The sequence below is a fragment of the Mesorhizobium sp. 43Arga genome (genome assembly GCF_053714255.1).
The window spans coordinates 499,952-610,012 of the sequence record NZ_JBSKBO010000001.1; the positions used below are offsets into that span (position 1 = coordinate 499,952).

The window sequence follows — 110,061 nt, forward strand, 5'->3', positions numbered from 1 at the left end:
TTGCCGCCCGCTATGTCATGCTCGACGCTGTCGCCGACGCAGACGACGCTGCCGCGCTCGGGCTCGCCCGCCAGTGCCAGTGCCGCATCGAAGATCGCCGGATAGGGCTTGCCTATACGGATGACGCTGCCGCCCAGGCTTTCGTAGAGATCGGCGATCTCGCCGGCGCCGAAGCGCGGGCCGACCGCTGTCAGCATGATCCTGTCCGGGTTGGTGCAGAAGCACGGCACCCGCCGCGCCGCCGCTGGGGTGAGCAGTTCGCGGTAATGGTCGAGGTCGTGGCGGTCGCCTTCGCTGGCCGAGATCAGCACCAGTTCGGCGTCCTCGCCGGCCTCGGTCAGCACAAAGGGCAGGCCCTCGATCGCCGTGCGGTCATTGTCGCGACTGATCAGCAGGCATTTTGTCCCCGGGCGCAGCTTTCCCAATGCCGCCATGGCGTTGAAGGATCGCCACGCCACCTCGCCGGAGGAGACAAAATGGTCCCAACTGCCGGCGGCGAAGCCGAGTTTCAGCAGGCGGTCCTCGTTGGGCCTGGCGCGCTTGCCGGAATTGGAGATCAGCACCACCGTCTTGCCGACGCGCTTCAACGCCGACAATGCCTCCGCCGCACCGGGATAAGGAGCTTGGCCGTCATGCAGCACGCCGAACTGGTCGAGCAGGAAGACCTGGTAGCGCTCAGCCAGCGGCCCGATGCCGTCGAGGCGTTCGATTGTTTTCGTGCTCATACCAGTCCCGCCTTGTTTGCGCCCTTGAGCGCCAGCCGCGCGGTGCCGGCGGCCGCCTCGTCGGAAAGGGTGGGCAGGAAATCGACGCCGAGCTTGCGCCGCCTGATCGCCGTCCAGGCCGGATTTGCCGCACCTCCGCCGACGCTCCTGACTGAGGTCAGCGCCGGCGCGCCGAGTTCGGCCAGCCTGCGGTAGCCCAACGCCTCGATCGCGGCCATGCCTTCGAACATCGCCTTGAGATAGTCGGCATCATCAGCTGGTCGTGGCGAAAGACGCGGCGGCAAGGTGGGATCGGCGATCGGAAAGCGTTCGCCCAATGCGCCGAGCGGATAATAGTCGAGCCCGGTTTGCGTCGTGGGGTCGATTGCCGCGCTGAGTTTGATGATCCGCGCCAGCGGAAAATGCTGCGCCAGCACCTTGCCGCCGGAATTCGACGCGCCGCCGGCCAGCCAGGAGTCGCCGAGGCGATGGCTGTAGATGCCGAAGCGCGGCGCCGAGATCGGCCGGCCGGAGAGGATCTTGATGGTGAGCGAGGATCCCAGCGCCGTGACGCCGTCGCCGGGGGCCGTGGCGCCGGTCGCCAGGAACGAGGCGCAGCCATCCGTGGTGCCGGCGACCACGACCACATCGGGCGGCAGGCCGAACAGCCCGGCGGCGGCGGCGGTGAGCGTGCCGGTGACATCACCCGGCCCGACGACATCAGGCAGCAAGTCCATGCGCATGCCGGTGGCCGCGATCCAGTCCGGCCAGCGGCGCGCCTCGACGTCATAGCCTGTCTTCAGCGCATTGTTCTCGTCGCTGACATTGAAGCGGCCGGAGAGTTTTGCGGCGATCCAGTCGGCCTGGTGCAGCACGGCCGCGACATCGGGCAGATGCTGAAACCGCAACGCCTTGGCGAGGCCGGAAGTCGCGCCGTGCGCGGCGCTCGCGTCCGGCGCCTCGCGGGCGACGGCTGCCAGGATGTCGGCGTCGTCGACCTTGTCGTTGTACATCAGCGGCTCAGTCAGCGGTCGCCCGGCGGTGTCGACCGGCAGCAGCGTGCCCGACGTGCCGTCGACGGCGATGGCGCGGACCGCAGTGCGGTCGATGCCCGAAAGCAGTTCCGTCAGAGCCGCCTGGACCGCTTGCCACCATGCTGAGGGCTCGCGGGGATTTTGACCAAATATGTCGAGGCGAACGGCGGACTGGCCGGCAATGGAAAAATCCGGGCGCATGGCGACGGCGCGCGCGCCCGACGTGCCGATGTCGATGCCGATGACAAGGGGCATCATCTCTTCAGTCCTTTGCTAGCCGCTGCGGCATTGAGCTTCTGGCGATACTGCTCGGCGTCCCAATTGACCAGTTCGTTGTTCTCGGCAGCGGTGAGATAGTTCAGCCGCGCCGCGACATCGACGCGTACCGTCACGTCGGCGAGGCAGCGCTGCATGGCGTCGGCGCCGGCACTGGCGTCGCCACGCATCAGAACGCCTGCGCCGGGAAACAGGATCGCCATGGGGGCCGTGCCGAGGCGCGCGGTGACGCTAGCCGCGTTCTCGCCCGGCTTGGCTACCACCGAGCCCTGGCCGAGGAAGATGACATGGTCGGGATAGAGGCTGCCGGCCTCCGCAATGCGGAGGCTTTCCGCATCGAGCGCGACCGCATGCGCTTCGACATCCGCCGGCAACCGGTAGACGCTGTCGGCGGCAAGCGCCGTCAGCGCCGTGATGTCGGGCGCGGCAGTTGCGCGCGACGGCCGTGCCAGCAGCGAGCGGACGCGGTGCAGCAGCCGCTCCGCCTCGGTCACGGTTTCGGCGGCAACGACCAGCCCGTGATTGCCAAGGATCAGCACATCGACACCAGGCCGCAGTTTCTCGGCAATGCCGCGGGCGAGCGGCAGGCCCGGCCGGCAATAGGGCACATAGGCCCATTCGATGCCGCCGAGCCGCCTGGCGACCTCGGCCTCGCCATCTGCCTGCACGGCAAGCGAAATCGTGTCGACGCAGTGGACATGCAGAACCACGCGTTGCGGCATCAAGGCATGCACGGTGGTTTCGATCGACGGGCGCAGGCCGCGCGGATTGAGTTCGTCGATAGCGAAGGCCTGCGGCTTGTCGGCGGCCGGGTCGCGCTCTTCGACCGCCTTGAGCAGCGGCGCCATCGCCACCGGCACCATGATGTCGTCATCAAGGGCATCCTTCAGCCATGTGCCGGAGGCCTTGATCCACAGTGTGTCGCCGGCCTTGAGCGAGGTGTTGCCGCCCGCCGCCTGGGTCATATGCGGGTTGAACCCGATGCTGGCTGAAAGCGCCCGCAAGGCCGCCAGTTCCTGCGCGTCAGCTTGGGTTGCCATGGCGCCTTTCCTTCAACGCTTGCCCGGGATCCCGCCGCTGGGGCCGGTGTTGGCGTTGATATCGCAGATGCGAGCGACTTACGTCAACAATGATCTACTATCATCAAAACCAGCTTGCAATCTGACTGATGTTGAGTAAGTTGCACCAATTGCCATGGAAAATGGCACTTGGGAGGAAAGAGTTGAGCGATTCCGGCCGCCAGCGTCAGATCGTCGAACTGCTGCGGGACCGCCCGTTCGCCTCGGTTCGCGAGCTGCAGGAACGGCTTGGCGTTTCGGCGGCGACGGTCAGGCGCGACATCGACCGGATCGACGAGGCCGGCGAGGCGCGCAAGGTCTATGGCGGTATCTCGGCGCTCGACGGCGCATCGCATGCGGGTGTTGCCTATGCCCGGCCCTATGACGAGAACCGCGACCTCGCGGTCGAGGCCAAGCGCCAGATCGCGGCCATCGCGGCGACCATGGTGCGCGATGGCGACGCCGTCATCGTCCATGGCGGCTCGACCTGCTTCCATCTCGGCGTCAAGCTCGCCGACCGCAGCATCCGGCTCTACACCAATTCGATGCCGCTCGCGGCCTATCTCAGCGACCATGGCCACTGCAGCCTGACGGTTGCCGGCGGCGACCTGCATCGCGAACCCGGCATCATCCATTCGTCGGCCCAGGCGACGCCCTTCTACGCCTCGAAATTCTTTCTCGGCGCGCAGGGCCTCAACCAGGAAGGCGTGCTGGAATCGCATCCGCTGCTGGTGCGCTCCATTGTCGATCTCAGCCTCTGCGCCGACCAGATCGTGGTGCTGGCCGACAGCCGCAAACTGTCGATCCACGCGCGCAATGTCGCGCTTCCGCTGTCGCGTATCGGCACGCTGATCACCGATGACGGTCTTTCGGATGCCGATGCGCGCATGCTGGAGGATGCCGGCGTCACGGTGCGGATCGCGTCCACCTTGGGAGCCGTCCCGTGAAAGTGGCGGTTCTCGATTTCGGCAAGACCAATTCGAAGCTGTTCGTCTTCGGCCAGGACGGACGCATCCTCGACGAGCGCCGGACCCGGCCGAAATGGACGCGCCACGACGGCTTCAGCGTGCTCGACGAAGCCGCCCTGCATGACTGGGCGCTCGGTGCGGTCACGGACGCCGTCGAAAACCATGGCGTGGAAGGGGTGATGGTGTCGGGCCATGGCTGCACCTTCGCCCTTGTGGACGACGCGGCGCTGACACATCCGATCCTCGACTACGAGCAGGAGCCGCCGGCCGAAATCGCTGCCCGGATCGATCGCCGTATCCCGGATTTTGCCGAGACGTTCTCGCCGCGCCTGCCGCTCGGCTTCAACTATGGCCGACACATGCTGTGGCTGCAGGACGTCGATCCCGACGCGTTCGCGGCGGCGAAATCGATCCTCGGCTATCCCCAATACTGGAGCTGGCGTCTTGGCGGCCGAGCCGTCTCGGAAGTCTCCTATCTCGGCTGCCATTCGCATTTGTGGGCGCCGCGCAAACGGGACTTTTCCTCATTGGTCGATGCCGAGGGTTGGCGCGGCCAGATGCCGGCCTTCGCGCGCGCTGGCGCGGTCATCGGCGAGCGGCGTCTCGGCAACAACTCGCGGCCGATCTCCATCCACAATGGCGTCCACGACTCTAATGCGGCGCTCCATGCCTATCGCCGTCAGGAGCTTGGCCCGCTGACCGTGGTGTCGACCGGCACCTGGGTCGTCGTGCTCAATCCCGACTGCCCGCTGGACGTGCTCGACCGTGACCGCGACATGCTGGTCAATGTCGATGTCGATGGCGGCCCGGTGCCGACCATCCGCTTCATGGGCGGGCGCGAATTCGCCGCCATCAGTGGCGGCTGGCAAGGTGCGATCCCGCATGGCGCGGTCCAGCAAGCGATCGATTCCGCCATCATGGCTCTGCCGAGCTTCGCGCCGGGCGGGCCGATGCCGGACCGTCCCGGCCGCCTGGTCGGGCGCACGCCCGATGCCGCAGAACGCGCCGCCGCGGCTCTGCTCTATGTGGCGCTGATGGTCGATCTCTGCCTCGACCTCATCCATTCGCAAAACACCGTCATCGTCGATGGCGGGCTGAACACTGGCGGCCTGCTTGCCGGGCTGCTGGCTGAACTGCGTCCCGGCCAGGCCTTCCTGCAGGGCGCCACGCTTGAGGGCAGCGCCACGGGCGCGGCAGCACTTGCCTTCGAGAGCGTCGGGCGCGACTTCACCGCCGAGGCGCCGGAGCCGGTGCATGCGACGCGCTTCGGAGGCTTAACCGGCTATCGCGACGCCTGGCGCGATCGCGTCGGCGGGCAGGGCGCCGCCATCAAGGCCGCCGGCGGTGCACGATGAGCGCGACGGCGCAGAAACAGGCAAGCAGCCATCCGGTGCTGGAGATGCGTCACATCTCCAAAACCTTCGGTGCGATCCGCGCCTTGCAGGATGTTTCGCTCACCGTCCATGCCGGCGAGCTGCATGCGCTGATGGGCGAGAACGGCGCCGGCAAGTCGACGCTGATGAAGGTGCTGTCGGGCGCCTATCGGCCGGATGCCGGCGGCGAGATCCTGATCGATGGAGTGGCCGCCGCGACCGGCGATCCGATCAAGGCGCGCGCCGCCAGTATCGCTGTGATCTATCAGGAACTGTCGCTGGCGCCCAATCTGACGGTGGCGCAGAATATCTTCCTCGGCAACGAGCCGCGGCGCTTCGGCATTGTCGACCGCGATCAGTGCAACCGGCGGGCGAACGAAATCATCGCGCGGCTCGGCGTCTCCTTCTCGGCGCGTGCGCTGGTCTCCAGCCTGTCGCTCGGCGAGCGCCAGCTGGTCGAGATCGCCCGCGCGCTGTCGACCAACGCCCGCATCATCGTCATGGATGAGCCGACGACGTCACTGACCTCGCGCGAGACCGACAGCCTGTTCGAAGTGATCGCGACGCTGAAGACGCAAGGCATCGCCATCATCTACATCAGCCATCGCATGGAAGAGGTCTACCAGCTCGCCGACCGCGTCAGCGTGCTGCGCGACAGCGGTTATGTCGGCACGCTGGAGCGCGCCGACCTCAACGCTTCGCGGCTGGTGTCGATGATGGTCGGCCGCAATCTCTCCGCCTTCTACAAGAAGGATCATCGTCCGCCGGACGAAAAGCGCGCCATCGCACTTTCGGTGCGCGGCATGTCCGACGGGCGCCTGCTGAAGAACTGCTCGTTCGAGCTGCACAAGGGCGAGGTGCTGGCCCTGGCGGGCCTCGTTGGCTCCGGCCGTACCGAACTCGCCCGGCTGATCTTCGGCGCGGACAGGCACAGCGCCGGCACGCTGGAACTTGATGGTAAACCGATCTCCATCGGCTCGCCGCGCGAAGCGCTCGACGCGGGCATCGCCTACCTCACCGAGGACCGCAAGGAACTCGGCCTGTTCCTCGACATGTCGATTTCCGACAACATCAGCATGGGCGTGCTGGCCAGGGACGCGCGGACCGGTGGATTGCGCGACTTCAGCGCCGCCGACAGGCGCGCGGCAAAGGCCATCGCGGATCTGTCGATCCGCACCCGCTCGGCGCAGGTCAACGCCGGCTCGCTGTCGGGCGGCAACCAGCAGAAGGTGCTGCTCGCCCGGCTGCTGGAGACCGAACCGAAAGTCGTCATCCTCGACGAGCCGACTCGCGGCGTCGATGTCGGCGCCAAGTCGGAAATCTACCGGCTGATCGACAACCTCGCCAACCGAGGCATCGCCATCCTGATGATATCAAGCGAATTGCCCGAGGTGATCGGTGTCGCCGACCGCGTGCTGGTGATGCGCGACGGTGCCATCGCAGGCGAGGTGACGGCATCCGGAGGCGAGCCGCTGCGTCAGGAGGCGATAATGGAACTTGCGACGGGAGCGGCCCAGGAATGACCGACAGAACGACGACGAGCGCGGATCAGGCGGCGGTCAGGAGCCGGCGGCTGCGCACAGCCTTCGCGGCGCTCGGCATGCTGCCGGTGCTGGTGCTGCTGGCAGCGGGCTTCCAGTTCATCAATCCCCGCTTCCTCACCGAGACCAACCTGCTCATCGTCACGCAGCAATCGTCTATCAACATCGTGCTCGCCGCCGGCATGACCTTCGTCATCCTGACCGGCGGCATCGACCTGTCGGTTGGCTCGATCCTCGCCGCCTCGGCGATGGTGGCGGTGCTGGTGTCCTTGGTGCCCGACTGGGGCCTGCTCGGCGTGCCGGCAGCCATCCTCGTCGGCCTCGGCTTCGGTCTCGTGAACGGGCTCCTCGTCGCCTATATCAGGCTGCCGCCCTTCATCGTCACGCTGGGTTCGCTGACGGCGGTGCGCGGCATTGCCCGCCTGCTCGGGCAGGACACGACAGTGTTCAATTCGGACCTGCCGTTCGACTTCATCGGCAATGGCTCGCTGTTCGGCATTCCCTGGCTGGTCGTCATCGCGCTGTCGGTCGTCGTGCTGTCCTGGCTGGTGCTCAAGCGCACCGTGCTCGGCACCTGGATCTATGCCGTCGGCGGCAACGCCGAGGCGGCGCGACTGACCGGCATCAAGGTGCCGCTTGTGCTGCTCTTCGTCTATGGCGTGTCCGGCCTGCTCGCCGGCCTCGGCGGCGCCATGTCGGCGGCAAGACTCTATGCCGCCAACGGCCTGCAGCTTGGCCAGTCCTACGAACTCGACGCCATCGCCGCCGTCATCCTCGGCGGCACCAGCTTCGTCGGCGGCGTCGGCTCGATCTGGGGCACGCTGATCGGCGGCCTGATCATCGCGGTTCTGTCCAACGGGCTCATCTTGGCCGGTGTCTCGGACATCTGGCAGTACATCATCAAGGGATTGGTCATCATCGTGGCGGTCGCCCTCGACCGCTACCGGCTCCAGGCAGGGGCGAGAACGTGAGTGACCTGGTCGCCGGCATCAAAGACCGGCTTGTGTAACGCACCGTGAGAGGCACGGGGCATCAGGAGGAAGTAAGCGTAATGAAGACCATCGCCAAACTGCTCTGCGGCGCCGCGTTCGCGGCCGTCGCCATCGCGCCGGCATCGGCCAAGGACCTCAACAAGGTCGGCATCTCGGTCGGCCTGCTCGGCAACCCCTTCTTCGTCGCCACCATCAAGGGCATCGAGGACGCTGCCAAGAAGATCAATCCGAAGGTCGAGGTGACGTCGGTATCGGCCGACTACGACCTCAACAAGCAGGTCTCGCAGGTCGATTCCTTCATCGCCGCGGGTGTCGACGTGATCATGCTCAACGCGGTCGACGCCAAGGCGATCGCGCCGGCGGTGAAGAAGGCACAGGCCGCCGGCATCATCGTCGCCGCCTTCGACGTCTCGGCGCCGGGCGCCGACGTCACCGTGATGACCAACAACGTCAAGGCCGGCGAGGAGGCCTGCCAGTATCTGGTCGATCATACCGGCGGCAAGGGCGACTACGTCATCCTCAACGGCCCGGCATCATCGTCGATCCTGGAGCGGGTCAAGGGCTGCAAGAACGTGCTTTCGCAGCATCCCGACATCAAGATCCTCTCCGACGACCAGAACGCCGAAGGTTCGCGCGACGGCGGCCTGAAAGTGTTCCAGTCGCTGCTCACCCGCTTCGACAAGATCGACGCGGTGTTCGCCATCAACGATCCGACGGCGATCGGCGCCCAGCTCGCCGCCAAGCAGCTCAATCGCTCCGAGTTCTTCTTCACGGCGGTCGACGGCGCGCCTGATATCGAGAAAGAGCTCTCTTCCGGCAAATCGATGATCAAGGCCTCGGCCTCGCAGGATCCCTATGTGATGGCCGGCCAGTCGCTGACGATGGCGGCCGAGCTGCTCGCCGGCAAGAAGCCGGCAGAGGCCACCGTGCTGCTCGATCCCAAGCTGATCACCGCCGAGAACCTGAAGGACTACAAGGGCTGGACCGCGGCCCGCTGATCACTCCAACAGCGCGGCCGGATTCGTCCGGCCGCGCCCTTTCTTCGTCGCAGCAAACCGGAGACGATCATGGCGCGCATCGGAATCCATTCTTTCGTCTGGTCGGCAAGCTCCGCACAGAGCGAGCTTGAACGCACGCTGGCCAACACCAGGGAGGCCGGCTTCGACCTGATCGAATTCTCCTATCTCGACCCGGCCGATGTCGACATTGGGCGGCTTGCCAAGCACATCGCCGATCTCGGCCTCGGCGTGGCGATCAGCATCGGATTGCCTGGTGACGGCGACGTATCGAGCGCCGACAAGGCGGTCGCCGCGCGGGGCGTCGAGATCCTCAACGAGACCATCGCGCTGACGCGCGACCTTGGCGGCCGCAAGGTCGCCGGCATCCTGTCGGCCAGCCACGGCCTGCAGGTCGAAGCGCCGACGCGCGATCAATGGAACCGCAGCGCTGCAACGCTGGCGAAAGTCGCCGAGACGGCGAAGGCGGCCGGCGTCACGCTCAATCTCGAGATCGTCAACCGCTTCGAAAGCAACCTGCTCAACACCGCCGCGCAAGGTCTCGCCTTCATCGAGGATAGCGGCTCGGACAACATCTTCCTGCATCTCGACACGTTCCACATGAACATCGAGGAGGCCGATGTCGGGCTGGCCATCCGCCGCGCCGCGGGCAAGATCGGCTATGTTCATATCGGCGAAAGCCATCGCGGCTTCCTCGGCACCGGCAATATCGACTTCTCAGCGATTTTCGATGCGCTGATCGCCATCGGCTATGCCGACGATCTCAGCTTCGAGTCCTTCTCGTCGGAGATCGTCGATGAGAACCTGTCGAAGAAGACTGCCATCTGGCGCAATCTATGGACCGACAATATGGCGCTCGCCAAGCACGCGCGCGCCTTCATCGGCCTTGGGCTCGAGACGGCGCGGCGCAAGGCGGAACTGGTCTCGGCCCCTCACAAGCCGTAGGGCGGTTGCGGGCGGCAGGATTTCCCAAGACGCCCAGGCGCGTAAACGCCGTTCGTTGTCATCGCGCATGCATTGCCCCCGTCCTATGCATCGGCTATCCGACCTCTGCGACACATGAAGAGAAGGAGCCAGGCATGACGAACAAGACGATCCTCAAATTCGGCCCCGTCGAGCACGCGGAAGCCGGCGACCTGCCCGGCTGGATCGTGGTCGAGGGCCACCCGACCATGCAAACTGCCGTCCAGCACACGACGGAGGACGGCAAGGTGATGTCCGGCACCTGGCGGGCGTCGCCCGGCACCTATCACGCGACCTACACCGACTATGAATTCGTGCACATGATCGCCGGCCGCATCATCATCACACCCGACGGGGGCACTCCGGTCGAAGTCGGCCCCGGCGACGCCTTTGTGGTGGAAGCCGATTTCAAGGGAACCTGGAAGATCATCGAGCCAGTGACCAAGCATTTCGTCGTGCGGGTGGCCTGAGCCGGCCGTCTCGGTCGTGCCAAGCTGGCAGGTCGGCAATGTGCCGGCCTGCAAGTGGCGGGGACCAGGCGGTTCAATTCGCAGCGCCACGTCTTTATTTGTATCTGATCTGCTGATACATAACCCGTGTGACCAGTGCGGGGCCATATGTCGAATGAAATCATGGTCGTCGATCCGCTTGAGCGGCTCGACTTGTTGAAGAGCCTCGCGAGCGAGGTCCGGGTCCGGATTCTCGATCTGCTGCACCGCAAGGGGCCGAAAAACGTCAATCAGGTGGCCGAAGAGCTGGGTCTCCCGCAATCGACGATTTCCGCGAACATCCAGGTTCTTGTCGATGTCGGTCTGATCGAGACGAAATCACAGAAGGCGCGCAAGGGAAGCCAGAAGGTCTGCTATTCGACCTTCTCCGAGTTGGTTGTCGTCTTCAAGGACCGCACCCCGGCGCAGGATCTCGGCGTCATAGAAGTGGCGATGCCGCTTGGACTCTACACAAGATGCGAAGTTTCCGCTCCCTGCGGCCTGTGCTCAAAGGACGGCGTCATCGGACTTCTCGACGTGCCCGACACCTTCCTCGATCCTGACCGTATGCGGGCCGGGCTGCTGTGGTTCACGCGTGGCTTCGTCGAATACCAGTTTCCCAACAATGCGACGCTTGCCAATGCCAAGGTCGGCGGGCTGGAGCTGGCGATGGAGCTTTCGTCCGAGGTGCCGGGCACATCGAAGGATTGGCCATCGGACATCACGGTCGCGATCAACGGACACGAGATAGATACCTGGACGGCGCCGGCCGACTATGGCGACAAGCGCGGCAAGCATACGCCCGGCTGGTGGAAGCTGGCCGGATCGCAGTATGGCGACCTCGCGCACTGGCGCGTCACCAACAACGGCACCTATCGCAACAACGACAAGGTTTCCAAATGCTCGCTGGCTGATCTGGAGCTCGAGCGGCACCGCTCGATCCGGATACGTATCGGCGTGAAGGAAGACGCACGTCACCCCGGAGGCATAAACATCTTCGGCAGCGGCTTCGGCAATTACAGCAACGACATCGTTCTGCGCCTGCTGAAGGCTTGAGAGCGTATTAGGCCCTTGACGGGCGGACGAACTCGACCCTTAACTGACCCACGACCCGGATATGGACCGGAAAGTCGGATTGATAATCCGCAGTGGGAGGGATCATGAAGGCCAGAGTCACGGCGAACGCGGCCTATGCCGTCGCGGATATCGACAAACGCCTTTACGGCTCCTTTCTCGAGCATCTTGGCCGAGCGGTCTACACGGGCATCTACGAGCCCGGACATCCCCAATCGGACGCGGAGGGGATGCGCAAGGACGTGATCGAGCTGGTGCGTGCGCTCGACACGCCGATCTGCCGTTACCCAGGTGGCAACTTCGTGTCCGCCTACAATTGGGAAGACGGCATAGGCCCAAAGGAAAACCGCCCGCGGCGGCTCGATCTTGCCTGGCGCACCACGGAGCCGAACCTGGTTGGCATCCACGAATTCGCCGATTGGGCCGAAAAAGCCGGCACCGAGATGATGCTTGCGGTCAATCTCGGCTCCCGCGGCCTCGACGAGGCGCGGGCCTTCGTCGAATACGTCAATCACCCGGGCGGCAGCTACTGGTCCGACCTCAGGGCCAAGAACGGACGCGCGCAACCCTGGAACTGCCGCCTCTGGTGTCTCGGCAATGAAATGGACGGTCCCTGGCAGGTCGGCCACAAGTCGGCGAGCGAATACGGCCATCTCGCCAACGAGACCGCCAAGGCGCTGCGCGGCCTCGACCCGACGGTGGAACTGGTCGTCTGCGGCTCGTCGCATTCCAATATGCCGACCTATCCGCAGTGGGAAGCGACCGTGTTGGAAGCGACCTACGAACAGGTCGACTACATCTCTCTCCACATGTATTTCGAGAATTACGAGAAGAATACGGCCGAATATCTCGCTCTTCCGGCCAAGCTCGACCGCTACATCGGCACGGTCGCGGGCATCATCGACTATGTGAAGGCCAAGACCCGCTCGAAGCGGGACGTGAAGATCTCCTTCGACGAGTGGAACGTCTGGTACCATCAGCGCAAGCAGGACGCCGAGCGCATGCGCGGCTGGGACTGGCCGGAAGCGCCCAGGCTTCTGGAAGACATCTACAATTTCGAGGATGTGCTGCAGGTCGGCTGCATCATCAACACCTTCATCCGCCGCTCGGATGTTGTTCGCATCGCCTGCATTGCGCAGCTGGTGAACGTTATCGCGCCGATCATGACCGATCCCGGCGGCAGTGCATGGCGGCAGACGATCTACTGGCCTTTCATGCTGGCCTCCAGGCACGGCCGGGGCACCGCGCTGCGGCTCGCGGTCGAGGTGCCTACCTATGACGCGGCCGCGGCCGACAAGGTGCCATGGCTCGACATTGCAGGCGTGCATGATCCGAACGCCGGCACGCTGACCTTCTTCGCAATCAACCGGCATGGGTCCGAGACGATAGAGGCCGACGTCGCCCTCGAGCGGTTCGCCGCCAAGTCCATCGAGCACACGATCATCCGTCATGACGATCTCGAGGCCCGCAACACCAAGGATGCGCCTGACAACGTATCACCGGTCAAAGGCAACGGGGCAGCGCTCAGCAGCAAGGGAATGACGCTGAACTTGCCGCCGCACTCCTACTCGATGGTGCGTGTGACACTCTGAGTTAATATCCGAACATCAGATACATACCGTAAAATCCGTTGCAGGCGGTTCGGTTTGGTGTAGCATTGAAAATGTTCAAGGCGGATCTAACCGCCGTACTCGGGAGGAAGCTGAGATGAACTTTCGCAGGATGATGGCCATAGCGGTGGTTGCGGCCGGAGGATGTTGGGCCGTCGCGGCCCAGGCCGAAGAAACCGTCGCATGGTGGGATTTCCTCGGCGGCGGTGACGGTGTGCGCATGAAACAGATGATCTCCGACTTCAACGCCGCCCACGCCGGCAAGATCAAGATCGACGCGACGACGCTGGAGTGGGGCACTCCCTTCTATGCGAAGGTGCAGACCTCGGCCGCGGTCGGTGAGGCGCCGGACGTCATGACTTATCATGCCAGCCGTATCCCCTTGGCGGTGAGCCAGGACCTTCTCGAAGAAATCACCGCCGACGACATGAGCAAGATGGGCCTTTCGGCCTCGGACTTCGCCCAGACGACGATGGGCGCCGTGACGGTCGACGGCAAGCAATATGCGGTGCCGCTCGATACCCATCCAATCGTCCTGTACTACAATCGCGTCCTCCTGAAGAAGGCAGGCGTGCTCGGCGACGACGGCCGTCCCATGGGCATGAAAAACAAGGAGGAATTCACCGCGACACTGCAGAAGTTGAAGGATGCCGGCGTCGAGTTCCCGCTGGGCAGCGTCACCGCCGACGGCAACTTCATGTACCGCACGATCTATTCGCTGGTGTGCCAGCAAGGCGGTGAGCTTCTGACGGGCAACGAGTTCCTCGCCGGCGACAATGGCAAGAAGCTGGCGAACGCGCTGGCGGTACTGCAAGGGTGGACGAAGGCCGGGCTGCAGTCGACCTATACGGACTATCCCGCAACCGTCGCCCTGTTCACCTCGGGCAAGGCCGCAATGATGATCAACGGCGTCTGGGAAGTTCCCACGATGACCGACCTGGCCAAGCAAGGCAAGCTGTTCGACTGGGGCGCCGTCGAGATCCCGGTGATCTTCGACAAGCCATGCACCTACGCGGACAGCCATTCGTTCGCCATCCCGAAGAACAAGGGCAAGGAGATCGGCCCGGAAAAGCGTGCCGCCGTTCTCGAGGTGATCTCATGGATCGACAAGCACTCGCTGTTCTGGGCCACGGCAGGCCACATCCCGGCATACAAGCCAGTCACCGAGACGGCCGAATACAAGGCAATGCAGCCCAATGCGACCTACTCGACGCTGACGGCCAACATGATCTTCGATCCGAAGTCGCCCAAGGCTGGTGTCGCAGGGCCGATCTTCGACATCATGTCCAATTATTTCGTGCCGACCCTCAACGGCGAGATGGACCCGGGCGAGGCGGTGAAATCCATCAAGGAAGAGTTGAACAGCATGTAAGGCTCAAGGCTGGGGCCGCCCTGCCCAGGGCGGCCCCAGCCGTGTTCGAGGAAGAGCCATGCTTCGCAACTCCCGCACGGAACATCTTGTCGCGCTGGTGCTGATCGCTCCCTTCCTGGCGATCTACCTGCTGGCCTTCGTCTATCCGACGGTCCAGATGTTTCGCATCTCCTTCACCGATGCGCCGCTGATCGGCGCGGGGCGGTGGGTTGGTCTCGACAACTACCTGCGGCTCGACAATGACCCGATGTTCCGGCGCGCGGTCTGGAACACCGCTTACTTCGTGCTGATGACGGTCGTCCCCGGGACGCTCATCGCCCTGATGATCGCGCTTGGCGTGTCGCGCCTCAAGGGCCGGTTCCAGGCGATCGTGCTGGCGCTGTTCTTCCTGCCCTACATCCTGCCTGTGTCGGTCGTCTATCTGATCTGGGACTGGACGCTGAATTTCCAGTTCGGGATCGCGATGCACGTGCTGGACTGGCTGGGAATCCCGCGCGTGCCGGTCTTCAAGTCGCGCGTCTGGTTCTTACCGGCGGTGGCCGGGGTGACGATCTGGTGGACCGCGGGCTTCTCGATCCTGCTCTTCCTCGCCGGATTGCGGTCCATACCAGCGGAGATCTACGAAGCCGCCGCACTCGACAGCTCGACGCGATGGACGACGTTCCGGCGTATCACCTGGCCGCTGCTATGGCCGATCACCTCGCTGGTATTCACGATCCAACTCATCCTGCAGCTCAAGATCTTCGATCAGGTCTATCTGTTCTCGATCGGCGGCCGGCCGAACGACAACATGGTGCTCGTCTACTACGTCTTCCAAAAGGCCTTCCAGCAGAATCAAGGGGGCAGGGCGGCGGCTGTCGCCGTCACCCTCTTCATGCTTGTGGTCTTCGTCTCGGTCCTGCAATTCCAGCTGCTCCGGTTCGCCGAAAGGCGGCGCCGATGAATGCCGTGGCTGCGCAACGCTGGAATTTTTGGGGCGGGATCATCACGGCACTGACGCTCGTCTGGGCCATCCTGTGGGCGTTTCCGCTCTATTGGGGGGTGATCTCATCGCTCAAACCGGACGACGAGGTCATCCGGCCTTACATCGAACTCTGGCCCGAGACGCCGACGCTGGAGAACTACATTGACGCCCTGACCACCACGCAGATCGGCGCCTGGTACGTCAATTCGGTGGCGGTCGCGGTCGGCGTGACGGTCATCACGATCTTCATCTCGATGCTGTGCGGCTACGCGATCTCGCAGTTGCGGTTCCCGGGGCGGATCGCGCTGTGGTGGCTGATCCTCGCCTCCTTCATGGTGCCGACCTCGGCGCTTATCATCAATCATTTCGTGCTGGTCGCCAACCTTGGCCTGCTCAACAGCTGGGCCGGTATCATGTTGCCGCAGCTTATCCACCCGGTCATCATCATCGTGTACAAGCAGTTCTTCGATCAGGTCCCGAAGGACTTCCGCGAGGCCGCGGTCATGGACAATGCATCTGAATTCGGGATCCTCTTCAAGATCTACATGCCGATGAACTGGGGGGTAACGACGGCGCTGTCGATCGTCTGCTTCATCTGGACGTGGAATGCGTTTCTGTGGCCGTTCCTCTCGGTGACCCGCACCGAGATGATGACGATCACCGTCGGCATCACGCAGGTCAATGACGCCTTCGGCGTTTACTATGCTCGCCAGCTGTCGGCAGCCGTGCTGGCTGGCCTGCCGGTGGCACTGGCCTACCTTTTCTTCCAGCGCAGGGTAACCGAAGCGATAACGCTCTCGGCAGGTATCAAGGGCTAAAGCGCCGGCAAGTGCACCGCAATGCCGGAGGGCACGACCTCGCTCGGCAGGGTCAGGCCCCGTCAGCGCCCGCGTGCCAGGCCGATCCGTCCGCGGCGAAGAGATGCAGCGCCGTGGTGTCGAACTTCAGCCGAACGACGTCGCCCGGTTTGACGCTCGAAAGCCCGCGATCCTGTGCCGTCACCTGCGTCCCGTCCGCGAGCCGCGCATAGACGAGCGTTCGCTCGCCAAGGCGCTCGACGACGGTGGCCGTGGCAGATGTTGCATTGCCCTCGGCGACGACAGTCAGCGATTCCGGCCGCACGCCGAGTTCGCGCCAATCCATGTTGACCGGCGCGCCCGGAAGTTCGACGAGCGATCCATCCGTCAGGCGCGCATTGAGCCTGTCGCCCGAGCCCGAAACCGTGACAGGCAGAATGTTCATCGCCGGAGACCCGACGAAGGTCGCGACGAATCGCGACGCCGGACGTGCATAGACATCGACGGGTCTGCCCATCTGCTCTATCCGGCAATTGTTGAGGATCACAATACGGTCGGCGAGCGTCATCGCTTCCACCTGGTCGTGGGTGACGTAGATCATCGTCGACTTCAAACGCTGATGCAGTTCGGCAAGCTCGACGCGGGTACGGGCTCGAAGTGCCGCGTCCAGATTGGAGAGTGGCTCGTCGAACAGGAATGCCTTGGGCTCCTTGACGATCGCACGCCCGATGGCCACGCGCTGGCGCTGCCCGCCGGAGAGCTGCGACGGCCGCCGCTGGAGCAGCGCTTCGATCTCCAGGATACGCGCAGCCTCGGCGATCCGTTCGCGTATCACGTCCGGCGCGACCCGAATGTTCCTCAGCCCAAAGGCCATGTTCTCCGCGACCGTCATATGCGGGTACAGCGCATAGTTCTGGAAGACCATCGCAACGTTGCGCCTGCCCGGCGCAAGGTTCTCCGAGCGCACCCCGTCGATCGTCAGCGTGCCTTCGTCAATGCTTTCGAGGCCGGCGATCATGCGCAGCAACGTCGTCTTGCCGGAACCGGACGGACCGAGAAACACGACCAGTTCTCCCGGCTCGATGTTCAGGCTCACGTCGCGGATCACTTCGACTGAGCCAAAGTGCTTCGATACGCCCGAAAGCGCGATTCCCGTCATGCCTGCGATCCTTCTTTCCTACATAATTTCGGATAAATACCCGATGTCAAGGAACAATGGGCACCGAACCGATCAGGCGGCTCAAACGCCGCATTGACCTGGCCGGGCATCGGCAGTCTCCTAGAGGCGCCCTTGGTGTTCAACGCCTGATCGAGGAAATGAAAGATGCATCGGCGAGGTTTTCTGGCGGCAGGTCTTGCGGCGGTTCTTATGAGCGAGCGCGCCGTTGCGCAGATGAAGACGGACGACATGCCGGGCATGGATATGGGCGGTCACGCGGGCCACGACATGGGCGCCGCGCCGCAAGGCGCGGTCGTTCCCGAGGGCGAGGTGTTGCGTGAATTGCCCCTGCTGGCGAACGAAGCCGGCAGGCCGGGTCTGTTCAAGGCGACGCTGACGGCCGGGTTCGCCACGGCGCGTTTTGCTGAGGGACTGGACACGCCGATCCTCGCTTACAACGGCACCAGCCCCGGGCCGCTGATCGAGGCCGTGGAGGGCGACCGCGTCGAGATCACCTTCGCCAACCGGATCGCGAACGAGGCAAGCACCATCCACTGGCACGGCATGCCGGTGCCGGCCGATCAGGACGGCAACCCGATGGACCCGGTCGCCACCGGCAGCGACCGCACCTACAGTTTCGATCTGCCGGAAGGCAGCGCCGGCTCTTATTGGTATCACCCGCATCCACACGGCAAGACGGCCGAGCAGGTCTATCGTGGCCTTGCCGGCGCGTTCGTGGTCAAGCCGAAGACCGATCCGATCCCGGCCGCCTATGGCGATACCGTGCTGGTTTTCACCGACCTGCGCCTTGCGGCCGACGGCACCTTGCCCGACAACACGATGACGGACCTGATGAACGGGCGCGTCGGCGACCATGTGCTGGTCAACGGCCAGAAGAATCCCACTCTGACGGTGCCCTTTGGCGCGAAGCGACGCTTCCGGCTCTACAATGCGACCAACGCGCGCTTTTTGCGGCTCTCCTTCGACGGCGCGGCGATGACGATCATCGGAACGGATGGCGGTCTGCTGGAGGCCCCGGTCTCGGCCGGCGACATCCTGCTCAGCCCGGCGGAACGGCTTGAACTGGTCGTCTCTTTCGACAAGCCCGGCGCGGCCGCGCTTACCACGCTCGACTATGACCGCGGCTGGATGGGACCCGGGCGCCCGGCCGATGCCGGTCTGACGCTGCTGACGGTCAACGTCTCGCAGACCGCGGCGGATCCTGTTCCGCCACTGCCCGACAGGCTGCGGCCGATCGCGCAACTCGGCGCTCCCGCCGTCAGCCGCCGCTTCGTCTTCACAGAAACCATGGCCATGAACGCCAGCGGCATGGAGATGGCGTTCCTGATCAACGGCGCCGCTTTCGACATGCAGCGCATCGACGTCGTCGCCAAGGCTGGTCAGGTCGAACTCTGGGAGATCGTCAACGCGGCGGACATGGATCATCCGTTCCATGTGCATGGCACACAGTTCCAGGTGGTCGAGCACGAACGCGGCGGCACCACATCAAAGCCGGCCTATCGCGCCTGGAAAGACACCGTCAATGTCGCGCGCGGGGAGACGGTGCGGCTGCTGCTGCGGCAGGACCGGCCGGGGCCGAGGATGTATCACTGCCACATCCTCGAGCATGAGCAACTCGGCATGATGGGCATTGTCGACGTGCAGGCATAGTCCGGCGTGGTGGCGCTCTATGGCGCATTGTTCATCAGCGCCTTCCTTGCCGCAACCGTCCTGCCGATTTCGTCGGAGGCGGTGCTGGCTGGCCTTGTCGTCTCCGGCCGCGGTGACCCTTGGCTGCTCCTTATGTTGGCGACAATCGGAAACACGCTCGGCTCCGTGATGAACTGGGTTCTGGGGCGTGGCATTGACGGGCTCCGCAACAGCCGCTGGTTTCCAGTCACCGCGGACCGCTATGAGCAGGCACGCCGAACCTTCAGGCGCTTTGGCGAATGGACGCTGTTGTTTGCCTGGCTGCCGGTCGTCGGAGATGCTCTCACCCTTGCCGCGGGCGCCGCACGCGTGAACCTCGGCGTGTTCGTCGCTCTTGTCGCGACAGGCAAGGCTGCACGTTATGCGGTGATCGTCGCGGGAGGGTTGTGGGCGACCGCGTGAGCCATCGTCCACATCGTCGACCGCAAGCTGCATTCTCATTGGCGCGAGGCCGTTTTCGGCCGGCCGATGACCATGCTTCGCATGACGCCATCGCGCAGCAGCACCAGATGCACCATGGCAGCCAGGACGTGAATGCCGACAAGGCCGAGCATTATCCAGACCAGCTTCTGATGCACGAACGCGAAACCTCTTGCCGACAGCGCCCCAACGGACGGCGCCAGCGGCACGGGCAAGGTTCCAAAAAGCCGTGCAGGGGGCATGAAAGGCATTGGCCGGTAGCCCAGCCACCCCGTTATCAGGACGGCGAGGATCGTGACGTAGAGAAGCACGTGGAAGAAAGCCGTCGCAAACCGCACGAACCGTGAGGTTGGCCTGACAGGGGTCTGGGTGAAGCTGCGCCAGCAAACCCTGAGGACGATGATGGCCAGGATCGTCACGCCGATCGACATGTGAAGCGGCAGCCAGTTCATCATCGTCATGCCCGGCCCCCGCATCGGCCCGAAGGCAATGGCGATTTGCGCCGCGAGCGCGGCTACGGTCAGCCAATGCAGCAAACGAATGCCGAAATGCCAATGCAAGCGAGGTTTCCCGCTCACCTTCGCGGCCCGGCGTTTGTCAAGGGTGCGCATGAGGGCGTGATGTCTTCGTCCTCGTCAACGGACCTGATTTCGCCAAGAGATACAGTACTTCTTCGCCAAGCACTTGAAAATGCGTGGTGATCCCGACAGGAATCGAACCTGTGACCTACAGATTAGGAATCTGCCGCTCTATCCTACTGAGCTACGGGACCACGCGGCCCGACACATAGCCGCTTCGGACCGTTTCGCCAAGAGGCTGGCCGCATGCAATCAGCTGGCCTCTTGTGCGGTGCTCATCAGGCGGCCAGCGCGGTTTCCGCCAGCTTCACCCAGTAGCTCATGCCGTGCGGGATGGCCTCGTCGTTGAAATCATAGGCCGGGTTGTGAAGACCGGCGGTGTCGCCATTGCCGATGAAGATGAAGGCGCCGGGGCGGGCTTCGAGCATGTAGGAGAAATCCTCGCCGCCCATCACCGGCTGGATGCCGCGGTGGACATGGGCGTCACCGGCGACATTGGCCGCGATATCGCTGGCGAACACCGTCTCTTCGGCGTGATTGAAAGTGACGGGGTAGTTTGCCTGGTAGTCGACCTCGATCCTGGCGCCGAAAGCGGTCGCCAGGCCGTCGCAGATGGTGCGGATGCGCTCCTCGGATTTCTTGGCGATCTCCTTGCGCAAGGTGCGCACGGTGCCGGCGATCTCGGCCGATTCCGGGATGATGTTGTAGGCGTCGCCGGCATGGAACTTGGTCACCGACACCACCACGGCCTCGACCGGATCGGTGCTGCGCGAGGCGATCGTCTGCAGCGCGCCAACCAGCTGGCTGGTGATGACGATCGGGTCGATCGTGCCATGCGGCATCGCGGCGTGACCGCCCCTGCCTTTCACGGTGATGGTGAATTCGGCCGTCGCCGCCATGATCGGGCCTGGACGGATGGCGAACTGGCCGACGGGCAGGCCCGGCATGTTGTGCATGCCGAACACTTTGGAGATGTCGAAACGCTCCATCATGCCGTCCTTGACCATCTCGTTGCCGCCGCCGCCGCCTTCTTCCGCCGGCTGGAAGATCACCGCCACGGAGCCGGCAAAATTGCGCGTCTCGGCGAGGTATTTCGCGGCACCCAGAAGCATCGCCGTGTGGCCGTCATGGCCGCAGGCATGCATCTTGCCGGGGACGGTCGAGGCATAGGGCTTGCCGGTGATTTCGTCGAGCGGCAGCGCATCCATGTCGGCGCGCAGGCCGATGGTGGCGCCTTCGCCCAGGCGGCCGCGGATGATGCCGACGACGCCGGTCTTGCCGAGGCCGGTGACCACATCGTCGCAACCGAACTCTTTCAGCTTTTCGGTGACGAAAGCCGCGGTCTTGAAGACATCGAAGTTCAGCTCCGGCGTCTGGTGCAGATGCCGGCGCCAGCCGGCGACTTCGTCCTGCATTTCAGCGGCGCGGTTCAAGATTGGCATGATGGTTCCATTCGTTGTTGGAGCAGCCGGCTTCAGCCTGGTGTTCTGCAATTGTGCCTGGGATTTTGCAATTGTGCCCAGGGTTTTGGAATTGTGATTATCAGGCACTTTGCCATGTTGGCGTCACATAGGGTAAATAGCACCGCACCGATGTGGTCCGTTTTTGAGGGGCGGACCTATTCTGCTGGCGGTCACGTAACGAAATCTTACGGAGCCAGGGGCGATCAGGGCAAGAGGCGATTTCGGATTAGATCATGCGGCACAGGCATTTCCTCAAACTATTCCCGGCTGGCGCAATCATGCTGTCGGTCCTGGCGGGGCCGGCGCTGGCCAATCCGGTGGTCGTCTTCGACCTGAAGAACGGCCAGATCCTGCAGCACCAGGATGCCTTCAAACGCTGGTATCCGGCCTCGCTCAGCAAGCTTATGACCGCTTATGTGACCTTCCGGGCCATCGCGGCCGGCGAGGTCCAGCTCGATTCGCCGATTAAGGTGACCAAGCATTCCGCCGGCGAGCCGCCAAGCAAGATGGGCTTCAAGCCGGGCTCGGTGATGCGGCTCGACAATGCGCTGAAGATGATGCTGGTCAAATCGGCCAATGACATCGCCATGGCTGTCGGCGAGAATGTCGGCGGCTCGCAGGCCGCCTTCGCCGAAAGGATGAATGCCGAGGCGGCACGGCTCGGCATGAACGGCACCCATTTCGTCAATCCGAACGGCCTCTACTCGCCCGACCAGTACACGACGGCGCGCGACCTTTCGGTCCTGGTGATGGCGATCCGCCGCGAGTTCCCGCAATATGCGCCGTGGTTCTCGATCGAAGGTCTTGCGGTCGGCAAGAAGGCCATTGCGAACTACAATCTCCTGATCGGCCGTTACCCCGGCGCCGATGGCATGAAGACGGGCTTCGTCTGCCCTTCCGGCTTCAACATGATCGGTTCGGCGACGCGCAACGGCCGCACGCTGGTCGCGGTCGTGCTCGGCGAGAAGTCGGCGGTCAGCCGTGCCGAGACCGCGGCAAAACTGCTCGACCAGGGGTTTGACACGCCCACGGCCGGGTCAGTCACCGTCGCCACACTGGCGCCCTATGGCGACACGGTCTCGCCCAACGACATGCATGACGAGATCTGCAAGAAGAAGAAGACGTCGGAGGAGCAGTCCGAGGCGCCGCCTGCGGCTGCCGCCAAGGACGCACCGAAATCGCCCTATCAGGAAAAGCTCGACCATGTGCCGACGCTGGTTGCCGTCGGTCTCGGCGGCGCCACCGGCCCGGCACCGAAAGCGATGCTCGACCAGGGCGGCCAGGAATATGCCGACGTGCCGATCCCGAGCTGGCGGCCCGATCAGCCGGCGCCGATTGGCGCCGGTCCGGCCGTCGCCGGTTCCGCCATGCAAGGCGACCAGCCGGTCAAGGTCGCGAACTAACGCGATGAATGGGTTCCCGATCCCCGTCTCGGTGCTGACCGGCTTCCTCGGCGCCGGCAAGACGACGCTGCTCAACCGGCTGCTGAAGGACCCGGCGCTGGCGGACACGGCGGTCATCATCAACGAATATGGCGAGGTGGCGATCGACCATTTGCTGGTCGAGCAGGCTTCCGACGGCATCATCCAGCTTTCCGACGGCTGCCTGTGCTGCACCGTGCGCGGCGAACTTGTCGATACGCTGGCCGACTTGGTCGACCGGCTACAGACCGGCCGTATCGCCCGTCTTGCCCGCGTCATCGTCGAGACCACGGGGCTGGCCGACCCGGCGCCGGTGCTGCAGTCGATCATGGCGCATCCGGCGCTCGTCCAGGCTTTTCGGCTCGATGGCGTGATCACGCTGGTCGACGCGGTCAATGGCAATGCCACGCTCGATGCCCATGTCGAGGCGGTCAAGCAGGTCGCCGTCGCCGACCGCATCGTGCTGAGCAAGGCCGACCTGGTTACCGATGCCGGCGATCTCGACACGCTGCGGGCGCGCCTGCGGCAGGTCAATCCGGGCGCCGAACTGCTTGATGCCGGCAATTCAACAACCGGCGTGGCGGCGCTGTTTGATTGCGGCCTCTACAATCCCGCCACCAAATCCGCCGATGTGCGCCGCTGGCTCGGCGAGGAAGCGGCGCATGACCATGCCCACGACCATCACCATGACGGTCATGACCACGGGCATGACCACGATCACAGTCATGATCATGGCCATCGCCACGATTCCCGCGTGCGCTCCTATTCGCTCGTCCATGATGGTCCGGTGCCGTTTTCAGCGATAGAAATGTTCCTTGACCTGTTGCGTTCGACGCATGGCGAGAAGTTGCTGCGCATGAAGGGTGTGATCGAACTCGGTGAAGATCCGTCACGCCCGCTGGTCATCCACGGCGTGCAGAAGATCCTGCATCCGCCGGCAAGGCTGCCGGCCTGGCCGGACGGCCAGCGCGGCACGCGGCTGGTGCTGATCACGCTCGATATGCCGGAAGACTATGTGCGCAGGCTGTTCGCCGCCTTCACCAACCGGCCGTCGATCGACACGCCGGACCGCGCGGCACTGGAAAATAATCCGCTGGCGATCGCTGGAAGATAGCGTTCCACACCGAAATTCAGACGGTCTCGCCGCGCTCGACCAGGAATCGATGGCCGCCTGATACCGCCGCTGTCTCAATCAGCTGGTGGCCGGCATCCGCGCAAAAGGCGGGAATATCGATGACGGCGAGCGGATCGGTGGTCTCGAGCCAGAGCCGGCTGCCTGGCTGCATTCCCGCCAGCCGCTTCTTTGCCTTCAGTACCGGCAAAGGGCAGTTCAGCCCTTTCAGGTCGTAGACAGCGGTATCCCCGGCCAAGACCAAGCTCAGCCGCCGAACATGCCGAGCAGCTTGTTCTTCAGCTTGGTCACCCGGCTCTCATCGGCGCTCGCTGCCTGCGTTTCGGCTTCCGGCGCTGCCTGTGACGGGGCGGCTATGGTGGCGGTGGCGACCGGAGCTTCCTTGGCCGCCTTGGCCGCTTCCTTTGCCGCCACGGCTTGCGCCTTGGCCGCTTCCTTTTCGGCCAGCGCCTGAGCCTTTGCGGCCTCCTTGGCCTGCTTGGCGGCCTCTATGGCGGCCAGCCTCTGTTCCTCGGCCTTCTGCTTGGCTGCCTTTTCGGCATCGAGCGCAGCCATCTTGCGGCCGGCCGGCGAATCGATGCGACCCATGCGCGCCGTCTCGGTCACCGTGCCGTCGTTGTTGAGCGACGGCGGGTCGATCGGCACGCGCTCGCCGCGCGCGCGGCGCTTCGACCAGTCGGAGACGATGCTGGCTTCCTTGATGCCGGCGATGGTCGGCTTCGGCGGCGGCACGCTTGCCTTGAGCGCGCTGTTGAAGGCCGCGTCATAGGTGCTCTGATAGGCGTTGTAGGCGCTCTTCAGCGAATCCGGCTGCGTGGTTGCCGGGCACGGTCCGGTCGGATCAAATGTCTGGCCGTCGGCGGCGACCTGGTTGAAGACGTAGCGCTTCTCGCAGACATCGACCTTCGGCGGCACCTTGGTGACCTCGAAATTGTCGTAGCCGACCTTCAGCATCTTCCAGAACTCGTAGTTCGGGTCGTTGCGGTAGCGCGCCATGTTGGCGGCGGTCATGCGGAACGGGAAGGCCTGGATCTGAAATTCCGTCTGGCCGCCCTGGAAGGCGTCGCGGCCGAAGGCATAGATCTGCTCGATCTGCGCGTCGGTCATCGAATAGCAGCCCGAGGACGAACAGGCGCCATGCACCATCAGGTTCTGGCCGGTGCGGCCATTGGCGCGGTCATAGGCGTTGGGAAAGCCGATGTTGAAGGACAGATGGTAGTTGGAGCGCGGATTCATCTGCGACGGGCGGACCGTGTAGAATCCTTCCGGCGCCTGGCGATCGCCTTCGGTATATTTGGGACCAAGCTTGCCCGACCATTTGCAGATGTCGTAGCTCGCCACCATGTCGTAGCGGCCGTTGGTCTTGGCCTTCCAGATCTCGAGCTTGCCCTCTTCCTTGAAGATGCGCGCCATCACCGAGGAGGTGCGCACCATGCCCTTGGCCTTCATGTCGGCAAGGATCTTGTCCGGCAGCGGCTTATTGGCTTCCGGGGCAAAGTCCTTCATCGACGAATCATTGCAGCCGGCGATGGCTATCGAGGCGGCGAGGACTCCGGTGCGGGCGAGCTTGGCAAGCATGGATATGGCTATGTCTTTTCCTTCGGGCCAATGGCTGCGAAACTGCCGAGCCCGTATGCTGAACACAGACGGACCGTAAGCCCGTTAACCTTGAAAATTCCTTACCGCAAGCTTCGACCAACCCCTCACGGTAATTTCATTGACCCGAATCCGGCGGCATTTTTGTGGCGAAATTGCACATTGCCGCCACATTGCCGCGGGCGCGGGGCGTCCAATGGCCTTGTCCCCCGGCAGATGCCGTCAGAGGCTGCGGCCCATCGCCAGGTATTTCTCACGGCGCTGCTCGCGGAAATCGGTGTTGGCCCCGGCAAATTCTTTCATCGTCTTGGCAATGAGGTCGCCGGTCGCGGCAATCACCGTTTCGGGTGCGCGCTGGGCGCCGCCCATCGGCTCGGGGATGATGGCGTCGATGATCTTCAGCTCCAGAAGATCCTGCGCGGTGATCTTCATGTTGGTCGCCGCGTCCTTGGAGCGCGTGGTGTCACGCCACAGGATCGAGGCCGCCCCCTCAGGCGAAATCACCGAATAGATGGCGTGTTCGAGCATATAGACGCGGTTGGCGGTGGCGATCGCTATGGCGCCGCCGGAACCGCCTTCGCCGATGACCACCGAGATCGACGGCACTTTCAGCGCAAGGCAGGCCGAGGTCGAGCGGGCAATGGCCTCGGCCTGGCCACGCTCCTCGGCGCCGACGCCGGGATAGGCGCCTGCCGTGTCGACCAGCGTCAGCAGCGGGATCTTGAAGCGGTCGGCCAGTTCCATCAGCCGCACCGCCTTGCGGTAGCCTTCCGGGCGTACCGAACCGAAATTGTGCCTCAGGCGGCTGGTCGTGTCCGAGCCCTTCTCCTGGCCGATGATCGCGACGGGCTCGCCGCGGAAGCGGGCAAAACCGCCGACGATCGCCTGGTCCTCGCCGAAATTGCGGTCGCCGGCGAGCGGCGTGAAGTCGCTGAACAGGCCCTTGATGTAATCGACGCAGTGCGGCCTGTCGGAATGGCGGGCCACCTGTACCTTCTGCCAGGGCGTCAGCGCCTTGTAGAGATCGCGCAGCGCGTCGCGCGAACGCTTCTCCAGCCTGGCGATCTCATCGGCGACATCGACCGCCTCGCCATTCTCGGCAAGCTTCTTAAGCTCGAGGATCTTGAGCTCGAGATCCTGCACCGGCTTTTCGAAATCGAGGTAATTATACATGCTTGGGCGGACCGATACGTCGGAAGGCAAGGACTGCGGAACCCTTGAAACCAAGGCTCCCGGCGGTGAAATGTCGTCCTCACATAGCGATATGAGGCCTAGTCGGCAAGCGGATGATGATCGTTGACCAGCCGCACCAGCCGCTCCTCCAGCACGTGGGTATAAATCTGTGTCGTCGATATGTCGGCATGGCCGAGCAACTGCTGCACCGCCCTGAGATCGGCGCCGTTCTGCAGGAGATGGCTGGCGAAAGCATGGCGCAGCACATGCGGCGATATCTTCGCCGAGGTGATGCCCGCCCGCGCCGCCAGCCCTTTCAGGTCACGGGCAAAGACCTGGCGCGAGAGATAGCCGCTATCGGATGCTGCCGGAAACAGGAACGGGCTGTCGGCGAAGGCGGGCACTCCGGCCCGGGCGGCAAGCCAGGCGCGCATCGCCACCCGCGCCTTGGCCGACAGCGGCACCATGCGTTCCTTGTCGCCCTTGCCGCGCACCATGAAGAAACGGTCGTCGCGCTGCGCCACCGTCACCGGCAGGCCGACCAGCTCGGAAACGCGCAGGCCGGTGGCGTACAGCACCTCGACCAGCGCATGCATGCGCAGCGCGGCCAGCCTGTCGCTGTAGCCCAGCCCGGCATCGCCGGCTTCCATAGCGGCGCGGTCGATTAGCCGGCCGGTCTCGGCCTCGCTCATCGTCTTGGGCAGTGGACGGCCCTTTTTCGGGCTGTCCAGCGTGCCGGTCGGGTCGTCGGTGCGCAGGCCCTCGGCGTAGAGGAATTTGAAGAACTGGCGGATGGCCGACAGTTTGCGCGCCTGCGAGGTCGGTGCGAAGCCGCGCGCGGCGATATCGTCGAGATAGGCGCGGATATCAGCGGCACCAGCACTGGCAAGCCCGCCATCGATTCCGGTGGAGGCGTCTTCCAGGTCGCGGCGGTAGGAGGACAGCGTGTTTTCGGCCGCGCCGCGCTCGGCGCTCATCATTTCCAGGAAGGCCTCGATGCGGGCGGCGCTGTTCATCCTCGGGGATCAGTTTTCTTCTGGATCAGTTTTTCTTGGGGTTCAGCTTTTCCGGCGGGATGCGCACGCTCATCTCGGCTTTTTTGGGCTCGACGAACATCACCAATGCGAACATCGTACCATAGGCAATGCCGGCCAGAATCGCGAGGATCACGACAAAGCGAAACAGTGTCGGCATCAATTTTCGCCCGTCTTCTTGTTCTGCGTTTCCAAACCCTGTGCCCTTATGGGACGCCTATCCGGCCAATTCAAGGAAGAAGCGGAGGCCTGTCAGCAACTTCTAATGCGAGCATCCTCCGTCCGATATAGACTTGCCTATACTCGGCACGCTTGACGCAAACCGGCTTTTCATGTCGATACGCCGGCAAAGAGGGTCCAAGAAACAGCTGATGAACGCGCCACAAGCAAATCCTCCGGGCGAGAGCCACGCAGCGCTGCTTGGCCGGCTGGGCAGCCGGTCCGTCGTCTTTGTCGGCCTGATGGGCGCCGGCAAGACGGCGATCGGCCGCAAGGTGGCGACGATGCTTTCGCTGCCTTTCATCGACAGCGACCAGGAGATCGAAAGCGTCTCGCGCATGACCGTGCCGGAGCTGTTCGAGCGCTATGGCGAGACAGAGTTCAGGGCCCTGGAGCAGCGCGTCATCCTGCGCGTGCTTGAAAATGGCCCGCAGGTTCTGTCGACCGGCGGCGGCGCCTTCATGAACGCGCAGACGCGCGAAGCCATCGCTGGCCATGGCGTGTCGGTGTGGCTGAGGGCCGAGCTCGACCTTCTGATGGACCGGGTCTCGAAGAAGCAGAACCGGCCGCTGTTGAAGAGTGCCGATCCCCGCGCCGTGCTGGAGCGGCTGATGGGCGAACGCTATCCGGTCTACGCGACATCAGATGTCACCGTGCCGACCCGCGACGACCGCAAGGAGGTCATCGCGGCCGAGGTGTTGGTCGCACTGTGCCGACATTTCGGCATCGATGAAATTGCAGCGACGGGCGAGATCGAATCGTGAGCGTGGACCAGCCAGTCACCGTCGAAGTCGGCCTTGGCGACCGCGCCTACGACATATTGATCGGCTCCGGCCTTCTGTCGCGCGCCGGCGAGGAGATTTCGCGCCGTCTGCCAGGTACACGCGCGGCTGTCGTCACTGACGAGAATGTCGCCGCCGCGCATCTCGATACGCTGAAGGCAGGGCTTGAGAAGGGTGGCATTCAACCCACCGTCATCACGATGCCGCCGGGCGAGAAAACCAAGAGCTTTGCCCATCTCGAAGAGGTGGTCGATGGGATTCTGGCGGCAAGGCTGGAGCGTGGCGATGTCGTCATCGCGCTGGGCGGTGGCGTCATCGGCGATCTCACGGGTTTTGCCGCCGGCATTGTGCGGCGCGGCATGAATTTCGTGCAGGTCCCGACCTCGCTGCTGGCGCAGGTCGATTCCTCGGTCGGTGGCAAGACCGGCATCAACAGCCCGCGCGGCAAGAACCTTGTCGGCGTCTTCCTGCAGCCCAGGCTGGTGCTGGCCGACACGGAAGTGCTCGACACGCTGCCGATCCGCGAATTCCGTGCCGGCTATGCCGAACTCGCCAAATACGGGCTGATCGACCGGCCGGAACTTTTCGCCTGGCTGGAAGTGAACTGGCAAAAGGTGTTCGCCGGCGGTCCGGAGCGGGCGCAGGCGATTGCCGAAGCCTGCCGCGCCAAGGCCGATGTCGTCGCCCGCGACGAGTTCGAGACCGGCGACCGGGCGCTGCTCAATCTTGGCCACACATTCGGCCATGCGCTCGAAGCCGCCACGCGGTATGACGGTGCCCGCCTCGTCCATGGCGAGGGGGTCGCCATCGGCATGGCGCTGGCGCATCGCTTCTCCTCGCGGCTCAATCTGGCGAGCCCCGACGACGCGGCACGCGTCGAGGCGCATCTGCGCGCCGTCGGCTTGCCGTGGCGGATGGCCGATATTGCGGGCGATCTGCCCGATGCCGAGGCGCTGCTTTCCTTCATCACCCAGGACAAGAAGGTGTCGCGTGGCGCGCTGACCTTCATCCTGACGCGCGGCATCGGCCAGGCCTTCATTGCCAAGGACGTCCCGGCTTCGGAAGTGCTGTCGTTCCTGAGGGAAAACCATCCATCCAGCCGGAAAGCCGGCTGAGATGGACAACGAGACGGGTTGGATCGTCGTCGCCGTTCTTGCCATCCTCATCCTGCTCGTCGTTGCGGTGCGCACTCGCCTCCTCGCCATGTTCGGCTACGAGCTGTCGCGTATCGAGCCGCAGCGCTCGAGTGAGGCCGAATTGCGCGGCGCGGTCGACGATTTCCGCCGCGACGGCCAGGTGGTGCGCGAGGATCGCGACCGCATCGGCGGCCTGTTCGATCTCGAAGAGCTCGAAGTCTCCGACATCATGGTCCACCGCACCAATATGCGCTCGGTCAATGCCGACAATGCGCCGGAAGCGGTGGTGCGCGACATCCTGCAGAGCCCGCACACCCGCATGCCGCTGTGGAAGGGCTCGCTCGACAACATTGTCGGCGTTCTGCACGCCAAGGATCTGCTGCGCGCACTGAACGAAGTCGGCAACGATTTTTCCAAGATCGACGTGATGAAGATCGCCTCGAAACCCTGGTTCGTGCCCGACACCACGACTTTGCAGGAACAGCTCAACGCCTTCCTGCGCCGCAAGGCGCACTTCGCCGTCGTCGTCGACGAATATGGCGAGGTCGAAGGGCTGGTGACGCTGGAGGACATCATCGAGGAGATCGTCGGCGAAATCGCCGACGAGCATGATGTCGACATCCAGGGCGTCAAGCAGGAGGCCGACGGCTCCGTCGTCGTCGATGGCAATGTACCGATCCGCGATCTGAACCGGGCGCTCGACTGGAACCTGCCGGACGAGGAGGCGACCACCATTGCCGGCCTTGTCATCCACGAGGCGCAGTCGATCCCCGACGAGAAGCAGGCCTTCACGTTCCACGGCAAGCGCTTCATCGTCATGAAGCGGGACAAGAACCGCATCGCCAGGCTGAGGATCAGGCCGGTCGTGTAGCACCGCTTTTGGCCACGTTACCGATCCTTCATTGGAACTTAGCGACGTCCCGGTGCATTTTGCGCCGGGCGGTCAGGAGAAGATGATGATCGATCGGCGAACCCTGCTTCTGGCTTCGATGGCGGCTTTCTTGCCGGCCACGACGTTCGCGCGCCAGTCGTCGCCCTCTCCCAAGACTTTCGACTACGGCCCGGCCAAGCTCGACATCTACGCGCCCGATGACGCGAGCGGACTGCCGGTGGTCTTCTTCGTTCATGGCGGCGCCTGGGAGTTTGGCAAGCGCAGCCAGGTCGGCGCCAAGCCGGCTTTCCTGCTCGCCAACGGCTTCTGCTTCGTCTCGATCGACTATCGCATGCTGCCTGAGGCGGATGTGGCTACCCAGGCCGCCGATGTCGAAAAGGCTCATGCCTATGTCCGGGCCAACATCGCCGGACATGGCGGCGACCCCAAGCGCATTGTCGGCATGGGCCATTCCGCCGGCTGCCATCTGATTGCATTGACCGGCATGCGCGGCGGGCTGCCCGGCGTCGCCGGCCTGCTGCTCGACGACACCAGGGCCTATGATCTTGCGGCGCTCGAGAAGAACGGCGGCATGGTGCGGGCCTATGCGCGGGTCTTTTCCAATCCTTCACAATGGGCGGCATTGTCGCCGGCCAGCTATGTCGATGGCCGCAAGCATCCGCCGACCTTCATCGCGTATTCGGGGGCGCCAGGCCGTGGCGAGGAGTCGAAAGCCTTCGCCGAGCGCCTGCGCGCCACTGGCACGAAGGTCACGCTGTTCGATGGCAGCGCCTATACGCACATGTCGATCAACCGCGATTTCGGCAGGGATGGCGATCCGCTGACCGCTGCCGCGCTGACATTCCTGAAATCGACGGTCGGCTGATCGCTGTCGACTTCCGCTCGCCCACCTCTGCAACTGGATCATGCCAAAAGCAGCGGCGGGATATTGCCGTGCGGACATCCCTAGGTGCAATTGGTTCTCATGACTTGGAGAAAAATTGCATGAATGGCGCCGATGTCCTGTGCGACGTGCTGCTGGCCAATGGTGTGAAGGTCTGCTTCGCCAATCCCGGCACCTCCGAAATGCATTTCGTTGCCGCGCTCGACCGCAAGCCTGCGATGCGCTGCGTGCTCGGCCTTTTCGAGGGCGTGGTGACGGGCGCCGCCGACGGCTATGCGCGCATGACCGACCGCCCTGCTGCGACCTTGCTGCATACCGGCCCGGGCCTGGCCAATGGGCTGGCCAACATGCACAACGCCCGGCGTGCGTTCAGCCCGATGATCAACATCGTCGGCGACCACGCTTCCTATCATTTGCCGCTCGATGCGCCGTTGACCAGTGACATCGAAGGCTTGGCGGCGCCGATGTCCAACTGGGTTCGCCGCATCGCGGGGCCGGCCGATGTCCAGCCGGCCACGGAGGAGGCCTTTCGCGCGTCGCTGACGCCGCCCGGCGTCACGACGCTGATCCTGCCGGCGGATGCTGCGTGGGGCGATGCTGCTCCGGTCTCGCCGGGCAAGATCGTGCTTTCACCGCCGCCGGTCGTCGACAGGGACGCCGTACGCGCGACCGCCGCTGCGATCCGTGCGGGTCCGGGCCGTGTCGGCATGATCGTTCGCGGGCGAGCGGCGCGGGCCGATGCGCTCGAGATCGCCGGCCAGATTTCGACAGCCTGCGATGTCCGCCTGTTCAGCGAGGTCCTGATCGCGCGCATGCAACGCGGGCGCGGACGCGTCGCGCCGACACGTATTCCCTATCCGATCGACGCGGCGACGGCGCTGCTCGGGGATATCGACGTTGTTGTGCTGGTCGGCGGCAGAGAGCCGGTCGCTTTCTTCGCCTATCCGGGAAAACCGGGACGGCTGGTGCGCGACGACTGCCAGGTGCTGACGCTCGCTGCTCATGGCCAGGACCTGCATGCGGCGCTGGAGGCGCTTCGGGACGAACTCGGCGTCAAACCATCGCAACAGGCTGACTTCGCAACCGCTTTTCCCGACGAGGCTGCGCCGAGCGGCGAGCTGACTGAGGATGCCATCGCGCTGTCGGTGGCGCGCAAGCTGCCGGACAATGCGATCGTCTGCGACGAGGCGGTCACCTCGGCGCGACGCTTCTTCGCTCTGTCGGCCTTTGCCGCGCCGCACGACTACATGATGGGCACCGGCGGATCGATCGGTGGCGGCATTCCGATGGCGACAGGAGCGGCGATCGCCTGTCCCGACCGCAAGGTGATCAATCTGGAGGCCGATGGCAGCGGCATGTACACGGTGCAGGGCCTGTGGACGCAGGCGCGGGAAAATCTCGACGTGGTGACGATCGTCTTTTCCAACCGCACCTACGCCATCCTGCATGGCGAGATGAAGAATGTCGGCGTCGACGCGATCGGCGAGAACGCCAGGCGCATGCTTGACCTCGACCGTCCGGCGCTGGACTGGGTATCGCTGGCCAAGGGCATGGGCGTGGAGGCGGCGCGCGCCGACACATGCGAGCGCTTCGACGCCCTGCTGGACAGCGCGCTGTCGCGGCGCGGGCCGTTCCTTATCGAAGCGGTGATTTGACTGCGGGTCTAACCTACCAGCGGGTCTTTTCGCCGGGCGCAGCCGGTTCGATCGCCAATGCATGAACGCCGGCCTTCAGTTCGTCGGCAAGCAGTTCGTTGACTGCGCGGTGGCGGTCGATGCGGCTCATGCCGGCAAAGGCGGACGACACGACGCGGACGCGAAAATGCGTCTCGCCGGTGCCGTCATAGGCGCCGTGATGGTCCGAGCCGTGGTGATGGTGGCCCGCGTGGAGATGGCTTTCGTTGATGATGACCAGCCGCTCCGGCGAAAATGCCTTGTTGAGCTTGTCTTCCATGGTCGCCTGTATGGACATCGCCGTCTCCGTTCACCACATATGCTTGGCGCACCAGCGTGAGAACCGGAAATCGGTTTCACAAGGGGGGCCGCTCTTGCGCAACTAAATCCGACATTCGCCTGCTTTAAGCCGCGATTCAGCGGTTAGGGCGATGATCGTGAAAATGTCAATTCTTGTTTCGCATCCGCGAACGCCCCATAAATGGGTGAGATGAAGCCGTATCCCAAATATTTCGAGAAGATTCGCATCCGCCCGGAGAAGGATGCGGAGCTGAAGTCGCACTCGCCGATCTGCCAGTGGGACGGCTGCAAGGAGCCGGGCACCCACCGCGCGCCGGTCGGGCGCATGAAGGAGGGCGAGTATTTCCGCTTCTGCTTCGACCATGTGCGCGAGTATAACAAGGGCTTCAACTACTTCTCCGGCGTGCCGGACACCGAGGTCGCGCGCTTCCAGAAGGAAGCCATGACCGGCCACCGGCCGACCTGGAAGATGGGCGTCAACGGCGCCTCGACGCGCTCATCGCCCGATATGGCGCAGATGCGCTCCGGCCGCGCCGGCTATTACAACCGCATGCGCGACCCGTTCGACCTGTTCAAGGGGCCGAAGGATCCGCGAGAGGCGCGCGAGCGCAAGGCCAAGCCGCTTGAGGCCAAGGCGCTGGAAACGCTTGGCCTTGATACAAAGGCGACTGGCAAGGATATCAAGGCGCGCTATAAGGAACTGGTGAAACGTCACCATCCGGATGCGAATGGCGGCGACAGAGGTTCGGAAGACCGGTTCCGCGATGTGCTGCAGGCCTATCGCGTGCTCAAACAGGCGGGCCTGTGCTGAGCGACCCTACGGTTTGTGTCGCTTTCCAACTTTCATAAGGTTGGAAAAGGCTCTAAGACCGCCCCCGAACAAAATCGATTGCCGGCGAAACGGGACGTTTCGCCCGTGGAGACGTTGAGAGATATGAACAAGGTCGATCGCGACATTGCCAACCTGCCCGACACGACAGTGTCGGTGAAGGATAAATTCGGCTTCGACTCCAAGATGGTGGTGCCGGCCTATTCGGTGACATCAGAACATGTGCCTGACGTCGATCCGGACTATCTGTTCGACAAGGCAACGACCCTGGCGATCCTGGCTGGCTTTGCCTACAACCGCCGCGTCATGGTGTCCGGCTATCACGGCACCGGCAAGTCGACGCATATCGAACAGGTCGCCGCCCGTCTCAACTGGCCCTGCGTGCGCGTCAACCTCGACAGCCATGTCAGCCGTATCGATCTCGTCGGCAAGGACGCGATCGTCGTCAAGGACGGCTTGCAGATCACCGAATTCCGCGATGGCATCCTGCCCTGGGCCTACCAGCACAATGTGGCGCTCTGCTTCGACGAATATGATGCCGGCCGCCCGGACGTGATGTTCGTCATCCAGCGCGTGCTGGAATCCTCGGGCCGGCTGACGCTGCTCGACCAGAGCCGGGTCATCCGTCCGCATCCGGCATTCCGGCTGTTCTCGACCGCCAACACGGTTGGGCTGGGCGACACGACCGGCCTTTATCACGGCACACAGCAGATCAACCAGGCGCAGATGGATCGCTGGTCGATCGTCACCACGCTGAACTATCTGCCGCACGACAATGAAGTAAACATCGTGCTGGCCAAGGCCAAGCACTATCGCGACAGCAAGGGCAAGGACATCGTCAACAAGATGGTGCGCGTCGCCGACATGACGCGTTCCGCCTTCATCAATGGCGACCTGTCAACAGTGATGAGCCCGCGTACGGTCATCACCTGGGCCGAGAACGCCGAGATCTTCGGCAATATCGGCATGGCGTTCCGGCTGACCTTCCTCAACAAGTGCGACGAGCTGGAGCGTTCGGTGGTGGCCGAGTTCTACCAGCGCGCCTTTGGCGAGGATCTGCCCGAAAGCGCCGCCAACGTGGTGCTGGGGTAAGCAGAGCCTCGATGGCGGGTCCGGGCGACAACACGCGCAACAAGTCGAAGACGGGGTCTGAAGCCGACAGCTTCAAGCGCGCCGTCACCGTCTGCATGCGCGCCATTGCCGGCGACAAGGACATGGAAGTCGGCTTCGCCAAGGATCGGCCGGCGCTCGCCGGCAGCCGCGCGCGTCTGCCGGAACTGCCGAAAAAGGCGTCGAAGACCGACATTGCGATTACCCGCGGCCTCGGCGATTCCATGGCGCTGAAGCGCGCGTGCCATGATGCGCGCATCCACAGCAAGCTGGCGCCGGAAGGCAAGGCGGCCCGCGCCATCTATGACGCGGTCGAGCAGGCCCGCGTCGAGGCGATCGGCAGCCGCGCCATGCAGGGCGTCGCCGACAATATCGGCTCGATGCTGGAGGACAAATACGCCAAGGCCAACCTCGTCGACGTCAAGGACAAGGCCGACGCGCCGATCGAGGAAGCGCTGGCGCTGATGGTGCGCGAGAAGCTGACCGGCCGGCAGGTGCCGAAGAGCGGCGAGCGGCTGGTCGAACTCTGGCGGCCGTGGGTCGAGGAAAAGGCCAAGGCCGACCTCGACGGCCTGTCGGCCAAGCTCGACGACCAGCAGGCCTTTGCCCGCGTCGTGCGCGAGATGCTCGCCTCCATGGAGATGGCCGAGGAACTCGGCGACGACCAGGAGACGGAAGACTCCGAGGACAATGACGACAACCAGCCTCAAGGCGAGGAGCAGAGCGAGGAGGGCGGTGAAGAGGATTCCGGCTCCGAGCAGTCGCGGTCCGAGGATGCCGAGGCTTCGGCCGATGACGAGCAGTCCTCCGAGACGGAGGCCTCCGACGCCACCGCCGACGATCTGTCCGACGACGACGATGCGGATGCCGAGACGCCCGGCGAGGCGCGGCGCAACGACAATCCCTTCACCAATCTGCCGAAGGAAATCGACTACAAGGTCTTCACGTCAGCCTTCGACGAGACGGTCGGCGCCGAAGAGCTGTGCGAGGAGGAAGAACTCGACCGGCTGCGCGCCTTCCTCGACAAGCAGCTGGCCAATCTGTCGGGCGTGGTCGGGCGGCTGGCCAACAGGCTGCAGCGCCGGCTGATGGCGCAGCAGAACCGGTCCTGGGATTTCGACCTGGAAGAGGGCTACCTCGACCCGGCGCGGTTGGTGCGCGTCGTCATCGATCCGATGCAGCCGCTGTCCTTCAAGCAAGAACGGGACACCAAATTCCGCGACACGGTGGTGACGCTGGTGCTCGACAATTCGGGCTCGATGCGCGGCCGGCCGATCACGGTCGCCGCCACCTGCGCCGACATCCTCGCACGCACGCTGGAGCGCTGCGGCGTTTCGGTCGAGATCCTCGGCTTCACCACGCGGGCGTGGAAGGGCGGGCAGGCGCGCGAAAAATGGCTGAAGGACGGCAAGCCGCCGAACCCCGGCCGCCTCAACGATTTGCGCCACATCATCTACAAATCCGCCGATCATCCGTGGCGGCGGGCACGGCGCAATCTCGGCCTGATGATGCGCGAAGGCCTGCTCAAGGAAAACATCGACGGCGAGGCGCTGCTGTGGGCGCACAATCGCCTGATCGCTCGGCCCGAACAGCGCAAGATCCTGATGATGATCTCGGACGGCGCGCCGGTCGACGATTCGACGCTTTCGGTGAACCCCGGCAATTATCTCGAACGCCATCTGCGCGCCGTGATCGAGCTGATCGAGACGCGCTCCCCGGTGGAACTGCTGGCCATCGGCATTGGCCATGACGTCACGCGCTATTACAGGCGCGCCGTCACCATCGTCGATGCCGAGGAACTGGCCGGCGCCATGACCGAGCAACTGGCCTCGCTGTTTGCCGAGGAAAGCGCACGCGACACGCGGCGCGGCGGCATGCGGCGCGCCGGATGATCTTTTCGCGCGGCGGGTTTCGGCAAACGCTCTTCGCCGCCATCGCTCTGTTCGCCGGCGTGGCTTCGGCGTCAGCCCGCTCAGCTCCGGTTGAACCCATCGAGGTTTCGGCCCGTCCGATCACCGAATTCCGTATTGGCAAGGCCGACAAGCAGTTCGGTTCGCTCGAATTCGTCGGTGGACTGGAAATGACATCGAAATCGCGCGATTTCGGCGCGCTGTCGGCCTTCCGGTTTCTGAAAGCGGGGAGCGATTTCATCGGCGTAGCCGACACCGGCTACTGGTTCTACGGCACGGTGGCCCGCGACGCCGACAGGCACCCCGTGGGCATCCAGAATTTCCGCATGCAGCAGATGGTCGACCAGGGCGGACAGCCGATCGACGAGAAATGGGAGGTCGATGCCGAAGGCCTCGCCGTCAAGGACGGCATCGCCACGGTCGGTTTCGAGCGCAACCACCGCGTCGCCCAGTTCAGGATCGATCCGACTGATATGAAGGGGCCATACCGGCAGCTGGATTTCCTGGTACCGGCGCGGGAGCTGCGCCAGAATCGCGGCTTCGAGACCGTCACCCATGCCAATGCCAACGGCCAGCATGCGGGCGGTCTCGTCGTGGTCTCGGAAAAGAGCCTCGACAAATCAGGCAACATCTATGCCGCCATCATCGAAGGGCCGCACAAGGGTGTCTTGACCGTCAAGCGCAATGGCGATTTCGACATCACCGACGGCGCCTTCCTGCCGGACGGCGACCTTTTGCTGCTGGAGCGCAGTTTCACCATGGCGGGTGGCCTCAAGATGCGGCTGCGGCGCATCTATGGCGAGAGTGTCGAGAAAGGCGCCGTCGCCGACGGACCGGTGCTGCTGGACGCCGACATGGGCTACCAGATCGACAATATGGAAGGTCTCGACGTCTGGACGCGCGATGACGGCGCGGTGATGGTGTCGCTGATCTCCGACGACAACCACTCGATCTTGCAGCGCAACCTCTATCTGGAATTTATCCTGCACCAGGATTGAGTGGCAGCTCCAACTGCGAAGCTGAGTTGCGGGCTTTCAACAGCGGCTTTGATTTGAGGCGAGTTCGATCAGGTCGGGCGCCTTCTCCCACTCCGCCGCTGCGAAGCAGCGGCGGAGTGGGAGTCGCCTGCTCATCCCTCGATTTGCGTTCGCCAGAATACTTTAGTCCAGACTTGACAATTAGCGTCGCCGCCGCAATACTCAAGTCCATGCTTAACTATTTCACGATCGACGGCATCCTTCGCGCTCTTGTCGAGCCCACGCGTCGCCAGATCCTGGAACGGTTGAGCCGCGGACCGGCCACCGTCAGCCAGCTGGCGGAGCCTTTCGGCATGACCTTCGCCGCCGTCTTGCAGCATCTGCAGGTGTTGGAGGCCTGCGGGCTGATCCGCAGCGAAAAGATCGGGCGGGTGCGCACCTGCCGGATCGAACCGGGCGGGCTCGCTCCGCTCGCCGACTGGATTACCGAACGCCGCATAACGGCGGAACGCCACCTCGACCGGCTCGGTGAGATTCTGGCCGAGACGGACCAACCATCCCCGAAAGTTCAAGATCAGGAAAAGGACGAGCAGATATGAACCAGATCGCCCCCGTGAAAGAAGAGCATTCCGTCATCCATTCAACATTCACCATCGAGCGCACGTACCCGCAATCGCCGGATCGCGTCTTCCATGCCTTTGCCGACAAGGCGACTGTGCGGCGTTGGCGGGTCGACGGCGACGGTTTTACCGTCGCCGAATTCAGCTTCGATTTCCGGGTCGGTGGTGGCGAGGTGTCGCGCTTCAGCTATGGCGGTGGCCCGGAGATCAGGCTCGACGCCCAGTTCCAGGACATCGTTGCCGACCAGCGCATTGTCTTCTCCTACAGGATGGCGATCGGTCCGCAGCCAATGTCGGCATCGCTGACCACTGTCGAGTTGACGCCCTCGGGCAATGGCACGCGGCTGACCTATACCGAGCAAGGTGCGTTTTTCGACGGTGTCGATTCCGCGAAAGGGCGGGAAGAGGGGACCCGCGGGCTGTTGGAGGCCCTTGCCGTGGAACTCCAGAAGTCGAAGTAAAAACCGCCTGCGGCCGTTTCGCTGCCCCGGCTTCCTATCAAGGATGTGAGCTGTTGGTGGCGAGGCGGCCCGCGTTTCGGCCTCGCGCACGATGCCGATGATCTCCGTCGTGAATGTCTCACTTCACAGGAGCGGCCAATTCCGATAGGCCCACCAGAGCCGGCCCGATAAAGGACAGCAAGGCTTCGGCTCGCCGCGATCGACGGCTGGCGCGGCGATGGATGACATAGATTGGTATATCCGTGGACTGCCAATCGGCAAAAAGCCGGACGACGGAGCCGGATTCGACATGCCGCCGCACGAAGAAATCGGGCAGGACGGCGATGCCCAGGCCCTGCGTGGCTGCTTCGAGCAAGGCAGGATAGGTGTTGGCGCTGAACCGGTCCGAGCGAACCGTGACTGTGGCGATCTCGGCCTCGCGCGACAAGACAAGCTCGCTTTCCCCATCGCCGAAAGCCAGCATGGGCAAAGTCCTGGCCACGGTCGCCAGGTCCTTGCCGGCCAGGCTATCGGCGATGGCCCTGTTCGCGACGAGCACCCGCCGGAATTGGCCGATGCGGCGCGCGACCATGGCGTCGTCGACGATTGCCCCGACACGGAAGGTGAGGTCGAGGTGGGGATCGAACAGATCCTGATAGGCATAGTCGAGACGAAGAGCCAGGCGGATACGGGGATGCAATTCCAGGAACGGTGCAAAACACGTCTGCAAAAGCCAGGCACCGAGCTCGGGCGGCGCGCAAATGCACAAGGGGCCCGCGAGCCCGTCGGCCTGCGCCTCCAGGGCTTGCGCCAGGTCATCGACGTCGCCCAGCAGGGCCTGCCCGCGCTGGCGTAACAGCTCGCCGGCAGGTGTGACGATAAGACGTCGCGTGGTGCGCTCGAGCAAGACGCGTCCCAGCCGCAGCTCCAGCCGCCGGGTGGCCTTCGACACGGCGCTCTTTGTCGTACCCGCTTGCCAGGCAGCTCTGGTCAGCGAGCCCTGGCGCGTGACCTCGAGAAACAGGGCCAGATCGGCCAGCGATATAGTTTCCTTTTTGGCTACAGTGTTGTTCATGCGGCCTCACTTTATCGGCTTCTGGAAACAAAATATGGTGCGGGCCAACCTGTCAATCGGAGTGTCGTCATCATGTTGGATCGCCGTACCATGCTCACAACCGCCCTGGCGGCCTCAGAGACCGCGAGCGGTCTGTCGGCAACACCCGGTCAGCCCTTGGTCTATAGCGACAATGGAATCGATTTTTCCGGCCGAATAGTCATGCCCGACGGCGCGGTGCGCGGCGGCCTTATCTATGTTCCCGACTGGTATGGCATCTATGACTATCCGCTGGCCGAGGCGCGCCGGTTCGCAAGCCTCGGCTTCGCCGTGATGGTAGCGGATGTCTATGGTGCGGGCGTACGCATCACTTCCGACGCCCAGGCGACACAAGCCAGCCAGTTCCTGCGGGACAATCCGCGCACCGCGTCGCGCCGCTTGCAAGCCGGGGTCCGCGCGTTTCGCGACATCATCCCACAGGCGCCTTTCCTTGCCGCCGTCGGCTTCTCGCTCGGCGGTTTCTGCGTCCTGGAGATGCTCACGGACGCACCGCTGGTTCATGGAGCCGTCATCCTGTCCGGGGCGCTCGGCCAGCCGGACGGCGACTATGCCGCCATCGAGACGCCCATCAGGTTTCATCATGGATCGCGTGACGTGGTGGCCGATGCGGCGCGGGTTACGGAGGTTCTGGCCTGGCTCGAGGCCAAGGGTTGCGACTGCGCCTTGACCCTCTATGCCGGTGCCAGGCATGCCTTCACCAATCCCAACCTTCCCTCCGGCGGCGACGGCTGGCTGGGCTATGATGCCCGCTATGCCGAGGAAGCCGACGCAGCGACAGAGTCGTTTCTACTGTCCTTGATGGGGTAATATCGAGGACTAAAACCTGCCCGCGGCGGTGGCGATCCAGATGACATGGCGAGCGCCGCGCTTGCCGTTGGCGCGCGTGTTGACCTCCTCGACGGCGAAGCCTGCCTGTTTCAGCCGCCGCGTGAAGCCACTGTCCGGTCCTTGCGACCACACCGCCAGCACGCCGCCCGGCTTGAGGGCGGTGCGTGCGGCGCCAAGGCCCGCGAGGCTGTAGAGAGCGTCATTGCCCTTGTGGACGATGCCTTCGGGGCCATTGTCGACGTCGAGCAGGATGGCGTCCCAGGCAGCGGGTCCGGACCGGATTAATTGCCCGACATCGGTCTCCTGGACGGCGACGCGGGGATCGTCGAGGCAGCCGCCAAACACTTCGGCCATCGGGCCGCGTGCCCAGGCGACGACCGCCGGCACCAGTTCCGCGACGACAATCTCGGCATCGTCGCCCAACTCGGCGAGCGCGGCGCGCAAGGTAAAGCCCATGCCGAGGCCGCCAATCAGAATTCTCGGCTGGCGATGGCCCGCGATCCTTTGGCAGGACAGTTTGGCCAGCGCTTGCTCGGAGCCGCTGAGGCGGCTGTTCATCAGTTCGTTGGTGTCGAGCATGATCGAGAATTCGCCGCCGCGCCGCTTGAGGCGAAGTTCCTGGGCACCATCCCCGGTCTTGGCCGAATCAAGCTGGACCCAGGGGATCACGGTTTAGACCGCGACCGCCGGCTGGCTCCAGCGAGCGGCGAGCAGCCGGTAGGGGATGAGCGCGACCACCGCGATGATCAGCTTCACCGAGAGATCGCCCAGCGCCCAGGAAACCCAGCGCATGGCCTCGACATGGAAGACACCCATCAGCGGCGCCGTCTCGAGCGCGAAACTGTCGTTTGGGCCCGCAAAAGCGAAAGCGGCCGAGAAAGCGACGGTGAAGAACACCATGGTGTCGAACACCGACCCGACAAGCGTGCCGATGATCGGCGCCCGCCACCAGCTCTGCCGGCGCAGCCGGTTGAACACGGTGACGTCGAGCAGTTGCGCGGACAGGAACGCGGCACCGGAAGCGGCAGCGATGCGCACCAGCCGGTCGGCGGCCGTCTCGAATTCGATCAGGCCATGGCGGAACAGGAAGGGCGGGACGAGGATCGAGCAGACCACCGCCGTCATGAAGCCGACAAAGACGATCCGGCGCGCCACGGCAGGGCCATAGCGGCGGTTGGCGAGGTCGGTGACCAGGAAGGAGAACGGATAGGTGAAGGCCCCCCAGGTCAGCAGGTCGGCCAGAGACAGGCCGCCGATCTGGCCCTGCATCGGGAACTGCACGAGGATGTTCGACGCCACGACGACAAGCGCCATGGCGGCCACGAAGGGCAGATATCGCGAGAAGGAAGTCATTTTTTTATCCTGGGTAATGGAACCAGCGGAGCATGATGCCCATCGGGGCAGTGCTCGCTTCGTAGTCGAGCACCGGATTGTCGAACCCTTGCGGATCCATCCGATGCCCCAAGCCAACCACAGGTTGGCCCGGGCGGTCCCCCGCCTTTATCCGGTGTTAGGCAGCGACCTGTTCGGCCAGCTTCTTGGCGATCTGCTTCTTCAGCAGGCGCGCGCGCTGCGACAGTTCCTTGACGTCGGCCTTGGCCAGGAAAGCGTCGAGGCCGCCGCGATGTTCGACCGAACGCAGCGCGTTGGCCGAAATGCGCAAGCGCACATTCTGGTTCAGCGCTTCCGAAATCAGCGTCACATTGACGAGGTTCGGCAGGAAGCGACGCTTGGTCTTGTTGTTGGCGTGGCTCACATTGTTGCCGGTCTGGACTGCCTTGGCAGTGAGTTCGCAGGTGCGGGACATAATTCTAACCTTCAATTCTCTCGGGACCTGCCAAACATTCAAGCCCACGCCGGGTGGCGCGCGGTTCTGGTCAGGCGGCCTTATGGAAAAAGTTGGCGTTCCATAGTTGCATTTCACCGGGGCGTCAAGCTCCGGCTTCGCCACGGAAGCGCCCGGCATTTCATATTAAGGCCGGATTTCATCCTATAAGCGGTCTCATAGGGACACGCCAGACCGGAGTCGCCCGCCTCCGGCCGAAAATCAAGGATCCGATCCCGCATGCCTCGTTTGCCTCACGCACTTGTTGCCGTGCTTGCTTTCGCCTTGCCGTCCGCCGCGTCGGCTGCCTCGCCGCAGTCCTTCAAGGGCGAATACACGGTGTCATTCCTTGGCTTCTCGATCGCGAGATCGACCTTCTCCAGCCATTACGAGAACGGCGCCTATGCGATCGACGGTACTGTCAGCGCCGCCGGACTGGCCAAATTGTTCGACGACACGCGCGGCACCATCTCGTCCAAGGGCACGATTTCCGGCAAGAAAATGGTACCCCAGGCCTTCCGCGCCGATTATACCTCCGGCAAGAAGGTGTCGGCGATCGACATTCGCTTTGCCAATGGCGCCGTCACCTCGACGCAGGTCATCCCGGCGCCGGGCCAGCGCGACCCCAACAACTGGGTGCCGATCGGTGCCGGCGACCTGGCATCGGTGCTCGATCCGATGGCCGCGACCGTCATCCATGCCGACAGCCTCGACCAGGTCTGCGGCCGTACGGTGAAATTCTATGACGGCGAGATGCGCGCCAACCTGACGCTGACCTACGCTTCGAAAGGCACGATCTCGGTGCCGGGCTACAAGGGCGATACCATCACCTGCCGGATGGGTTTCGAACCGGTGGCCGGCTATCGCAAGGGCCGCAAGGCGCTGGAGTTCCTCAAGAACAAAAGCCGGATGATGGTGACGTTTGCACCGCTCGGCCAAACCGGCGTATATGCGCCGATCCACGCCACGGTAGGGACCCAGATCGGTCCGCTGACCATAAGCGCGAGACGGTTCGAAGCGGTACAATAGGGCCGCCCTGGAAACAGAACAGGGCGCGCCACGGGAGAGGACATGGCGCGCGCAACACTGATCGGTTTTTCGGCGGTCGCCATGTGGGCGCTTCTGGCGCTGCTCACCGATGCGTCCGGCAAGGTGCCGCCGTTCCTTTTGTCGGCGATCACCTTCTCGATAGGCACCGGCGTCGGGCTTGTCGCGCGGCTGTTCATGCCGGCCGCCGACAAGAGCCAGAAAATACCGCCGCAGGTCTGGCTGATCGGCATCGCCGGCCTGTTCGGCTACCACTTTTTCTATTTCACCGCGCTGCGCAATGCGCCGGCGGTCGAGGCCAGCCTGATCGCCTATCTGTGGCCGCTGCGCTCCGCGCTGATGCCGGGCGAAAAGCTGGCGTGGAACCATGTCGTCGGCGCGTTGCTCGGCCTTGCCGGCACTGTGCTGATCGTCACCAAGGGCGGCGGCCTTGCCTTCGATGCGCGCTACGCCTTCGGCTATGCCATGGCCGCCGTCTGCGCGCTGCTCTGGTCGTCCTATTCGCTTTTGTCGCGGCGCTTTCCCTCGGTGCCGACCAGCATCGTCACCTGGTTCTGCGCGGCGACCGCCGTGCTGTCGCTCGTCTGCCATCTGGCGCTGGAACAGACAGTATTGCCAAGTGGCGCCGGCCAGTGGCTGGCCGTACTCGGGCTTGGCCTGATGCCGGTGGGTGCGGCCTTCTATGCCTGGGACATCGGCGTCAAGCGCGGCAACATCCAGGTGCTGGGCGCGGCAAGCTACGCGGCGCCGCTGCTCTCGACGCTGGTGCTGATTGGAGCCGGCGTCGCCGAGCCGTCGTTGCGCATCCTCGCCGCTTGCGTGCTCATCACCGGTGGAGCGGCCCTGGCGGCAAAGTCGCTGTTCCTGCGCAAGCCGGCCGCGGCCGAGAGCGTAGCCAAGGCATCCGAAAGCGGAGCCGGGGCATGACGATGCCGTTTGCCGGCGGCATCGACGCCAATGCCAATGCGACACTGATCTTCTCGCTGGTGGCGGCGGTGATCTATGCCTTCACGCTGGGTATGCCGCCGAGCCTTGCCCGCTCAGCGGCGAAGACGCTTGCGGTCGCGATGCTTGCCGTGCTTGCGGCGCTGCAAGGCGGCCCCCTGCTGCTGGTCGCGGCTCTTGCGCTCAGCGCGGTGGGCGACGCCTTCCTGTCGCGTGACGGCGAAAGGGCGTTTCTCGGTGGGCTGGCCAGCTTCCTTGTCGCCCACATCGTCTACATCGCGCTGTTCCTGCGCAGCGGTAGCGGGTCGGGCTTGCTTGGCGCCGAGCCCTGGCGCGGGGCGATCGCGCTGGCACTGGCGGTGTTCGTCATCGTCATGCTCGCCGCGCTCTGGCGCCGCGTCGGCCCCGGCCTGCGTGTGCCGATCGCCATCTATGTCGTGGCGATCCTGGCGATGGGCATGGCTGCGCTGACCACCAGCAGCACCTGGGTCATCGGCGGCGCTGTGCTGTTCATGGCATCGGACGGGCTGCTGGCCACCGAGAAATTTCTGGTGGCCGCCATCTCGCCGCATCGCGCCTGGATGCGTTTGGCCGTCTGGGTGCTGTACTATGCCGCCCAGCTTGCGATCACGCTTGGTTTCTTGCTGGGTTAGGCTGCCAGCCCGGCTCGGCCAGTTCGAAGGCGGCGAAATCAAAACCCGGCGCGACGGTACAGCCGACCAGCGTCCATTCGCCCAGGCTGCGCGCCGATTGCCACCAGCCCGCCGGTACGACGATCTGTGGCCGTTCACCGGCCGCGAGCTCGATGCCGAGCACCTGCTCAATCACCCGGCTGCCCTTTGGGCCGCCTTCTTCCCACATCGACAGCGCCAGCGGCGCACCGGCGTGGAAATGCCAGACCTCGGCTGCATCCTTGACCCGATGCCAGGCCGAAAGCTGGTGCTGTTCCAGCAGGAAATAGATAGCGGTCGAATGGCCACGCGCTCCACCGGCCTCGTCGCGAAAGGTTTCCGCGTACCAGCCGCCTTCGGGGTGCGGCTTCAGCCCGAGTGTCGCGATGATTTCTGCTGCGCTGGTCATCGGTCGGGAGACCTGCACGCTCAAAAATTGTCCTTGCGCTTGCGGATCTCGGCGAACACCTCGGCATCCCCGGCCTTTTCCATGCCGAGATGCTTGCGGATTGCCGGATCGTGCCAGCGCAGGAAGGGATTGGTCGACAGTTCCTCGCCGATCGTCGTCGGCAATGTCGGTTTGTTGTCGACCCGCAGCGCCTCGATCCTGGCGGCGCGCTCCTTCAAGGCCGAATTGGTCGGGTCGACGGTCAGCGCGAAACGGGCGTTGGCGAGCGTGTATTCATGGCCGCAATAGATCGTCGTCGCGGCCGGAAGGGCAGCGAGTTTCCGCAGCGATTCGTACATCACCGGCGGCTTGCATTCGAACAGCCGCCCACAACCCAGTGCAAACAGCGTGTCGGCGGTGAAGGCCACCTGCGATGCCGGCAGATGATAGGAGACATGGCCAGCGGTATGGCCGGGGGTGGCGATCACCTCGACGCGCTCCTCGCCGAGATGAAGGACGGAACCCTCCTCGACGGTTTCGTCGATGCCGGGGATCTTGGCCTTTTCCGCCTCCGGGCCGACGATGCGCAGCTTGAAGCGCTCCTTCAGCGCGAGATTGGCCTCGACGTGGTCCATATGATGATGCGTGGTCAGGATCATCGTCGGCGTCCAGCCGGTGCGCTTGATCGCGGCCAGGATGGGCGCTTCCTCGGGCGCGTCGATGATCGCGGTCTGGCCGCTCTTGGAATCATGCACCAGCACGCCGAAATTGTCCGTGCGGCACATGAATTGTTCGATTTCGACCGCCATCGCATCTCTCCTTTTGTCGCCGCAGACATAGGGCGCCGGAGGGCGTATGTCATCCACGGGATGACGGAATGTCATTCCCGGGGATGACGAATGTCATCGCAATGTGTCAGCCGCCTCAGGGCCCTTTGTTGAAACCGGCCGATATCACGGCTACATCCCTGACATGCATTCCGACATCGTCGACCTTCGCTCCTTCTATTCGACAACGCTTGGCCGGTTCGCCGAGCGTTCGATTACCATGGCGCTGTCGTCGATATGGGCTGCTGTCCCCAATGAACGGCTGGTCGGGCTCGGCTATACCTTGCCGTGGCTGGAGCGTTTCGGCTCCGATGCCGAGCGGGTCTTTGCCTTCATGCCGGCGACGCAGGGCGCTGTGGTCTGGCCAGCGACCGGGCCCACGGCGACGGCTTTGGTCTTCGACGAGGAACTGCCGCTGGTCGATTCCTGCATCGACCGCATGCTGCTCGTCCATTCGCTCGAACATGTCGAAAACCCGCGCGAGACGCTGAACGAGATCTGGCGGGTGCTGTCGCCCGCCGGGCGCGTCGTCATCGTCGTGCCAAACCGGCGCGGTGTCTGGGCGCGATTCGAGCATACGCCTTTCGGCAATGGCCGGCCGTTCTCGCGCGGGCAGCTGACTGAACTGCTGCGCGAGGCGAATTTCACGCCTGCCGCCTGGTCGGACGCGCTGTTCTTCCCGCCATCGCGGCGGCGCTTCATGATGCGCTTCCACAATGTGCTGGAGCGCGCCGGCCGGCGGCTGTGGCCGATCTTTTCCGGCGTCATCGTCGTCGAGGCGCAGAAGCGGCTCTATCAGGGCGTGCCGGTCGCCCAGCGCACCTCGCGTCGCGTCTTCGTGCCGGTGCTGTCGCCACACGGCGCGACGCGGCTCGGCCGCCGGGCCGAGGCGACAGGCGCGGCCATGCCGTCTCGCCAGGTGAAACCTTCGTGATCGTGCTAGAAACGCGCGCGGCGCGTCCCTCCTCGACCTATCTGTCGTGGTGAACCCGCAACCTGCCTGATATGCGGATGCCGTCATCATCCGGTTTCAGCATCGCCCCTGAACGCAAGGACCTCTGACATGGCTGATCAACTGGACAATCAGGCCACCGTTCAGCCGGTCGCCGTGGAGGCCAGCAGCCTGCGTGATCAGGTTGCGACGATCAGGCGGGCGCTGGTGGTGTCGCCGGTTCGCAAATGGCTGCTGTGGACGTCGGTCGGCATCATGGCCGTCATCATCGCGACGTCGATCGGCCAGGTCCTGCTCAACCGCTGGAACCAGCCCTTCTACGACGCGCTGGCGCGCCGCGACATGGCGGCTTTCCTGCACCAGCTCCTTGTCTTCGCGATGATCGCCGGCGGGCTGCTGGTGCTCAACATCGGCCAGACCTGGCTCAACCAGATGATCCGGCTGAAGCTGCGCGAGGCGCTGACGCTCGACCTGATCGACCAGTGGATGCGGCCGGCACGCGCCTTCCGGCTGGCCAATGCCGGCGCCATCGGCGTCAACCCCGACCAGCGCATGCAGCAGGATGCGGCGCATCTCTCCGATCTGTCGACGGACCTTGGTGTCGGATTGCTGCAGTCGCTCATCCTGCTTGTGTCCTTCGTCGGCGTGCTGTGGGAACTGTCTTCGGGCTTCATCTTCCACATCAACGGCTGGTCGCTGGCCATACCGGGCTACATGGTCTGGGCGGCGTTCCTCTATGCCGGCACCGCCTCCTGGCTGAGCTGGCTGGTCGGGCGGCCGCTGATCAGGCTGAACAGCGACCGCTACACACGGGAGGCGGAGCTGCGCTCCTCGATGGTGCGCGTCAACGAGAATGTCGATGCCATCGCGCTGTACCATGGCGAGGCCGACGCCAAGCAGCGGCTCGAACTCGACCTCGGCACGGTGCTGGGCGCCATGCGGCGCATCTATACCGCACAGATCAACCTGTCCTGGGTGACCGATACCTATGGCTGGATCACCGTCGTGGCGCCGATCCTGGTTGCCTCGCCCGTCTATTTCTCGGGCGATATCAGCTTTGGCGGACTGATGATGGCGGTCGGCGCCTTCAACCAGGTCCATTCCTCGTTGCGCTGGTTCATCAACAACATCGGCAGTATCGCCGATTGGCGGGCCACGCTGATGCGTGTCGCCGACTTCCGCATCGCGCTCGACGAAACCGATGTGCTGCACGACACCGAAAGGCGCATCACCTTCGATCAGAATGCCAATGGCAGCCTGACGTTCGAGAAGCTCCAGGTCGCCTCGCCGGAGGGCTGCACAAAACTCTCAGACCAGCATGTCGAAATCCGCGCCGGCGATCGCGTGATGATCACCGGCGAACCCGGCGCCGGCAAAACGCTGTTCTTCCGCGCCATTGCCGGGCTTTGGCCCTGGGGCAGCGGAAAAATCGGCTTGCCGGCCGGAGAGACCCTGATCTTCGTGCCACGCGTGCCGTATTTGCCGGCCGGCACGTTGCGCGAGGTGCTCAATCACGCCAACGGGCATGCGCCAGCGAGTGACGCCGACATTGTGGCGGTGCTGGCCGAAATTGGCCTTGAACGGCTGTCGTTCTCGCTCGACCGCGTCGGGCGCTGGGACCATGAACTGGGCGATGACGAACAGCGCTTGCTGGGCGTGGCCAGGCTCGCCTTGCGGCAGCCGAAATGGGTGATCATCGACGAAGCCATGGATGCGTTCGACGGTCCCTCGCTGCGGCGGGTGCTGGCGATGCTGGAAAAGCATCTGAAGGGCGCCGCGATCATCAACATCGGGCGCGGCCAGCACAACAATCAGTTCTTTCCGCGCGGCCTGACGATCGTCAAGGATTCGGGTGCCCAGCCGCTGAAACCAGCCCGCGTCAGGGCCGGCGCCATCGATCCGCCGCCGGTCGCCGTCCGCCGCAAGAAATAGGACTGCTTCTCCGCATAGCCGCAGTAAGCTTTATTTCGCCGCGATCGCGAAGGAAGATTTCCGCGAGAAACAAAATTTGGCGGTGGCGATGCTTGATGCTCTGCGCCTGCTTGCCTGTCTTGCCTGTGTCCAGCCAACTCCTGTTGCCTCGCCATCGGGTGCGCCGGCGGTCGACGTCGAGTTGGTGTTGGCGGTCGATATATCCCTGTCGATGGACGAGAAGGAATTCGCCCTGCAACGCGCCGGCTATGTCGCGGCGCTGCGCCATCCCGACTTCATCCAGGCCGTCCGGTCCGGCAATGCCGGCCGCATCGCGATTGCCTATTTCGAATGGGCCGGCACGGTGCGCGACGACGCGGTCATCGACTGGCAGATCATCGACGGCGCGCAAAGCGCCAACAACTTTGCCGACAAGTTGGCGGCCCGCCCGTTCCGGAGTTTTCGCGGCACCTCGATTTCCACCGCACTTGCTTTCGGCACAAGGCTGTTCGACAGGACGAATTTCGCCGGTGGACGCAGCGTCATCGATATATCGGGCGATGGCCCTAACAATATCGGGCCGCCGGTTACCGCGACGCGCGATGCGGCAACCGCGAAAGGCATCGTCATCAACGGCCTGCCGATCCTGATCGACCCATCGCCCACCTTCAAGCATCTCGACCAGTATTACGCGCAGTGCGTGACCGGCGGACCCGGTTCCTTCGTGTTGCCGATCCATGCGGCCGCCGAATTTTCCACCGCCATCCGACGCAAGCTGATCCTCGAAGTGAGCGGCATTCAGGACAAGGCCAGCATCATCCCCGTCGACGCGGACGCGCCGATCGACTGCCTGCAAGGCGAACGCGACAGGCGGTTCCTGTCGGATCCGTATTTTCCGGAACTCGACCGCTGAACTTGCGCAGAAGCGCCCGCGGCCGACCGTCGAAGGCGCCGATTCCATTACCTCGGGCGTAATCGCCTCGCGTCAGGCATTCCGGCAGATTGTCCTCATGAGACCGGCAAATCGGCTTCGATAGACAAGGGAGTTACGTCATGACCGCTTACGCCGTTGCCCATATGCGCCAAGTCACGATGGGGCCGCAGATCGTCGAGTATCTGCACAAGATCGATGCCACGCTGGAACCATTTGGGGGCCGTTTCCTGATCCATGGCGGCGATGTCGAGGTGATCGAGAACGACTGGCCGGGCAACCTCATCGTCATCGAATTTCCCGACCGGCGGCATGTGCGCGAGTGGTATGATTCGCCCGCCTACCAGGCAATATTGGCCTTGCGCACGGAGAATTCCCAATCCGATGTGGTGTTTGCCGACGACGTCGAACATCCGCACAAGGCTACTGATGCCCTGGGCTAGACGTGCCGTGCCTTATCGTTTCAGCAGAAACACCGCCTGCTGGCCAAAGAAGTTCCAGAACCACCAGGGCATGGACAGGCCGATCTTCTGGCCGGCGGCGTCGAGCGCAGTCGCCTTTTCCACCGTCGCGCCGAGCTCTTCGCACAAATTGACGAAGTCGCGGATGGTGCAGAAGTGGATGTTGGGGGTGTCGTACCAGGAATAGGGCAGGTCCTGGGTCACCGGCATGCGGCCTTTGACGAACAGCGACAGGCGTACCCGCCAATGGCCGAAATTGGGGAAGGAGACGATCGCCCGGTTGCCGATGCGGAGCAGTTCGTCGAGCACCAGCTTCGGGTTGCGGGTGGCCTGCAGGGTCTGCGACAGGACGACGAAGTCAAAACCCTTGTCGGGATAGAATTCGAGATCCTTATCGGCATCGCCCTGGATGACGGAGAGGCCGCGCGCCACGCATTCGTTGACGCCGCGCTGCGACAGTTCCAGCCCGCGGCCGTCGACCTGCTTGGTGTCCTGCAGCAATTCAAGCAGCGAGCCGTCGCCCGAACCGACGTCGAGCACGCGGGACTGCGGCGGGATGAGGTTGGCGACGACCTCGAAGTCGACGCGCTGGCTGCCGTTGACGCTCATGATGTCGCCCTCTGTGTGGCGCATGATCCCGATCCTGAAAGTCTGCAACTTTCCAGGGTCATGCGCTTAGCCCTCTTGCCCGCGCCGCGGAGCCGATGAAGCCGTTGATGGCGGCGAACAGTTCCGGCTCGTCGAGCAGGAAGGCGTCGTGGCCGCGATCGGTCTCTATCTCGACGAAGGACACCGAGGCGCCGGCGGCGTTGAGCGCATGCACGATGGAGCGGCTTTCTTCCGTCGGAAACAACCAATCCGATGTGAAGGACACCAGGCAGAAGCGGGTCTTGGTTCCAGCAAAGGCGTCCGCCAGCCTGCCGCCATGGTCGGCGGCGAGGTCGAAATAGTCCATGGACCGCGTCATGTAGAGATAGGAGTTGGCGTCGAAGCGATCGACGAAGGTCATGCCCTGGTGGCGCAGATAGCTCTCGATCTGGAAGTCGGCGTCGAAGCCGAAGGTCAGCGCCTCGCGATCCTGCAGATTGCGGCCGAATTTCCGGTGCAGGGCGGCTTCCGAGAGATAGGTGATGTGGGCGGCCATGCGCGCCACCGCCAGGCCCTTTTCCGGGCGCTTGCCGTGTTCGAAATATTTGCCGCCATGCCAATCCGGATCGGCCATGACAGCCTGCCGGCCGACCTCGTGGAAGGCGATGTTCTGCGAGGAATGGCGCGCGCCGGTCGCAATCGGCAGCGCCGAAAAGACGCGTTCGGGATAGCTCGATGCCCATTCCAGCACCTGCATGCCGCCCATCGAGCCGCCGAGCACGCAGAACAGTTTCTCGATGCCGAAATAGTCGATCAGCATCTGCTGGGCCCGCACCATGTCGCGGATGGTGATGACAGGCAGGTCGAGCCCATAGGGCTTGCCGGTGGCGGGGTTGGTCGAGGCCGGTCCGGTGGAGCCGAGGCAGCCTCCGATCACGTTGGAGCAGATGACGAAGAAACGGTTGGTGTCGATAATCCTGCCGGGGCCGATCAGCACTTCCCACCAGCCTGGCTTGCCGGTCACCGGATTGGTGTTGGCGACATGCTGGTCGCCAGTCAGCGCATGGCAGACGAGAATGGCATTGGAGCGGGCATCGTTCAGCATGCCATAGGTCTGGTAGGCGATCTGGAACGGCGACAAAAGCGTGCCGGCGTCGAGCTTGAGCGGCTTGTCCGCCCCGAAGCGCAACACCGGGCTCGACGGCTGGTCGGCCTCGTTGTTGGTCTTTCCTGCGCGCAAAGCGGCCATTCTCGTCTCACTTGCTGCATCATATCAGGCGAAAAATCGCCGCCGATGCGTCCGTCCGGCCGGCCGCGGACAATAAAAAACCGGCATTGCCATTTCGCAAAGCCGGTTACGTCACGCAAACGGCCCTTTAGCGAATTGTTTAACGTGGCTGCAAGCCGACCGGCCAAATCACCACGGGACTGTTGCTGCCCTTCTAGAACTCGTCCGCCCTGCCGTCAATGCCGACATCTGGGCCGGCTGCTGGCACCATTGCCACCTCTCGACATTGTCGGCCCCGGCTTGTATTCCCGCTGCGGCCTCGGATGAGGCTCTCTCGACGGATTTTTACGACATGACGCAGACACCGGATCAGGCACGTCCAACCCCGCGCGCGGGCATCATGGACATCGACGCCTATGTGCCTGGCAAGAGCGCCGCACCCGCCGGTGTCGCCAAGGTCTACAAGCTGTCGTCGAACGAGAACCCGCTTGGCCCGTCACCGAAGGCGATCGAGGCCGCGCGTGAGGTTGCCGCCAGGCTCGACATCTATCCCGACGGTACCGCCAGGCGGCTGCGCGAGGCGATCGCGGAAGTGCATGGTCTCAACGCGCAGAACATCATCTGCTCCAACGGCTCCGACGAGATCCTTGGCCTGCTGGCGCAGACCTATCTCGCACCCGGCGACGAGGCGATATTCACCGAACATGCCTTCATGGTCTACAAGATCTACATCCAGTCGGCCGGGGCTGCGCCGATCGCGGTCAAGGAGACCGATGAGCGCGCCGACATCGATGCGATACTGGCGGCCGTCACGCCGCGCACGAAAATCGTGTTTCTCGCCAATCCCAACAATCCGACCGGCACCTATGTGCCGTTCCAGGAGGTGCGCCGCCTGCATGCCGCCCTGCCCAGACATGTGCTGCTGGTGCTCGACGCTGCCTACGCCGAATATGTCCGCCGCAATGACTATGAAGCCGGCATCGAACTGGTCGGCAGCGCCGAGAATGTGGTCATGACCCGCACCTTCTCCAAGATCGGCCTCGGTGGCGCGCGGATCGGCTGGATGTACGCGCCCATGCACATCGTCGACGCCATCAACCGCGTCCGTGGTCCCTTCAACGTCAACGCGACGGCGATCGAGGCCGGCATCGCGGCGATCCGCGACCGCGCCCATGTCGAGCGCAGCGTGACGCATAACGAGACCTGGCTTGCCTGGCTGAGCCAAGAGATGGCCGGGCTCGGGCTGCGAGTGACGCCCAGCGTCGGCAATTTCCTGCTCATCCATTTTCCCGACGATCAGAAGCATTCGGCGGCCGCGGCGGACGACTATCTGACCGCGCGCGGCTATATATTGCGGCGCGTTTCCGGCTACGGCTTCCCCAACGCGCTGCGCATGACCGTCGGCACAGAAGAGGCCAATCGCGGCGTTGTCGCCGCGCTCACGACATTCCTGAAAAGCTAGAACAGCCCGAAAAGCTGGAACGCCCGAAAGCTACAACGCCATGACATCACCGATGTTTGAAAAGATCGCGCTGGTCGGCATCGGCCTGATCGGCTCGTCGCTGGCCCGCGTCATCCGCCGCGAAGGGCTGGCCGGCCACGTTGCCATTTCGACCCGCAGCGCCGCGACGCTGAAGCGGGCGGAAGAGCTTGGGCTGGGCGATGCCTACACGACGGACGCAAAGCAAGCGGTCCGCGATGCCGATCTGGTCATCGTCTCGGTGCCGGTCGGCTCGTCCGGCGCGGTGGCCGAGGAGATCGCGCCGGCGCTGAAGAAGGGCGCCATCCTCACCGACGTCGGCTCGACCAAGGCCTCGGTGATCGCGCAGATGCAGCCGCACGTGCCTGATGGCGTTCATTTCATTCCCGGCCATCCGCTGGCGGGCACTGAAAAATCCGGCCCGGATGCCGGTTTCGCCGATCTGTTCGACAATCGCTGGTGCATCTTCACGCCGCTGCCGGAGACGGATCCCGAGGCCCTGGAGAGGCTTTCAGAATTCTGGCGCCGCTGTGGCGCCAACATCGACACGATGGACCCTCAGCATCACGACATGACGCTCGCCATCGTCTCGCATCTGCCGCACATCATCGCCTACAACATCGTCGGCACCGCCGACGATCTGGAATCGGTGACCAAGACGGAAGTCATCAAATATTCCGCCTCCGGTTTTCGCGACTTCACGCGTCTGGCCGCCTCCGACCCGACCATGTGGCGGGACGTCTGCCTGCACAACAAGGACGCCATCCTCGAAATGCTGGCGCGGTTCTCGGAAGATCTGGCATTCCTGCAAAGGGCGATCCGCTGGGGCGACGGCGACAAATTGTTCGACCTGTTCACCCGCACCCGCGCCGTGCGCCGTTCGATCATCGAGGCCGGCCAGGACATCGACGTGCCGGATTTCGGCCGTCAGGCGGTCGAGCACCCCGTCAAGAACTAGGCTGTTTCGGGCCAGGTCTCGGCGACCATGGCCATCGTCTCGGCCCGGTCCGGCGCGCCGAGCCTGCCGCCGAAGCGCAGGCATTTGAGCGCGGCGGCGGCACTGGCAAAGCGCAAGGCCTGCTCGACCGGCATGGCCTCCGCCAGTCCGATGCCGAAGGCGCCGTGAAAGACGTCGCCGGCGGCGAGCGTGTCGACCGCCTTGATCTTTGGCGCCGCGACATGGCGGGATGATCCCCCCGCGCGATCGAACCACCAGGTGCCCGCCGCGCCGCCGGTGACAGCGACGAACGCATCGGTGCGGGAGGCCAAGTCGGTGCAAGCGCTCGCCAGATCCAGCGCCTGGCCGCATATGATGCGGACCGCCGGCTCCGAGGCGACAATGTGCGAAGCCAGCGGCAACAGCTGCTCCAGCACCGCCAGCGGGGCTGTGTCGGCATCGAGGATTGCCGGCCGGCCGGCAGCGCTTGCCGCCTTGAGGGCAAGCCTCGCTGCACCCGGCCAGCGCACGTCCACCAGCACGGCATCGAATGCGGAGATGTCGGCGAAAGGCAAAGTTTCGGGATCGGCCTGGGCCAGGCTGTCGTAGAAAGGCACGATGATCCGCTCGCCATGCGCGTCGACCAGGATCGAGGCCAGTGCCGAGCGGGCGCCGGCGACGCGGCGGACATAGCTGCAATCGACACCCTCGGCCTCGATCCCGGCGATCAGCTGATCGCCAATAAGGTCGTCGCCGGCGCTCGCCCACAGCGATACCTCGGCGTCGAGGCGATGCGCGGCGCAGGCAGCACTGGTGGCCATGCCTGAAGCGATCTGGACGCCGTCGGCGGCAATGAACTTGCCTTGATGCGTGGGCAGCGTCTCGACACGCAGGATGGTGTCCAGCGTCAGCGCGCCGACGCTGAGGAGCCTCGAGGGTCTTGCCGTCACAGCGTTATTGCACCGGCTTGATCTTGCCGAGCGGAATGAAGCCGAGCGAGGCCTTGCCCTTGGCCACTTTCAGCGGCATCGACGGTTCGGCGCCGAGCATGGCGAGCGCGGCAAAACCCTGTTCGATCGCATTCTTCTGCTCGGGTATGGCGCCAGCAAGGATGGCCGCCACGGCCTTCGGATCCTTTATCCTGATCATCAGATCGGCGTCGACCAGGCCTTCGGCGTCGACCGACAGCGGCCCGGAAACGATGACCCGCGCCGTGCCTGACGACAAATCGAGGTTGCGGATCTCGACCCTTTGGCCGCGCAGGCTCTTCACCTGCGTTCCGATCAGCGCGACACCATTCTTCAGCGTGGCGTCGCCGCTGGCGTCGAGCGCCGGCAGCACGCGGCCGCCGATCGCATCCGGGTCGATCTCCAGATCGGTGAAACTGCCGATATAGTCGACGTCCTGACCGTTCGGCTGCAGCTGGCCGGCCGCCCTGCCGGCGCTGAACAGTTCCACTGGGTCGGTATCGTCGGCCGGATCGGTCTGGCCCGACAGGCCCTCCGCCTGCAGTGCGATGCGCTGCGGCAGCGGCCAAGATAGTTTGACCTTGGCCTGCAGATTGTCCCAGTCGATCCACAGCGGCACCATGCCGGGGACGGAGGTCCTGAGCGGCCCGCGCAGATCGGCGACCGGCGACAAGGGCTGGATGATCTGGGCGACGGCATTGAAGGAGCCGGCCGAGGCCGCGATGTTCTTGGCATCGTCCTCATACGCCAGATTGTCGCAGGACACGGTAAAGCTCAGGGGATAGCCGCTGACCTGGAGATTGGTGCAGCCGGCATTGATGCCGCTCTTGTTGAGCGTGGCGACCGTCTTGTCGGCCTCGGCCCTGACCCTGTTGGCCAGATAGAACCAGCCGCCGCTGTAGATGGCGAACAACACAACGATGAACGCCACAAGCCAGAACAGGCCGCGGCGGGACTTTGGTTGGCGTTCGTCACTTGACGTCATGCTTTGGCTCTCATTAACCCACGGTGTTGGTGGACGGACCTTCGATTCCAACAACCAGGTAGACATTGACGGATAGGTAGCCGGGGACGGACGGAAAAAACACCGGTTTTCGGTGCGGTGTTGCCATTCTTTAGCAATCAGGCACGGCGATATGGGCGATTTTTGGGTGTTTGGCTACGGTTCGCTGATCTGGCGGCCGGGTTTCGCGCATGTCGAGACGCGGCGCGCCCATCTGCACGGCTACCGCCGCTCGCTCTGTGTCTATTCCTTCGTGCATCGCGGCACGCGTCAGCGGCCCGGGCTGGTGCTTGGCCTTGACCATGGCGGCTCCTGCGTCGGCCTGGCTTTCCGTGTGCCCGGCGAGTTACGCGACGAGGTCATCGCCTATCTGCGTGAGCGCGAGCTCGTCACATCAGTCTATCTCGAACGCACGCTCAGGGTTCGCCTCGAGGGTGGCAGCACGGTCGAAGCCGTGGCCTACATCGTCGACCGCAAGCATGAGCAATATGCCGGCGCGCTGGATGCCGCCCATGCGGCGGCGGTGGTGCGCGGCGCCGTCGGTCAATCCGGCAACAATAAGGATTATGTTCTCAGCACGCTGAAGCATCTGGAGGCGCTGGGTATCCGTGACCACTGGCTGGAAGAGGTGGCGCGGCGGATAGCGCCCTTGTGAATGGCTGGCTCTGCTGAAATAGATGGCCAGGCCTTTGACCTCGACGGGGCAAGACCTAGCTTAGGCGTCAAACCCCAGCCAGCGGGCGGCATCCGCCTCATGCCAATCATCACGGAGAACCACCTTGCAGAAACGCCGTCTCGGTCGCACCGACCTTTCCATCGCGCCGCTGGTCCTGGGCGGCAATGTCTTCGGCTGGACCGCCGACGAGAAAACCTCTTTCGACCTGCTCGACCGCTTCGTCGCGGGCGGACTGAACGCCGTCGATACGGCCGACGCCTATTCGCGCTGGGTGCCGGGCAACAAGGGCGGCGAATCGGAAACCATCATCGGCAACTGGATGAAGGAGCGTGGCAACCGGGACAAGGTCGTGGTGATCACCAAGGTCGGCTCGGATATGGGGCAGGGGCACAAGGACCTCTCCGCCGCCTATGTCGAAAAGGCCGTCGAGGCCTCGCTGAAGCGACTGCGGACCGACGTCATCGACCTCTATCTGTCGCATTGGCCGGACCCGGCGACGCCCTATGAGGAAACGCTTGGCGCCTATGAGAAGCTGCTTGCCAAGGGCAAGGTCCGCCATATCGGCTGCTCGAACCTCGACGCCGGCCAGTTGCGCGCCGCGCTCGATGTGGCGAGCCTGCGCAGCCTGCCGCGCTACGAGGTGCTGCAGCCGGAATACAATCTCTACGACCGCTCCTCCTTCGATGGGCCGTTGCGCGATCTGTGCGTGGCCGAAGATATCGGCGTCATCACCTATTTCAGCCTGGCCAAGGGGTTCCTGAGCGGCAAATACCGCAGCGAGGCCGATCTCGGCCAAAGCGAACGCGGCGAGGACGTCGGCAGCTATCTGAACGCGCGCGGCATGCGCATTCTGGCCGCTCTCGATGCCATATCCGCCAAGCATTCGGCGAAACAGGCGGAAGTCGCCCTTGCCTGGGCGATCGCGCGGCCAGGTGTCACCGCACCGATCGCCAGCGCCACCAAGCCCAGCCAGATGGACAGCCTGATCAAGGCGGCGTCGTTGAAATTGACCGCGGACGACATGGCCGAGCTCGACAAAGCGAGCGACTGAGGCTTTCGGCCGCTCTACGCACGAACGTCCAAGACCACCCTCCTGCCTTGCCATAACGTCCTTCGCCATTGGCAAGACAGAGGGTATAATGACGGAGCCGCTTCTTTCGCAGCCGCAGCTTTGGCGACCTCTGCTCGCCCTGGTGCTGGCCGCCACGGTGGTGATGGGCAGTCCAGGGCCGGCAACGATAAGCGTCACCGCTGTTGGCGCCGCCTTCGGCCTGCGCGATTCTGTGCCCTACACCTGGGGGATCGTTCTCGGCACGGTCGCGGTGCTGCTGGTCGTGGCGACCGGGATCATGGCGGTGCTTTCCTCGATACCGAAGCTGGCGCCGGTGCTGGTTGTCGCCTCGGCGGCCTACATCCTCTATCTCGCCTTCAGGATCGCCACGGCACCGCCGCTGGCGGCGCGCACGGCAGAGGCGGCACGCCCAACCTTGCTGGCCGGGTTTCTGCTGGCGGTCGCCAATCCCAAAGCCTATGTGGCGATCGCCGCCGTCTTTGCCGGCGCCTCTTCGAGCCAGGACGGCGCGGAACTCGGCCTATGGCTGAAGCTGACGGTGCTGGCGGCGATGATCGTTGTCATCCATGCCGTGTGGCTGCTCGCCGGTGCGGCGTTCGCACGCTTCCTGCGCAGGCCTGTCGCTTCGCGGATCATCAACCTGGTCTTTGCCGCGACGCTGGTGCTGACCACCGTGCTTGCGGTCTACGGCTGATTGCCTGGTTGGAGGACCTTCAGACCTTCGCGCCGAGCTCCCGCAGCCGCTTCAACGCCGTCGGCGGGAAGGCGGGCGGGTTGGGTGCGCGCGATGCCTCGATCAGGAGCTGGTCACAGGCGGCTTCCGTCTCGCCGATCAGCCGCGCCATGAACTCGTCCTTGCCGAGGCCCGGTGGGATCGGCGGCAGGAAGCGCGCCTTGATGGTGCCGGGATAGCGCAGGAATTTGCGGCGCGGCCAATAGAGGCCGGCGACATGGGCCACAGGCACCACGGGAACACCAAGCTGCGTGTAGATTTCGACGATGCCGTATTTGTAGGCCGGCTCGTCGCCCGGCGCCCGGCGCGTGCCCTCCGGATAGATGATCAACTGGCGCGGGTTGCGCGCCATCTCTTCCTTGGTCGCCGCGACCACCGCCTTCAAGGCTTTTGAGCGGCTGCCACGATCGACCGGGATCATGCGCATCTTCATGATGTACCAGCCGAAAAACGGGATCCAGGTCAGTTCGCGCTTGAGGATGTAGAGCGGATCCTGGAGGAAGGGGAAGAAGGCGATCGCATCCCAGAACGACTGGTGCTTGGGCGCCAGGATGAAGGAGCCTTCAGGCAGGTTTTCCTGTCCGGTGATGTCGTTCTTCGTTCCGGCGATCTTGTCGTAGAGCCACATGCAGCTGCGCGACCAGAATTTCGGCACGAACCAGGCGCGGTGGCGGGGCGACAGGAAATAATAGGGGGTCCAGATGATCATCTGGACGATCAGATTGACGTAGAAGACGAAATTGAACGCCAGCGATCTGACATAGAGCATGTGGGAGGTCCGGTGAGGAAGTGTGCGTTGGTTACACCAAGCGCGGGGAAAAAGGAAATGGCGCAGGCGTGTCCAGACTGATGTGAAGTATGGCTCACGCCAGTGCAGCCACGCTACCCCAATCGCGCCAGCCGCTCCTTCAGGCGCGGTGCGGCAAAGTCGAGGAAGGCACGCAGCTTGACCGGCAGCAGGCCGTGGCCCGCATGCACCAGGCTCACCGGCCACGGTTCAAGCTCGAACTCTTGCAGCACGATGCGCAGCAGGCCGGACCGCACGGCCGCATCGACCTGATAGGAAAGCACTTTCGTCAGCCCGACGCCGGCAATCGCGGCATCGATCGCCGCGTCGGCGGTGTTGACCTGCAGGCGCGAGTGGACCCGGACCGTGACGTCCGTCTTGCCTCTGGCGAAGCTCCACGGGGCGGCGGAGGAAAGTCCCTCGAAGGTGATGCAACTGTGGGCGCCCAGGTCTTCCGGGATCATGGGCGTGCCGTGTTCGGCCAGGTAGGCCGGGCTGGCGCAGACGACGCGGCGGATCGAGCCGACGCCAATGGCGACCAAGCTCGAATCCGGCAACTGGCCGATGCGCAGCGCGAGGTCGAAATGGTCCTCGACCAGCTGGGTAATGCGGTCCGCCAGGGTCAGGCGGATATCCACGTCGGGGTAGGCCGAGAGAAAGCCGGTGACCACCGGCAGCACATGGAGGCGGCCGAAGACGACCGGCGCGGTAATGGCCAGTTCACCGGTCGGAGCGCTGTATTCGCCGGCCGCCGCGCGCTCAGCCTCGCCAACGTCATCGAGGATGCGGCGGCAGGCGGCAAGATAGGCCTCGCCGGCATCGGTCGGCGTCAGCCGGCGCGTCGAACGATTCAGCAGCCGGGTGTTGAGATGGCGTTCGAGATCGGAAACCTTGCGGCTTACGGTCGCCAGCGGAATGCCGTAACGGCGGGCCGCGGCGGAAAGGCTGCCGGCCTCCACCGCGGCGACAAAGAGCGACATGGCTTCGAGACGATCCATAGCGTCTTCCAAAAAATGGAAGGAATGATTGCAGATATGCCATCTGCATTTCAGGAATGGAAGGGGTTATATCTGAGCCGTGGTTTAGTCCGCAGCGTGGACACGCAATGGAGTTCTTATGTCTGAGAGCCGTCCGCCCCTTCCGCCCTTCACCGCCGAGACCGCGGCGCAAAAGGCCCGCATGGCCGAGGATGCCTGGAATTCGCGCGATCCGGCACGGGTCGCGCTCGCCTATACGACCGACAGCCGCTGGCGCAACCGCGCGGAATTCCTGCAGGGCCGTGATGCCATCCAGGCTTTCCTGACGCGCAAATGGAGCCGCGAGCTCGATTACCGGCTGATCAAGGAGGTCTGGGCCTTCAACGGCAACCGCATCGCCGTGCGCTTCGCCTATGAATGGCACGACGACAGCGGCTCTTGGTTCCGCAGCTATGGCAATGAGAACTGGGAATTCGACGAGCACGGGCTGATGCGTCTGCGCATCGCCAGCATCAACGACCTGTCGATCAGCGAGGCTGATCGCAGGTACCACTGGCCGCTGGGGCGCCGCCCGGACGACCATCCAACATTGTCGGCGCTCGGGCTTTAGAGCAATTCCAGGAACAGCGCGTAGCGCTTTCCCCAGGGAATTGCGTCAGCTGCGAGCCGCTCCCGGGCAAGGAGGTTTCGATGAACGCGCATGCTTTCACCAGCGATGTCGCCTTCACGCCGACCGTCAAGGCGATCCAGGCGCGCAAGGGTTCGCGCCAGTCCTACGCCCGCGTCGACGAGCGTGGTGGCTGGCAGGCCGTTATCACGCCGGACCTTGCCGCCTTCATCGAGATGCAGACCAGCGTCTTCCTGTCGACGGCCAATGGCGATGGCCAGCCCTACATCCAGCATCGCGGCGGCCCGGCCGGCTTTCTCAAGGTGCTGGACGAAAAGACGATCGGCTTCGCCGATTTTTCCGGCAACAGGCAGTTCATCACGCAAGGCAATCTGGCGGACAATCCACGCGCCTTCCTGTTCCTGATCGATTACATGCTGCGCCAGCGCATCAAGATCTGGGGCACGGCGCGCGTCGTCGAGAACGATGCCGAACTGATGGCCAGGCTGATGCCGCAGGACTACAAGGCGCGACCCGAACAGGTCATCCTGTTCACCGTCTCTGCCTGGGATGCGAATTGCCCGCAGCACATCCCGCAGCGCTTCGAGGCGGCTGATGTGGCGGCAGCGCTTGGCGAACGCGACAGGCGCATTCAACAGCTCGAACAGGAGATCATGCAGTTGAAGGCCGCGTCGAAGCGGACAGACAAGGAACGATGATGGAGCGCCGGGGGCTCAGCCGCCGGCCGCGGTCTCGGCCAGCGCAATGCCGTCCGGGGTCGGCTTCACCGGCACGATGCCGCGCGCCAGCGCCAGCAGATATTTGGTGTATTCAGTGAACAGCACACGCAGCGCCTGCGGCTTGGTCAGCCAGCCGCCATTGTCGAGGTTGGAATTGACCACCGGATAGGGCTCCAGCTTGGCGCCATGCAGCAGGCGGCGCATCTCCAGCAGGCTACGCGGCATATGGTAATTGTTGGTGACCAGGATCACCGTGCCATAGGCGTGGCTTTCGACCCATTTGGCGCTTTCCTCGGCATTGCCGATTGTGTCGAGCGCGGCGCGGTCGATATCGACGCAGCAGGAAAACAGGTTCTTGTCGCCGCCGGTGGCTGCCTGGAGTTGGCGCCGGCTGGCCGAAGGATGCACGCCGCTGATCAACAGCCGCTCGCCCTTGCCGGACGCCAGCAGATCCATCGCCGCATCGAGGCGCGACTGGCCGCCGGTCAGCACGATAATGGCATCGGCCTTCTCCGGATTGGCGGGCGTAGTCAGATGCGCGACCTTGTTGGCGAACCAGCCGAAGCCCCCGGCAAACAGCGTTGCGAGAACGAGGAGGGAGAGCGCGGATATCCGAAGTGCGGTCTTTAAACGGCTAATCCCGCTATGGTCGCGCAGACGCGCAACCACCACTGGCATCTGTCCAACCGTCCCGGTCGAATCCCGCACGTCCATAACCATATGGTTAATCCTGAAATGCGGCCTTGGGTAGGTAAAAGACGCACTTTGCGTTACGCCGTTTCTCCATCCGTGATCAGCCAGCCTCCATCAGACCAGGTTCCCTCTCATGCGTCGGGTTGGCGAACATCGATGTCGCTGAGATAGGCAACGACGGTGGCATGCGAGGTTGCCGCCGTCAGCGCGCCGATCACCAGCACCATGAGGACGACGCCGAGATAGCCCGCCGAGCCGATGGCAAAATTGCCGAACAAAGCGGTTGCCTGATCGGCCTGCGGCGTCGCCATGTTGCGTGATGACCACCAGGAAAAGACGATGAAGACCAGAACCGCCGCCGCGCCGCCGGCGGCCGCGCCCTTCATGCCGGTGACCAGGAAATGCCGGCGGAATTCGCGCGCGATGAAGGCCGCCTCGGCGCCGACGAAATGCAGCACCTCGATGATATGGCCATTGCCGGCCATGGCGCCGCGGGTCGCGAACACCACGGTCAGCACCGTCGCCGACAGCATCAGCGCCAGCACGGCAATGCCGATGGTCACAGTGGTGCGGGCCATGGCCACCAGCCGGTCGACCCAGGTGCGGTGATCGTCGAGGGATGCACTCGGCAGTTTCGGCGTGATCGCGGCGCGCATGGCGGCGAAGTCGGGCGGGCTGTTCTCGTCGATGGTGACGATGATCAGGCGCGGGACCGGCAGCTCGTCGATGTTGAGGCCCGAACCAAGCCATGGCTCCAGCAGCCTCGCGGTCGCCTCGCGGTCGATGATCCTTGTCGACTTGACGCCTGGGAATTCGCCGGCGATCTGCGAGGCCTGGGCAAGGGCCGCCTCCATGTCGAGGCCGTCGGCCGGTTTGATCTGGATCGTCGCCTCGCGCGAGATCTGGTTCTCCCAGACCGAGGCGGTGTCGCGTACCAGCGTCACCGCGCCGAAGGTCAGGCAGGACAGGAAGGTCATGATGGCGATGACCAGGACGAGCGCCCGGCCGGCGATGTTCTGCGCCGGCACGATCGGCGCCATGCGGCGCTGGGCGCGCGGCCTTGCTTCGGCCGCCTCGGCTTCCTGCTCATGCTCTTCGAGGTGTTCGGCGGACAGATCAGTCATAGATGTCCAGCCTTCCGCCGGCCAGGATCATGCGGCGCGCGTCGACCTGTTCCATCAGGCCGAGGTCGTGGGTGGCGATCACCACGGCGGTGCCGAGACGGTTGAGCTCGATGAAGAGCCGCAGCAGCCGCCGCGCCAGCGGCGGATCGACATTACCGGTCGGCTCGTCGGCCAGCAGGATCTCGGGCTGCTCGATCAGGGCGCGCGCGATGGCGGCGCGCTGCTTCTCTCCGCCCGACAGCACCGGCGGCAGCACATGCATGCGCTCGCCCAGCCCCACCCATTTCAGTAGTTCGGTGACATCGGTGCGGTAGCTCGCTTCCTCGCGCCCGCGCACGCGCAGAGGCAGCGCGACATTCTCATAGGTGGTCATGTGGTCGAGCAGGCGAAAATCCTGGAACACCACGCCGATGCGGCGCCGCAAATGCGGCAGTTCGGTGCGCGAGATGCGCGAACGGTCCTTGCCGAAAATGGTGATCAGCCCGCGCGTCGGCTTCAGCGACATGAACAGCAGGCGCAGCAAGGTCGTCTTGCCCGCGCCTGAAGGCCCGCTCAGGAACTGAAATGAGCGCTCCGGGATGTGCAGGGAAATGTCGCGGAGGATTTCCGGACCCATGCCATAGCGGAGGCCGACATTTTCGAAGCGAATCAATTTCGACGACCTGAAATTCGTGGCGGCAGCGAGCCAGCCTGTTCTGGGAAAAGACCATCGGCCGGCATGGTTAACCGGCGGTTAATTCTTGGGCTTTTTCGGCTCGTCACGAGGGCTCCGGTGGGGAAGCGTTAACCATTTATGTTTACGCAAAAGAAACGAAAAGCGAACACGTGCCGCAATGCTGGGGCCATGATGGCTGAAGATAGAACCGCGCGCCCGGTTTCCGGCGAAATCATGACCGATCCGGTGGCAATTGCCGCAACGGACCGGTTCATGCGTGGTCCAGCGGCCGACATCGTCGATGCCGACTACGTGGTGATGCCGCGTCTTGTGCCTGCCGTGGAAAGCGCTTCGCCGCTGCCGCGCGCGATCGTCACGCCGTCCATCGAGGGCATGGACATGCTGCGCAAGCCGGAAGCGCCGGCGGAACGGCCGCCGGCCGTCCGCGGCGGGCCGATCTTCTGGATCGCCGGCATCGGTGCCGCCTTGGCGGCCTTCTGGGTCTCCGGCGGACATGCGCTGGTGCGCCAGGCGCCGTTCCTGTCCGGCACGCAAGCCTCGGCGCTGACCATCTCGGGCGTCACCTCGCGCGTCGACGCCTCGGGCGCCAATCCGGTGTTGTTCGTCGATGGCGAGGCGGCCAATGACGGGACGGGGCCGGCGACAATGCCGCCGCTTGAAATCCGCGTGACCGGCAATGACGGGCGCGTAACCCGTTATACGTTGGGGACATCCGGCCATTCGCTGGCATCGGGCGAAAGATTCGGCTTTGCCAGCCGGCTCGACGTGCCTAAGAAGGGCGTGAGAACCGTTCTTGTTACTTTCGCTGAGTAGGCGATCATCAGGGAAGATCAGCAATGCCCATCGTACGCGACAAGGACATCGAAGTCCTGTTTTCGGCATCGGCGATCGCGCGGCGCAATCTCGAGCTCGCCAAGGAGATCGCCGGGCACGACTATCACGATCTGCTGGTGATTTCGGTGCTGAAGGGCTCGTTCATCTTCGCCGCCGACCTGATCCGCGCCATGCACGATGTCGGCCTGTCACCCGAGGTCGAGTTCATCTTCATTTCCAGCTATGGCGCCGGCACCACCAGCGGCGAGGTGAGGGTGCTGCGCGACATCGACAACGAGGTTGCCGGCCGCGACGTGCTGCTGATCGACGACATTCTGGAATCGGGCAAGACACTGACCTTCACCCGCGACCTGATGCTGTCGCGCGGCGCGAAAAGCTGCTCCATCGCCGTGCTGCTCGACAAGCGCATGCGCCGCCAGACGGCGCTGGTCGCCGACTATGTCGGCTTCGACTGCCCCGATTATTTCGTCGTCGGTTACGGCATGGATGTCGCGCATGCCTTCCGCGAATTGCCGTTCGTGGGTGTCGTGAAAGGCGATGCGTGAGGCCACTGCCTTGCGCCGGTAAGGTCTGAAAAAGGCCTTAACGACGCCGGAAAAATTAGCCCGGTCAGGGGCTGGGTCCTTTCAGGAAAAGTCAACTTTTCGCGGCCAAATTGCCGGCCATGGCAAAGCTTTTGATCGTCGAGGACGATGAGTCCGTCCGCACCCTCGCTGCCCGCGCGCTCGAACGCGCAGGCCACGCAATCGATATCGCCGCCGACGGCGCCCAAGGCCTGGCGCTGATACGCGCCGCGCATGGCGGCTACGATCTCGTCGTCTCCGACATCCGCATGCCCGAGATGGACGGCATCGAGATGGCGATCGCGGCGGCTGCCCTTTTCCCGGCGATGAAGATCATGCTGATGACAGGCTATGCCGATCAGCGCGAGCGCGCCGAGGAGTTGAACGGCATCATCCTCGATGTCGTGCAGAAACCGTTCACGCTGGCGGAAATCCGCTCGCGCGTCGAACGCGCGCTGATCTGCTTCGCTTGATCAGACCGGATCGGCGGCGGCAAGCACGGGCGCTGCGCTCCTGCGCCGTGCTGTGTTGAGCGCGAGCAGGCCGGCGCCGATGATCAGCGCCGCGCCGATCACGGTCGTCGACCGCGGTACCTCGGCGAAGAACAGGAAGCCCCAGAGCGGCGACCACAGAATGCCGGTGTATTCGAAGGTGGCGACCCGATTGGCCGGCGCCAGCCTGTAGCCCTGCGACAGAAGGATCATGCCGGCCGAGGCGACAAAACCGCAGGCGGCCATCTTGAGGAAATCCGGCAGCGTCGGCCATATCCAGGGCCGCACCAGGAATTCGACGCTGGGGTGGACGGCGTGATTGATGCCGGCCAGATGGAATGTGCCGGCAACCACGGCCGCGCCGACGAGATAGGCGCCGTTCTGATAGAAAGCCATGACCGTGGACGATTCGGTATCGCCGATCTTGCGCGCCATCAGTTGCGAGAAGCCGTAGAGCGCCGCCGAGCCCAGCGACAGCAGTGCCGCCCAGTCGAACAGGCCGGCACCGGGGCGCACCATCACGATGACGCCAAACAGTCCGATCAGCACGGTCGCCAGCGTCCGCCAGGAGACGCGTTCGCCAAGATAGGGCCCGGCCAGCGCCATGATGAACAGCGGCGCCATGAAATAGAGCGCCACCGCGTCGGCCAGCGGCAGCACGGCGATGGCCAGATAATACACGGTGTAGGAGGTGAACTGGATGAAGGCGCGTGTCGTCAGCAGGCCGAACCGCTTCGACAGGATTGCCCGCAGCCCGACATCGGCATGGACGAGGATGATCAGGATCGGCAAGGCGACGATTGAGCGGATCGCCATCACCTCGGTCACCGGGTAGCCGCTCGACACGGCCTTGACGAGCGGGTCTTGCAGCGAGAAGACCAGCACGCCCAGACACAGGCTCAGGATGCCGCGCACCGTCCTATTCTGCATCTGCGTTCCGGCTCCTGCGCGTACGATCCGAAGCAGCCCGCCTCCAGATCAAAAAGAACCCGCCACCGTTTCGGGCAGCGGGCACGAGTGAGGACTCTTTAGATTGGTCCGCGGCCGATTTCGCAGCCGCATATCCAATGGGTAAGGCAACTATCGTCCGGCGTTTGACATGTTGCAAACGAATTGGAATGATGCCTGCAATCAAATCTGCTTATGATGGATAGCATGCGTCCAACCCTCGACAGCGACCTCCTGCGCACCTTCGTCGCCATTGCCGAGGCCGGCAATTTCACCCGGGCGGCCGAGCAGGCCGGCCGCACCCAGTCGGCCGTGTCGATGCAGATGAAGAAGCTTGAGGAACTGGTCGGGGACAGCCTGTTCGAGCGCGGCTCGCGCGGCGTCGCGCTGACGCGGCGCGGCGGCGAACTCATCGTCAACGCCCGCCGCATCGTCTCGCTGCTCGACGAAACGGCGGCGTCGATGGCGGCAGCGCCGCTCGGCGGACCGGTACGCATCGGCATTCCGGAGGAATATGGCCACGCCATCTTGTCGCGCGCGCTCGGCGCGTTTTCGAAACGCCACACCAAGGTCGAGGTCACCGTGCGCTACGCGCATTCGGAGGCGCAGCTGGCGGCGCTCGCCGCCGGCGAACTCGATCTGTGCGTGGTTTTCGAATGGCAGGATCTGGCCGGCGGCGAAGTGCTGATGCACGATCCGACGGTCTGGGTGACGTCGACCCTGCATCACATGCACGAGGAACGCCCGGTGCCGATCGCGCTCTACAACCGGGTCAGCTGGTGCAAGGACTTCGCCATCAAGTCACTGGAGCAGCGCGGGCTTGCCTATCGTGTCGCCTATACCAGCGACACCACCGGCGGCCTGAAGCTTGCGGTCACCTCAGGACTGGCGATCGCGCCGATCTCGCGCAGCAACATTCCGGATGGCTGCCGAGAACTGACGTCCGCCGACGGGTTCGGCGACATCGATGCCTCCAATGTGGTGATGCATCGCAACCCGAACGCGTCAGGCGAGGCGATCGACGGCATGCAGGAGGCGATCCGCGAGGCGTTCGTCAACAGGCAAGGTTAGTCTCTCACATCCTCATAGAAGGTCAGGCGGTTGCCGAACGGATCGTTGACCGTGACCTCCTTCGTCTTCCAGGGCGTCTCCTCCAACCCCGGCCTGGCAAAGCGGTACTTCCTGGCAGTCAATTCGTGGTGAAGCCCCGCGATGTCGGTCGTCTCGATCCGGATGTGAGAGCCCGGCGCGCCGTCGCCATGATGTTCGCTCAGATGCAAGACGCAGCCGTCGCGGCAAACGCCCGTGTAAAGCGGCGTGTTGTCTTCGAAGCGGTGTTCGAACTGCACTTCGAAACCGAGAAAACCGAGGTAGAATTCATGTGCCTTGGCAACATCGAAGATCCGCAGGATGGGCGTGACAGTACCGAGCTTCGGCATGGTGTTGCAGTCGTTCGAGAGGGGTTCGGGGCGGAGCGTCGGGGCGACTATCCTATTTCAGCTCGAGCAGCCGTTCGAGATAGCTACGCTCGATATCGGGGCTGAGCGCGTTGCCGAGCCGCTTGCGGATCGCTTCCAGGATCTGGCGGGCGCGCTGGACGTCGATCTCGTCGGGGACTTTCACCGAATCGCCGAAATCGGGACCCTGGCTGGCGCGCGGCCGGCCGAGCGGGTCACGGTCGGCATTCTGCTGACGCCCGCCTTCCTGGCTGCCGCCCTGGTCGCCCTGCATGGCTTGCATCTGCTTCATCATGTCCTTGGCGCCCTTGCGGAGCGCCTCGAGCGCCCGACCCTGGTGGCCGACGGCCTCGTCGCCCTGGCCCTCGCCAAGTGCCTGCTCGGCACTGCCCATCGACTTGCCGGCTTCGCCAAATCCTTCATTGGGCTCCATGCCCATGCCTTCGAGGCTCTTCTTCAACTGCTCGAGGTCGCTCTTCAGCTTGCCCTGGCCTTCCTTCAGCTGCTTCAGCGCGTCGGCGAATTCCTGCGGCGTCATCGGCTTTTGCCTGGCGAGCGGATCGCGGTCCTTGCCGACGCCTGGCTTGTCCTGGTCCTCGCCACCGCCCTGGCCGAGCTGCTCGTCGCGGTTCTGTCCGCGCTGGCGTTCGCCCCGCTGCATCTGGTCCATGCGGAAGGTGTCGTTCATCATCTCCTGCTGGCGCCGCAGGATCTCGCCGAGCTTGTCCATCTGCTGGCGCATCTGGCTGTCCTGCTCGCCGCCCTGCTGCTGGCGGCCGGCCTGGAGATTGTTCATCATGTCCTGCAACTGCGACAGCAATTGCTGCGCCTTGTCGCGATCGCCCGACTTCGCCAGGTTCTCGATCTGGTCCATCATCCGGTCAATGTCGCTCTGGCGCAGTTCCTGGCCGTTCTGCTGCATTTGCGGCGCGTTCGGGTTCTGCTTGGCGCGTTCGGCGAATTCCTGCAGGAACTGGTTCATCGCCTCGCGCAGTTCCTTCATCGCCTTCTCGATTTCAGCATCGCTGGCGCCGTTCTTGATGGCGTCCTGCAGCGCCTGCTGCGCCTGGCGCAGCCGTTTCTCGGCCGCCGAGAGATTGCCCTCCTCGATGCCGAGCGCGATTTCCCAGAGATAGGCGACCTCGCCGCGCAGCTGATCGTCGTTCCCGGCCAGTTTCAGCCGGCTGCGCGCGCTCATGATGGCGAGGTAGTGGGACATGTTGTCGAACGTGTCTTCCGGCCGTAGCGTGATGGCGTCGATCAGGTCGAGCACGTGCGGCCTGGCATTGGCGTCGAGCGCCAGCAGGCGGCGCTGTTCGATCACCGCTCGCGCCAGCGGGTTGGCGAAAGGCCGCTCCGGCATCACAAGCGTCTTGATCTCGCTGGACGCGGTATGGCCGGCGTCGTCGGTGGCGACCAGCGTCAGCTTGATGCTGCCGCCGGCCCAGACATGCTCGGTCAGGTCCTTGGTGGTCTTGGCTGCATTGGCCTTGCCGCCACGGCGCGGCAGCGTCAACGGCATTTCGGGTGGGCCGTAGAGCGGATGCGCACCTGGCGCTTGCGGGTCTGCCAGCGTGAAGACCGCCTTGGCGGTGGCGGCTCCATAATCGTCGTCGATCTGGTAGTTGAGCTCGAAGGCGCCGTTGGCGGCGCGCTTGGGCTCACCGACGAAGCGGATCTGCGGCGGTTTGTCCGCGATCACCGCGAAGGCCCAGCGGCCGAGCTGTTCCTCGCCCGATTTCAGCGTCAGCGTGCCGTCGCCGGTCAGTTTGCCGGTGAACTGGCGCACCCTCGACGGGGATGCGGAGGCCGGCGCCGCCGGGCTCGCGGCTGGCCTGGCGCTGGCCGCCTGCGGTCCGACAGGGTCGATGGTGCGGGCGTTGCCATCCTTGTCGGCATAGGCGAGCGTTTCGTCGCCCGAGCCTCCGGTGACGCGCAGGGAGACGTCGCTGCCCTCGGGCACATGAAATGTCGGTGTCGCCTGGTTGGCGTCGGCGGTCAGGAAGATCGGCGGTTTGCCGGTATAGGCAGGCGGCGTCACCCAGGCATCGATGCGTGGCGGCAAGGCATCGTGCGCGCCGTGGGCGCTGAAGCCGTCTTCTATCCTGCCGCCTGTCGGCCCGAAGGAGAAGGCAAAGGCGGTGACGAGCAGCAGCGCCGCCACGGCGCGCAGCCCCCAGGGATCGCGCTCCGGCACCCGGGTGCGTGGCAGGTCGGCGCCAAGCCTGTCGAGCCTGGCTGCCATGCGCTTCTGGTGCTCGCGCCACAGCGCCTGCGAGAAGCTGCTTTCACGGCCGCTTGGCCGGTCGGCCTGCACCAGCACGGGGCTGTGCAACAGTTCGTTGGCCGCCTCGATGCGGCGGTCGACCTCGGCGGCACCAGGCAAGCGGAAGAAACGCAGCGGATAGAGCGCCGCCAGCCCTGCCAGGCCGAATGCGGCGACAAGGCCGATGCGCGCGACATCCGGCAGCCGGGAGAAAACGCCGAACCAGGAGATGCTCAGGAACAGGCAGGCGATAAGGATCAGCGGCAGCAGCAGCGGCCAGCCGCGCTCGACCATCATTGAGACCCGCGTCGCCAGCCGGCTGAGCGCCAGGCGCCCGGCGAGACCGCGATCGCTAGAGGTGGGTCGTTGCGTCATCGGCCCTTCCTGGAATCAGGCGGGATAGCCCGATCCTCACGACTCGAAGAATACCAGCAAACACGGCAAAGGCGAGGCGCTCTCGGAAAATGTGAACCCTGCCGAAATGGTTGCAATCAGAAATTGGCGGGGTTTGCGTTGGCGCCACAGACCAGCACGGCGACGCGTTCGCCCGGTGCCGGCGTGTAGCGGCCGGACAGGATCGCGGCGAAGGCGGCAGCCCCGCCCGGCTCGGAGATGATGCGCACCCGGTTCCACAGCGCCTTCTGCGCGGCGATGATGTCGTCGTCGCTGACCAGGATGGAGCGCTCGACGAAGGCTTCGGCGATCGGGAACATCATTTCGCCGACGCGCTTCGGCGCCAGCGAATCGGCGGCGATGCCTTCCGCCGGTGCGTCGACGGGATGGCCGGCCTCGAAGGCGCGATGAAGGGTCGGCGCGCCCTCGGGCTCGATGGCGATGATGCGGATGCGGCCGGCGTACCAGGCGGCGATGCCGCCGATCAGCCCGCCACCGCCGACGGCGACCAGCAGCGTGTCGATCTGAGGCAGATCGTTCTCGATCTCGAGCCCAAGCGTACCCTGGCCGACCAACGTCTCTTCCTGGTTGAAGGCATGAATCTGCAAGGCGCCGGTTTCCTGCGCGAAACGTTCGCTGGCGGCCAGCGCCTCGGCATAGCGGGCGCCGCCGACGACCAGGTCGGCGCCATAGGAGCGAATGCGGTCCAGCTTGGCCTGGGGGCTCACTTCCGGAACGAAGATGGTCGCCTTGTGGCCCAGCCGCATGGCGGCGTAGGCGACGGCGGCGCCATGATTGCCGCCCGACGCGGCGACGACGCCAGCTTGGGGAACCGGCCTTTCCAGAAGATTGGTGAAAGCGCCGCGCGCCTTGAACGAGCCGGAATGCTGAAGGCATTCAAGTTTGAGGTCTACCGCCAGCGGCGGCCGGTCGAAGTCGGCCATGTCGACGCGCAGCACCGGCGTGTGCCTGACATAGGGGCGGATGCGCGGTTCGATCGCGGCAATGCGTTCGCGTGTGACGGTGTTGCCCTGCGCCATGGCTTGGTTCCTCGTATGAAAATCCCGACCTATGCCAGCCAGTCGGGCACCGAATCCAACCCAATCAGATCGTCATAGGTCAGGCGCGGACGCACGATGTGGAAGCGGTCGCCGTCGACCAGCACCTCCGGCACCAGCAGGCGGGTGTTGTAGGTTCCGGCCTGCACGGCGCCGTAGGCACCGGCGGTGGAAACGGCAACGAGATCGCCGGCCTTGAGCCTGGGCAGATCGCGGTCGAGGCCGAGATAGTCACCGGTCTCGCAGACCTGGCCGACCACGTCGACCATCATGCGCGGCGTGTCGGCCGGCGGCTGCACGACCGGCCTGATGTCGTGGAAGGCATCGTAGAGCGTCGGCCGGATCAGATCGTTCATTGCGGCGTCGACGACCAGAAAATTCTTGGCGTCGCCTTCCTTCACGAAGATCACTTCCGAGACCAGGATGCCGGCATTGCCAACGATCAGCCGGCCCGGCTCGAACATCACCTTCAGACCGAGCTTGGTGACATGCTTCCTGACGATCTGGGCATAGGCGTCGGGCAGGGGCGGCGGGTTGTTGTCGACGCGGTAGGGGATGCCGAGGCCACCGCCGAGATCGACATGCTCGATGGCGTGGCCATCGGCGCGCAGCGCGCCGACCAGATCGACCAGCAGGGCAAAGGCGTCGTCGAAGGGTTGCAGCTCGGTGATCTGGCTGCCGATATGGGTGTCGATGCCGGTGACCTTGATACCCGGAAGCGTTGCCGCGCGGGCATAGACCTGCCGCGCGCGCTGCCAGGCAATACCAAACTTGTTCTCGGCCTTGCCGGTGGAGATCTTCTTGTGGGTCTTGGCGTCGACATCGGGATTGATGCGCAACGAGACCGGCGCCACCTTGCCGAGTGCCGTGGCGCGGGCCGACAACAGCTCAAGTTCAGGCTCGGATTCGACGTTGAAGCAAAGGATGCCGGCTTCGAGCGCAAGGTCCATTTCGCGCGCGGTCTTGCCGACGCCGGAAAACAGGGTCTTGCCGGCTGGGATGCCGGCCGCCAGCGCCCGGCGCAACTCGCCTTCCGAGACCACGTCGGCGCCGGCGCCGAGCCTGGCCAGGGTGCGCAGCACGGCCTGGTTGGAGTTGGCCTTCATGGCGTAGCAGACCAGTGCGTCGAGGTCGGCAAAAGCCTGGGCAAAGACGCGGTAGTGCCTGGTCAGCGTGGCCGTCGAATAGCAGTAGAACGGTGTGCCGACCTGGGCGGCGATATCAGGGATTGCCACGTCCTCGGCATGCAGCACGCCGTCGCGGTAGTCGAAATGGTTCACGAGAGTGATTCCGCAAGTTGGAGCACGATGAGATCGGGCTCGAAAGCCAAACCCGGTCTGATCGGTTCTAGATCAGCGGGTCGAGAATGAACTTCTTGTCGTGGACCGGTTTTTCCGGCTCCGGCGGCAGCGGCTGCTTGGCCCTTTCGGCGTCCTTGCGCGCCTGGATGGCCGCCTCATAGGGCGTGTCGAGACCGGCCTTGCGGCCGCAGGCGGTCACGGCGGCCATCGCCGCCAGCAGCGTCAGCGTCACCAAAATCCTGCTTCCGGTCATCGATCCATCCGTCCGAAACGTTTGTCAGCCGCCGCTTTTAGCCGAGTTCTCGGCGCATTGCACCCCTGGCTCAGGCTTTGGCCAGCCGCTTTTTCCAATAGCGGATCTGCTTCCTCACTTCCGACGGCGCGGTGCCGCCGAAACTGGTGCGGCTCTTGACCGAGTTCTGCACCGCCAGCACCGAGAAGATATCCGATGTGATACCGGGGTTGATCGACCGCAGATCCTCCAGCGAAAGCTTTTCCAGGCTCACCTTCTTCTCCTCGGCAAGTGCCACCGCGCGGCCGGTGACGTGATGCGCCTCGCGGAAAGGCAGGCCGAGCGTGCGCACCAGCCAGTCGGCGAGGTCGGTCGCGGTCGCGTGGCCGGAGCCGGCGGCCTTCTTCATCGCGGCGGCGTTGACCGTCATGTCCGAGACCATGCCGGTCATCGCCGCCAGCATCAGGTCGAGGGTCTCGGCGGCGTCGAACACCGATTCCTTGTCCTCCTGCATGTCCTTGCCATAGGTCAAAGGCATGCCCTTCATCACCGTCAGCAGGCCGACCAGATGGCCGTTGACGCGGCCGGTCTTGCCGCGCACCAGTTCGGCGGCGTCGGGGTTCTTCTTCTGCGGCATGATCGAGGAGCCGGTGGAAAATGAGTCCGACAGCCTGATGAAGCCGAATTGCGGCGTCGACCAGATGATGATCTCTTCGGCCAGCCGCGACAGATGCGTGGCGCAGATCGCCGCCATGGCGAGGAAGTCCAGCGCGAAATCGCGATCGGAGACACTGTCCAGCGAATTGCGCATCGGCTCGCTGAAACCGAGCGCCTTGGCGGTCCGGTGGCGGTCGATCGGGAAGCTGGTGCCGGCAAGGGCGGCGGCACCGAGCGGGCTCTCGTCCATGCGCGCGATGGCGTCGCGCACGCGCGAAAGGTCGCGCGCAAACATCTCGACATAGGCCATGCAGTGATGGCCGAAGGTCACCGGCTGCGCCGCCTGCATGTGGGTGAAGCCCGGCATTACGGTGGCCGCGTGCTCTTCGGCCCGCGTCAGCAGCGCGGTGATCAGGCCCTTCAGCGCCTCGGCGACGCGGAAGCACTCGTCCTTGACCCAGAGCCTCAGGTCGACCGCGACCTGGTCGTTGCGCGAGCGCGCGGTGTGCAGGCGGCCGGCGGCCGGGCCGATCAGGTCGGCGAGGCGGGCTTCGACATTCATGTGGATGTCTTCGAGCTTGGTCGAAAACTCGAAGCTGCCCGCCTCGATCTCTTTCAGGATCGTGTTCAGGCCGTGAGCGATTTTTTCTTGATCGGCCGTCGAAATAATGCCCGTTTGCGCCAGCATCTCGCTATGGGCGATCGAGCCGCGTATGTCCTGCGCGTAGAGTTTGCGGTCGAACGAGATCGACGCGTTGATCGCTTCCATGATCGCGGCCGGACCCGAGGCAAATCGTCCGCCCCACATCTGGTTGCTGGTCTTCTTGTCGCTCATCGCTATAAAACCCGTGCTTCGGAGCAGTTTTGAGAAAATGGCAGACGGAAACAGATTTTTCCCGGCCCCGCGCCTGATCCTCGCCGCTTTGGTGGCGGGAGCGCTGGCCGGCGCGGTCGCGGTATATGTCAGCGAGAGCCGGTCTGGCAACAATGCACCGGCCCAAGTCGCGGCCGGCGGCAGCAAGGATGACGTCGCCTGCGCCGCCAAGAGCGGCCGCGCCAAGAAGATCGCGGCCGCCGCCACCGGCGAGGTCGCGGCGCTTTTACCCGCCGATCCGCCGCAGTCGATGAAAAGCCTTGCCTTCAATGGCCCGGACGGCAAGCCGATGACGATTGCCGACCATGCCGGCAAGACGGTGCTGCTCAACCTCTGGGCGACATGGTGCGCACCGTGCCGCGCCGAAATGCCGGCGCTCGATGCGCTGCAGAAGGAGAAGGGCAGCGACGCCTTTCAGGTCATCGCCGTCAATGTCGACGCCGGCGACGATGTGAAGCCGAAGAAATTTCTCAAGGAAACAGGCGTCGAGGCGCTCGGCTATTTCAGGGATTCGACGGTGGCGCTGTTCAACGACCTCAAGGCGCGCGGCCTGGCGCTCGGCCTTCCGGTCACCATGCTGATCGACAGCGAAGGCTGTCTGATCGCGCATATGAACGGCCCGGCCGAATGGTCGGGGCCTGACGCCAGGCGGCTGGTCGAGACGGCGCTCGGATCGTGAGCGATCAGGCCGAGCGCACGCTTGGCTTGAGCAATACGAGATTGCCATCCCGATGATCGGCGCGCGCCGGAGTGCGCTTGCCGTGGCCGGTCAGATCGTCGAACGCCTCGATGGGCGCAGGCTTGCCGAGATAGTAGCCCTGGCCGATCTCGCAGGCTTCGGCGTCGAGGAATTTCAGCTCGCCAAGCGTCTCGACACCTTCGGCAAGGACCGGCAGGCCAAGGCCGCGACCCAGCCCCAGCACGGCGCGCACGATCGCCGCGACCTGGCCGTTGGTGTCGACCGCCTTGATGAAGGAGGCGTCGATCTTGATCTTGTCGAAGGGGAAGGCGCGCAGGTTGGAGAGCGAGGAATAACCGGTTCCGAAATCGTCCATGGCCACGCGCACGCCAAGCGACTTGACTTGCCGCAGGGTTGCCAGCGCGCGCGGCATGTCCTTCACCAGCGCGGTTTCGGTGATCTCGAGTTCCAGCCGTGTCGCGGCAAGACCCGTTCTTAGCAACGTCTCGTGGACCTTGCGGCTGAAATTGGGATTGTGAAGCTGGACCGCGGAGACGTTGACGGCGACCGTCAGCGGATTTTCCCAGCGGGCCGCCTCCTGGCAGGCCGCGTCGAGCACCCAGTCGCCGATCTGCCCGATGGCGCCGCTTTCCTCGGCCACCGGGATGAACGTTGCGGGGGAAACGTCGCCGCGTTCGGGATGGCGCCAGCGGATCAAGGCTTCGAAGCCAACCATCCGGCCGTTGCTGATCTCCTTCTGCGGCTGGTAGACGAGGTAGAACTCATTGCGCACGACGGCCTGGCGCAATTCGTGCTCCATAATGCGCTTGTCGCGGGCCTCGGCGCCCATCGAGGCCTCGAAATAGCGATAAGTATCCCTGCCTTCGGTCTTGGCGCGGTAGAGCGCCGTATCGGCATGGCTGATCAGGCCGGTCTGGTCTTCTGCATCGAGCGGATAGATCGCGATGCCGATGCTGGCAGAGACCAGGCCGCCGCCGGCCGCGGCCCGGTTCTCTTCGTGCATGGCGGCGAGCAGCGAGCCGGCGATGCGGCCCGCCGCCTGCGGGTCGGGCAGGTTGGGGGCGATGATGGCGAATTCGTCGCCGCCGAGGCGCGCAAGCATCTGTCCGTGACGCAGGATGCCGGCCGCGCAGGTCGCCACCTTCTGCAGCATCGCATCGCCGGCGCCATGTCCGTAAAGGTCGTTTACCTCCTTGAAGCGGTCGAGGTCGAACAGCAGAAGCGCAAGATGCCGGCCTTTGACGCCATTATCGCCATTGGCGCTCCGGTTCATGGATGCGATTTCCATGTCGAGACGGCTGGAAAAGGAGCGGCGGTTGGCCAGTCCCGTCAGCGGATCGAAATGGGCGAGGCGAAGGATCTCCTCCTCCGCCTTCTTGCGTTCGCGGATGTCGCGGACGGCGATGACATTGTGGGGCTTGCCGCAATAATCGATGCTTCGGGCGATCAGCTCGACCGGAATTCGCGTTCCGTCGCGGTTCCTCAACTCCGCCTCCCATGGCTGGCCAGCCAGGCTGGCAGCGTCGGTTGCGGTGTGTTCGTCGAAGAGCTCGCGCAGTTCCGTGCCGTTCAGCGTCGCGGCCAGCGTGCCGGTCAGCTTGCCCATGCTGTCATTGGCGCTGACGATGCGGCTGCCGTCGCAGACGATCAGGCCCTCCACGGCGGCATTGGCCAGGCCGTGCATGCGATCGACCTCGAGCTTCTGGCGACGGAAGCGCAGATCGATCCACAGCGCCGACGCCGACAGCACCAGGATCACCAGCGTCGCGGCCGCGGCCGCGAAAGCCTGCGAGGTCGGCTCGATCGTGTATTCGGATATGACGATCGAGGAATCAGGAAAGATCGAGACCGCGCCCATGCCGATGAAATGCAAGGTGCAGATCGCCAGCGTCAGCAGCACCGCGCCGGCGGATGTCGCCGTCAAGGAAGGGCGGCGCAGCACGACGTGCAGCGCCAGCGCCCCGAGCGCTACGCCGGCCAGAAGGGAAGCGGCGACCATCAACAGGTTCCATTCGATACGGCCCTGCACCTCGAATGCCGCCATGCCGATGTAATGCATGGCCGCGATGCCGCCGCCCAGAACGGCGCCACCGACGAGATGATACTCGAACTCGTCGCGCAAGGTGGCGATCCACATGCCTGCCGCCGTCAGCGCGACCGAGGCGGCGAGCGAGAGCACGGAGAGCCACGGATCGTAGGCGCTGGGTATGCCCGGCGTGAACGCAAGCATGGCGATGAAATGCGTTGCCCAGATGCCGAAGCCGGTCGACGTGGCCGCGATCATCAGCCAGACAAGCCGGTTCCGGTCCGTCGAACGGCTGATGTGGTGAAGCAGGCTGACAGCAGAGAAGCAGGAAATTCCGCAGATCAGCGCGGCGAGTGCGACCAGTCTCAGATCGTGCTGGTTCACGATGCAATTGTAGACCGTCAACATCTTATATCCCCAAGCCCATTGGAAATAAAAAACGAAATATGACTGATTAAGGCCTGGCTGTTGAAGGATCTATAAAGGCGCCTGCAACCAGAGCGTGCTTTCCCGGCGCATACGCGCCCGTTGCCGCGCCCGCATTCCTTCGGCCCTTTAGCCGGATAATCATGACGGCCGGTATGGTCTTTACGTCCGCGACAGTCGCCCTAGCTACCTAAGGCGCCGGTGCGTTCGATGCCGGCCAATCCGCCGAGGGAGAGGAACGAGCAGCTGTGCAAAGGCCGGAGAGCCACAACAGAACTGTCACATACCTTCTCTAAGAGAGCGGGCAAGGACTTGCGCAAGACCCTTGTCACCAGCCACTCAAGAGGGAAAACCATGACCATGATCAAGCGGGGCTTTGCTGCCCTTGCCGCTGGTGCGCTCAGCACCGCGCTGGCGATGCCTGCTTCTGCAGAACCGGTAAAATTCGACTTCTGGTTCGGCCTTTCGGGCGACCTTGCCCGTGTCGTCGACACGCTGTGCAAGAACTTCAACGCCTCGCAGAAGGACTACGAAGTCGTCTGCACCAGCCAGGGCAATTACGACGCCACGCTGCAGAACACCATCGCGGCCTTCCGCGCCGGCAAGCAGCCGGCCGTCGTCCAGGTCTATGACGTCGGCACCGCCACCATGATGCTGTCGGGCGCCTACAAGCCCGCCGACAAGCTGATGGAAGAAAACGGCTACAAGATCGACTACGCCGACTATTTCCCCGGCATCGCGCGCTACTATGCCACGTCGAAGGGCGAGATGCTGTCCTTCCCGTTCAACTCCTCGACCCCGCTGATGTACTGGAACAAGGACGCGTTCGCCAAGATCGGCAAGACTGAAGCGCCCAAGACCTGGGAAGACGTCGGCGCCGACCTCAAGGCGTTGAAGGACGCCGGCTACGAGTGCCCGATGGCGATCAACATTTCGGCCAACGAAAGCTGGCAGTTGATGGAGCAGTTCTCGGCGCTCCACAACCAGCCGATCGCCACCAAGAGCAATGGTTATGACGGTCTCGACGCGCGTCTGGAAGTCAACAAGACCAAGTTCGTCCAATACGTCACCGATCTCAAGAAGTGGTATGACGCCGGCTTGATCAAGATCAAGTCCAAGGATCTCGGCCAGGACATGGTCCAGGCCTTCGCCTCGGGCACCTGCCAGGTCATCCTGACCTCGGTCGGCGACCATGGCACGGTCGGCAGGACCCAGAAGGAAGGCATGAAGTGGGATGTCGCCGAACTGCCGGTCTACGCCGGCACAGAGCGCAAGAATTCGTTGGTCGGCGGCGCCTCGCTGTGGGTGCTCTCCGGCAAGTCGGACGCCGAATACAAGGGCGCTGCCGCGTTCCTGAATTTCATCCATGACCCCAAGACGGCTTTGTTCTGGTCGACCAACACCGGCTACATCCCGGTGACGAAGTCGGGCTTCGACTACATGAAGGGCCAGGGCTTCTACGACAAGGCGCCCTACAAGGGTCGTGAAGTCGCCATCGCCAGCCTGACGGCGTCCGAGCCGACCGAAGTCACCCGCGGCATCCGGCTTGGCAATTTCACGCAGATCCGCGCCGAGTTCGGCACGCAGATGCAGGCGATCTTCGCCAACAAGGTCAGCGTCCAGGAAGGCCTCGATACGCTGGTCAAGAACGGCGACGCCATCCTCGACCGCTTCCAGCAGACCTATCCGGGCAAGACCCTGCCCTGACCCTCCGATTGCGGAACGGCCGCCCGTCGAGATTCGACGGGCGGCCATTTCATATCTAGTCTTGCTCCAAGAAAGCGGGCTGACGGTTCAACGGCATCGGCGGATCGATGGAAAAACGCGTCACTTTCGGCAAATGGACGATCGGCATCCTTTTCGCGGTGCCGCAGCTCCTCCTGATCTTCACGTTCTTCTACTGGCCGGCCGGCCAGGCCGTGTACTGGTCGCTGACGCTGCAGCAGCCCTGGGGCGGCGGCAACATCTGGGTCGGGCTCGACAATTTCCGCTCCATCCTGTCCAACGCCGACTACTGGAACTCGATCACCGCCAGCCTTGTCTTTGCCGGGATCAGCACCGGTCTCGCGATGTTCATCGCACTGGTGCTCGCGGCCCTGACCGACCGGCAGCTCGCCGGCTCGCGGCTCTACCGCGTCGTGCTGATCTGGCCCTACGGCATCGCGGCACCCGCGCTGGCGATGGCGTTCCGCTTCATCCTGGCGCCGGAGGCCGGCTTCATGGCCGTGGTCAACCAGATCTGGCCTGGCTTCTGGGACCCCGGCCTCGACGGCGCCGACGCCATGGCTTCGATCATCGTCGCCTTCTCGTGGAAATATGTCGGCTACAACTTCATCTTCTTCCTCGCAGCGTTCCAGGCCATCCCGCGTTCGCTGATCGAGGCGGCGGCCATGGACGGTTCCGGCGTCATCAGGCGTTTCTGGGACATACAGTTCCCGCTGATCACGCCGACCATCTTCTTCCTGCTGGTCATCAACATCACCGAGAGTTTTCAGGACTCCTTCGGCATCGTCGACATCATGACATCAGGCGGCCCGGCGAACGCGACCAATCTGATGGTCTACAAGATCTATTCCGACGGCTTCAAAGGCCTCGATTATTCAGGCGCCGCCGCGCAGAGCATCATCCTGATGCTGCTCATCGTCGTGCTCACCATCTTCCAGTTCCGCTTCATCGAGCGGCGCGTGCACTACAGGTGAGATGGATATGGTCGAGCGCACCCCGTTCCTCAATTTCTTCACGCATCTGATCCTGTTCATCGGCTTCGTCTTTTGCATCGCGCCGTTCGTGGTCGTGGCGATCGCGGCGTCGCATAACCTCAAGGATGTCAACGATGTGCCGATGTCGCTGCTGCCGGGCAGCGACTTCTGGGTCAACATCAAGACCGCCTGGACGACCACCGATCTCGGTCCCAAGCTGCTCAACAGCTTCATCATGGCGACAGGCGTCGCCGCCGGCAAAGTGATCATCTCGGCGCTCACCGCCTTCTCGATCGTCTACTTCCGCTATCCCGGCCGCATGCTGATCTTCTGGCTGATCTTCATCACGCTGATGCTGCCGCTCGAAGTGCGTATCGTGCCGACCTACGCCGTGGTCGCCAACGTGCTGGAGCCCTACCAGGCGATCCTGGACCTGACCGGAATTTCCTGGCTGATCGAAAAGGTCTCGGGCGTGCAGGTCCAGCTCAGCCTGGGACTGCTCAATTCCTACAGCGGCCTGATCCTGCCGCTGGTCGCCACCGCGACCGGCACGTTCCTCTATCGGCAGTTCTTCCTGACCGTGCCGGACGAGCTGACAGAGGCCGCGCGCATGGACGGCGCGGGGGCGCTGCGCTTCTTCATCGATATCCTGCTGCCGCTGTCGCGCAACAACATGGCGGCGCTAGGCACCATCATGTTCCTGTGGGCCTGGAACCAGTATCTGTGGCCGCTGCTCATCACCACGGACCAGTCGCATGCGATGGCGGTGACCGAGCTCAAACAATTGATCCCCAATGTCGGCGGCGTTCCGGAATGGCATATCGCCATGGCCGGCACGCTGATCGTCATGCTGCCGCCGCTGATTATCGTGGTGCTGATGCAGCGCTGGTTCGTGCGCGGCCTGATTGCCACCGAGAAATAAGGAGACGAAAATGGCCTCCATCACAATCCGCGGCGTCAAGAAGAACTACGCCAAGACGCAGGTCGTGCACGGCGTCGACCTCGATTTCGCCTCGGGCGAATTCGTCGTCATCCTGGGACCGTCCGGTTGTGGCAAGTCCACGCTTCTCAGGATGATTGCCGGGCTGGAAGAGATTTCCGATGGCGAGATCGCGATCGACGGCACCGTGGTCAACAAACTCGAACCGCGCGAGCGCGGCTGCGCCATGGTGTTCCAGAACTATGCGCTCTATCCGCATATGAGTGTGGCGCAGAACATCGGCTATTCGCTCAAGGTCGCTGGCGTTCCCTCGGCCGAGCGCCAGCAGCGTATCCAGGCGGTCGCCCGTACGCTGGAGCTCGAACATCTGCTTGACCGCAAGCCGATGGCGCTTTCCGGTGGCCAGAGGCAGCGCGTCGCCATGGGCCGCGCCATGATCCGCGAGCCGAAGGTGTTCCTGTTCGACGAGCCGCTGTCCAATCTCGACGCCAAGCTGCGCGTGCAGATGCGTTCGGAAATCCGCAAGCTGCATCGCCGGCTGAACGCCACCTCGGTCTTCGTCACCCATGACCAGGTCGAGGCGATGACGCTGGCCGACCGCCTGGTGGTGATGAATGGCGGACGCGTCGAGCAGGTCGGCACGCCGGGTGAGATATACACACGCCCGGCCAGCCGCTTCGTCGCCACCTTCGTCGGTGCGCCGGCCATGAACATTCTGGAAGGCACGGTCGAACTCGACGGGCTGTCGCTGCTCGGCGGCAGCCGGCGCCTGGCCATGGCACGCACCGGCCTGCCGGTCGGCACGAAGGTCGCGATGGGCATCCGGCCCGAGGCCGTCCGGCTGGTCGCGCCCGGCACGGCCGGCGCGCTCAACGCCACGGTCGACCTGGTCGAGGAATTGGGGGCTGGGCGGGTCATCTATGTCGATCTCGACGGCGCACCGTTTTCGGTGATGACGTCGGAGGCCGTCCACCCCGAGCCCGGCAGCCAGGTCGGCCTTAAGATTTTACCAGACGACATGCACTTCTTCTCGTCGGAGACGGGCAGCCGCCTCGATGTCTTCAGGGCGTCCGTGCCCGAGCCGGCGCTCTGACTTTCAAGCCACTTGAGCAGTGGCCGATCTATTCGGCCAGAACCGGCAAGCACGTCGCGGCCTGAACTGGCCATCGCGCGCCCGGCACAGTGCGCGTCTGCCTTTCAGACGAACACATGCGCCTTTCCCGATACGGTCAGCCGGACGATCTCACCGACCGTCGGTGCGTCCATGCCGGATTTGCGCAGGATTAGCGGCGTGTTGCCGATGGCGGCGGCGTCCGGTGGATCGGGGCTGTTCAGGAGCCGCACCGCGATCGTGCATGTCGAGCCGGCGAATTCCGATTCCGTCACCTCGCCAAACAGCATGTCGGGGGTGCCCGACATGCCTTCGCGCGATGTGCGCTTCAGCCCGATCTGCTCCGGCCGCAGCATGATGCGGGCGACATCGCGGCTGTCATTAGTGTCGACGGCGATGCGACCGAGCGGCGAGTTGGCGAAGCCGCCCGAGATGCTAGCCGGCAGGATGATGGCGTCGCCGAGGAACTCGGCGATCATCCTGTCCTTCGGCTTGAGGTAGAGATCGCGCGGCGTGCCGACCTGCGAGAATTTTCCGTCGCGCATCACCGCCACCTGGGCAGCGAAGGACAGTGCTTCGGCCTGGTCGTGGGTGACAAGGATGGTGGTAATGCCGGCCGCCTCAAGAAGTTCAGCCACGGCCTTGCGCATCGAGGCGCGCAGGCCGGTGTCGAGCGCCGAGAACGGCTCGTCGAGCAGCATCAGCCGCGGCTTCATCGCCATGGCGCGAGCGAGCGCCACACGTTGCTGCTGGCCGCCGGAGAGCTCGTGCGGCCGGCGCTTGAGGATCGCCTTGTCCAGTCCGACGATGTAGGCCAACTCGACGATGCGCTCGGCGCGTTTGTCATCGCCTCGGCCCATGCCGAAACCGATATTGTCGCCGATGGTCAGATGCGGGAACAGGGCGCCGTCCTGCGCCACCACGCCGATGCCGCGGCGATGCGCCGGGACAGCGGTGCCGCCATTGGCCAGCACCTCGCCGTCGAGCACGATGCGGCCCTGGTCCGGCGCCTCGAAGCCGGCGATCAACCGCAGCAAGGTGGTCTTGCCGCAGCCGGAAGGTCCGACGATCGCGGTCCGGCTGCCGCTGGCGACATCGAGGTCGACGCCGGCCAGTGCGGCGACCGGGCCGTAATGCTTGTGCAGGCCTTTGATTTCGAGAAAGCTCATCGCCCAGCCATCCGTTTCGACTGGACATAGAGCAGCCAGGTCAGCGGCAGCGACATCGCCACCATGATGAAGGCGTAAGGGGCGGCCGAGGCGTAGTCGATCTCGCCGCTGTAGGACCAGAACGCCATCGCCAGCGTGCGGGTGCCGTTCGGCGCCAGCATCTGGGTCGCGGTCAGTTCGTTCATGATGCCGAGCGCCACCAGCGCCATGCCGGCCGCCGCACCGGGCGCCGACAGGCGGATGGTCGTCGACCACAGCGCGTTGAGCGGCCGCCTGCCGAGGCTGGAAGCGGCGCGCTCGAGCTCGACCGGCGCCTGGGCGATCGAGGCGCGCAGGCTGACCAGGGCGCGCGGCAGGAACATGAGAGCATAGGCGACCAGGATTGTGAACAGCGTCTGATAGAGCGGAAGCGCGATGCGCACGGTGATAGTGACCAGCGCCAGCGCAATGACGACACCCGGTAGCGAGCCGACGATGTAGTTGCAACCCTCCAGCAGGCGCTGCAGCGGCCCCGGCGCGCGGATCGAGATCCAGGCCATCGGCATGGCGGCGGCAGTGGCAAGCAGTGCCCCGGCAAGCGCCAGGAACAGCGTCTGGCCGAGCGCCAGGCTGATCTCGTCGAGACGCCAGACCTCGGCGCCGCCGGCGATGAGCCAGCGGCCGATAGTGACGAACGGCACGCCGAGCGCCAGCAGCGTGGTGACCACCAGCAAGGCCAGGCTTGGGATGGTGGCGCGGCCGAGGTTCGTGCGCTGCTGGTAGCGCGCCGCGCCGGAGCCGACACGGGCATAACGTTCCTCGCCGCGCACCAGCACTTCGAGGCCCAGAAGCACGAAGCAGCAGGTCACCAGCACGCCGGCCAGCATGTTGGCGGCCGGTCCGTTGAAGGTCGACTGGAACTGGTCGACGATCGCCGTGGTGAAGGTGTCGAAGCGGATGAAGACATAGAGGCCGTATTCGGCCAGAAGATGCAGCCCTACGAGCAGCGAGCCGCCGCAAATGGCGAGCCTGAGCTGCGGCAGCACGACACGCAAGAAGACGCGCCATGGTCCAAGGCCAAGGGCGGCGGCCGCGTCCTCCAGGGCCGGATCGAGGCGACGCAGTGCCGCCGATATGGGCAGATAGAGGAAAGGGAAATAGGCGATCACCGACACCAGCACGCCGGCCCACAGGCCATGCAGGCCGGGCACCATGGTGATCCAGGCATAGGAGTGCACGAAAGCGGGAATGGCGAGCGGCGCCACGCACAGCCAGGCCCACAGCCTGGCGCCGGGCAGGTCGCTGCGCTCGGTCAGCCAGGCCAGCGCCACCGACAGCACGATGCCGATCGGCACGGTCAGCAACACCAGCAGCGTGGTGTTGACCAGCAGTTCGCCGACACGCGGCCGGAAGACCAGCGCCGACACGGTCTCCCAGCCGGTCTGCACCGCGATCCAGATGATGAAGGCGAGCGGCAAAAGAGCGAGCAGCGCGACGAAGACAGCGGCGGTGACAAGCCAGGGTGCCGCCCGCCGCTGCGGCATTCGGCGGATCTTCGACGGCAAGCCGGCGCGCGCGAGATCGACGGCGGGCTGCATCAGTTCGGACGCCCCACGGTTGCGGCGGGGTGCCGGCAATCGAGGGACCACGGTCGGAGGTCAGGAACGCAGCGTGTCGTCATCGACGAAAGCCATCTCGAAAACAAAACGCTCCCGCGGAAGGTGAATTCCCGCGGGAGCACGGTCGGTTTGTCCTTATTAGGACGAACGGCAACTAAAGCAAGCCGGCTGCCGTCATCAGGTCGGTGACCTTCTTGGAGTTCAGCGTCGTGGCGTCGACTTTCGGCGCCTGCAGGTCGGCCAGCGGAACCAGCTTCGGGTTGGACTCGGCACCCTTGCCGACCGCGTATTCGAAGGAGTTTCCGTTCTTCAGCACAGCCTGGCCGCCCTTGCCGGTCACCCATTTCAGGAAGGCCTGGGCTTCCTTCTGATGCTTGCTCGAGGCGAGCACACCGCCACCCGAGACCGAGACGAAGGCGCCCGGATCCTGGTTCTTGAAATAGTGCAAGGCGACGTTCTTGCTGTTCTCGCCGGTCTTGGCCTGATCGCCGAAGTAGTAATAATGGTAGATCACGCCGCCTTCGATCTCGCCGGCGTTGACCGCCTTCATCACCGTGCTGTTGCCCTTGTATGCGGTGAAGTTCTCCTTCATCGCCTTCAGCCAGTCCGCCGTTGCGGCCTCACCCTTGAGCTGCAGCAGCGCGCTGACGATGGCCTGGAAATCGGCGCCCGAGGGCGAGGCCGCCCAACGGCCCTTCCAGCTCGGATCGGCGAGGTCGAGCAGCGACTTGGGCAACTGCTCGGCCTTGAGCTTGGTCGTGTTGTAGGCAAAGACGGTGCTGCGCGCGGCCACGCCCACCCATTTGCCGCTGGTCGCCTGATAGTTCTGCGGCACCTGTGCCAGCGTGTCGGCATCGACAGGCGCGAACAGGCCGGCATTCTCGACCAGCACCATGGCCGGTGAGTTCTCCGTCAGGAACACGTCGGCGGGCGAGGCGGCCCCTTCGGCGACGATCTGGTTGGAGAAATCGCTGTCGCCGCCATTGCGCAGCGTGACCTTGATGCCGGTCTCCTTGGTGAAACCCTCGGCCCATCCCTTGGCCAGGCTCTCGTGCTGGGCGTTGTAGACGATGATGCCGGCGTCCCCGGCTGTCGCCGGACCGGCGGCCAGGCCGATTGCAAGTGCGGTGGCGCCGACAAGGGCGGAAAGGGTGTATCTCATGGCGTCATCCTCGCTTTGGTTGGTCTTGGCTCGTTGCACCTATTCGATACATGACACGAACAGTCAACATTATTTGCCTGCTTCAATCGGTCGCTGAGGCACAAAGAGCCGCGCGAGGCGGACAATTCCATGTGATCGAGCCCCGGACCGGCGGTTTCTCGCCAGACGTGAACGCAAGACCTGTAGCGACCGGTATGCGGCCGCGCCTTCAGGACCCGCAAACTTTCGTGATTTGCCCGTAGTTTGGCTTGGACATTATTTCGCCGGCCACGTAACAAATCAGTGCCGAGGCACGAAAATCGGGGGAGTGAACTCTTGTGAGCGGCAAGGACGAGGCCGAGCTTTCCCGGCTGTTGCGGGCCGCGATCGCCGGAGATGAAAAGGCCTATGCCGACTTTCTGCACCGGATTGCTGCGCTGGTGCGCGGCTTTGTCCGGCGCAAGATCGTGCAGGGCGGAGTCGATCCCGAGGATGTCGTGCAGGAAACCTTGCTGGCCATTCATGTAAAACGGCATACCTGGCGCCAGGACGCGCCGGTGCTGCCGTGGATCTATGCGATTGCCCGCTTCAAGCTGATCGATGCGTTCCGGCGGCGCGGTCGGCGCATCGAAATCGATGTCGACGATATCGCCGAGACCCTCGCCGAACCAGAAACCGAAACCGTCAGCGAGCGCGACATCAACAGGGCCCTGGACGGGCTGCCGCCGGCACAGCGTTCGGTGGTTTCGGCCGTATCCGTGGAAGGCCGCTCGATCGGCGAGACGGCAGCGAAGTTCGGTATCAGCGAGACGGCGGTGCGTGTGTCGCTGCATCGCGGGCTAGCCGCCATAGCCAAGCGATTCGGGCAAGGGCGATTCGGGCGGGAATGACATGAGGACCGAGGATCTCATCAAGGCGCTCGACGCCGATGCAAGCAGCAAGGCGATGCCGCTGCGCTCGGCCTGGTGGCTGGCGGCTGGCGCGGCCATTGTCATCGCGGCAATCGTTTTCCTGCTGACGATCGGCCCGCGCCCGGACTTCATGGTGGCCGCGCACACGATGCGCTTCCTGTCCAAATTCGTTTTCACCATCGTGCTTGCCGTCACCGCCTTCGGCCTGATCCGGGCGCTGTCGACACCTGGCGCCTCAACGGCCAGGGCCTTGACCTGGATGGCCGCGGCCCCTCTGCTGGTGGCCGTGGCGGTGGTTCTGGAGCTCTTCATGGTGCCGGAGGCGTTGTGGGGCACCAGGATGATTGGCTCCAACATGATGATCTGCATGGGCTTCATCCCGCTGATCGGCATTGGCCCGCTGGCCATCTTCCTGTGGATGCTGCGCTACGGCGCGCCGACGCGGCCAGTGCTTGCCGGCGCGGTGGCGGGGCTGCTCGCCGGCGGGCTGGCGGCAACCTTCTATGCTGCGCACTGTTTCGACGATTCGCCGCTTTTCGTCGCCACATGGTACACGATCGCGATCGCGGTTCTCGCCTTGCTCGGCGCGCTCGGCGGGCGGTTTTTCGTGCGGTGGTAGCACGGGACGGGCGAACAGACTCCGTGCACACCGATCCTTAATCATGCCGGCAATTGTTTGCCGGTTGACCATATCGCGGTACCCCCACGCAACCTTTCCTTAAAATCGATCCTTCAGGATTTTAACGAGAAAAAGCGATTGCCCACGGGGGTGGCACGGATCGTGAGACTACGAGGACCGATCAGGCTCGACAAACATGCAACTCCGGCGTTGCTCGTGGCCGGCGTCGCCGTGGCCGCGGCCTCGGTCATGCTGTCGAGGCTGGACCTAGGCGCGGAAGCGCTCAAACTTTGCCTTCAAGTGTCGGCCGCGATGACAATCGGCGCGCTTTTCTTCGCCTATCTCTTCATCGGCCGCATCTGGGAAGATCGGCGACAGATCGCGGAGAGCGAGCAGCGCTTCCGCCGGGCGATGGAAGACTCGGCAATCGGCATCGCCGTCGTCGGCCTCGATGGGCGCATTGTGCAGACCAATCCGGCCTTCGCCTCGATGCTCGGCTACAGCCGCGAAGAGATCGAGGCGTTGACCTTTTTCCAGATCACGCACCCCGAGGACCTGCATATCGGGCGGGAAACCATGGAAGGTATCAAAGCTGGCACGGTCAATGCCTTCCAGTTCGAGAAGCGTTACCTCAAGAAGGACGGCACAGCCGTCTGGACGCATCTCGCCGGCTCCGTCATTCGAGATGAGAAAAGCGGCCGCCCGCTCTATCTCGTCTCGCAGATCGAGGACATCGACGCGCGCAAGCAGGCCGAGTCGCGCATCGCCGAGGCCGAGACGCGCTGGAATTTCGCGCTTGCCGGCGCCGGCCAGGGCGTCTGGGATCTCGACATCCGCAAGGGCGGCACGACCTACTCCTCGACATGGGTCAAGATGCTGGGTTATGCCGATGGCGAACTCGACGGCAACCCCGATCGTTGGCTGACGATGATCCATCCCGACGACCGCGAAACCGTCACCGAAGCGGATCGCGCCCATCTCGACGGCCAGACCGAGTTCTTCGAGGCCGAGTTCAGGATGCGTCACAAGGACGGCCGCTGGATCTGGATTCTCGACCGCGGGAAGGCCATCGAGCGCGACGGAGAGGGGCGTCTGGTCAGAGCCATCGGCAGCCTGACCGACATCACCCGGCGCAAGGAGGCCGAGGCGCGTCTGACGGTGTCGGCGGCGATGCTGGCCGACGAGAAAGAGCGGCTCCGGGTGACGCTGCAGTCGATCGGCGATGCTGTCATCTGCACCGATGCGGCGAACCGCGTCACCTTCATGAACCCGGTTGCCGAGAAGCTGACCGGCGTTTCGGCGGAGGCGGCTCTCGGCAAGACGCTCGGCCATGTCTATTGGGCGGTCGACGAGGAGACGGGACACAGGATCGGCGTGACCAGGCCTGCGATCGGTGCGGAGGCACCCTCCGACCAGAACAGCCGCGCCGTGCTGATCCGCCATGACGACACACGCTGCAGCATCCGCCAGGTCGTGTCGCCGATCATGAACGAGCGCAACGAATTCTGCGGCCTGGTCATCGTCTTCCAGGATTTTACCGACGCGCGCGCCCTGCAGCGCCAGCTTGCCCACGCCGCCGCGCATGACGCGCTGACCGGCCTTGCCAATCGCTCGAGCTTCATCCGCACCATGGAGGAGCTCGTCGATCAGGCCCGCAAGGATGCCGCCGGGGTGGGAAGCAGCGGCCATCAGTTCATGTTCATCGACCTCGACCATTTCAAGCTGGTCAACGACACCGGCGGTCACGCCGCCGGAGACGCCTTGCTGAAGCGGGTCGCACAGGCCGTGCGTGGCGTACTCGGGCCTGAAGACATCGTCGCGCGCCTGGGTGGCGATGAATTCGCGGTCATCCTGAAATCGGGCTCGACCGCCGGCGCCAGGATCGCTGCACGCTCCATCATCGACGCGGTAGCGGGATTGAACTTCGCCTGGGATGGCCGGCCGCATGCCGTCGGCGCCAGCATCGGTGTGGCGGCGATCAACGCCAATTGCGGCGAGGCGGACGAGATCATCGCAAGCGCCGACGCCGCCTGCTATGCCGCCAAGGCCGCCGGCCGCGGATGCGTTTGCGTGGCGGCCGACGGCAAGGTCACCGATGACAAGTCGGAGCCGCCCGTGGCGCTTGCCGCGGCGTCGTGAACGGACGAGTCAGCGCGTCGGAACGGGATGCTCGCCGCGATAATCGTAGAAACCGCGCCCGGTCTTGCGGCCGAGCCAGCCGGCTTCGACATATTTCACCAGCAGCGGGCAGGGGCGGTACTTCGAATCCGACAGGCCGTCATGCAGCACCTGCATGATCGACAGGCAGGTGTCGAGGCCGATGAAATCGGCCAGCTGCAGCGGTCCCATCGGATGGTTGGCGCCGAGACGCATGGCCGTGTCGATGGCGTCGACCGAGCCGACACCCTCATAGAGCGTGTAGATCGCCTCGTTGATCATCGGCAGCAGGATGCGGTTGACGATGAAGGCCGGGAAATCTTCCGAGACCGTGATCGTCTTGTCGAGCTGCTTCACATAGGTCTTGGCCGCCTCGAAGGTCTGGTCCTCGGTGGCGATGCCGCGCACCAGCTCGACCAGCTTCATCAGCGGCACCGGGTTCATGAAATGTATGCCGATGAAGCGCTCCGGCCGGTCGGTCTGAGCGGCAAGCCGCGTGATCGAGATCGACGAGGTGTTGGTCGCCAGTATGGCTTCGGGATTGAGCTGCGGGCAGAGCTGCGCGTAGATCTTGCGCTTGACCGTCTCGTCCTCGGTCGCCGCCTCGATCACCAGATCGGCGCCAGCAAGATCGGCCATGGCCGGTGCCGAGGCAATGCGTGCCATCGCCTGGTTGCGAAGCTTCTCGTCAAGCTTGCCGGAGCCCACCTGGCGGGCCATGTTGCCGCTGATGGTGGCGATGCCTTTTTCAATGCGGTCGGGCGAAATATCGTAGATCAGCACCTTGTAGCCCGATAGCGCGGAGACATGGGCGATACCCCCGCCCATCTGGCCCGCGCCGATGATGCCGATCGTCTCGATCTTGCTCATTACACCGATCCCGTCCAAAGGCTTTTGCAGCCTGCTTTTTGTGCGGTGCAAACTAAAAGGGCGGGGCGACTTCGTCTACCCCACCCCAAGCATTTAATACGCTTTGCCAGAGAGCGTCAAAGCGCCTTCTGCAACTCCGGCAGAATGACGAAGAGATCGCCGACGAGGCCGTAGTCGGCAACCTGGAAGATCGGGGCCTCCTCGTCCTTGTTGATGGCGACGATGACCTTGGAATCCTTCATGCCGGCGAGGTGCTGGATGGCGCCGGAGATGCCGACCGCGATGTAGAGATCGGGGGCAACGACCTTGCCGGTCTGGCCGACCTGCCAGTCGTTCGGCGCATAGCCGGCATCGACAGCGGCGCGCGAAGCGCCGACCGCCGCACCGAGCTTGTCGGCGACCGGCAGGATGACTTCATGGAACTTCTCCGAGGAGCCGAGCGCGCGGCCGCCCGAGATGATGATCTTGGCCGAGGTCAGTTCCGGACGGTCGGTCTCCGACAGCTTGTTCTCGACGAAGGTGGACAGGCCGGGATTGGCTGCCGCCTTGACGGTCTCGACCGCGGCCGAGCCACCCTCGGGCGCTGCCTGGAAGGAGGCGGTGCGCACGGTGATGACCTTCTTGGCGTCGGTCGACTGCACGGTCTGGATGGCGTTGCCGGCATAGATCGGCCGCTTGAACGTATCCGGCGAAACCACTTCGATTATCTCGGAGACCTGCGCGACATCGAGCAGGGCCGCCACGCGCGGAGCGACGTTCTTGCCCGACGAAGTCGCCGGCGCGATGATGGTGTCGTAGCCGCCCGCGAGCGACACGACGAGGGCTGCCGTCGGTTCGGCGAGGCGCTCGGCGAGTTCATCCGCCTCGGCGAGCAGAACCTTGCTCACGCCCTTGAGCTTGGCCGCGGCGTCGGCCGCACCCTTGGCGCCCTTGCCGGCCACCAGCACATGCACGTCCGAGCCGATCTGCAGGGCCGCCGAAAGCGCCTTGGCGGTCTGGTCGGAAAGGCTGGCGTTGTCGTGTTCGGCGATGAGGAGAATTGCCATTTTATCTGTTCCTTTCCCGATCGCTTACAAAACGCCGGCTTCGTTCTTGAGCTTGTCGACCAGTTCGGCGACGCTCTTGACCTTGACGCCCGCCTTGCGGCCGCCCGGTTCCTCGGTCTTGATGACCTTGAGGCGCGGCTTGACGTCGGCGCCGTAGTCGGCCGGGCTCTTTTCGTCGAGCTGCTTCTTCTTGGCCTTCATGATGTTGGGCAGCGAGGCATAGCGCGGCTGATTGAGGCGAAGATCGGCGGTGACGATCGCCGGCATCTTCAGTTCCACCGTCTGCAGGCCGCCATCGACCTCGCGCGTCACCTTGGCCTTGTCGCCGTCGAGCACCACCTTGGAAGCGAAAGTGCCTTGCGCCCAGCCGAGCAGGGCCGCCAGCATCTGGCCAGTCTGGTTGGAATCGTCGTCGATCGCCTGCTTGCCGAGGATGACCAGGCCGGGCTGTTCGGCATCGACGACACCCTTCAGCACCTTGGCGACGCCGAGCGGCTCGGTCTGCTCGTCGGTCTTGACCAGGATGGCGCGGTCGGCGCCCATGGCGAGCGCGGTGCGCAAGGTTTCCTGCGCCTGCTGAGGGCCGATCGAGACGACGATGATTTCTTCGGCCTTGCCGGCTTCCTTGAGCCGGATCGCCTCTTCCACCGCGATTTCGTCGAACGGGTTCATCGCCATCTTGACGTTGGCCAGTTCCACCGCCGAACCGTCGGCCTTCACGCGAACCTTGACGTTCGCATCCACAACCCGCTTCACGGGCACAAGGATCTTCATTTGCCTGTCACCTCTTCACGCTAGTTGGGCGCGCTATAACAGCTTGCGCCCCTTCTGAGTTGTCGAAAGCCGACATTCCTGACTGAATTCCGGCCAGACGGAATTCTGGCCGGATGGAAATTCTGGTCTTTGCCCGTCTTGGACTGCTCCTTAACAGCCTTGGGGCTGGGACGGAGACGTTTCCGTAGTTGGGGCAACCCTTGCCGTCAATACGCTGAAAGCGGCTCAAATCGGTTCAGTTTGGGCCAGAGGGGTTTCCCCGGCCCCAGCGCGTCGTGGTGGCCTGCGGTTCAGGCGCCGCCGGTTCGGCAGCAACCGGCGGCTGGTCGGGCGTGGGAGCCACGGCATCCTCGTCGGCGCCGGCAAAAAGCGGCACGCCGCGGCTGCGCAGCACCAGCACCAGCACGGCGCCGGCAATGATGCCGCCGATATGGCAGGCCCAGGAAATCTGGTCCTCGCCGCCGGCGGCGAACATGAAGACCTGGAAAAGCACCCACAGGATGAGCGGGATGAAGGCCGGAATGCGCAGCGGGATGCGGGCAAAGGCCAGCACCCAGACCTTCACCCTGGGATAGAGGATCAGATAGGCGACGACCACGCCGGCGATGGCGCCGGAGGCGCCGATCAGCGGCACCCGCGAATCCCAGGCGACAAGCCCCTGGAAAGCGGCGCCGGCGATGGCGCACAGGAGATAGAAGATCAGGTAGCGGACGTGGCCGAGCGCGTCCTCGACATTGTCGCCGAACACCCACAGGAACAGCATGTTGCCGCCAAGGTGGAAGATGTCGGCATGCAGGAAGGAATAGGTAAGGTAGCTCAGGCTTTCCGGGATGATGATGAACCGGGGATCAAGCTCGGCCGTGTTGTGAACCACGGACGGAATAAAGCCGAGGCCGAGTACGGCGGCATTGGTGAAGTTCTCGCCGCCGAGTGCCGTGGCGCAATAGACCAGCGCGTTGACCACGATCAGGCCGATCGTCACATATTGCAGGCGGATGTGGCGCAGCCTGTTGGTGTCGTAAAGCGGGATGAACATGCGTGCCTGGTCCCCTCCCGCTTTCGATCCGTTCAGCGGTTCTTGCCGGGAACCCATAGCACGTCGGCATTTCCATTGTCATTGACCGCCCGGGCGGCGACAAACAGGAAATCCGAGACGCGGTTGATGTATTTCAACCCCTCACGGTTGACGTGCTCGCCAGGATCCTGAGCCAGCGCCACCATCAGCCGTTCGGCCCGCCGCGCCACCGTGCGGGCCAGATGCAGCGCCGCCGCCGCTGGTGCGCCGCCATTGAGCACGAAGGATTTGAGCGGCTGAAGATCCTTGTTGAGGAGGTCGATGTCCTTCTCGACACGGTCGGTCTGCACTGATGTTATCCGCAAGGGCTCATAGCCAAGCGGCTTGCCGTCATCGGGCACGGCGAGATCGGCGCCGAGGTCGAACAGATCGTTCTGGATACGCGACAGCATGGCATCGATCGCCGGGTGGTTGGCTGCCATGTGCACGCGCGCCATGCCGATGCAGGCATTGGCTTCGTCGACCGTGCCGTAGGCGTCCACCCGCAGGTCGGATTTCAGCCGCCGCTCACCGGTGCCGAGACCCGTCGTGCCGTCATCGCCGGTGCGGGTGTAGATCTTGTTGAGCTTGACCACATCGCCTCCCGAACGGCCCTCACTTGCGGGTGAAATACACGGCCAGCAGGATCAGCACCAGCGCCACGGCCTGCAGCATGACGCGTGCCTGCATCAGCTTGTTCGAGGTGACGGCGGAACCGCCGCGCATCATGTTGACGAGGCCTCGGATCAGCACGATCGCCACGGCGGCCATGACCAGAATGGCGAGGATATTGAAGACGGTTGCCATTGTTGCGTTTCCAGTTGTTTCGCGTTCAGGCGCGCTTGGCCATCAGGCGGTAGAGCATCGAAGCCGGCAGGATACGTTTGAGCGCCGCGCCGATCCTGGCCGGCACTGTTACCACATAGTGCGGGCGCGGGCGCCGCGACAGAAGGGCATGACGCAGAACAGAATAGACCACTTCCGGCCCGGGCTTCAGCGCCGATTGGCTGCCGCCGGCGCGCAGCCGCTCCAACTGCGCGGCATAGTCCGCACGGTGCACGGAATTCTCGATGTCGATGTTTTTCAGAAACCAGGGCAGGCCGTTGCTGGCGATCTTCGATTTCACCGGCCCCGGCTCGATCAGCGAAACATGGACGCCGCTGCCTTCCAGTTCCTGGCGCTGGCAGAGCATCAGCGCCTCGAGCGCATGTTTGGATGCCGAATAGGCGCCGCGAAAGCGCACCGGCACCAGACCAAGGATCGACGAGCAATGGACGAGACGGCCATGGCCCTGTCGGCGCATCACCGGCACGAGACGGCTGGTCAGATCATGCCAGCCGAAGAAATTCACCTCGAACTGCTCCTTGAGCGCGGCGACTGACAGGTCCTCGACCGCGCCCGCCTGGGCGTATGCGCCGTTGTTGAACAGGGCATCGAGCCGGCCGCCGGTGCGCTCGAGCACCGCCGCCAGCAGGGCAGCAATGGAGTCCGGTTCGCTGTAGTCGAGGTAGAAAGCCTCGATGCCGTCGCTTTCGAGCGCGGCGATGTCCTCGGGTTTCCGGGCCGTTGCAAAGACCCGCCAGCCTTCCGCCTTGAGTGCCCGGGCGCAATATGCACCTATGCCGGACGAGGCGCCGGTGACGATGATGGTGCGCAATTCCTGCGCCGTCGGACTCGTGGTTTCGCCAAGGGTTGCCATTTGCCGCATTCACTTCCCATATTCGCGGCGTCGAGACAATCGAAGGGAACGCGGGTTCTTGCTGCGGAATATCGTCGCTTTGCGCCGCGTGCTCTACGACGCGCTCGGCCATTTCAACACCGATGATGGCTGGGCGATGGCCAGCCATCTGGCGATCACCTCGCTGATGGCGCTGTTTCCGTTCCTGATCTTCGCCACGACGCTGGGCAGCTTCCTCGGCGCCCAGGCCTTTGCCGACACGGCCGTGCACCTGGTCTTCGACACCTGGCCGGATCAGATCGCCAAGCCGATCGCGCATGAGGTGCTGAACGTGCTGACCGTCCGGCGCACCGACCTGTTGACCTATGGCGTGCTGCTTGCCGCCTATTTCGCCTCGAACGGCATCGAGGCACTGCGCACCTCGCTCAACCGCGCCTATCGCGTCACCGAGACGCGCGGCATCATCTATCGCCGGGTGCAGAGCATCTTCTTCGTGCTGATCGCGACGGCCGGCTTCCTGGCGATCAGCGTGCTTCTGGTGTTCGCCCCCCTGCTGGCGCGGCTGGCGGAAGCGCATTTCGTGTGGATCAAACCCTATACCGGCACGATCACGCTGTGGCGCTACGTCATTGCCTCGGCCGTCATCATCGGCGGGCTGTTTGCCGTGCATTACTGGCTGCCGGCCGGCAAGCGCCGCTTCGTCTCGCTGGTGCCGGGCATCGTCTTCACACTGGCCGCATGGCTCATCGGCTCGACCATGTTCGCCACCTATCTCGACCATTTCTCGTCCTATGTGACGACCTATGCCGGTCTCGCCTCGATCATGATCGCGGTGGTTTTCCTCTACATCGTCTCGGCGATCTTCATCCTCGGCGGCGAGCTCAATGCCGCGATCAGCCGTTATCTGGAAGCGCGCGCCCGGGTCGGATGAGTTGGTGCCTATTGAGGAATGAAGGACTGGAGAACTGGAGAAACCGAGAATTGACCATATCCGGCACTGTGTTCCTCAATTCCTCAGCTCCGCAATTCTTTCCTTGGCCGGCCGCGCCGTTGCCAGGCCGACGCCGAAGGTGGTGATCGCCATGCCGACGATCTGCAGCGCGTTGAGTTGTTCGTCGAACAAGGCCCAGGCGATGATCGCCGTCACTGCCGGCACCAGGTAGAACAGCGAGGCGACTTTCGACATTTCGCCGTCGCGGATCATCACCATCAGCAGGAAGATGGCGCCGAGCGACAGCACCAGCACCAGCCAGGCCATGGCGAAGATCAGTTCGCCGTTGATGATGACGGTGTGTGTCTCGAAAGCGAGGGCGGCCAGGATCATGAGCGAGGCGCCGCCGACATATTGCCACATGGTCGCCGCCACGAGATCGCCGCCGGAAGCAAAGCGCTTCTGCCAGATGGTGCCGGCGCTCATGCCGAGCACCGAGATCAGCGAGGCGGTCAGCGTCGCCGCCGTCACGCCGCCGCCGAGCGCGCCAAGCTTTGGCCACAGCACGATGACGATGCCGACCAGTCCAATACCAAGGCCAAGCCAGTGGCGCGGCAGGATGGCTTCGCCCAGAAACTTGCCGGCAAGTACGGCGGTGATCAGTGGCTGCAGGCCGACGATCAGGGCAGAAAACCCAGCCGGCATGCCCCTGTGGATGGCCCAGAAGACGGCGCCGAGATAGACGCCATGCATCAGCACGCCGGCGCCGGTGGCGTGCAGCGCTTCCTTGCGGGTGGCGCGCTTCGAGCCCAGAACGGGCATCAGGGCTGCCAGCAGGATGGCCGCTATGACGAAACGGGCGGCGAGGAAGGTGAACGGCTCAGCCCACGGCATGGCGTAGCGCGCACCGATGAAGCCGGTCGCCCACAGGACGACGAAGGTGGCGGGGATGAACCGCTTGATGCTTTGCATTTTCCGGAGACCGCCACGCTGGTGAGAAACTGACCGTGGCGCTGCTCTAATCCCGTTCAACCCGGGGTGCAAAACGAAACGATTGATCCATGCATCATGGGAATTCAACCGGCACCGCGTGCGGCGCGTGTTTGCCAGAGCTCTTCGCCAGGCTCAGAGACCGACCATCCGCCTGATATCGTCGGGTGACGCGCCGGCCTCGCTCAGCTTGGCAAGGCCAGTGTCGCCAAGGCTCTTCGACAGTTTTCGCCCGTCCGGCCCGAGGATGAGCCGATGGTGGAAATAGGCCGGTTGCGGCAGCCCGAGCAATTCCTGCAGCAGGCGCTGCACGCCGGTGGCGGAAAACAGGTCCTGCCCACGCACGACATGGCTGACGCCTTGCAGGGCGTCGTCGACAATGACGGCGAGGTGGTAGCTGGTCGGGATGTCGCGGCGCGCCACGATCACGTCGCCCCAGTCCTGTGGGCGGGCCTCGACCGAGCGCGTCGCCGATAGCGACTCATCTGTGAATTCGGTCCATGCGAGGTCCCTGCCGGCACGCGCAACAGCCGCATCGACATTCAGCCGCCAGGCGAAGGGCTCGTTTTCAGCGATCCGTCGCCTGCGTTCCCTGACCGGCAGCACCTTGTCGGTCGGGGGATAGAGCGGCACGCCGTCGGGATCGCGCGGCCAGTCGCGTCCGCGCTTTTCGCTGTCGGTGATGAAGGCACGGATGTCGCCTCGGCTCATGAAGGCGGGATAGACGAGGTCCTCGCCGATCAGCCGGTCAAGCACCGCCCGATATTGCGCGAAATGCTCCGACTGGCGGCGCACCGGCTCCTCCCAGCCAAGGCCCAGCCATTTCAGCTCGGCAAGCACGCCGGCCTCGAATTGCGGCGTGCAGCGCGTGGTGTCGATATCCTCGATGCGCAGCAGCAGGCGGCCGTCATGGGCCTTTGCAAGCTTCTGGTTGAGCAGCGCCGAATAGGCGTGGCCGAGATGCAGTTCGCCGTTGGGGCTGGGCGCGAAGCGGAATGTCAGGAGCGTCATGTCTCGAGCGGCAATCGGGTTGTGCTGCGGTTTTGGCGGTTGCTACTTTGCTGCACATTGGCGGGCAAGGATACCATGCAACGAATCGCGACACTGGACGACATTGCCCGCGGGCTCGATGCGCTTTGCGTCATCGACCCGCGCCTGGAAAGGGTGCGCGGCATGGCCGGCGAAGTGCCGCTCAGGCTTTCGGAGCCGGGCTTCAGGAGCCTGGCCTCGATCATCGTCTCGCAGCAGGTGTCGCGGGCCAGCGCCGATGCGATCTTCGGCCGGCTGACGAAACTCGTCGATCCGCTGACGCCGCAGGCGATCCTGGCCGCCGGCGAGGACATGTTTCGCGAGGCCGGCCTGTCGCGGCCCAAGCAGCGCGGCCTGATCGCGGTCGCCCAGGCCGTGGCCGACGGGCTCGACCTCCATCACCTCTGTTCGCTCGACGCGACCGAGGCGATCACGACGATGACGGCGGTGCCTGGCATCGGTCCCTGGACGGCCGAAGTGTACCTTCTGTTCGCCGCCGGGCACCCCGATATTTTCCCCGCGCGCGATGTCGCGCTGCAGAGCGCGGTCGGCCATGCGCTCGGCATCGACCCGCGTCCGCCGGAGAAAACACTGATCGCATTGGCCGAATCATGGAGCCCGTGGCGAGGTGTCGCGTCGCGGCTTTTCTGGTCCTATTATCGTGAAACCAGGGGGCGGGACGCCGCGCCGCCATCCTGAATCCGCAAAAAAGCATAAAAATCGAGGGTTTTTGACGCTTTGAGCAAGCGACAATCCGCTTCACATCCCTGTCATGTCGGGCTTACAGTATCCGCGCCGATCGGTTCGAGAACGAGGAGGTAAACAAGGTGACGGTTGCCGTATCTCCGGATGGGCTTCCAGCGCTGGTGCTGAATGCGGATTACCGTCCGCTCAGCTACTACCCCTTGTCGCTCTGGTCCTGGCAGGACGCCATCAAGGCGGTGTTCCTCGACCGGGTGAACATCGTCGCCGAATACGAGCACGCGGTGTCCTCGCCGACCTTCTCGATGAAGCTGCCGAGCGTGGTCAGCCTGAAGGCCTATGTGAAGCCGTCCAGGCATCCGGCCTTCACCCGTTTCAACGTCTTCCTGCGCGACCGCTTCCAGTGCCAGTATTGCGGCACGCCTGACGACCTGACCTTCGACCACGTCATTCCCCGCCATCGCGGCGGTGCGACGACCTGGGAGAATGTTGTCGCCGCCTGCTCGCCCTGCAATCTGAGGAAGGGCGGCATGATGCCGGCGCATGCCAAGATGTGGCCGCTGCAGAAGCCCTATCAGCCGACCGTGCATGATTTGCACAATAATGGCCGCCTGTTCCCACCGAACCATCTGCATGAAAGCTGGATGGATTATCTGTACTGGGATGTCGAACTCGAACCGTAGAGTTCGGCAGAAATTCGCCATGCTGGCCGCCTGACGCAGCTTTCTGCGCTTCCTGCCGAATTTCTGGACGAACTCTGTGTCGCGCTGGTTTAGTCGCGGGCGAGCGCGCCGCGAAAGGCGACGGCGGCCAGGATAAGGCTGGCGATGGCGTTCCAGCCGGCCAGCGACAGGCCAAGGATGCGCAGTGCCGCCTTGTCGCAGGAGGGCGGCACGAATTTGTCGAGCGCGTCGAGCACGCCCTTGCCGCCGGTGTCGACCGGGCCGGCGCCCGCCGTGCAATCGGTCGGGCCGGCCCACCACTGCCATTCGACGCCGGAATGATAGACGCCGAGATAGAGGCCGTAGAGCATCAGGAGGCCGCCAATGCCAAGCAGGCCGCGCGTCAGCCAGGCCGGCGCCCGCAGCATCGAGGCAATCACCGCCAGCACCATCAGCGGCGCGCCGATATAGTAGGGGGTGCGCTGCTCCAGGCAGAGATGGCAAGGGATATAGCCGCCAATGTACTGGAAGCCGAGCGCCGAGCCTACGGTCGCGGCCATGGCGACGGCGAGAAACAAAGCGGCCCGCGTCCGCTGGCGTCCGGTGTCGGCATTCATGGTCGCTGTCATGGTCTTTCGTCCGTTGTGTCCGGCTCGCTCAGAGTGCGTATTTGACGACGATATAGAGCAAAATCAGGGCGGCGGCCGCGGCGCCGGCGATAAGCCCGAGGCGCTTTTCGATGAATTCGCGGATCGATTCGCCATAGCGGCGCAGCAGCCACGCCAAGAGCAGGAAGCGCGCGCCGCGGGCGACGATGGCCGAGATGATGAAGATCAGCAAATTGACGTGCAGGGCGCCGGCAAGGATGGTGACGACCTTGATCGGCGGCAGGTGCGCGAGACCGGAAGTAACGAGCAGCACCAGCATCAGGCCGATGCCAGAATTCTGCCAGCGCTCGAAGGTCGACAGGCCGCCGAAATGCTCGAGGATCGGACGGGCGATGGTGTCGTAGGCGAAATAGCCGATCATCCAGCCGGCGATGCCGCCCAGCACCGAGGCGGCCGTCGCGGTCAGCGCATAGCGGTAGGCGCGGTCGGGGCGGGCCAACGCCATCGGCAGATAGAGCACATCGGCCGGCACGAAGAAGAACGAGCTTTCAATGAAGGCGATGATGGCAAGCCACCATTCCGCGGATTTCCTGGCCGCCAGCGACAAGGTCCAGTCGTAAAGTCCGCGAAGCATCGGCACTCCTATGCGTGTCGCCCAAACGGTGCGCAGCGGTTTCGGGGCAATGGCATGCACAAAACAAAGACCCAAAGCGCGCCATCCATCCACTGGGACGCGCCTCGCTTTGATGCGCAGCCTGTCTAGAAAGATTTTCCGCGCTGCACAATGGCAGCACAGTCACGAAATCAAAAGGCGAAGATTGGTCGCATCTCGGTGATCCCGAGATTTGGCCAGTTGACGAACACGCCTCCGACCGTATAGTCCGCGCCCATCCAGGCCGCCCGGCCTGAGCCCCTATGGCGGAATTGGTAGACGCGCTCGACTCAAAATCGAGTTCCGCAAGGAGTGCTGGTTCGATCCCGGCTAGGGGCACCATTTCGGTGTTTGGAAGTCAAAAAATCCAACAGGTTCAACGGTTTGTCGTTCCTCCGAGGTACATCGGGAGGAACAGAAATGGGCACGGTGTCAGAGAAGTATCTTCAACGCAGGCGGAGCAAGAAGACCGGCAGCACGTCCTACCGCTACAGGCGCGCTGTTGACCCCAAGTTGAAGGTCGTCCTCGACAAGGGGGAGATCGTGGTGCCGCCGGGGAAGACCCTTGCCGGAGCCATGAAGGAGTTTGCCGTCGAACTTGTCACAGGCGCGTGGTGTTGGCCACCAGCCAATCGGGCAGTGCCTGTTCAAGACCGATTTGGATGGTGCGGTCGAAGCCAGTGAGCGTCATGACGCCGGCCGCGACGAGCAGGGCACCGAGGGCCATTTTGATCCCGCTGGACGCACTGAGCATTCGACCGCGCCAGCGTGGCAGCGCTTCGCGAGACATCATCGCCAGAACCAGCAGTGGCAATGACGTGCCTACGCCGAAGGCCAGCATAGTGAGAATGACCGAGCCAAGGTTCTCGCCGCGCGCCGCCATGATGGAGGCTGCCCCGAGTGTTGGTCCTACGCAGGGCGTCCACACTGCGCCGAGCAGCAGCCCGACGCCGAATTGACCTGACATGCCCGAGGTTGAGAACCCGCCAAAGCGGCTCTGCGTCCAGTTGCTGACGGGGCCTGCCGCTGTCGCGAACTGGGTTTGGAAGCGAGGCACGAGAAGCACAGCACCGACAAAGATCAGCAGCACGGCGGCAGCCATCCGAAAGACGGTCATGTCGAGGCCGATCGAGAAGCCGACTGTAGCGACGAAGACACCTATCGACGTGAAGGAGACCGCCACGCCGGCCGCTAGCGCCAATGGGGCCAACCGATGTTCAGCCACGGCGCCGGTTAGAACGACGGGGATTAGAGGAAGCACACAGGGTGAGAGGATCGAAAGAACACCGGCCAGCAGGGCGAGCAGCATGTTACAGCGCCTTGCGCAACAACGCCTCGATCGTCACTGGGTCCGTTTGCCCGGTTTGCCGGTCGACCTCCTTTCCGCCCTTGTAGACGATCATCGTGCTTTGCATCTGAACACGGTATCGAGCCAGGATTTCCTTTTGCGTGTCGAAGTCGACATCGAACTTCTTCATGGTCTTGAACCCCGGTGACGCCAGTAGGGCCGCCACTATCGGCTTTTGCGCCTGACACACCTCGCACCACGGCGCAGTCACGTGGATCAGGATCGGGCCACCAGCCTTGAGCGCCGCGTCGAAACCCGGAATGGTCTCGTCGCCGTTGTGGCCGAGCGCCGGGCCGACAGCAGCAGCTATCCCGGCCACCGCCGAGATGATCAGAAAGTGACGACGTTGCATTTATGCGGTCTCCTTGATGTTCGAGGCGGCGAGTTCAGGGGCAAAATGGCCGAACAAGATGTCCGCCGCTTCGCTGGCCTCGGGGGGCGCGGTGATGGTGAGGATCGCTTCGCGGGAGTTCGTCTTGAGATCGAAGGCAAGGAACGCACAGCAGGCTTGTTCCTTGCGCTTTAAATCCGTGACCTCTTCGAGTGCTTCCCGTCCATAGATGAGCTTGAGTGACAGGGGCGTGCGCTCGGCGTGGTGTAGGGACCGATGGGCCAACGCGCGAATGCTGTCGACGCGCTCCTTGAAATCAGAGGCACCAAGGGTGCAGGCGATAGTCAGCGCGTCATTCTGGACCGCTGCGGAGGCACACGATGGGCCGCAGTCACACTCGTCTTGCGCCATCAGTGACCGGAACGTGGTGGCAGGCGCGGCTCCGCGGCGTGAGAGCAAATAGACGCCACCGACCGGCACCGCGAGCGCGAGCAGGCCAACACCCCAAGTGCAGGCGGCCCCGGCAATGGCTGCAAAGGTTGTCCCAGCCAGTGCTGTCGGGATCACAGCGACGGCGCAGCAGGCCGTACAAGCGGCGGCGGCTGCACCCGCCCATTTGAACGTCTTCATCATCAAAACGGCCTCTTCAGTTTCTCACTTTGCAAAGGCGTACTCCTTCAAGTAACTTGAGGTTCAAGGAGAATTCTTCGATGAACCTTCACATCCGCGTGTTCACCATCGGAAGCCTCGCCAAGGCTGCCGGGGTCTCGACGCCAACGATCCGCTACTACGAAGAGATTGGGTTGTTGCCACCGGCTCACCGGACGGCAGGAGGTCAGCGCACCTACGACGATGACGACTTGGGACGGCTGACGTTCATCAAGCAGTGCCGAGATTTCGGGTTCGGCATCGACCAAGTCCGCGTGTTGCTGGACCTGTCCATCAGCACCGACCGGGATTGCGCGGAGACCCGTGACATAGCGCAGCTCCACCTCAACGAGGTGAGAGCGAAGCTCGCCGAGCTTCGCCTTCTCGAACAGCGGTTGGAAGGCTTTGTGACCCGCTGCAACGTCGCCTGCGCTGGTGGGCCTGGGCAAGACTGCGTGATCTTCAAAGACATGGCGGCACCGGCCAAGCGCGGCTGTTGCGGCTGACGACCCCACTAGGTGAAACGAACCCTTGGGCGCCCTTCGTTTGCTCTCGGGTGAGTTTAGGAGATCGATCGGATAGCGCGATCCCTGGACCATCCTCGACCCTAACCGTCGAAATGTTTGGCCATGGGACCTCCTACGGCATCCTATTTGGGGCGTGGCGACGAGTGCAAGCCGAGCAGAGCCACGCGCCCACCGAGCAGTTCTCTTGGGTGTAGTCGTCGAGGTACATGGGCATTCATCATCTCATGAGGGCGGCAGAGCCTAAGAGACTGCTTGGGTTGGATTTTTCAGCGTTTTTCTGCCGAGTTCGATTTGGTGTAAATACCCCGGCTAGGGGCACCATTCCGCTTTATCGAGCCGTTGACGCTCAGCGCATATTGCCGGTATGGCCCTGCGAGTATCTGCCGGGCTGCGGCCAGACCGTCAGGCCATGAGGCTCGACGCCGACCCGGATTTTCGTCACGGCGCCGGAATTCGTATCGATCATGTAGACCTCGCTGTCGAAGCGGCCGGACAGCCACAATTGCCTGCCGTCGGCGCTGACATTGCCCATGTCGGGGCTGCCGCCGCCGGGGATCGGCCATTGCGCGATAACCGAACGGGTGGCGAAGTCGATGACGGTCACGCTGCCCGGCCCCTGTGCGCGGCCTTGCTCCATCTTGTGCGAACCACGGTTTGAAACGTAGAGTTTTGTCCCGTCGCGGCTCACGACAAAGCCGTGCGTTCCGATGCCGGTGGCGATGAAGCCGATCTCGGAAAAGCTGTCTCCGTCGATCAGGAACACGCCATCGTTCATCATGTCGGCGACATAGAAGACCTTGCCGTCGGGCGAGAGCCGGATGTCCTGCGGCATGCCCATCTTGGACAGAGCGAGGTGGCCGAGCACCTTCTGGTTTTTCAGGTCCACCTTCAACAGTCCGCCATCGCCGTATTCGCAGGTGAATATGGCGTAGGCATTGTCGGCGGAAAAATCGGCGTGGTTGATGCCGGGGCAGGTCGGCGTCGGTATCGTCGATTTCAGCGCCATGGTCTGCGGATCGCGCAGATCAAGCCGCTGATAGGCCTCATCGACGATGACGGCCGAACTTCCATCCGGCATGAAATACATGTTGTAGGGGTCATCGACCGGAATTTCGTGACCCGGCCTGGCGGTCTTGGGGTCGATTGGCGTCACGCTGCCCTTGCTGGTGCCGCTGGCGTTGTTGGCGACCCAGAGCGTCCTCAGATCCCAGGCCGGAACGACGTGCTGTGGCTTGCGTCCGACAGGGAACCTGTCGACCTCCTTGAGCGTCGCGGGATCGATGACCGATACGCTGTCGGAGGAGCGGTTGGGGACATAGACACGCGGCAGTGCACCTATCGTGGTCGGGCTCAAGTGATCGGAGGTTGTCTGGTCGTAGATATTGACCGGAGAGCCGGCAGGCGGCGGCTCGCTGCAATCCTCATGGCATGAACCAGCTGAAGCCGATGCCGGCAACAGGGCAAGCAGCAACACGAGCAGCGCGCGGAAGCTCGTGAACCGTGGATATGGCCTGATCATTTGGGCTGCTGTCTTGCGAATTCGCGGATCGCTTCGGTCGTTCCGCTGACGATCAGGTCGACGCCGAGTTGACCGAACTCGGCCGACGATCGTGCAGGGTCGCCGCCATAGACGCCGTCGCCGGCATCGAGCTTAGGAGCTGCCGCGAGGCGATCCTTGCGCACCATGGAAGGGTCGATGGCGAGCATCAGCGATGTGTCGGCCAATCCAGCGTGCGTTCCGATCTCGGATTGCCTCGCACCGGCCGACAGGAGCTTGTCGACATAGGCGCCCTGGGTGATCTGATAGTATTGCAGCGCCGCAAAGACCCGCACCGGGCCTTTGCTCCATTCGGCATTCAGACGATCGGCCACATGGCGCTCGTCGGCTTGATAACCGCCATGGTCGCCGATCAGCACGATGGTCTTGAAGCCGTGCAGCTTGAAGCTGCGCGCCGCGGATTCGAGCAATTGCTCGAATGTCTTGTCGCTGATGGTAATCGTTCCGGGAAACCGCATATGGGCGCTCGGCGGGTCGATGGTTCCTTCCGGAACATAGGAGATCACCGGGGCGACCAAGGCGTTGCCGAGTTGACCGGCAATCTTCTCGGCCAGGAACTTGACCCGCACATTGTGCTTGCCCAAGGCCATGGCCGGACCGCTTTGTTCGGTGCCGCCTATCGGGACGATGATCGTCGTCGCCCCGGCGTTGATCCGATCGCGCAGTTCGGTCCAGGTCTGGTCTTCGAGGAAAACCGACGCATTGGCCGCGTTGGCGGCCGACGCAAGGCCCGACAGAAACCTAAGGCCGACGACGATGCCCGCGAGCGTGAAACCGTGCCGTGCGATCATTCCAGCCTCTGGGCGATGCGTTGCACTGGGCCGGATGTCCGCCGATTTCCTGCAATTTGTTTGGGGGCAGAGGTCTCGGCGTGGCGCCGGCGGCAGCGAAAATTCGGGATCATGGGCTACCGTCGTCTCAGCAGGCTCTTCATGCGGTTGCGCAGCAGGCGGGCCATGTTGCGGGTCTCGCGGTAGAGATGCAGCTGCGAGGCGGCCTGGCGGGCGAGGCGGTCGGCGTCCGGCGTCAGCCCGATCACCAGCGTGCCGATCGGCTTGCGCTCGGCCCACAGCCGGCTCATCACCGGATGATCCGGCACCGCGCAGGAATCGGTCATCATGATGTTTGGATCGTCGAGATGCTGCCGGGTGACCTCGATCATCAGCAGCGTGCCGGGCGAATAGGCGGCCAAGGTCTCGTCATAGGCGGTCTTCCAGGTATAGGCGACGCCGGCCTCGACGAAGACGATCAGGCAAGCGATGGTGCGGCCGTCGAGCGTCAGCGAATGGATGCGGCACATGTCCTGCTCGGCGAGCCGGTGCACGGCCTCGCGGGCAAAGGCGGCGCGGAAGCGGTCGATCGCCATGGCGGTGCGCTCGCGGCCCTTCCAGCCGGACGCTTCCAGCGTCAGGAAACTTTCGATGGCGTGGCGGATCTCCTCGGGGCCGCGCGCCACCACGTGCTCCAGCCTGCCGAGGTCGGCAAGGCGCCGTTTCAGGCGGCGGAACTCGCGATAATGGTGCGAACGCAGCGATGCCTTCAGATAGTCATCGCCGTCGAGCTCGCTGTCCAGCACGGGACGCGGGGTCTGGCCGGTGGTGACCAGCGTCAGGCCGCGCGTCTCGGCCACTGTGTCGAGCAGGCTCGCCACCGGACCGTCGAGCCTGATGTCGGGCAGCACGAAGACTTTTGGCAGCTTGAGATGCGGGCGCGACAGCATCGAGAAGAAATCCTCGACGACGCCGACCGGATCGTCGCGGTCGATCAGCGGCGTGCCGAGCGGACCGAAAGGGCTCGACCAGGTGCGCATCACCGGAACGCCGAGCGGCACCACCGGGCGTTCCACCGAGATCGGCACCAGCAGCCGCAGCCGGTTGCGGTATTCGTCGCCGTCGCGGATCACCGCCAGCCGCACCTCGCGATCCTCCAGCCGGGGCATGGCCGGCGCCAGGAAGCGCGGGTTGAAGAAGACGTTCGGCTCGACCGTGCGGGCGCACAGATAATCCAGTTCCTCGACAAGGTCGAAGCCGGCGGACGCCGGGTAGATGGCAAGCTTGCGCTCCGGACGGTTATTGGCGAGGATTTCGATATGGGCGGGATCGGGATCGCGCGCCAGCCCGGCAAGGCCGGACACCATGGCGCCGGCGGTGCCGCCGCTGGTTTCCTCGAGCAACGGGATGGCGGCCATCAGGCGGCTCCTTTGGCA

The 110,061-nt window shown here is 64.1% G+C and carries 114 protein-coding genes, 2 tRNA genes and 1 riboswitch (2 of these 117 only partly in view); of the genes, 59 read left to right on the forward strand and 57 right to left on the reverse strand.

Annotated features, from left to right (window positions below; genetic code table 11):
- The 3 genes in view from ACWGS8_RS02450 to ACWGS8_RS02460 are tightly spaced (each overlapping or abutting the next) and all read right to left on the reverse strand, a layout consistent with a single transcriptional unit that may run on beyond the window.
- On the reverse strand, window positions 1-725 hold the 5' portion of the coding sequence (locus tag ACWGS8_RS02450; RefSeq protein ID WP_454579437.1) for a TIGR01459 family HAD-type hydrolase. The gene continues 127 nt to the left of window position 1, outside the view; only the first 725 of its 852 coding nucleotides appear in the window; its start codon is at window positions 723-725; the stop codon falls past the left edge of the window.
- Window positions 722-1,996, reverse strand: a complete 1,275-nt coding sequence (locus ACWGS8_RS02455) for an FGGY-family carbohydrate kinase (RefSeq protein WP_454579438.1) — start codon at window positions 1,994-1,996, stop codon at window positions 722-724. Before ACWGS8_RS02455 ends, ACWGS8_RS02450 begins: the two co-directional genes overlap by 4 nt.
- Entirely contained in the window at window positions 1,993-3,054 is a 1,062-nt protein-coding gene (locus ACWGS8_RS02460; RefSeq protein WP_454579439.1) for a class II aldolase/adducin family protein, read from the reverse strand. Before ACWGS8_RS02460 ends, ACWGS8_RS02455 begins: the two co-directional genes overlap by 4 nt.
- Before the next feature lie 182 nt (window positions 3,055-3,236).
- Here ACWGS8_RS02460 and ACWGS8_RS02465 point away from each other — a divergent pair, with 182 nt between their 5' ends.
- The 12 genes from ACWGS8_RS02465 (at window position 3,237) to ACWGS8_RS02520 (ending at window position 16,251) form a co-directional block, all read left to right on the forward strand.
- On the forward strand, window positions 3,237-4,019 hold the full coding sequence (locus ACWGS8_RS02465; protein WP_454579440.1) for a DeoR/GlpR family DNA-binding transcription regulator: 783 nt from the start codon (window positions 3,237-3,239) through the stop codon (window positions 4,017-4,019).
- Window positions 4,016-5,395, forward strand: coding sequence for a carbohydrate kinase (locus ACWGS8_RS02470; protein WP_454579441.1), 1,380 nt, complete (start codon window positions 4,016-4,018; stop codon window positions 5,393-5,395). Before ACWGS8_RS02465 ends, ACWGS8_RS02470 begins: the two co-directional genes overlap by 4 nt.
- A complete protein-coding gene (locus ACWGS8_RS02475) occupies window positions 5,392-6,936 on the forward strand; it encodes a sugar ABC transporter ATP-binding protein (protein ID WP_454579442.1) in 1,545 nt (514 codons plus the stop codon). The genes ACWGS8_RS02470 and ACWGS8_RS02475 overlap by 4 nt, the downstream gene beginning before the upstream one ends.
- Complete coding sequence (locus ACWGS8_RS02480; RefSeq protein ID WP_454579443.1) at window positions 6,933-7,925, forward strand: ABC transporter permease subunit; 993 nt, start codon at window positions 6,933-6,935, stop codon at window positions 7,923-7,925. The genes ACWGS8_RS02475 and ACWGS8_RS02480 overlap by 4 nt, the downstream gene beginning before the upstream one ends.
- Before the next feature lie 80 nt (window positions 7,926-8,005).
- Entirely contained in the window at window positions 8,006-8,944 is a 939-nt protein-coding gene (locus ACWGS8_RS02485) for an ABC transporter substrate-binding protein (RefSeq protein ID WP_454579444.1), read from the forward strand.
- Window positions 8,945-9,013: 69 nt separating this feature from the next.
- Window positions 9,014-9,907 (forward strand): sugar phosphate isomerase/epimerase family protein, encoded by an 894-nt coding sequence (locus ACWGS8_RS02490; RefSeq protein WP_454579445.1) that lies wholly within the window; start codon window positions 9,014-9,016, stop codon window positions 9,905-9,907.
- Between the two features lie 134 nt (window positions 9,908-10,041).
- Window positions 10,042-10,395 (forward strand): cupin domain-containing protein, encoded by a 354-nt coding sequence (locus tag ACWGS8_RS02495; protein ID WP_010911801.1) that lies wholly within the window; start codon window positions 10,042-10,044, stop codon window positions 10,393-10,395.
- Window positions 10,396-10,542: 147 nt separating this feature from the next.
- A complete protein-coding gene (locus ACWGS8_RS02500) occupies window positions 10,543-11,469 on the forward strand; it encodes an ArsR/SmtB family transcription factor (RefSeq protein ID WP_038653432.1) in 927 nt (308 codons plus the stop codon).
- Between the two features lie 104 nt (window positions 11,470-11,573).
- Window positions 11,574-13,079, forward strand: a complete 1,506-nt coding sequence (gene arfA, locus ACWGS8_RS02505) for an arabinosylfuranosidase ArfA (protein ID WP_454579446.1) — start codon at window positions 11,574-11,576, stop codon at window positions 13,077-13,079.
- 115 nt (window positions 13,080-13,194) lie between these two features.
- A complete protein-coding gene (locus ACWGS8_RS02510; protein ID WP_454579447.1) occupies window positions 13,195-14,469 on the forward strand; it encodes an extracellular solute-binding protein in 1,275 nt (424 codons plus the stop codon).
- A 58-nt stretch (window positions 14,470-14,527) separates the two neighbouring features.
- Window positions 14,528-15,412: a carbohydrate ABC transporter permease gene (locus ACWGS8_RS02515; RefSeq protein WP_454579448.1), complete on the forward strand. Its 885-nt coding sequence runs from the start codon at window positions 14,528-14,530 to the stop codon at window positions 15,410-15,412.
- A complete protein-coding gene (locus ACWGS8_RS02520) occupies window positions 15,409-16,251 on the forward strand; it encodes a carbohydrate ABC transporter permease (RefSeq protein WP_454579449.1) in 843 nt (280 codons plus the stop codon). Before ACWGS8_RS02515 ends, ACWGS8_RS02520 begins: the two co-directional genes overlap by 4 nt.
- A 52-nt stretch (window positions 16,252-16,303) precedes the next feature.
- On the opposite strand, the gene ACWGS8_RS02525 is transcribed toward ACWGS8_RS02520, so the two are convergent.
- Window positions 16,304-17,389, reverse strand: a complete 1,086-nt coding sequence (locus ACWGS8_RS02525) for an ABC transporter ATP-binding protein (RefSeq protein WP_454579450.1) — start codon at window positions 17,387-17,389, stop codon at window positions 16,304-16,306.
- Between the two features lie 210 nt (window positions 17,390-17,599).
- On the opposite strand from ACWGS8_RS02525, the gene ACWGS8_RS02530 reads away from it, so the two are divergent.
- The gene (locus ACWGS8_RS02530) at window positions 17,600-19,060 is read left to right on the forward strand and encodes a multicopper oxidase family protein (RefSeq protein WP_454579451.1); all 1,461 of its coding nucleotides are present in this window, start codon (window positions 17,600-17,602) and stop codon (window positions 19,058-19,060) included.
- 6 nt (window positions 19,061-19,066) lie between these two features.
- Complete coding sequence (locus ACWGS8_RS02535; RefSeq protein ID WP_454579452.1) at window positions 19,067-19,501, forward strand: YqaA family protein; 435 nt, start codon at window positions 19,067-19,069, stop codon at window positions 19,499-19,501.
- Window positions 19,502-19,536: 35 nt separating this feature from the next.
- On the opposite strand, the gene ACWGS8_RS02540 is transcribed toward ACWGS8_RS02535, so the two are convergent.
- The 3 genes from ACWGS8_RS02540 to ACWGS8_RS02550 form a co-directional block, all read right to left on the reverse strand.
- Complete coding sequence (locus tag ACWGS8_RS02540) at window positions 19,537-20,130, reverse strand: cytochrome b (RefSeq protein WP_454579453.1); 594 nt, start codon at window positions 20,128-20,130, stop codon at window positions 19,537-19,539.
- A gap of 84 nt (window positions 20,131-20,214) precedes the next feature.
- Window positions 20,215-20,291: transfer RNA gene (locus ACWGS8_RS02545), tRNA-Arg, on the reverse strand.
- A gap of 84 nt (window positions 20,292-20,375) precedes the next feature.
- Window positions 20,376-21,539, reverse strand: coding sequence for a M20 aminoacylase family protein (locus ACWGS8_RS02550; RefSeq protein WP_454579454.1), 1,164 nt, complete (start codon window positions 21,537-21,539; stop codon window positions 20,376-20,378).
- Between the two features lie 254 nt (window positions 21,540-21,793).
- Here ACWGS8_RS02550 and ACWGS8_RS02555 point away from each other — a divergent pair, with 254 nt between their 5' ends.
- A complete protein-coding gene (locus tag ACWGS8_RS02555; RefSeq protein WP_454579455.1) occupies window positions 21,794-22,963 on the forward strand; it encodes a D-alanyl-D-alanine carboxypeptidase family protein in 1,170 nt (389 codons plus the stop codon).
- A 4-nt stretch (window positions 22,964-22,967) separates the two neighbouring features.
- Window positions 22,968-24,095: a CobW family GTP-binding protein gene (locus tag ACWGS8_RS02560; protein WP_454579456.1), complete on the forward strand. Its 1,128-nt coding sequence runs from the start codon at window positions 22,968-22,970 to the stop codon at window positions 24,093-24,095.
- Between the two features lie 16 nt (window positions 24,096-24,111).
- Here the strand turns inward: ACWGS8_RS02560 and ACWGS8_RS02565 are convergent, their stop codons facing one another.
- From ACWGS8_RS02565 to ACWGS8_RS02585, 5 genes are all read right to left on the reverse strand, one after another.
- Window positions 24,112-24,351, reverse strand: a complete 240-nt coding sequence (locus ACWGS8_RS02565; RefSeq protein WP_454579457.1) for a sulfurtransferase TusA family protein — start codon at window positions 24,349-24,351, stop codon at window positions 24,112-24,114.
- Window positions 24,352-24,359: 8 nt separating this feature from the next.
- Window positions 24,360-25,691 carry a L,D-transpeptidase family protein gene (locus tag ACWGS8_RS02570; protein ID WP_454579458.1) on the reverse strand — a complete coding sequence of 444 codons (1,332 nt, stop codon included), beginning with the start codon at window positions 25,689-25,691 and terminating at the stop codon, window positions 24,360-24,362.
- A 240-nt stretch (window positions 25,692-25,931) separates the two neighbouring features.
- Window positions 25,932-26,882 (reverse strand): acetyl-CoA carboxylase carboxyltransferase subunit alpha, encoded by a 951-nt coding sequence (locus ACWGS8_RS02575; RefSeq protein ID WP_454579459.1) that lies wholly within the window; start codon window positions 26,880-26,882, stop codon window positions 25,932-25,934.
- A 98-nt stretch (window positions 26,883-26,980) separates the two neighbouring features.
- Complete coding sequence (locus tag ACWGS8_RS02580) at window positions 26,981-27,898, reverse strand: site-specific tyrosine recombinase XerD (RefSeq protein ID WP_454579460.1); 918 nt, start codon at window positions 27,896-27,898, stop codon at window positions 26,981-26,983.
- 25 nt (window positions 27,899-27,923) lie between these two features.
- On the reverse strand, window positions 27,924-28,076 hold the full coding sequence (locus ACWGS8_RS02585) for a hypothetical protein (protein WP_019861463.1): 153 nt from the start codon (window positions 28,074-28,076) through the stop codon (window positions 27,924-27,926).
- 211 nt (window positions 28,077-28,287) lie between these two features.
- On the opposite strand from ACWGS8_RS02585, the gene ACWGS8_RS02590 reads away from it, so the two are divergent.
- The 5 genes from ACWGS8_RS02590 (at window position 28,288) to ACWGS8_RS02610 (ending at window position 33,483) form a co-directional block, all read left to right on the forward strand.
- Window positions 28,288-28,899 carry a shikimate kinase gene (locus ACWGS8_RS02590; RefSeq protein WP_454579461.1) on the forward strand — a complete coding sequence of 204 codons (612 nt, stop codon included), beginning with the start codon at window positions 28,288-28,290 and terminating at the stop codon, window positions 28,897-28,899.
- Window positions 28,896-30,032, forward strand: coding sequence for a 3-dehydroquinate synthase (gene aroB, locus ACWGS8_RS02595; protein ID WP_454579462.1), 1,137 nt, complete (start codon window positions 28,896-28,898; stop codon window positions 30,030-30,032). Before ACWGS8_RS02590 ends, aroB begins: the two co-directional genes overlap by 4 nt.
- A 1-nt stretch (window position 30,033) precedes the next feature.
- Complete coding sequence (locus ACWGS8_RS02600) at window positions 30,034-30,924, forward strand: HlyC/CorC family transporter (protein WP_454579463.1); 891 nt, start codon at window positions 30,034-30,036, stop codon at window positions 30,922-30,924.
- 85 nt (window positions 30,925-31,009) lie between these two features.
- Window positions 31,010-31,810 carry an alpha/beta hydrolase gene (locus tag ACWGS8_RS02605; protein WP_454579464.1) on the forward strand — a complete coding sequence of 267 codons (801 nt, stop codon included), beginning with the start codon at window positions 31,010-31,012 and terminating at the stop codon, window positions 31,808-31,810.
- A 119-nt stretch (window positions 31,811-31,929) separates the two neighbouring features.
- On the forward strand, window positions 31,930-33,483 hold the full coding sequence (locus tag ACWGS8_RS02610; RefSeq protein ID WP_454579465.1) for an acetolactate synthase large subunit: 1,554 nt from the start codon (window positions 31,930-31,932) through the stop codon (window positions 33,481-33,483).
- Between the two features lie 13 nt (window positions 33,484-33,496).
- Here the strand turns inward: ACWGS8_RS02610 and ACWGS8_RS02615 are convergent, their stop codons facing one another.
- Window positions 33,497-33,799, reverse strand: coding sequence for a BolA family protein (locus ACWGS8_RS02615; RefSeq protein WP_019861455.1), 303 nt, complete (start codon window positions 33,797-33,799; stop codon window positions 33,497-33,499).
- A 183-nt stretch (window positions 33,800-33,982) separates the two neighbouring features.
- Here ACWGS8_RS02615 and ACWGS8_RS02620 point away from each other — a divergent pair, with 183 nt between their 5' ends.
- The 6 genes from ACWGS8_RS02620 to ACWGS8_RS02645 all read left to right on the forward strand — a co-directional run bounded on the left by ACWGS8_RS02620 (window position 33,983) and on the right by ACWGS8_RS02645 (window position 39,708).
- Window positions 33,983-34,612 carry a J domain-containing protein gene (locus ACWGS8_RS02620; RefSeq protein ID WP_019861454.1) on the forward strand — a complete coding sequence of 210 codons (630 nt, stop codon included), beginning with the start codon at window positions 33,983-33,985 and terminating at the stop codon, window positions 34,610-34,612.
- Between the two features lie 123 nt (window positions 34,613-34,735).
- Window positions 34,736-35,722: a cobaltochelatase subunit CobS gene (cobS, locus tag ACWGS8_RS02625; protein WP_454579466.1), complete on the forward strand. Its 987-nt coding sequence runs from the start codon at window positions 34,736-34,738 to the stop codon at window positions 35,720-35,722.
- 11 nt (window positions 35,723-35,733) lie between these two features.
- Window positions 35,734-37,632, forward strand: a complete 1,899-nt coding sequence (gene cobT / locus ACWGS8_RS02630) for a cobaltochelatase subunit CobT (protein WP_454579467.1) — start codon at window positions 35,734-35,736, stop codon at window positions 37,630-37,632.
- On the forward strand, window positions 37,629-38,648 hold the full coding sequence (locus ACWGS8_RS02635) for an esterase-like activity of phytase family protein (protein WP_454579468.1): 1,020 nt from the start codon (window positions 37,629-37,631) through the stop codon (window positions 38,646-38,648). Before cobT ends, ACWGS8_RS02635 begins: the two co-directional genes overlap by 4 nt.
- 209 nt (window positions 38,649-38,857) lie before the next feature.
- On the forward strand, window positions 38,858-39,226 hold the full coding sequence (locus ACWGS8_RS02640; RefSeq protein ID WP_454580107.1) for an ArsR/SmtB family transcription factor: 369 nt from the start codon (window positions 38,858-38,860) through the stop codon (window positions 39,224-39,226).
- Window positions 39,223-39,708, forward strand: a complete 486-nt coding sequence (locus tag ACWGS8_RS02645) for an SRPBCC family protein (RefSeq protein ID WP_454579469.1) — start codon at window positions 39,223-39,225, stop codon at window positions 39,706-39,708. Before ACWGS8_RS02640 ends, ACWGS8_RS02645 begins: the two co-directional genes overlap by 4 nt.
- 118 nt (window positions 39,709-39,826) lie before the next feature.
- Here ACWGS8_RS02645 and ACWGS8_RS02650 read toward each other — a convergent pair whose 3' ends face one another.
- On the reverse strand, window positions 39,827-40,762 hold the full coding sequence (locus ACWGS8_RS02650; RefSeq protein ID WP_454579470.1) for a LysR family transcriptional regulator: 936 nt from the start codon (window positions 40,760-40,762) through the stop codon (window positions 39,827-39,829).
- A gap of 90 nt (window positions 40,763-40,852) precedes the next feature.
- Between ACWGS8_RS02650 and ACWGS8_RS02655 the strand changes: the two genes are divergently transcribed.
- Window positions 40,853-41,608 (forward strand): dienelactone hydrolase family protein, encoded by a 756-nt coding sequence (locus tag ACWGS8_RS02655; protein ID WP_454579471.1) that lies wholly within the window; start codon window positions 40,853-40,855, stop codon window positions 41,606-41,608.
- A 9-nt stretch (window positions 41,609-41,617) separates the two neighbouring features.
- On the opposite strand, the gene ACWGS8_RS02660 is transcribed toward ACWGS8_RS02655, so the two are convergent.
- The 3 genes from ACWGS8_RS02660 to rpmB form a co-directional block, all read right to left on the reverse strand.
- Entirely contained in the window at window positions 41,618-42,298 is a 681-nt protein-coding gene (locus tag ACWGS8_RS02660) for a spermidine synthase (protein WP_454579472.1), read from the reverse strand.
- 3 nt (window positions 42,299-42,301) lie between these two features.
- Entirely contained in the window at window positions 42,302-42,982 is a 681-nt protein-coding gene (locus ACWGS8_RS02665) for a queuosine precursor transporter (RefSeq protein ID WP_454579473.1), read from the reverse strand.
- A 157-nt stretch (window positions 42,983-43,139) separates the two neighbouring features.
- Entirely contained in the window at window positions 43,140-43,436 is a 297-nt protein-coding gene (gene rpmB / locus ACWGS8_RS02670) for a 50S ribosomal protein L28 (RefSeq protein ID WP_010911765.1), read from the reverse strand.
- Between the two features lie 258 nt (window positions 43,437-43,694).
- Between rpmB and ACWGS8_RS02675 the strand changes: the two genes are divergently transcribed.
- The 3 genes from ACWGS8_RS02675 to ACWGS8_RS02685 are packed head-to-tail and all read left to right on the forward strand — an operon-like array spanning window position 43,695 to window position 46,099.
- Window positions 43,695-44,483 (forward strand): DUF3108 domain-containing protein, encoded by a 789-nt coding sequence (locus ACWGS8_RS02675; RefSeq protein WP_454579474.1) that lies wholly within the window; start codon window positions 43,695-43,697, stop codon window positions 44,481-44,483.
- A gap of 42 nt (window positions 44,484-44,525) precedes the next feature.
- Complete coding sequence (gene yddG / locus ACWGS8_RS02680; RefSeq protein ID WP_454579475.1) at window positions 44,526-45,428, forward strand: aromatic amino acid exporter YddG; 903 nt, start codon at window positions 44,526-44,528, stop codon at window positions 45,426-45,428.
- Window positions 45,425-46,099 (forward strand): lysoplasmalogenase family protein, encoded by a 675-nt coding sequence (locus ACWGS8_RS02685; RefSeq protein ID WP_454579476.1) that lies wholly within the window; start codon window positions 45,425-45,427, stop codon window positions 46,097-46,099. Before yddG ends, ACWGS8_RS02685 begins: the two co-directional genes overlap by 4 nt.
- On the opposite strand, the gene ACWGS8_RS02690 is transcribed toward ACWGS8_RS02685, so the two are convergent.
- Window positions 46,074-46,526, reverse strand: a complete 453-nt coding sequence (locus ACWGS8_RS02690; protein WP_454580108.1) for a cupin domain-containing protein — start codon at window positions 46,524-46,526, stop codon at window positions 46,074-46,076. The two genes, ACWGS8_RS02685 and ACWGS8_RS02690, sit on opposite strands and share 26 nt — an antisense overlap.
- A 20-nt stretch (window positions 46,527-46,546) precedes the next feature.
- Complete coding sequence (gloB, locus tag ACWGS8_RS02695; RefSeq protein WP_454579477.1) at window positions 46,547-47,314, reverse strand: hydroxyacylglutathione hydrolase; 768 nt, start codon at window positions 47,312-47,314, stop codon at window positions 46,547-46,549.
- 163 nt (window positions 47,315-47,477) lie between these two features.
- Here gloB and ACWGS8_RS02700 point away from each other — a divergent pair, with 163 nt between their 5' ends.
- The 4 genes from ACWGS8_RS02700 (at window position 47,478) to ACWGS8_RS02715 (ending at window position 51,569) form a co-directional block, all read left to right on the forward strand.
- Window positions 47,478-48,266: a class I SAM-dependent methyltransferase gene (locus tag ACWGS8_RS02700; RefSeq protein ID WP_454579478.1), complete on the forward strand. Its 789-nt coding sequence runs from the start codon at window positions 47,478-47,480 to the stop codon at window positions 48,264-48,266.
- Between the two features lie 129 nt (window positions 48,267-48,395).
- Window positions 48,396-50,216 carry an ABC transporter ATP-binding protein/permease gene (locus tag ACWGS8_RS02705; protein WP_454579479.1) on the forward strand — a complete coding sequence of 607 codons (1,821 nt, stop codon included), beginning with the start codon at window positions 48,396-48,398 and terminating at the stop codon, window positions 50,214-50,216.
- A gap of 88 nt (window positions 50,217-50,304) precedes the next feature.
- Window positions 50,305-51,108, forward strand: coding sequence for a DUF1194 domain-containing protein (locus tag ACWGS8_RS02710; protein ID WP_454579480.1), 804 nt, complete (start codon window positions 50,305-50,307; stop codon window positions 51,106-51,108).
- A 140-nt stretch (window positions 51,109-51,248) separates the two neighbouring features.
- Complete coding sequence (locus tag ACWGS8_RS02715) at window positions 51,249-51,569, forward strand: DUF1330 domain-containing protein (protein ID WP_454579481.1); 321 nt, start codon at window positions 51,249-51,251, stop codon at window positions 51,567-51,569.
- A gap of 12 nt (window positions 51,570-51,581) precedes the next feature.
- On the opposite strand, the gene metW is transcribed toward ACWGS8_RS02715, so the two are convergent.
- Together metW and metX are read right to left on the reverse strand one after the other, a co-directional pair.
- Window positions 51,582-52,196 carry a methionine biosynthesis protein MetW gene (gene metW / locus ACWGS8_RS02720; RefSeq protein WP_454580109.1) on the reverse strand — a complete coding sequence of 205 codons (615 nt, stop codon included), beginning with the start codon at window positions 52,194-52,196 and terminating at the stop codon, window positions 51,582-51,584.
- Between the two features lie 58 nt (window positions 52,197-52,254).
- Window positions 52,255-53,424, reverse strand: coding sequence for a homoserine O-acetyltransferase MetX (gene metX, locus ACWGS8_RS02725; protein ID WP_454579482.1), 1,170 nt, complete (start codon window positions 53,422-53,424; stop codon window positions 52,255-52,257).
- Between the two features lie 107 nt (window positions 53,425-53,531).
- Window positions 53,532-53,609: riboswitch (SAM riboswitch) on the reverse strand.
- Between the two features lie 146 nt (window positions 53,610-53,755).
- Here metX and hisC point away from each other — a divergent pair.
- Window positions 53,756-54,865: a histidinol-phosphate transaminase gene (gene hisC / locus ACWGS8_RS02730; protein WP_454579483.1), complete on the forward strand. Its 1,110-nt coding sequence runs from the start codon at window positions 53,756-53,758 to the stop codon at window positions 54,863-54,865.
- Window positions 54,866-54,905: 40 nt separating this feature from the next.
- Window positions 54,906-55,841 carry a prephenate/arogenate dehydrogenase family protein gene (locus ACWGS8_RS02735; RefSeq protein ID WP_454579484.1) on the forward strand — a complete coding sequence of 312 codons (936 nt, stop codon included), beginning with the start codon at window positions 54,906-54,908 and terminating at the stop codon, window positions 55,839-55,841.
- Here the strand turns inward: ACWGS8_RS02735 and ACWGS8_RS02740 are convergent.
- Together ACWGS8_RS02740 and ACWGS8_RS02745 are read right to left on the reverse strand one after the other, a co-directional pair.
- Window positions 55,838-56,770 carry a sugar kinase gene (locus tag ACWGS8_RS02740; protein WP_454579485.1) on the reverse strand — a complete coding sequence of 311 codons (933 nt, stop codon included), beginning with the start codon at window positions 56,768-56,770 and terminating at the stop codon, window positions 55,838-55,840. The two genes, ACWGS8_RS02735 and ACWGS8_RS02740, sit on opposite strands and share 4 nt — an antisense overlap.
- A gap of 4 nt (window positions 56,771-56,774) precedes the next feature.
- Entirely contained in the window at window positions 56,775-57,773 is a 999-nt protein-coding gene (locus ACWGS8_RS02745; protein WP_454579486.1) for a DUF2125 domain-containing protein, read from the reverse strand.
- A 151-nt stretch (window positions 57,774-57,924) separates the two neighbouring features.
- Between ACWGS8_RS02745 and ACWGS8_RS02750 the strand changes: the two genes are divergently transcribed.
- The 3 genes from ACWGS8_RS02750 to ACWGS8_RS02760 all read left to right on the forward strand — a co-directional run bounded on the left by ACWGS8_RS02750 (window position 57,925) and on the right by ACWGS8_RS02760 (window position 60,233).
- A complete protein-coding gene (locus tag ACWGS8_RS02750) occupies window positions 57,925-58,446 on the forward strand; it encodes a gamma-glutamylcyclotransferase (RefSeq protein WP_454579487.1) in 522 nt (173 codons plus the stop codon).
- A 124-nt stretch (window positions 58,447-58,570) separates the two neighbouring features.
- Window positions 58,571-59,518 (forward strand): aldo/keto reductase, encoded by a 948-nt coding sequence (locus tag ACWGS8_RS02755; RefSeq protein ID WP_454579488.1) that lies wholly within the window; start codon window positions 58,571-58,573, stop codon window positions 59,516-59,518.
- An 88-nt stretch (window positions 59,519-59,606) separates the two neighbouring features.
- A complete protein-coding gene (locus ACWGS8_RS02760; RefSeq protein ID WP_454579489.1) occupies window positions 59,607-60,233 on the forward strand; it encodes a LysE family translocator in 627 nt (208 codons plus the stop codon).
- A gap of 19 nt (window positions 60,234-60,252) precedes the next feature.
- Here ACWGS8_RS02760 and ACWGS8_RS02765 read toward each other — a convergent pair whose 3' ends face one another.
- Both ACWGS8_RS02765 and ACWGS8_RS02770 read right to left on the reverse strand, forming a co-directional pair.
- Window positions 60,253-61,041 carry a lysophospholipid acyltransferase family protein gene (locus tag ACWGS8_RS02765; RefSeq protein WP_454579490.1) on the reverse strand — a complete coding sequence of 263 codons (789 nt, stop codon included), beginning with the start codon at window positions 61,039-61,041 and terminating at the stop codon, window positions 60,253-60,255.
- Window positions 61,042-61,154: 113 nt separating this feature from the next.
- Window positions 61,155-62,057 (reverse strand): LysR family transcriptional regulator, encoded by a 903-nt coding sequence (locus tag ACWGS8_RS02770; RefSeq protein WP_454579491.1) that lies wholly within the window; start codon window positions 62,055-62,057, stop codon window positions 61,155-61,157.
- Between the two features lie 118 nt (window positions 62,058-62,175).
- On the opposite strand from ACWGS8_RS02770, the gene ACWGS8_RS02775 reads away from it, so the two are divergent.
- Together ACWGS8_RS02775 and ACWGS8_RS02780 are read left to right on the forward strand one after the other, a co-directional pair.
- Complete coding sequence (locus tag ACWGS8_RS02775; protein WP_454579492.1) at window positions 62,176-62,646, forward strand: nuclear transport factor 2 family protein; 471 nt, start codon at window positions 62,176-62,178, stop codon at window positions 62,644-62,646.
- Between the two features lie 80 nt (window positions 62,647-62,726).
- Window positions 62,727-63,362 carry a pyridoxamine 5'-phosphate oxidase family protein gene (locus tag ACWGS8_RS02780; protein ID WP_454579493.1) on the forward strand — a complete coding sequence of 212 codons (636 nt, stop codon included), beginning with the start codon at window positions 62,727-62,729 and terminating at the stop codon, window positions 63,360-63,362.
- A gap of 15 nt (window positions 63,363-63,377) precedes the next feature.
- Here ACWGS8_RS02780 and ACWGS8_RS02785 read toward each other — a convergent pair whose 3' ends face one another.
- From ACWGS8_RS02785 to ftsE, 3 genes are all read right to left on the reverse strand, one after another.
- Complete coding sequence (locus ACWGS8_RS02785) at window positions 63,378-64,103, reverse strand: YdcF family protein (RefSeq protein ID WP_454579494.1); 726 nt, start codon at window positions 64,101-64,103, stop codon at window positions 63,378-63,380.
- A 104-nt stretch (window positions 64,104-64,207) separates the two neighbouring features.
- Window positions 64,208-65,200, reverse strand: coding sequence for a cell division protein FtsX (locus tag ACWGS8_RS02790; RefSeq protein WP_454579495.1), 993 nt, complete (start codon window positions 65,198-65,200; stop codon window positions 64,208-64,210).
- Complete coding sequence (gene ftsE / locus ACWGS8_RS02795; RefSeq protein ID WP_010911739.1) at window positions 65,193-65,852, reverse strand: cell division ATP-binding protein FtsE; 660 nt, start codon at window positions 65,850-65,852, stop codon at window positions 65,193-65,195. The genes ACWGS8_RS02790 and ftsE overlap by 8 nt, the downstream gene beginning before the upstream one ends.
- A gap of 192 nt (window positions 65,853-66,044) precedes the next feature.
- Here ftsE and ACWGS8_RS02800 point away from each other — a divergent pair, with 192 nt between their 5' ends.
- The 3 genes from ACWGS8_RS02800 to ACWGS8_RS02810 all read left to right on the forward strand — a co-directional run bounded on the left by ACWGS8_RS02800 (window position 66,045) and on the right by ACWGS8_RS02810 (window position 67,746).
- The gene (locus ACWGS8_RS02800) at window positions 66,045-66,689 is read left to right on the forward strand and encodes a hypothetical protein (RefSeq protein WP_454579496.1); all 645 of its coding nucleotides are present in this window, start codon (window positions 66,045-66,047) and stop codon (window positions 66,687-66,689) included.
- 23 nt (window positions 66,690-66,712) lie between these two features.
- Window positions 66,713-67,255 (forward strand): hypoxanthine phosphoribosyltransferase, encoded by a 543-nt coding sequence (gene hpt, locus ACWGS8_RS02805; protein ID WP_010911737.1) that lies wholly within the window; start codon window positions 66,713-66,715, stop codon window positions 67,253-67,255.
- Between the two features lie 119 nt (window positions 67,256-67,374).
- Window positions 67,375-67,746 carry a response regulator gene (locus tag ACWGS8_RS02810; RefSeq protein WP_010911735.1) on the forward strand — a complete coding sequence of 124 codons (372 nt, stop codon included), beginning with the start codon at window positions 67,375-67,377 and terminating at the stop codon, window positions 67,744-67,746.
- On the opposite strand, the gene ACWGS8_RS02815 is transcribed toward ACWGS8_RS02810, so the two are convergent.
- Entirely contained in the window at window positions 67,747-68,694 is a 948-nt protein-coding gene (locus ACWGS8_RS02815; RefSeq protein ID WP_454579497.1) for a DMT family transporter, read from the reverse strand.
- Between the two features lie 225 nt (window positions 68,695-68,919).
- Between ACWGS8_RS02815 and ACWGS8_RS02820 the strand changes: the two genes are divergently transcribed.
- Entirely contained in the window at window positions 68,920-69,783 is an 864-nt protein-coding gene (locus tag ACWGS8_RS02820) for a LysR family transcriptional regulator (RefSeq protein ID WP_454579498.1), read from the forward strand.
- Here ACWGS8_RS02820 and ACWGS8_RS02825 read toward each other — a convergent pair.
- The 6 genes from ACWGS8_RS02825 to argH form a co-directional block, all read right to left on the reverse strand.
- Complete coding sequence (locus tag ACWGS8_RS02825) at window positions 69,780-70,151, reverse strand: glyoxalase superfamily protein (RefSeq protein WP_454579499.1); 372 nt, start codon at window positions 70,149-70,151, stop codon at window positions 69,780-69,782. The genes ACWGS8_RS02820 and ACWGS8_RS02825 overlap by 4 nt on opposite strands.
- Before the next feature lie 52 nt (window positions 70,152-70,203).
- The gene (locus ACWGS8_RS02830; RefSeq protein WP_454579500.1) at window positions 70,204-72,810 is read right to left on the reverse strand and encodes a TIGR02302 family protein; all 2,607 of its coding nucleotides are present in this window, start codon (window positions 72,808-72,810) and stop codon (window positions 70,204-70,206) included.
- A gap of 116 nt (window positions 72,811-72,926) precedes the next feature.
- Entirely contained in the window at window positions 72,927-73,868 is a 942-nt protein-coding gene (locus ACWGS8_RS02835; protein ID WP_454579501.1) for a threonine/serine dehydratase, read from the reverse strand.
- Window positions 73,869-73,897: 29 nt separating this feature from the next.
- Window positions 73,898-75,166: a diaminopimelate decarboxylase gene (lysA, locus tag ACWGS8_RS02840; RefSeq protein WP_454579502.1), complete on the reverse strand. Its 1,269-nt coding sequence runs from the start codon at window positions 75,164-75,166 to the stop codon at window positions 73,898-73,900.
- 67 nt (window positions 75,167-75,233) lie between these two features.
- Window positions 75,234-75,440 (reverse strand): hypothetical protein, encoded by a 207-nt coding sequence (locus ACWGS8_RS02845; protein ID WP_454579503.1) that lies wholly within the window; start codon window positions 75,438-75,440, stop codon window positions 75,234-75,236.
- A 70-nt stretch (window positions 75,441-75,510) separates the two neighbouring features.
- Entirely contained in the window at window positions 75,511-76,911 is a 1,401-nt protein-coding gene (gene argH, locus ACWGS8_RS02850) for an argininosuccinate lyase (protein WP_454579504.1), read from the reverse strand.
- A 37-nt stretch (window positions 76,912-76,948) separates the two neighbouring features.
- Here argH and tlpA point away from each other — a divergent pair, with 37 nt between their 5' ends.
- Window positions 76,949-77,629, forward strand: coding sequence for a thiol:disulfide interchange protein TlpA (gene tlpA, locus ACWGS8_RS02855; protein WP_454579505.1), 681 nt, complete (start codon window positions 76,949-76,951; stop codon window positions 77,627-77,629).
- A 4-nt stretch (window positions 77,630-77,633) separates the two neighbouring features.
- Here the strand turns inward: tlpA and ACWGS8_RS02860 are convergent, their stop codons facing one another.
- Window positions 77,634-80,084, reverse strand: coding sequence for a bifunctional diguanylate cyclase/phosphodiesterase (locus ACWGS8_RS02860; protein WP_454579506.1), 2,451 nt, complete (start codon window positions 80,082-80,084; stop codon window positions 77,634-77,636).
- A 372-nt stretch (window positions 80,085-80,456) separates the two neighbouring features.
- Here ACWGS8_RS02860 and ACWGS8_RS02865 point away from each other — a divergent pair, with 372 nt between their 5' ends.
- From ACWGS8_RS02865 to ACWGS8_RS02880, 4 genes are all read left to right on the forward strand, one after another.
- Window positions 80,457-81,809 (forward strand): extracellular solute-binding protein, encoded by a 1,353-nt coding sequence (locus ACWGS8_RS02865; protein ID WP_454579507.1) that lies wholly within the window; start codon window positions 80,457-80,459, stop codon window positions 81,807-81,809.
- Between the two features lie 107 nt (window positions 81,810-81,916).
- A complete protein-coding gene (locus ACWGS8_RS02870) occupies window positions 81,917-82,801 on the forward strand; it encodes a carbohydrate ABC transporter permease (protein ID WP_454579508.1) in 885 nt (294 codons plus the stop codon).
- 7 nt (window positions 82,802-82,808) lie between these two features.
- Window positions 82,809-83,723 carry an ABC transporter permease subunit gene (locus ACWGS8_RS02875; RefSeq protein WP_454579509.1) on the forward strand — a complete coding sequence of 305 codons (915 nt, stop codon included), beginning with the start codon at window positions 82,809-82,811 and terminating at the stop codon, window positions 83,721-83,723.
- A 10-nt stretch (window positions 83,724-83,733) separates the two neighbouring features.
- Window positions 83,734-84,834: a sn-glycerol-3-phosphate import ATP-binding protein UgpC gene (locus tag ACWGS8_RS02880; protein ID WP_454579510.1), complete on the forward strand. Its 1,101-nt coding sequence runs from the start codon at window positions 83,734-83,736 to the stop codon at window positions 84,832-84,834.
- Window positions 84,835-84,938: 104 nt separating this feature from the next.
- On the opposite strand, the gene ACWGS8_RS02885 is transcribed toward ACWGS8_RS02880, so the two are convergent.
- From ACWGS8_RS02885 to ACWGS8_RS02895, 3 genes are all read right to left on the reverse strand, one after another.
- A complete protein-coding gene (locus tag ACWGS8_RS02885) occupies window positions 84,939-86,021 on the reverse strand; it encodes an ABC transporter ATP-binding protein (protein ID WP_454579511.1) in 1,083 nt (360 codons plus the stop codon).
- Window positions 86,018-87,598, reverse strand: coding sequence for an ABC transporter permease (locus tag ACWGS8_RS02890; RefSeq protein ID WP_454579512.1), 1,581 nt, complete (start codon window positions 87,596-87,598; stop codon window positions 86,018-86,020). The genes ACWGS8_RS02885 and ACWGS8_RS02890 overlap by 4 nt, the downstream gene beginning before the upstream one ends.
- A gap of 175 nt (window positions 87,599-87,773) precedes the next feature.
- Window positions 87,774-88,781 (reverse strand): iron ABC transporter substrate-binding protein, encoded by a 1,008-nt coding sequence (locus ACWGS8_RS02895; protein ID WP_454579513.1) that lies wholly within the window; start codon window positions 88,779-88,781, stop codon window positions 87,774-87,776.
- Between the two features lie 317 nt (window positions 88,782-89,098).
- Between ACWGS8_RS02895 and ACWGS8_RS02900 the strand changes: the two genes are divergently transcribed.
- The 3 genes from ACWGS8_RS02900 to ACWGS8_RS02910 all read left to right on the forward strand — a co-directional run bounded on the left by ACWGS8_RS02900 (window position 89,099) and on the right by ACWGS8_RS02910 (window position 92,429).
- Complete coding sequence (locus ACWGS8_RS02900; RefSeq protein ID WP_454579514.1) at window positions 89,099-89,650, forward strand: sigma-70 family RNA polymerase sigma factor; 552 nt, start codon at window positions 89,099-89,101, stop codon at window positions 89,648-89,650.
- Between the two features lies 1 nt (window position 89,651).
- The gene (locus tag ACWGS8_RS02905) at window positions 89,652-90,290 is read left to right on the forward strand and encodes an NrsF family protein (protein ID WP_454579515.1); all 639 of its coding nucleotides are present in this window, start codon (window positions 89,652-89,654) and stop codon (window positions 90,288-90,290) included.
- Between the two features lie 216 nt (window positions 90,291-90,506).
- On the forward strand, window positions 90,507-92,429 hold the full coding sequence (locus tag ACWGS8_RS02910) for a PAS domain S-box protein (RefSeq protein WP_454579516.1): 1,923 nt from the start codon (window positions 90,507-90,509) through the stop codon (window positions 92,427-92,429).
- Between the two features lie 9 nt (window positions 92,430-92,438).
- Here ACWGS8_RS02910 and ACWGS8_RS02915 read toward each other — a convergent pair whose 3' ends face one another.
- The 7 genes from ACWGS8_RS02915 to ACWGS8_RS02945 all read right to left on the reverse strand — a co-directional run bounded on the left by ACWGS8_RS02915 (window position 92,439) and on the right by ACWGS8_RS02945 (window position 97,890).
- Entirely contained in the window at window positions 92,439-93,317 is an 879-nt protein-coding gene (locus tag ACWGS8_RS02915) for a 3-hydroxybutyryl-CoA dehydrogenase (protein ID WP_013892834.1), read from the reverse strand.
- Between the two features lie 116 nt (window positions 93,318-93,433).
- On the reverse strand, window positions 93,434-94,363 hold the full coding sequence (locus tag ACWGS8_RS02920) for an electron transfer flavoprotein subunit alpha/FixB family protein (RefSeq protein WP_454579517.1): 930 nt from the start codon (window positions 94,361-94,363) through the stop codon (window positions 93,434-93,436).
- 24 nt (window positions 94,364-94,387) lie between these two features.
- Window positions 94,388-95,137 (reverse strand): electron transfer flavoprotein subunit beta/FixA family protein, encoded by a 750-nt coding sequence (locus ACWGS8_RS02925; RefSeq protein ID WP_352943405.1) that lies wholly within the window; start codon window positions 95,135-95,137, stop codon window positions 94,388-94,390.
- A gap of 235 nt (window positions 95,138-95,372) precedes the next feature.
- A complete protein-coding gene (locus ACWGS8_RS02930) occupies window positions 95,373-96,173 on the reverse strand; it encodes a rhomboid family intramembrane serine protease (RefSeq protein WP_454579518.1) in 801 nt (266 codons plus the stop codon).
- A gap of 32 nt (window positions 96,174-96,205) precedes the next feature.
- Window positions 96,206-96,787 carry a cob(I)yrinic acid a,c-diamide adenosyltransferase gene (locus tag ACWGS8_RS02935; protein ID WP_454579519.1) on the reverse strand — a complete coding sequence of 194 codons (582 nt, stop codon included), beginning with the start codon at window positions 96,785-96,787 and terminating at the stop codon, window positions 96,206-96,208.
- A 19-nt stretch (window positions 96,788-96,806) separates the two neighbouring features.
- Window positions 96,807-96,998, reverse strand: a complete 192-nt coding sequence (locus tag ACWGS8_RS02940) for a twin transmembrane helix small protein (RefSeq protein ID WP_454579520.1) — start codon at window positions 96,996-96,998, stop codon at window positions 96,807-96,809.
- Between the two features lie 25 nt (window positions 96,999-97,023).
- Window positions 97,024-97,890 carry an SDR family oxidoreductase gene (locus ACWGS8_RS02945; protein WP_454579521.1) on the reverse strand — a complete coding sequence of 289 codons (867 nt, stop codon included), beginning with the start codon at window positions 97,888-97,890 and terminating at the stop codon, window positions 97,024-97,026.
- A gap of 58 nt (window positions 97,891-97,948) precedes the next feature.
- On the opposite strand from ACWGS8_RS02945, the gene ACWGS8_RS02950 reads away from it, so the two are divergent.
- On the forward strand, window positions 97,949-98,800 hold the full coding sequence (locus ACWGS8_RS02950) for a YihY/virulence factor BrkB family protein (protein ID WP_454579522.1): 852 nt from the start codon (window positions 97,949-97,951) through the stop codon (window positions 98,798-98,800).
- A 75-nt stretch (window positions 98,801-98,875) separates the two neighbouring features.
- Here the strand turns inward: ACWGS8_RS02950 and ACWGS8_RS02955 are convergent, their stop codons facing one another.
- Together ACWGS8_RS02955 and gluQRS are read right to left on the reverse strand one after the other, a co-directional pair.
- Window positions 98,876-99,772, reverse strand: coding sequence for a DMT family transporter (locus tag ACWGS8_RS02955; protein ID WP_454579523.1), 897 nt, complete (start codon window positions 99,770-99,772; stop codon window positions 98,876-98,878).
- A gap of 153 nt (window positions 99,773-99,925) precedes the next feature.
- Entirely contained in the window at window positions 99,926-100,801 is an 876-nt protein-coding gene (gene gluQRS, locus ACWGS8_RS02960) for a tRNA glutamyl-Q(34) synthetase GluQRS (protein WP_454579524.1), read from the reverse strand.
- A gap of 75 nt (window positions 100,802-100,876) precedes the next feature.
- On the opposite strand from gluQRS, the gene ACWGS8_RS02965 reads away from it, so the two are divergent.
- Window positions 100,877-101,518 carry a DNA-3-methyladenine glycosylase family protein gene (locus tag ACWGS8_RS02965; RefSeq protein ID WP_454579525.1) on the forward strand — a complete coding sequence of 214 codons (642 nt, stop codon included), beginning with the start codon at window positions 100,877-100,879 and terminating at the stop codon, window positions 101,516-101,518.
- A 128-nt stretch (window positions 101,519-101,646) separates the two neighbouring features.
- Window positions 101,647-102,204 (forward strand): HNH endonuclease, encoded by a 558-nt coding sequence (locus ACWGS8_RS02970; protein WP_010911702.1) that lies wholly within the window; start codon window positions 101,647-101,649, stop codon window positions 102,202-102,204.
- An 89-nt stretch (window positions 102,205-102,293) separates the two neighbouring features.
- On the opposite strand, the gene ACWGS8_RS02975 is transcribed toward ACWGS8_RS02970, so the two are convergent.
- Together ACWGS8_RS02975 and ACWGS8_RS02980 are read right to left on the reverse strand one after the other, a co-directional pair.
- Window positions 102,294-102,812: a disulfide bond formation protein B gene (locus ACWGS8_RS02975; RefSeq protein ID WP_454579526.1), complete on the reverse strand. Its 519-nt coding sequence runs from the start codon at window positions 102,810-102,812 to the stop codon at window positions 102,294-102,296.
- A 28-nt stretch (window positions 102,813-102,840) separates the two neighbouring features.
- Window positions 102,841-103,425: a YqaA family protein gene (locus tag ACWGS8_RS02980; protein WP_454579527.1), complete on the reverse strand. Its 585-nt coding sequence runs from the start codon at window positions 103,423-103,425 to the stop codon at window positions 102,841-102,843.
- Between the two features lie 275 nt (window positions 103,426-103,700).
- On the opposite strand from ACWGS8_RS02980, the gene ACWGS8_RS02985 reads away from it, so the two are divergent.
- Window positions 103,701-103,785: transfer RNA gene (locus ACWGS8_RS02985), tRNA-Leu, on the forward strand.
- A gap of 259 nt (window positions 103,786-104,044) precedes the next feature.
- Here the strand turns inward: ACWGS8_RS02985 and ACWGS8_RS02990 are convergent.
- From ACWGS8_RS02990 to ACWGS8_RS03000, 3 genes are read right to left on the reverse strand one after another with little or no spacing between them, the layout of a single operon-like run.
- On the reverse strand, window positions 104,045-104,752 hold the full coding sequence (locus tag ACWGS8_RS02990) for a cytochrome c biogenesis CcdA family protein (RefSeq protein WP_454579528.1): 708 nt from the start codon (window positions 104,750-104,752) through the stop codon (window positions 104,045-104,047).
- 1 nt (window position 104,753) lies between these two features.
- A complete protein-coding gene (locus ACWGS8_RS02995) occupies window positions 104,754-105,143 on the reverse strand; it encodes a thioredoxin family protein (RefSeq protein WP_454579529.1) in 390 nt (129 codons plus the stop codon).
- The gene (locus ACWGS8_RS03000) at window positions 105,144-105,755 is read right to left on the reverse strand and encodes a hypothetical protein (protein ID WP_454579530.1); all 612 of its coding nucleotides are present in this window, start codon (window positions 105,753-105,755) and stop codon (window positions 105,144-105,146) included.
- A gap of 77 nt (window positions 105,756-105,832) precedes the next feature.
- Between ACWGS8_RS03000 and ACWGS8_RS03005 the strand changes: the two genes are divergently transcribed.
- Entirely contained in the window at window positions 105,833-106,276 is a 444-nt protein-coding gene (locus ACWGS8_RS03005; RefSeq protein ID WP_454579531.1) for a MerR family transcriptional regulator, read from the forward strand.
- Between the two features lie 367 nt (window positions 106,277-106,643).
- Here the strand turns inward: ACWGS8_RS03005 and ACWGS8_RS03010 are convergent, their stop codons facing one another.
- The 4 genes from ACWGS8_RS03010 to ACWGS8_RS03025 form a co-directional block, all read right to left on the reverse strand.
- Entirely contained in the window at window positions 106,644-107,816 is a 1,173-nt protein-coding gene (locus ACWGS8_RS03010; protein ID WP_454579532.1) for a YVTN family beta-propeller repeat protein, read from the reverse strand.
- On the reverse strand, window positions 107,813-108,646 hold the full coding sequence (locus tag ACWGS8_RS03015) for a creatininase family protein (protein WP_454579533.1): 834 nt from the start codon (window positions 108,644-108,646) through the stop codon (window positions 107,813-107,815). The genes ACWGS8_RS03010 and ACWGS8_RS03015 overlap by 4 nt, the downstream gene beginning before the upstream one ends.
- A 116-nt stretch (window positions 108,647-108,762) precedes the next feature.
- On the reverse strand, window positions 108,763-110,043 hold the full coding sequence (locus ACWGS8_RS03020) for a GNAT family N-acetyltransferase (RefSeq protein WP_454579534.1): 1,281 nt from the start codon (window positions 110,041-110,043) through the stop codon (window positions 108,763-108,765).
- Window positions 110,043-110,061, reverse strand: the 3' end of a protein-coding gene (locus ACWGS8_RS03025) for a lipopolysaccharide biosynthesis protein (protein ID WP_454579535.1). Its footprint extends 1,382 nt past the window's final position; only the last 19 of its 1,401 coding nucleotides appear in the window; the start codon falls outside the window, past its right edge; its stop codon occupies window positions 110,043-110,045. Before ACWGS8_RS03025 ends, ACWGS8_RS03020 begins: the two co-directional genes overlap by 1 nt.

Coding starts and splice junctions, on each gene's coding strand:
- ACWGS8_RS02455 (WP_454579438.1), bottom strand. CDS start 1,996: ATGATGCCCCTTGTCATCGGCATCGACATCGGCACGTCGGGCGCGCGC.
- ACWGS8_RS02460 (WP_454579439.1), bottom strand. CDS start 3,054: ATGGCAACCCAAGCTGACGCGCAGGAACTGGCGGCCTTGCGGGCGCTT.
- ACWGS8_RS02475 (WP_454579442.1), top strand. CDS start 5,392: ATGAGCGCGACGGCGCAGAAACAGGCAAGCAGCCATCCGGTGCTGGAG.
- ACWGS8_RS02480 (WP_454579443.1), top strand. CDS start 6,933: ATGACCGACAGAACGACGACGAGCGCGGATCAGGCGGCGGTCAGGAGC.
- ACWGS8_RS02485 (WP_454579444.1), top strand. CDS start 8,006: ATGAAGACCATCGCCAAACTGCTCTGCGGCGCCGCGTTCGCGGCCGTC.
- ACWGS8_RS02490 (WP_454579445.1), top strand. CDS start 9,014: ATGGCGCGCATCGGAATCCATTCTTTCGTCTGGTCGGCAAGCTCCGCA.
- ACWGS8_RS02495 (WP_010911801.1), top strand. CDS start 10,042: ATGACGAACAAGACGATCCTCAAATTCGGCCCCGTCGAGCACGCGGAA.
- ACWGS8_RS02500 (WP_038653432.1), top strand. CDS start 10,543: ATGTCGAATGAAATCATGGTCGTCGATCCGCTTGAGCGGCTCGACTTG.
- arfA (WP_454579446.1), top strand. CDS start 11,574: ATGAAGGCCAGAGTCACGGCGAACGCGGCCTATGCCGTCGCGGATATC.
- ACWGS8_RS02510 (WP_454579447.1), top strand. CDS start 13,195: ATGAACTTTCGCAGGATGATGGCCATAGCGGTGGTTGCGGCCGGAGGA.
- ACWGS8_RS02515 (WP_454579448.1), top strand. CDS start 14,528: ATGCTTCGCAACTCCCGCACGGAACATCTTGTCGCGCTGGTGCTGATC.
- ACWGS8_RS02520 (WP_454579449.1), top strand. CDS start 15,409: ATGAATGCCGTGGCTGCGCAACGCTGGAATTTTTGGGGCGGGATCATC.
- ACWGS8_RS02525 (WP_454579450.1), bottom strand. CDS start 17,389: ATGACGGGAATCGCGCTTTCGGGCGTATCGAAGCACTTTGGCTCAGTC.
- ACWGS8_RS02530 (WP_454579451.1), top strand. CDS start 17,600: ATGAGCGAGCGCGCCGTTGCGCAGATGAAGACGGACGACATGCCGGGC.
- ACWGS8_RS02540 (WP_454579453.1), bottom strand. CDS start 20,130: ATGCGCACCCTTGACAAACGCCGGGCCGCGAAGGTGAGCGGGAAACCT.
- ACWGS8_RS02550 (WP_454579454.1), bottom strand. CDS start 21,539: ATGCCAATCTTGAACCGCGCCGCTGAAATGCAGGACGAAGTCGCCGGC.
- ACWGS8_RS02555 (WP_454579455.1), top strand. CDS start 21,794: ATGCGGCACAGGCATTTCCTCAAACTATTCCCGGCTGGCGCAATCATG.
- ACWGS8_RS02560 (WP_454579456.1), top strand. CDS start 22,968: ATGAATGGGTTCCCGATCCCCGTCTCGGTGCTGACCGGCTTCCTCGGC.
- ACWGS8_RS02570 (WP_454579458.1), bottom strand. CDS start 25,691: ATGCTTGCCAAGCTCGCCCGCACCGGAGTCCTCGCCGCCTCGATAGCC.
- ACWGS8_RS02575 (WP_454579459.1), bottom strand. CDS start 26,882: ATGTATAATTACCTCGATTTCGAAAAGCCGGTGCAGGATCTCGAGCTC.
- ACWGS8_RS02580 (WP_454579460.1), bottom strand. CDS start 27,898: ATGAACAGCGCCGCCCGCATCGAGGCCTTCCTGGAAATGATGAGCGCC.
- ACWGS8_RS02585 (WP_019861463.1), bottom strand. CDS start 28,076: ATGCCGACACTGTTTCGCTTTGTCGTGATCCTCGCGATTCTGGCCGGC.
- ACWGS8_RS02590 (WP_454579461.1), top strand. CDS start 28,288: ATGAACGCGCCACAAGCAAATCCTCCGGGCGAGAGCCACGCAGCGCTG.
- ACWGS8_RS02600 (WP_454579463.1), top strand. CDS start 30,034: ATGGACAACGAGACGGGTTGGATCGTCGTCGCCGTTCTTGCCATCCTC.
- ACWGS8_RS02605 (WP_454579464.1), top strand. CDS start 31,010: ATGATCGATCGGCGAACCCTGCTTCTGGCTTCGATGGCGGCTTTCTTG.
- ACWGS8_RS02610 (WP_454579465.1), top strand. CDS start 31,930: ATGAATGGCGCCGATGTCCTGTGCGACGTGCTGCTGGCCAATGGTGTG.
- ACWGS8_RS02615 (WP_019861455.1), bottom strand. CDS start 33,799: ATGTCCATACAGGCGACCATGGAAGACAAGCTCAACAAGGCATTTTCG.
- ACWGS8_RS02620 (WP_019861454.1), top strand. CDS start 33,983: ATGGGTGAGATGAAGCCGTATCCCAAATATTTCGAGAAGATTCGCATC.
- cobS (WP_454579466.1), top strand. CDS start 34,736: ATGAACAAGGTCGATCGCGACATTGCCAACCTGCCCGACACGACAGTG.
- cobT (WP_454579467.1), top strand. CDS start 35,734: ATGGCGGGTCCGGGCGACAACACGCGCAACAAGTCGAAGACGGGGTCT.
- ACWGS8_RS02635 (WP_454579468.1), top strand. CDS start 37,629: ATGATCTTTTCGCGCGGCGGGTTTCGGCAAACGCTCTTCGCCGCCATC.
- ACWGS8_RS02640 (WP_454580107.1), top strand. CDS start 38,858: ATGCTTAACTATTTCACGATCGACGGCATCCTTCGCGCTCTTGTCGAG.
- ACWGS8_RS02645 (WP_454579469.1), top strand. CDS start 39,223: ATGAACCAGATCGCCCCCGTGAAAGAAGAGCATTCCGTCATCCATTCA.
- ACWGS8_RS02650 (WP_454579470.1), bottom strand. CDS start 40,762: ATGAACAACACTGTAGCCAAAAAGGAAACTATATCGCTGGCCGATCTG.
- ACWGS8_RS02655 (WP_454579471.1), top strand. CDS start 40,853: ATGCTCACAACCGCCCTGGCGGCCTCAGAGACCGCGAGCGGTCTGTCG.
- ACWGS8_RS02665 (WP_454579473.1), bottom strand. CDS start 42,982: ATGACTTCCTTCTCGCGATATCTGCCCTTCGTGGCCGCCATGGCGCTT.
- rpmB (WP_010911765.1), bottom strand. CDS start 43,436: ATGTCCCGCACCTGCGAACTCACTGCCAAGGCAGTCCAGACCGGCAAC.
- ACWGS8_RS02675 (WP_454579474.1), top strand. CDS start 43,695: ATGCCTCGTTTGCCTCACGCACTTGTTGCCGTGCTTGCTTTCGCCTTG.
- yddG (WP_454579475.1), top strand. CDS start 44,526: ATGGCGCGCGCAACACTGATCGGTTTTTCGGCGGTCGCCATGTGGGCG.
- ACWGS8_RS02685 (WP_454579476.1), top strand. CDS start 45,425: ATGACGATGCCGTTTGCCGGCGGCATCGACGCCAATGCCAATGCGACA.
- ACWGS8_RS02690 (WP_454580108.1), bottom strand. CDS start 46,526: ATGACCAGCGCAGCAGAAATCATCGCGACACTCGGGCTGAAGCCGCAC.
- gloB (WP_454579477.1), bottom strand. CDS start 47,314: ATGGCGGTCGAAATCGAACAATTCATGTGCCGCACGGACAATTTCGGC.
- ACWGS8_RS02700 (WP_454579478.1), top strand. CDS start 47,478: ATGCATTCCGACATCGTCGACCTTCGCTCCTTCTATTCGACAACGCTT.
- ACWGS8_RS02705 (WP_454579479.1), top strand. CDS start 48,396: ATGGCTGATCAACTGGACAATCAGGCCACCGTTCAGCCGGTCGCCGTG.
- ACWGS8_RS02710 (WP_454579480.1), top strand. CDS start 50,305: ATGCTTGATGCTCTGCGCCTGCTTGCCTGTCTTGCCTGTGTCCAGCCA.
- ACWGS8_RS02715 (WP_454579481.1), top strand. CDS start 51,249: ATGACCGCTTACGCCGTTGCCCATATGCGCCAAGTCACGATGGGGCCG.
- metW (WP_454580109.1), bottom strand. CDS start 52,196: ATGAGCGTCAACGGCAGCCAGCGCGTCGACTTCGAGGTCGTCGCCAAC.
- metX (WP_454579482.1), bottom strand. CDS start 53,424: ATGGCCGCTTTGCGCGCAGGAAAGACCAACAACGAGGCCGACCAGCCG.
- hisC (WP_454579483.1), top strand. CDS start 53,756: ATGACGCAGACACCGGATCAGGCACGTCCAACCCCGCGCGCGGGCATC.
- ACWGS8_RS02735 (WP_454579484.1), top strand. CDS start 54,906: ATGACATCACCGATGTTTGAAAAGATCGCGCTGGTCGGCATCGGCCTG.
- ACWGS8_RS02745 (WP_454579486.1), bottom strand. CDS start 57,773: ATGACGTCAAGTGACGAACGCCAACCAAAGTCCCGCCGCGGCCTGTTC.
- ACWGS8_RS02750 (WP_454579487.1), top strand. CDS start 57,925: ATGGGCGATTTTTGGGTGTTTGGCTACGGTTCGCTGATCTGGCGGCCG.
- ACWGS8_RS02760 (WP_454579489.1), top strand. CDS start 59,607: ATGACGGAGCCGCTTCTTTCGCAGCCGCAGCTTTGGCGACCTCTGCTC.
- ACWGS8_RS02765 (WP_454579490.1), bottom strand. CDS start 61,041: ATGCTCTATGTCAGATCGCTGGCGTTCAATTTCGTCTTCTACGTCAAT.
- ACWGS8_RS02770 (WP_454579491.1), bottom strand. CDS start 62,057: ATGGATCGTCTCGAAGCCATGTCGCTCTTTGTCGCCGCGGTGGAGGCC.
- ACWGS8_RS02775 (WP_454579492.1), top strand. CDS start 62,176: ATGTCTGAGAGCCGTCCGCCCCTTCCGCCCTTCACCGCCGAGACCGCG.
- ACWGS8_RS02780 (WP_454579493.1), top strand. CDS start 62,727: ATGAACGCGCATGCTTTCACCAGCGATGTCGCCTTCACGCCGACCGTC.
- ACWGS8_RS02785 (WP_454579494.1), bottom strand. CDS start 64,103: ATGGTTATGGACGTGCGGGATTCGACCGGGACGGTTGGACAGATGCCA.
- ACWGS8_RS02790 (WP_454579495.1), bottom strand. CDS start 65,200: ATGACTGATCTGTCCGCCGAACACCTCGAAGAGCATGAGCAGGAAGCC.
- ACWGS8_RS02800 (WP_454579496.1), top strand. CDS start 66,045: ATGATGGCTGAAGATAGAACCGCGCGCCCGGTTTCCGGCGAAATCATG.
- hpt (WP_010911737.1), top strand. CDS start 66,713: ATGCCCATCGTACGCGACAAGGACATCGAAGTCCTGTTTTCGGCATCG.
- ACWGS8_RS02810 (WP_010911735.1), top strand. CDS start 67,375: ATGGCAAAGCTTTTGATCGTCGAGGACGATGAGTCCGTCCGCACCCTC.
- ACWGS8_RS02815 (WP_454579497.1), bottom strand. CDS start 68,694: ATGCAGAATAGGACGGTGCGCGGCATCCTGAGCCTGTGTCTGGGCGTG.
- ACWGS8_RS02820 (WP_454579498.1), top strand. CDS start 68,920: ATGCGTCCAACCCTCGACAGCGACCTCCTGCGCACCTTCGTCGCCATT.
- ACWGS8_RS02825 (WP_454579499.1), bottom strand. CDS start 70,151: ATGCCGAAGCTCGGTACTGTCACGCCCATCCTGCGGATCTTCGATGTT.
- ACWGS8_RS02830 (WP_454579500.1), bottom strand. CDS start 72,810: ATGACGCAACGACCCACCTCTAGCGATCGCGGTCTCGCCGGGCGCCTG.
- ACWGS8_RS02835 (WP_454579501.1), bottom strand. CDS start 73,868: ATGGCGCAGGGCAACACCGTCACACGCGAACGCATTGCCGCGATCGAA.
- ACWGS8_RS02845 (WP_454579503.1), bottom strand. CDS start 75,440: ATGACCGGAAGCAGGATTTTGGTGACGCTGACGCTGCTGGCGGCGATG.
- argH (WP_454579504.1), bottom strand. CDS start 76,911: ATGAGCGACAAGAAGACCAGCAACCAGATGTGGGGCGGACGATTTGCC.
- tlpA (WP_454579505.1), top strand. CDS start 76,949: ATGGCAGACGGAAACAGATTTTTCCCGGCCCCGCGCCTGATCCTCGCC.
- ACWGS8_RS02860 (WP_454579506.1), bottom strand. CDS start 80,084: ATGTTGACGGTCTACAATTGCATCGTGAACCAGCACGATCTGAGACTG.
- ACWGS8_RS02865 (WP_454579507.1), top strand. CDS start 80,457: ATGACCATGATCAAGCGGGGCTTTGCTGCCCTTGCCGCTGGTGCGCTC.
- ACWGS8_RS02870 (WP_454579508.1), top strand. CDS start 81,917: ATGGAAAAACGCGTCACTTTCGGCAAATGGACGATCGGCATCCTTTTC.
- ACWGS8_RS02875 (WP_454579509.1), top strand. CDS start 82,809: ATGGTCGAGCGCACCCCGTTCCTCAATTTCTTCACGCATCTGATCCTG.
- ACWGS8_RS02880 (WP_454579510.1), top strand. CDS start 83,734: ATGGCCTCCATCACAATCCGCGGCGTCAAGAAGAACTACGCCAAGACG.
- ACWGS8_RS02885 (WP_454579511.1), bottom strand. CDS start 86,021: ATGAGCTTTCTCGAAATCAAAGGCCTGCACAAGCATTACGGCCCGGTC.
- ACWGS8_RS02890 (WP_454579512.1), bottom strand. CDS start 87,598: ATGCAGCCCGCCGTCGATCTCGCGCGCGCCGGCTTGCCGTCGAAGATC.
- ACWGS8_RS02895 (WP_454579513.1), bottom strand. CDS start 88,781: ATGAGATACACCCTTTCCGCCCTTGTCGGCGCCACCGCACTTGCAATC.
- ACWGS8_RS02905 (WP_454579515.1), top strand. CDS start 89,652: ATGAGGACCGAGGATCTCATCAAGGCGCTCGACGCCGATGCAAGCAGC.
- ACWGS8_RS02915 (WP_013892834.1), bottom strand. CDS start 93,317: ATGAGCAAGATCGAGACGATCGGCATCATCGGCGCGGGCCAGATGGGC.
- ACWGS8_RS02920 (WP_454579517.1), bottom strand. CDS start 94,363: ATGGCAATTCTCCTCATCGCCGAACACGACAACGCCAGCCTTTCCGAC.
- ACWGS8_RS02925 (WP_352943405.1), bottom strand. CDS start 95,137: ATGAAGATCCTTGTGCCCGTGAAGCGGGTTGTGGATGCGAACGTCAAG.
- ACWGS8_RS02930 (WP_454579518.1), bottom strand. CDS start 96,173: ATGTTCATCCCGCTTTACGACACCAACAGGCTGCGCCACATCCGCCTG.
- ACWGS8_RS02940 (WP_454579520.1), bottom strand. CDS start 96,998: ATGGCAACCGTCTTCAATATCCTCGCCATTCTGGTCATGGCCGCCGTG.
- ACWGS8_RS02945 (WP_454579521.1), bottom strand. CDS start 97,890: ATGGCAACCCTTGGCGAAACCACGAGTCCGACGGCGCAGGAATTGCGC.
- ACWGS8_RS02955 (WP_454579523.1), bottom strand. CDS start 99,772: ATGCAAAGCATCAAGCGGTTCATCCCCGCCACCTTCGTCGTCCTGTGG.
- gluQRS (WP_454579524.1), bottom strand. CDS start 100,801: ATGACGCTCCTGACATTCCGCTTCGCGCCCAGCCCCAACGGCGAACTG.
- ACWGS8_RS02965 (WP_454579525.1), top strand. CDS start 100,877: ATGCAACGAATCGCGACACTGGACGACATTGCCCGCGGGCTCGATGCG.
- ACWGS8_RS02975 (WP_454579526.1), bottom strand. CDS start 102,812: ATGACAGCGACCATGAATGCCGACACCGGACGCCAGCGGACGCGGGCC.
- ACWGS8_RS02980 (WP_454579527.1), bottom strand. CDS start 103,425: ATGCTTCGCGGACTTTACGACTGGACCTTGTCGCTGGCGGCCAGGAAA.
- ACWGS8_RS02990 (WP_454579528.1), bottom strand. CDS start 104,752: ATGCTGCTCGCCCTGCTGGCCGGTGTTCTTTCGATCCTCTCACCCTGT.
- ACWGS8_RS02995 (WP_454579529.1), bottom strand. CDS start 105,143: ATGCAACGTCGTCACTTTCTGATCATCTCGGCGGTGGCCGGGATAGCT.
- ACWGS8_RS03000 (WP_454579530.1), bottom strand. CDS start 105,755: ATGATGAAGACGTTCAAATGGGCGGGTGCAGCCGCCGCCGCTTGTACG.
- ACWGS8_RS03005 (WP_454579531.1), top strand. CDS start 105,833: ATGAACCTTCACATCCGCGTGTTCACCATCGGAAGCCTCGCCAAGGCT.
- ACWGS8_RS03010 (WP_454579532.1), bottom strand. CDS start 107,816: ATGATCAGGCCATATCCACGGTTCACGAGCTTCCGCGCGCTGCTCGTG.
- ACWGS8_RS03015 (WP_454579533.1), bottom strand. CDS start 108,646: ATGATCGCACGGCACGGTTTCACGCTCGCGGGCATCGTCGTCGGCCTT.
- ACWGS8_RS03020 (WP_454579534.1), bottom strand. CDS start 110,043: ATGGCCGCCATCCCGTTGCTCGAGGAAACCAGCGGCGGCACCGCCGGC.